We start from the raw sequence: 115,343 nt of genomic DNA, 5'->3' as shown, positions 1-115,343 counted from the left end.
CTCTTGCTTTGTAAATCAAACCTCTCTTTGTCGTAAGGAGCCATGTTACCTCTACCTGGAAATGCATTTGCCGCTGACTTTTTTTCGTTATATTTCTTCATCCATTTTCCTAATACACTATCCCTTATTCCTAGATCTCTTGCTACTTTTGCAACTGGTTGACCTACCTTTCTTTGTTCATTTGCCAGCTTAACAGCTTCCAATTTGAATTCTGCCGTATATTCTCTTGCCATTTCTAATCCTCCAAAATTTTATTTTACCCGAAAAAACTCCTTTCTTTCTCTCCACTTTTTCTGGGTAAGGTCAGTATGGGAAAAGGTGAAAGATGTACTAAAAAACCCAGAGATGATAAAAAAGGAATACCAACGTAGAGTATTAGAAAATAAAAATGATGAATCATCAGAGAAAAAGTTTGCAAGAAGAGAAAATCAAATAAAAGAAGGTATCGAAAAATTAATGGAAGATTGTTATAGTCAAGAAAATGCAGGAGAGAAAGGATATATAAGCGAGGAAGAATTTAAACAGACAATGAGAAAAATGAAAGAACGCTTACAAGGGATAGAAGAAGAGAAAAAAAAGGTAGTTGATCAGAAGGCAGTAGAAAAAGGAATAAGTCTTATTATAAATAGCATAAAGAATTTTTATTCTAGTGTAAAATCGAACCTGGAACAGCTAGATTGGCAAACTAAGCGCGGCATTATTAAAGCATTAATAGGACAAATTAACATTGGTTGTGATCAGGTAGAAGTAGGATTTCAGATCGAAGAACCAGCACAGGATGGGGGAATTCTTAATTTGTATCATTGTACTACACATCGTAATAAGGGGGTTGGCAAAATGTGTCAAGCAAGTTTTTTCGTTTCTATAAATCTGGATTTCAGCGTTATGCGCTGGAATGACAACGTGAGGTAAATTTTTCAACATCCCAAAATTACAGAATTCAGTCTGTTTAATTAAGCATACGCGTCAAGTTAAGAGATTGTGAGCAAATTTAGAGAGGTTAAAGTGGATACTCTAGCCCTTCTACGTTTGTCTTTTAATGAAAATCGCGACCAAGTTATAGTGAGTTTTTTAAGAAATGCTTTTAAACTATTAATTTTGGTTAATACTAAAAATAACTCTCTAACCCGCCTTTTTAGCTCAATAAATGCCTTTGTTAAGCTAAGTTCTGTATTCTTTTTCACTTCTGTGCAACCAACTATGCCGTGAAATATAAGAATTGCGCACAATTTAGCATATAGTTCACATAATACTCTGCATGGCTTTCCTTTTAGCTTATCAAGCCTGATATGGCTTTTATACAATTTAAATAATAACTCAATTTGCCACCTTACTCTGTAAATCGTTAATACTTGCTCAGCACTAATTTTATTTTCTGGAACATTAGTTATAAATATTGACCAGTTCAACAATTTTTGATTTCTTTTAGAGGATCTGCGATCTTGCTAATCTATTAGCTTTCCTTCTTCTGCCCATAGACTGTTCTTCAGTTAGTTTCTGACATATAATTCTTACTCTAATTTTTGCTTCTTTTCCTAACAATACCTCGTTTTCTAAAAATAACTTATCCTCTCAACATTCTAATAACTCCATTTTTTGATTTGTTTCTACATCATATATGTTGGTATCGACGACTTATGAAATAAGCTCCTATTTCATTGATTTGTTTAAAAGAACTTGGCACAAAATAACCGAGATCAGATATTAGCAAATCATTGCTTAATATATTACTTAAATGTTTCCTATATCCCTGGTCTGATCTTACCCCCTCCGTTAAATTAAGTTGGTCTATTATCTGATTCATGTAGTCGAAAACTAATTGTAACTTTATTCCAGACTTAGTATTGCTTTCATAGCCACTGTAGCTAGTACCATAACCTTTATACATCTCTTCCATACTGTTAGGTAGAGTAATATAGCTACTGTCCAATAATTTAACACTATTAAATTGCTGTAAGATTTTGCAATCAACTTGCAAGATATTTTTAAAGAGAATCACAGATTCATTATACATCCTTTTCATAAATTCCACTGCTTCTTCAGTAAATCTAAAATCCAAACCTTGTTTTGTTATATCTATCGAGTCCTCGTTTAGTAATTGACACATTGTTTCTACGCTACAATTATCAACTCCTATATTACCCAAGACCATGGCTTTTACGAATGATGAACCTTTTAGCTTTCTCTTTCTTTTTATAAACCTTGTTGTAATTGAGATTTTCTCTGCTTTTTCATTAAAAAATTCTTTGAGCTTTTTTGATAAGCAAGTTATTTTATTCATTGGTTCTCTCACTAAAAGTATATCTGGGAGAACTTATACCTTATTATTCTATCTCTTTCATACCTTTATTTCCTTAACTTGACGCGTATGGTTTAATTAAGTGTGAACTGTTACACGAAAATTTTGTAAACAGATTAATATACCCTGTTTTTGCTATTCATCTAAAAATGGAACCATAGAGTACGTTGAGGAGCGTAAGCAAATTTTAATGCAAAAATTACTATCAAAAAATAGATTATGCAAGAGGTCTAATTATTCTGCCGCAATTTTGCTCTATCACACTTGCCACATTTAATATTCCAGCTTCATCATAATAATTTCCAATCACTTGCAAGGCAAGTGGTAAACCCTCATTGGAGAGCCCAACAGGAACAGAAATAGCAGGCAATCCTGCCAGACTTGCCGGCACAGTAAACACATCATTGATGCACATAATTAGCGGATCTGGCTTTTCATTTAAGCCAAAAGCTTCTGTTGGAGCAGATGGCACAAGTATGTAATCTATTTTTTCAAACGCTTTTATAAAATCATTTCTGATTAATGCCCTGATACACTGTCCTTTTTCGTAATATTCATTGTAATGACCTGAGGAAAGCGCATAAGCGCCAATTAAAATTCTTCTTTTCACCTCTTTACCGAAACCTTCTGCTCTTGTTAGTGAATACATTTCTTCAAGGGTATCAGCATCAACCCTGAACCCATAACGCACACCGTCATAACGAGCAAGATTGGATGAAGTTTCAGCAGAACAAATTAAATAATAGACTGGTATTGCATATTTAGTATGTGGCAGAGTAACGTCAACAACTTCAGCGCCATTTTCTTTTAAATAGGAAGCAACTTTCTCCCAATTATGGACTATTTCCTCTGAAATTCCATCCATCCTATATTCTTTTGGTATACCAATACGCTTACCCTTGACATCACCATTTATAAAGCTAGAAAATTTAGGCACTGGCTTTTCGCTTGATATTGAATCTTTTGTATCATAGCCACAGATTGCTTCCAGCATTAATGCTGAATCAGAGACAGAACGAGTAATGACTCCTGCTTGATCTAGAGAACTCGCAAATGCAATCATACCAAAACGCGAGCATCTTCCATAAGTTGGCTTTATTCCAACCACTCCACAATAAGCTGCTGGTTGGCGCACAGATCCACCGGTGTCACTCCCTAGTGCTCCAGCGCATAAAAATCCAGCCACCGATGCTGCAGATCCACCAGATGATCCACCAGGAACAACTTTTTCCCCATCGCTTTTTCTAATCCACACATTTTCAACAGGGCCAAAATAGCTATTTGTGTTCGCAGAACCCATAGCAAATTCATCCATATTAAGCTTACCGAGCATGGCTGCTCCACTTTTTAAAAGCAAGTCAGACACCGTAGATTCGTAAGTCGGAACGAAATTTTCCAGCATTTTTGAGCATGCTGTTGTTTTTATTCCTTTTGTACAGAATAGATCTTTGATGCCAACTGGTACACCCATGAGCGGCGAGATTAAATCATCCTTTTGCCTAGAGAAATGTTCATCTGCAGCTTTAGCAGCTTTCATTGCTATCTCTGGGGTTTTTGTTATAAATGCATTTAATTTCTCATTTTCAACCGCACTGATGTGCGCCTCTACGAGTTCAACGGCAGAAAAACCCTTTTTTTTGAGCCCGTCATGCATTTGTGTAATACTTAACTTTCTTAGTTCATTCATCAATATTTAATTTTTAGCAAGACGTTAATTATAACATGGCACGATAAAAAATCCATACATTTATAGTTACAGCTAGAAATGTAGCTAAGGTAACTTAGATTCACCGACAATCGTCATCCCGCTACTTGTTAGCGGCTAAGAGATACCGCAGCGGTATGACGTAGAAGCTATACTTTTATACTCACCAACTCAGCATCCAATCCGGATTGTATCTTAAAAAGGTCAAAAGACTATAATAAGCAAAGGAGTGATACTGTGTCTGAGTGAAAATCGTTGAGATCCCAGTGTCTGCTGCTTGCATAGCATTTATTTACAAAAAAATAGTCATGCAAGAGACTTTGCTTGGATATTTGATATAATTTAGGTCTATTAAAGCAAAAAATACTAACATGAATGAAGTGATAACATTTGGTTGTCGTCTAAATTTTTACGAGAGCGAGTTAATCAAAGAAGCATTAAAAAAAGCAAAGAGAGAAAATGTTGTTGTGGTGCATAGCTGTGCAGTGACAAACGAAGCAGAACGTCAGGTAAAGCAAAAGATACGTAAGATTTACAAAAATGATCCAAATAAAGAAATTATCGTAGTTGGTTGTGCTGTTCAGTTGGATCCAGAAGTTTACAGTAGCATTCCTGGTGTAAGTAAAGTGCTCGGTAATCAAGATAAGCTAAAAGCTGAAAATTACTTACTAAATGACGATAAAATCTTGGTCAGTGATAACCAAGTAGAACCTGTTCTAATTAATGGATTTGAAGATAAGTCAAGGGCATTTATTGAAATTCAAAATGGTTGTAATCATAGCTGCACATTTTGTTCAATTACTGAGGCAAGAGGGAATAATCGATCTGTGCCAATAAACAGTATTATAGAGCAAATCAGGATCTTTGTAGAAAATGGATATCAAGAAGTAGTGTTTACAGGGGTTGATATTACTGACTTTGGTACAGATTTGTTGGGTAAGCCATCACTTGGTTCAATGATTAGGAGAGTTTTAAAGGATATACCAGAGTTGAAGAGGCTAAGACTTTCCTCTATCGATGTTGCTGAAGTTGACGACGAATTAATGGATTTAATAGCTAATGAGTCAAGACTTATGCCTCATTTACATTTGAGTCTACAATCTGGTAATAATTTAATACTAAAGAGAATGAAGCGTCGTCACAACAGAGAACAAGTGATAGAATTTTGTCATAAAATGAAGAGCTTGAGGCCTAATATAGCATTTGGCGCTGATATTATTGCTGGATTTCCAACAGAAACTGATGAAATGTTTCAGGATACAGTTGATTTACTGAAAAAAACAAATATAGTTTACCTACATGCTTTTCCATATTCAGAGCGGAAAAATACACCTGCTGCACGAATGCCACAAGTACCAGAGAATGTGCGTAAAGAACGAGTAAAAAATTTAAGAGAAGTAAATAAAGAAATTATGAGCAGTTTTTGTCAATCCTTGATCAACACTAAGCAAAGTGTTCTGGTTGAGCAAAATAATGTCGGTAGAGCAGAAAATTTTGCATTAATAAAGCTTGAATCAAAAGCTCAAGCCAAGAGTATTGTGAAAGTTAATGTTAAAGGAGTGGAAAATAATTATCTAATTGGAAATATTTTTTCTTAATTTTTGTACATTGAAGAAATATACGATATAGTAATTATACTGTAAATGATAATTGTGAATTCATTTATGATAACTAGAATATCTATTACTTTATTTTTGATTTTCATTTCATGTGTCTATTTTTTTATTACTTATATTAGTAATGATACACACATTGAGCAAGTACAACCCTTAAAATTAGAAACAGACAATAATAAAAGTGTGATACGTTCTGAGGAGGTTACTGCAAAAGAAATACCAATAAAATATCAAGAACTTGAAAGTAGTCCACCTTCTGTTTTCCAAGTAGCTGATCAGAAAAATATGTGGTCACGTATTGCAGATCAAGCTGAGCCTACAAAAGAAAAATCAAAAAAACTTGATTTTTATGTTAGCGCTAACGGTGGTAAGGTATACCATGATAATTCAGAAATATTTGTAAAGGGTATACAAGAAATAGGAAAAAGAGTCCTAACTTTAGTTGAAAGTCATTATGGTTTTATAATAAAAAATATAGTGGCAGATGAAATTAAAAGTATACAGCAATTTGATGGTAAAATTGATTTCCAGTGGTTTAGCAGCATGTCTTTAGGTTACTATGCTGGAGAAAATGGTAAAATTGATTTTGAAGCCGCGTATTCTATAGCCAATATTGAAGATAGTAATTCTCCTCCGGTATTTGATAAATCAGCAAGTATATTTGCGTTTTTGTTAAACTTCTATTATAATCCCAGCGTTCAGGATACACAATTTGCTCCGTACATCGGTCTTGGTATAGGACCAACAGTTTTTAGATTAAAAAGGATTAATGGGTCACCCCAAAATTCAATGCCACTGAATGTTCCTTGGTTTGCTTATCAAATAAAACTTGGTGTTGATTATTCAATAATCCCAGAAATCAAAACCTTTCTCGGCTATCGTTACTTTAGCGTTCCGATACCTGTTGCAGATGACATATCTACTCACAATATTGAAGTTGGTTTGATATTTAATTTTTAGTGATAATTTAATATATATATAAATTCTTATCTTTTCTATCTAACAAACCAAATGTTGGTACGATTGTTGCTTTTAAAAAAATGACAGTTTCTACTGTTCTAATATTATTCGCTAGCCTTTTTGATTTCTGATGCAATAAGCTTTGCTTATCTTCTCTATGTTCTATAAGCCCGCCGATTACCATAATTTCACCGCTCTTAATTTTTAACATAGAGTTCATTTCTCTGATTTCAACAATTGGAATGTCGCTATTTAATTTCATTTTACTCTGCTGTGCGACGTACTCTATATCTGGATCTTTAGTGTAGCCGTTAATTCTTGATAAAGTTGGATGTATATCCATGAATATTTCACTAGTATCAATGTTAATGCTTGGGTGGATTATTAGCACAACACCTATTGGGACGCTATTCATCTTGGTAATTAAGGTCTGATTAGAGTTTCTAGTATCTTTTTGTATATCGGAGGTAAAATAAATATGGTTTTTAGTAAATGAAATCATCGCTTGCTGATTATTTATAGCATGTACTCTGGGGCTTGAAATTACAGTTGAAGTGCCAAATTTGTCTAAATTTTTTACTAAATCTCCTAGATCATTTGCACCAAAGTTCATTGCTAGGTTAATAATGGAGTTATCTTGATTTATTATAGACTTAGTTCCATCTTGTAAGTCATTTAAGTTCATACCAGAAAGGTATTTGTCATCTAGCACAACTTCAACTATTTTTGCCTCTATCATTACTTGAGAAGACGCTAACTTCTTAACCTTATTAATATATTCTTCAACAGCTTTGTGGATATCTTTTCTAGCATTCAAAATAATAACACCAGCTTCTCTGTTGGATGAAAGGAATTCGCCATCATCCACCCCGTTAACATCCATTATTGCATTCAAGCCTTTTTCTAATGAATTCCATAAGTCACTACTGTATTGAGACTTCATAACATTGTTATAGTCCCTATCAACGTTACTTCCATCATTGTTAGTAATATTGTTATTAATGACGAAACTGCTTTGAGCAGAATGTTGAATATTGATGAAGTCTACGTAATAATTTTGTGCGTATGGCAAGTCCTGCTCAATTCTAATTACACCATTACTTGTTGAATAACGCAGTTTGGCGCTATTTGCTATACTCTGAATTACTTCGTTTATATCCTTATCTTTTAGCTTTAAAATAATATTACCTGATATTTTTGGGTCCATATCCAAGTTAACGTCAGAAAGTTTTCCTATCTCAATCAGCAAATCCTTTACTGATACTTCTTCACTAACATTAATAGAAATAAGCTGATTACTGATTGTGAGATCGGGAAACTCTATTGGTAAAGGCATAATTTCTGGTATTGCCGGTTCATTAATCTCCAAAGAGGTGTTATATTGTTGCAACGGATAATCGTGCTTATAATTGTCTATGTTAATAGGATATTGCTTGGTAGGTAGATGTGTGCAAGAAATAATGAAGAGGAGTATTAAGCATTTAAAAATAGCCATTAGAACAGCATACAAAATCTATACTAATAGATTTCTATAAAAATATTAAAAATGTATTTAATCTCATTTTCATCGAGCAGATAATTGTCGTGTATTAGCTTTGGCTATGTATTTTTTGTATACTCTTCTTGTACTTAAATGTAGACCAGCATAGCCCTAATTTTTTTATATATTTTACTTCTTTCTCTGTATTTAATAATAGGCTTGAAAATAAATGGTAAGCCTATAATTGTTAAGCTTAGAGCTAGGGTTGAAAGTATACAACAGGCTTTGTGTTTACTATGTAGCTCTTTCAGGTAAAGCATCAAAAATCTACAAAATTTTTTGTAATTTTCTTCGATGTTTTTTTTGCTATGAGCCTTGCTAATGAACATATCTATTGCGGTATGACCGTTATTGCACTTAATGTTAAGGTCTGCACCTTTTTCTGTTAACAACTGAGCTATATCAAAATAATCCTTTTGAACAGCAAGATGTAGAGGTGCAAAACCTTGTTGCTCACAAATGTTCATATTGGCTCTAACTTCCAATAACATTTTCACAATTTGTGTATGGCCTTTTTTAACTGCGAGTAGCAAGGGAGTTCTGTTACATTTAGTAACAGCATTAACGTTTACCTTAAGCTTCAATAAGAGCTTAACTGTTTTAGTGTTACCATTATGGCTAGCTTTATGCAGCCTAGCGTTACCATTAAAATCTTGATCGTTTGCTTCTATTCCCTTTGAAACAAGAAATGTTACCATTTTTCTATTATTATGCTCAATAGCGCAATCTAACGCATCAAAACCATGGTTGTTTTTTGTGCAAAAAAACTCTTTAAGTTTAATTTTATCGTTACTTGCTTGCTGTTTTTTTGCAATAAGTTTTACTATTTGCATTTTGTTGTTATACGCTGCTAGGAAAAGCGTAGTGTTATTTTCTGCATCTTTGGCTTCTATATTTGCACCTTTCTTTATCAGATATTCTATAATTTCTGCTCTGCTGTCATAATGTGCGGTGCATTGATAAATGGTTAAAAACAAAGGAGTACGAAAATTGTTATCTTCACATTCGAGATTTGCTCCGCTATCAATTAAAATTTGGACGCTTTTTTTAGAACCGTATAGTGAAGCTATATGAAGAGGAGTATAGCCCTCTTTGGCATCTTTTTCATTAATTTTTGCGCCTTTTGTTATCAAAAAATCTATTAATTCCGTGTCATCTTGTAGTGCAGCAAGGTGCAGTGGAGTGAATCCATTTTTATCCTTGGAATTAATTGTCAGTTGGTTAACAAAAAGTTTAGCAACTTTCTTGTGTCCATGCATAATGGCGTAATGCAGAGGGTTTCTATTTTCGTTGTCTACGACATTGAAATCAGCTTCGTGCTCTAGTAATGACTTTACTCCAACTAAATCGCCTTCTTTTGTGAACTTATGCAAGAGAGTGATTCCACTTGCATCTTTTGAGTTAATATCAAATCCATTTTCTACTAATTGGTTTATATCTTCCTCACGCGCCATATCACTTAAATCTCTAATTAAACTCTTTTCGCGTTAATAATACTCCTACTTGATTAAGTTTAAATGAATCTGTGAGAAATGGCTAGTGCATTCTTGCATAACAAACTTTTGGCAGCGCATTGGATGAAACGAAAAACTTACTTGACAAACTCCGCCAGCCCTCTTATCATGAAACTGAAGCTATTTATTTATCTTCGCAATCTCTGCAGTGGATTAATGACAAAAAACTTAATGTATTTGGCGTAAATCATGCTTAATTTTTTGCACTATGTGCACCTCATGTCTTTATAAAACTTTTAGGTTTCTACCTATACAAGCCGAAACGCGCTTATAAAGTGTTTAAGACAGTAAAAGACGTCAAATAGACAAGGGAGAATTTGAATACTAGCTACCCTAGGGTTTCTTTGCCTTTTTTTTTATTTGGTAAATTTCTTAACATTTATAGCTAAACGACAACTGTCATTCCTGTAAAGGTCAAGTATCCCGCTACTTGTTAGCGGGATCTAGAGATACCGTGACGGTATGACGTAGGATTGCTGTCATTCTGCTACTTGTTAGCGGCTGAGATACCGCGAATGAATCGCGGCATGACGGTTCGCCGTCATCCCGCTACTTGTTAGCGGCTGAGATACCGCGAATAAATCGCGGTATGACGGTTAGCGGTGGCGTGACGATAAGCTCGTCATTCCGCTACGTGTTAGCGGCTAAGAGATATCGCGGTGGTATAGCTATAAATTGTTGATATCTTTTTTATATCACATTTTTAACTTACAATAGTTAGCCAGCGTTCCTTACATTAACCAAATCTTTCAAATTCTGCACTCACCACTACCTATAACTCACTTTCACGCAATATTGATCGTTCTTAAAAAGCAATCTAACATTTTTTATTCCTTGATTGCGAAGCTTTGATGCAGCTGATTTAGCAGCCTGAGCACTTTTAAAAAATGCAACATATCCCTTACTTTCTGCACTGTCTTGTTTCGGATGACGTTTCTGCATTTCTTTTTCATATTGCTTTCTGTAATGAGGAGTATTTTGTATCAATTGTTCTGACATCTTTCTTAGGTATTGAACTTTTACTTTTGCAAGCCCAGATTTATGAAATCCTAAGACTTGAGCTGCTTTTTCTGATAAGTCTATTATTCTGCCTTCAATAAAAGGCCCTCTATCGTTAACCCTTGTAACAAGCTTTCTTCCATTTTCTAAATTAGTGACAAGAACAAAGCAGGGTAAGGGCAAAGTCTTATGCGCTGCAGAGATCAAGTGACGGTTAAACGCTTCACCATTTGCTGTAAGTGTGCCATGATCTTCTATTCCATACCACGATGCTATCCCTATCTCTTCATAGTGTTTACAGTTTTTTGGATAATAAGTTATACCATTTATTGTGTAGCTGCTGCCAATTTTATAATGACCTGCAGTGCAGTTAAACCTGTTGCTAAAACTGCAGCTACTTATCAAAACAAATATTAGACATAGAAAGGTTAGGTTTTTTATCATTGTATTCGGTAAGAGGGTTCGATACTATGAGGATTTTAAATTATACTATAATAAATTTAGTAATGAGTAAACATCTACTGCTAAATATTAACAAAACTCAAAAAGGAATAATACATATTATTGGTATAGGTGGAATTGGAATGAGTGCCATTGCTGAAATTCTTCACAATTCCAATTACAAAGTTCAAGGTAGTGATGCACAATCAAACGACAATATAAATAGGTTACAAAAGCTGGGTATAGAGGTTTATATTGGTCACAATGCTGATAATATAAGCCAAGCTCAAATAGTTGTACATTCTTCTGCGATAGAATCTGATAATGTGGAGTTAATTGCGGCAAAAAATAACAATAAAACCATTTTGCATAGATCAGACATACTTGCTGAACTTTTAAGAGATAAATATGTGATAGCGGTTTCAGGTTCGAGCGGAAAGACAACAACAACCGCTATGATTGCTTCCATTTTTGATCATTCTGGCATTGATGCGACTGTAACTGTAGGAGGGATATTAAATTCCTATAAGAGCAACTTCAAACTTGGAGGGAGTGACACTTTTCTGATCGAGGCTGATGAGTCTGATGGAACTATGCTAAAAATCCCTGCAAAGATTGCTGTCATAACAAGTATTAACAATGACCACATAGATTATTACGGCACATTTGATAATATCAAAAATGCATTTTCCCAATTCGTGAATAATGCAGGTTCTGCAGTTTTACCTGATTCTGTAGACATCGATTATGATGCGGGTAATTCTATAACGTTTGGGTTTGAGAATGGTAGCATAAGAGCCAGCAACATTAAACAGCATGCTAACAGCATAGAATTTGATGTGTTGAACAACTGGATTCCAGCATTACGTGCTGGAATGACAAAAGGAAAGTGTACAGAGATGTCATCCCAGTGCGTGACACTGGGATCCAGCCCTTTAAAAAACATAGTACTATCAAATGCAATTGGAATTCACAAAGTAAGCAACGCCCTAGCTGCAATATCAGTTGCGATAAAGCTCGGAATTAGCGATGCAGATATTAAAAAAGGCCTTTTGGAATTTCAAGGAGTAGCAAGAAGATTCTCTTTGATTGCCGATATTAAAGGTGTTAAGTTAATTGAGGATTATGCCCATCATCCAAATGAAATATATGCAACTTTAACGGCTGCACGTTCGATTACTAAAGGAAAAGTAATAGGAATTATCGAACCACTTCGTTTTGCCCGCATTCGTAATTTTTTTGATGAATTCATACGAATTTTCATGATGTTTGATTATGTCATCCTCACTCCTGTTCATCCCCCAGAAGACAAGCCTATTCCTGGTTGTGGGATTGATGATATACAAAAAGCTTTAATCAGTAATGGATTTAATAACACAAAAATTATGAATGATGCTTTGCTCATTTCACATTTTATTAGTGATTCGACAAGTCCAAGTGATATAGTATTATTTATTGGTGCTGGTAGTAATATAGCTAAATTGGCAAAGGAAACTGCAGCACTTATTGCGGAAGTTAAGGTTTAATGTAATGAATAAGATAATCAATAACGTATTTGCAAGAGAAATTTTAGATAGCAGGGGTTACCCCACTATTGAGGTAGAAATTGAGCTCTGTGATGGTGCAATAGGCAGGGCATCTGTACCTTCTGGAGCTTCAACCGGTAAATTAGAAGCCTTGGAACTCAGGGACCAAGATGAGAAAAGGTATTGTGGTAAGGGAGTGCTGAAAGCTGTTCAAGCTGTAAATGGGATAATAGCAGATGAAATCATTGGAATGAATGCAGCGGACCAAAATGCAATTGATAAAGCATTAATTGAACTGGATGGAACAAAAAATAAATCTAAACTTGGAGCAAATGCAACTTTGGGTGTGTCTCTTGCGGTTGCAAAAGCAGCAGCAAACAGCTTCAATATGCCGCTCTACAGATATTTGGGAGGAGAGCAGATGAGTGTTATGCCGGTTCCACTCATTAACATAATTAATGGTGGAGTACATGCAGACAATAAGCTCGATTTCCAAGAATTCATGATTCTTCCGGTCGGTGCTGAGACTTTCAGTGAAGCTATCAGAATATCTGCGGAGGTGTTCCACAACTTACGTAGCATTCTTAAGAAAAAAGGTTATAGCACAAACGTAGGAGATGAAGGTGGTTTTGCACCAAATATTGAAAGCACTGAAGAAGCACTTGACTTGATCATATACGCTATAGAATCAGCAGGTTATTCAGCGCAAAGTGATTTTGCACTGGGCCTTGATGTTGCTTCATCTACTTTTTATGAAGATGGAATTTACGAATTTGAAAGTAATGGGCTTACTTCAGAAGAGTTGACTGAATATTATTGTAATCTTGTGAAAAGATATCCAATAATTTCTATAGAAGATGCAATGAGTGAAGACGACTATGAAGGTTGGAAATTACTTACTGCAAAATTGGGGAGTAAAATTCAATTGGTTGGGGATGATTTGTTTGTTACAAATTGTGAACTGATATGCAAAGGAATAGAGGAAAAAATGGCAAATGCTGTACTGATCAAGCCAAATCAAATAGGGACGTTAACAGAAACTTTTGCTGCTATTGAAATGGCAAAATCAAATGGCTATAAAGCTGTTGTTTCTCATCGCTCAGGTGAAACAGAAGACACAACAATATCTCATATAGCAGTTGCGTCAAATTGCGGGCAAATAAAAACCGGGTCGCTATCGCGTTCTGATAGACTCGCGAAGTATAATGAGCTAATGAGAATAGAAAGCACGTTAGGAAAGGATGCTAAATATTATCGTGGGTTAGCATGGGTTTTATAGACGAAGTAAAATTGTGTTTAAAAGCCGGTGACGGTGGTGATGGCTGTGCAAGTTTTCGTCGAGAAAAGTTCGTTGAATTTGGTGGTCCAAATGGTGGTAATGGAGGAAAGGGTGGAAACATAGTTTTCATCAGCGACGCTAATCTCAACACTTTGCTTCATTTTCGTTATAGAAGACACATTAAAGCAGATAGTGGAAAAAATGGTGCAGGCAGGGATAGATCTGGCACAGCAGGGAAAGACGTTATACTTAAAGTTCCAGTCGGTGCACAAATAATTGATGAAGAAAGTGAAGAGATAATAGTAGACCTTGACAAGCCTGGTATGGAATTTCAAGTAGCACAGGGTGGAAAAGGTGGACTTGGAAATACTAATTTTAAATCTTCTACTAATAAGGCACCAAGACATTTTACTTACGGTCAGCCTGGCGAAGAAAAACATGTATTATTAAAACTAAAAGTTTTATCAGATGTTGGAATTATTGGCATGCCAAACGCAGGTAAATCAAAATTTTTGACTCGCTGCTCAAATTCCGATACAAAAGTAGGCGATTATCCATTTACCACCGTAAGACCTCATTTAGGCATGGTAAAAGTGGATGATAGCGAAGTTGTAATAGCAGATATTCCTGGAATAATTACTGATGCTCACCTTGGAGTTGGGCTCGGGCATAAATTTTTAAAGCACATAGAAAGGTGTCAAATTTTACTTCATTTAATCGATGTAACTCACGATGACGTTGTTTCGGCTTATAGTTGTATCCATAATGAATTGGAACTTTACAATAGTGATCTTGTTGAAAAAGAAGAGATTGTAGTATTAAACAAATGCGACTTATTGAGGGAAGCAGAAATTCTGGAAAAGAAGAATCACCTAGCTAATTATCTCAATAAAGAAGTGCTGTGCTTATCAATTAATGGTGATTTACAGCCTATTTTAAGATTATTAAGTGAAAAATTGAAAAAGAGTAATTCTAAGGAAATCGATGTATATGATCCTTTTAAGATGTGAATTTCATTTATTTTATCATATAACTAGAATATATTTGTACGAACATTTGTTTTTGTTAAACACAACAAATCCCAGTGTCAGCTACTTGCATCTACCACACAACTGTACGAACATTGCAATTTGCAGGCAATTTGCGTGGCAGATGGTGTCATCCCAGTGCCCAGACACTGGGATCCAGCCTTTTCATAATCATCAAAACGTTGTATTTTAACATAAAACGGCTACTTTTATGCTTACCAACTTAATAAAATTTCTGGATCCAAGTGTCAAGCACTGTGATGACATCATAGGGGCGCTGGGATGACACCCTCCTGCTAGACAATGTTCGTACAGTTGTACATCTACCATGCAAGTTACCTGAAAATTGCAATGTTCGTACACTTGACTACTTGGATCTAGTATGATTTAATTAACCAAGAAGTAGGCATGAAAAAATTATGTAGTGAACCAGTTTGCATAACACCAGGAGGAAAATATGGATAGAAAGACGAGAATAGAATCAGACAGCTTAGGGGAAGTAAAAGTACCAAGTGAACATTACTGGGGAGCGCAGACTCAGCGTTCTTTAGAAAATTTTAAGATTGGCACAGAAAAAATGCCAGAGCCTCTGATTAAAGCATTAGCAATAGTAAAACTTGCAGCAGCACATGTTAACATGAAGCAGGGTAGCATAGATAATAAGGTAGGGGACGCAATCTGCGCAGCCGCAAAGGAAGTAATAGATGGCAAATTTAATAATGAATTTCCGCTTGTTGTTTGGCAAACCGGATCCGGAACGCAGACTAATATGAATATGAATGAAGTGATCAGCAATCGCGCAATAGAGATTTTAGGTGGTAATTTGGGTAGTAAATCTCCGATACATCCAAATGATCATGTGAATTATGGTCAGTCGTCAAATGACACCTTTCCAACAGCAATGCATATAGCAGCAGCAGAGCAAATAAACTGCTTGCTTATTCCAAATCTTGAAAAATTGCATAAGGTGCTGGATAATAAGGTTCAGGAATTTAAAGATATAATAAAAGTAGGACGTACTCATCTGCAAGATGCAACGCCCCTAACACTAGGACAGGAGTTCTCTGGCTATGCAGTCCAGATTAAAAAGGGGATAGAGAGAGTAAAATCAACTTTAAGTGATATATATGAGCTTGCACAAGGTGGCACTGCAGTTGGCACGGGACTCAATACTAAAAAGGGTTTTGCTGAAGATTTTTCAAGCCAAGTTGCAGAAATTACTAACCTTCCATTTACTTCAGCAGGCAATAAATTTGAAGCGCTAGCAGCAAATGATGCTTTAGTTGAGCTCAGTGGAACACTCAATACAGTAGCAGTCAGTTTAATGAAAATTGCAAATGATATAAGGTTGCTTGGTTCTGGTCCAAGATGCGGAATTGGGGAAATAATGTTACCGGAAAATGAGCCTGGTTCTTCAATTATGCCAGGTAAAGTGAATCCAACTCAGTGTGAAGCGGTGACTATGGTATGCACTCAAGTTATGGGAAATCATGTTGCTGTAACCATTAGTGGTTCAAACGGTCATTTTGAATTGAATGTGTTTAAGCCAGTGATAATTTACAATGTTTTGCAGTCTATAAGACTTTTAGCTGACGCAAGTTTAAATTTTACAGAAAAATGTGTAGTTGGTATTAAAGCAAATGAAGAGAGGATAAAAGATTTACTGAATCAGTCGTTGATGTTGGTCACTATATTAAATACGCATATAGGGTACGACAATGCAGCAAAAATAGCGAAGCTTGCTTATAAAGAAAATATCACTCTAAAAGAAGCAGCAGCAAAACTTCAACTGCTCACTGAGGAAGAGTTTGAAAGGATAGTGAAACCAGAAGAAATGGTAAATTATTTGTAACCGCTCACACTTAATTCTTCAATCTCACTAATAGAAAGGCCAGTAAACTTGACAATAGTGTTAACATCAACATTATTATCTTGCTTTGTCTACCTTATTTTGCCGCTCCCCTGAACGGATACGGTTTAAGACATAAGATCCTTTTTCATAGCAATACTACGTTATCCAGCGTCTGGGCACTGGTTTCTTGGTACTTATTCCGCAATAATTTTTTTTTCCTTCAATAAACTTTGCAGTTCGCCTTTTTCGTACATCTCGCGAGTGATGTCGCAACCACCAATAAACTCTTCCTTTATATATAATTGTGGAATTGTTGGCCAATCAGAAAACTTTTTTATAGATTCACGTATTTCATCATTCTCCAACACGTTAATATACTTAAACTTCACGTTCAATTTTTTTAGGATTGACACGACGAGTCCAGAGAATCCGCATTGAGGAAAATCAGAAGTGCCTTTCATATACAATACCACATCATTTTCTGTTATATCTTTTTTTATTTGTTCAAAATTGCTCATAAATTCACCTTATTTTTAAGTATTAGTTTCCAGTTGCAAGGCGTGTATAGACTGACCTTCCAGAGCTTTATATACCATTTTATGCTGTTCTATTTTTGTCTTTCCAAGAAAACACTTGGAGTTTATTTTTAAATGATAATGGTCATCATCTCCAGCAAGATCATGAATCTTTATATCAGCGTCGGGGAACGATTGTTTGATGATCCTCTCTAATTCGTGAATTGCAATAGTCATTGATTTGCTTTAAATTACAATACTTTCATTATAAATCTAAAACGATTGAGCGCAATAAAAAGTTGCTATCATAAAAAATAGAAGCATACTATAATAATGGAATGACAAGTTATGCAGGGAGGCCTTGTGGTGGGCGAAAGATTTAAATTCACATATCTTTGGTTTTGCTAACTTTTTCATTTAGGTGCTTATCTTACGATGATAAAATAAATAACTTAGAGAATGTTTACATCAAAGCTAACTATTTTGGAGCATTCTTCAATGCAATAGGTTCTCTAGAAGGAAAAGAAGATGCAGGTGACAATATAACAGAGGGGGTTTTTAGTTTTAATAAGAAGGAGCGAATTGAAGCTGGATACAGTCCTAAATATGTTCCAGGGTTTGCCGGTAGTGCTGCAATAGGGTATTTATTCAAAAATATGAGAGTTGAGTTTGAAGGCTTATATTCTCAGACTAACTTGTATGATGAAGATTATTCAGATAAGAAAAAAGCAAGATATATTGAACTTCGTCGTCACAATGATGCGTCTACTGGAGCGGAATGCAATTCACCTTGGAGAAGTGGAAAGGTTGATATTCACATTCAAGAAAATTGTAGTGTTGAAGCAGAGTTCAGAGCTGCATTTAAGATGAAAAATGAAGGTTTTAATAACTTAGCTGGAATGGTCAATGTATATCGTGATTTTAATATAGCAAAAATGCCATTCACCCCATATGTTGGTATTGGTGCAGGTGTAACTAGGGTTAAATTTCTAGGAAAAACCAGATATGCCTTGGCTTACCAAGCAAAACTTGGTATCAATCACCAACTTACAGCACAAACTCAAGCATTTGCTGGTTTACGCTATTTTGGTATCCTTGATAACCAATTTAAAGATATTGTACCAGGAATAAAGATACTAGCTGGTGAAGGATATATTCCTGCCGGTGGAGGAAGTAAGGTTGATGAAACTGCACGTGTTGAATCAACAACTGCAACCATTACCAATAGGTTTGGCATATATGGCTTAGAGTTTGGGTTGGTTTATCACTTTTAACTTTATCCAATAAATTACATATGTGAAGATAGTAAATTCAGCGTGCTGAGAACATTAGAAAGACGAGATTTTAATTGATTTTCATATTTACTCCAATCTTGTATTGCCTTTCTTGCAACACCTGAATCAACTGCGGCTTTTGCAACAGCAGGAGCTACTATAGAAATTAATCTTGGGTCAAATGGAGTAGGTATTATATATTCACGTCCATAGCCCATTTTACGACCGCCATAGACTGCAGATATCTCACCTGGTACTGGCTCACGGGCAAGCTTTGCTATTGCATCTGCAGCTGCAATTTTCATTTCATCATTTATTGTTGTTGCATGTACATCAAGTGCCCCTCTAAATATATAAGGAAAACCCATTACGTTGTTGACTTGGTTGTTGTAATCTGACCTACCAGTTGCAATTATTGCATCTGGCCTCACAGATTTTGCAAACTCAGGCCTTACTTCTGGATCGGGATTGGCAAGAGCAAAAATAATCGGGTCTTTGCCCATACTCTTTAACATCTCTTCATTTAACACATCTTTTGCAGATAGTCCGATGAATACATCAGCGCCTTTTATTGTATCAAGTAGAGAACGTTCGGAAGTATCAATTGCATATTTTTCCTTCCACTCATTCATGTCCTCGTTTCTACCTTTGTATATTACTCCTTGCTTATCACACAGCACTATATTTTTAGCGCCCATGGACTTTAGTATTTCTAAACATGCAATACCGGCTGCTCCAGCACCATTCATAATGATCTTAACGTCCTCTAATTTCTTTCCGACAATATCAAGAGCATTTTCTATACCAGCTGCAACAACCACTGCAGTTCCATGCTGGTCATCATGGAACACTGGAATATCCATCAGTTCATTCAGACGTTTCTCTATTATAAAACAATCGGGAGATCTTATATCCTCTAAATTTATCCCCCCCCAACTTGGCCCAAGGTACCTTACTGCATTGATAAAATCTTCTATATTTTCTGTACCAACTTCTATATCAACTGCATCAATATCAGCAAAACGCTTAAATAAAACAGCTTTGCCTTCCATGACAGGTTTTGCAGCAAGAGGACCGATATTACCAAGTCCAAGCACTGCAGTGCCATTTGAAATGACAGCAACACAGTTGCTTTTTGCCGTATAATCATAAACAACCTCAGGATTTTTAGCTATTTCAAGGCACGGAGCTGCAACGCCAGGGGAATAAGCAAGTGACAAATCATACTGGGTAGATAAAGGTTTTGTTGGCATGATTGAAATTTTACCAGGTTTACCACCTCTACTGTGATAATTAAGTGCCTCTTGTTTTGTGGTACTATCTAAATCATCGTTCATCATTACATCCTTATATTTTAAGCTTGTATTTTTTAAGTATATGGAGTTTTTATAAATGTTCAATTGTAAACTATTAGCTTGTGAACTCTGGTGTACTTCTGTATAAGTTTACCTACTACGTAGAATGGTATTACATGCTTAAGAAAAACGTGCCTAATTTGCTTACAATTTCTCGTGCGCTTGCAGTACCAGCAATAATATTAAGTTTTTATATAGAAAATAAATATGCAGGCCTGATAACAATATCAATCTTTGTGTTTGCGTGCATTACGGATTTTTTTGATGGTTACTTGGCGCGTGCGTGGAAAGTCCAATCAAAATTTGGCAAGCTATTTGATCCAATTGCTGATAAATTAATAGTGGTTTCAACGATAATTATGCTAGTTTATAAGCAGAAGATAAATGATTTTACAATAGTACCATCGATTATCATCATCTGTAGGGAGATATTAGTCTCGGGTTTACGGGAGTTTTTGATAGCTACAAATGTTAGTCTACCTGTAAGCAAAGCTGGAAAAATTAAAACATTTCTACAGATGGTTGCTGTAGTAGCGCTAATAATGAACGATTATTATATGATTCAATATACAGGTGCGATTTGTTTATGGGTTGCAGCTATTATAACTATGTGGTCAGGCTATAATTATATCCTAGCCGGCATCAAACAGATTGATTAAATCTCCTAGGAAATAGTTAATAGACAAGAGTAGTTAATATCTTAGTGATATTGACTCAGAAAGCAAAAAGGTGTATAATTGTATTAACTTACAACTAATTAGGTTAATATTATGAAAATACCTAGTGGCAAATTTTCTTCTACTAAAAAGGTTCCAGGAAAGAATAAGAAAAAAAGAGATTTTGAACCATTAGAAGAGTTTTTTTGGGATTTTTGGCCAACAGTTGATAAAGAAGTCAAAAGAGAAAGGCTAGAACAAGAACTATTAGCACTAAAAAAAAGAGAGCTATATAGAAAATGTGCATCATTGGCAACAATGGTCCCATTTACATTGCTGATGGCGATTGAACTGGAAAAAACATATAGCGATCAGGTATTACTTGGCGTGATAAGTGGCGCGCTAAGCCACACTATATTACCTTTTACAGTCTTATCTCTTATTTGTACGCTATATTTAATTTACAATAATAGGAAGATAGCACAAAAAGAACGAGAGTTGGAGATTATTGAAAATGGAGAGGAAGTAAAGGAAAAAGAGCACAATATTTCTGATATAGGTCAGTGTTTGATCTATATTGAGGCTATAACAACTGCACTGGTTATTATAGGTATGATAATGGGTGAAACATCTTCACTTGAAGCAGCAGAGGATGCAATTTTATTTCTTGCCAATGCAATTGCTTTTCTTGCAACTCTTGTTTCTTATATTGATAAGCATGAAAAAAATAAGAAAAAGGAAACAGAAAAGTCTGATCTTGATGAGAAATCTAGCAAGAAAACTAGCAATATATCTGTAGCCGGATTGGCGCTTGCTGGTTCTTCTGTATTTTTAATAAGAAGGATAATGTTAATAGCATTAGCATCGTCCTTAAATCCTGCTGTTGGACCTACTTTAGGCTTGATAGGTATTGCAATTTTTATGGCTGTACAGGTCTTAACTATACATTCCTACAGTAAGACGCTGAAAGATCCAAAAGTGGAAGGACGAGGTGAATCAAGAAATGCAGGTAGTTCTGACCGTAGTTATAAAGAAGAAGGACCGGCTATTGCCTAAGAAATTTATTTATTTAAGTAATATTTAGGTCTATACTTTATTTTGATCGAAAAAAATCTTATGTATAAGACTTTAATCACGTGCTTTATTTTCCTAATTTGCTCCTTTACACAATCGTATGCGGATGATCTTGAAAAAACTGAAACTGAACTATATGAAGAAGCAGTTGAACTTTTTGACCAGAAAAAATATAAACAAGCTATTAGGGCATTTCATAAGATAGAGGATTTGTATCCTTTTTCTTATTGGGCAATGAAAGCAAAATTATTATCTGGGGTCTCTCACTATAATATGGGTAACTATAGCAGTGCTGCAAGTGATATGGCTGATTATATATATGTTTATTCAAATGGTGAAGATTTACCATATGTATACTACTTAAGGGTATTATCTTATTACATGCAAATTAATAAAGTGCAACTTGGACAGCAAACTGCATATAAAACTTTAGAGCTAGCCACTGAGTACATTAATCTCTTTCCAGGCAGCGAATATGTAGACGAGATAAAGGAAAGAGCAAAATTAATCACAGAACATATATCAACAAAAGAGTATTCTATCGGTAAATTTTACCTGAGGCGTGGTGAATATTTAGCAGCAATTAAGCGTTTCCAGAATATGGCAAGCTATAAGGATTCTAAATATTTTTCTAAGTCTATTAACTATTTAGTAGCAGCCCATTCAGCCCTTGGCCTTGACTTAGAAGCTGAGCAGTATGAAAGTATGTTATTAGCAGAAAACCTGCAAGATGCCAAGCCAGAGGCTTGAAAATTTGCTTTAGCTTTTTCTATGCTTTGATATATAATTAGGTTTTTAACTATTTGAATATGGCTGGTCATTCACAATTTTCAAATATAAAACACCGGAAAGGTGCTCAGGATGCAAAGCGCTCTCAAAAATTTACGAAGCTGATTAGAGAAATAGCAGTTGCTGCAAAGCAAGGGCTACCCGAACTCAACCCGCGCCTTCGCTCTGCTATATTTGCTGCACGCAAGGAAAATCTACCAAAAGATAAAATAGAAACAGCAATAAAAAATGCAACTGGTAACGTTGCTGGAGAAAATTACGAGGAAATACAATATGAAGGTCATGGGCCTTCTGGCACTGCACTCATTGTCCATGCCTTGACTAATAACCGCAACCGTACTGCTTCTGAGGTACGTTATATCTTTTCTCGTAAAGGTGGAAATTTAGGAGAAACAGGAAGTGTTAGTTACCTTTTCGATCATGTAGGCTTAATCGTCTATAAAGCAGAAGGTATGAATTTTGACGATTTATTCAGTCATGGAATCGAATTAGAAGTATTGAATGTTGAGGAAAATGACAAAGAAGGATTACACGTTATAACTTGTGAAATAAAAGATTTTGGTAAAGTACGCGATGCCTTTTATGCAAAATTCGGAGAACCAGAACTTGCTCGTCTTTCATGGCAGCCAAAAGATCTGATTGAAATTAGCGATAAAGAGTTGATTGATAAATTATCTGCATTGGTTGAAGAGCTGGAAGATAATGATGATGTACAGTATGTGGAAGGTAATTTTACTTTTGTTGATAAGCTATGAGGCTGGTAATATTTGTATTGCTTTGTATTTTACCAGCATATGCTACTGAAACATCAACAGATCTTGCACAGCCATTCCAGCATGGAATCAGAAAAAAAAAAGCTACTTTGACGACAGAAAGTGATAGAAAGTTGTTATTCATATCCAGTACCATAAAATCTTCCTTTTTTGCCACGGAAGGGTTGGCGCCAAATACAGTGGTGAAATTGATCAACATATATAAAGATTTCGGTGTTGATTTTAAAAAAGACATTGTGCCGAAGAGTAAATTGGAGGTTCTTTTTGAGAGATTGCCTAATAATCAGAAGACTGAAGAAAAAATTTTATATGCTTCACTGACAATAAACAAGAAAGCTATTAGTTTATATCATTATAAATCGCAAGACGGCAAAGAAAGGTATTTTAATAAAGAAGGAATAAGCTTAAAAAATGGCGAAATTTTTGCAAATCCTTTAAATGGAGATTATCGCATATCCTCAAAATTTGGCAATAGAAAGCATCCTGTTCGCGGTAAAATTGCTTTTCACAAAGGAGTGGATTATGCAGCTAAACTTGGCACTCCCATATACGCTGCTGCAGAGGGTGTGATAGAATATATAGGAAAGAATGGTGGCTATGGAAATTACATCAAAATAAAACACAAAAATGAATATTCAACCTGTTACGCGCATATAAGTAGATTTAGTGGCGATATAAAGTTAGGCTCTAAAGTAAAGCAGGGGCAGATCATCGCTTATGTTGGTAGCACTGGTGTTGCAACAGGACCCCATTTACATTACGAAGTTATATATAATGGCAAACACATTGATCCGCTTACGATAGCACATAAAACTGAAGTAAAATTGCCTGATCATGAATTAAGAGAGTTTAAACTATTTGTAAATAAGATAAACAAAACGATCAACAGAGAGAGTTCAAGTGAAAAAGAAGTTTAAAGACAATATGGATAAGAATACGATAAACGATAGAAATTTGAGTCAAATTCGGGCTTTTCCTGTACTAATAGCGCTAGGATTAATTTTATCGCTGCTTTTTTTGGCATATGACAGCACAATTGCACTTGGAGTTGCTGCCGTTTCAATTTTGACTTTTCTTCAAGGATTTTTTATTAATGACCCTAATGAAGCAAGAGTGATAGAATTTTTTGGTCATTATATTGGAACTTATTTTAAGTCTGGAATATGTGTAACGCTTCCCTTTTCAAGCAAATATATAGTTTCCCTAAAATTTCAGAATATTAACACAGAAAAAATAAAAGTTAATGATGCCAATGGAAGTCCAATAGAGATTTCAGCAGTAATTGTTTGGAGAGTGAGCAGTCCTGCAAAGGCGTATTATAATGTTAACAACTATCACGAATTTGTTTTTGTACAAAGTGACTCAGTAATAAGAGAATTAGCTAGTAACTATCCGTATGACAGCGAAAGCGATGAGGAATCTTTACGTAAAAATTCTGATAAAATTTCGAGTGAATTGCAGTCAATGTTACAACAAAGATTAGATATTGCAGGAATTGAGATTACAGAAGCGAGAATATCGCATTTGGCGTATTCGTCCGAGATTGCACAAGCAATGTTAAGGCGTCAACAAGCACATGCTATCACTTCTGCAAGAAAGCTTATAGTGCAAAATGCAATAGGAATTGTCGAGGAAGTAATAGCTCATTTTGAAAAAAACAAAAGCTTACAATTAGATGGCAAGCAAAAGGTTCAATTGATAAATAATTTGTTGGTTGCCCTAATCTCTGAGCAAGATGCACAACCAACGATTAGTTTGGATAATAATTAGTATAATTGCTAATATCGGTTATTCAAAAATGTTATTACGATGCAAAAGCTGCGTGAAGCATTTCATAATCATGTACTACATTGTAGCATACAACAACAATATCGTTCTATTGTTGTGCTAAATGGGGAAATACCTGATTCATCGTTTTTTAAACGAGATATACCTATTATTGCTGTAGATGGAGGAGCAAACAAGCTTCTATCAATTGGCGTAAAACCTGATCTTGTAGTAGGAGATTTGGATAGCGTAAATCTGGATTTACGTGCTAATTTGAATACGATATATCTACCTGATCAAGATTATTGTGACTTTTCTAAAGCCATAGCCCATTTAAAGACAATGAAGTTACTGCCATCGATAATAACAGGTATTACTGGAGGAGCAATTGATCATATACTACAAAATATTAACGTTTTTCTAAGTACAGATAGTATCTTTTACACACCTTCACCTCCCATGGTAGGTTACACTTTACAAAAAGGTATTACCCATTTTTTTTCTTTGCCAAAAAATACTAAAATATCTTTACTTGGTATACCGAGAGCTCAAATATCAACCAAAGGATTAAAATGGGAACTGCACCTTAGTAATCTTGCTTTTCCGGGAAAAAATTCTTGCTTTAATCGAAGTTTAGGCAATAAGGTATCCGTAGAAGTACACAGTGGTATATGTCTAGCAATGATTTATTTAGAGACAGTAGATGATGCTGCAAGACATCATGTGCGTCAAGTTAAGAAGTAAATAGACTTCTTGCATAACCCAAACTAAGTAGAAAAAAGGTATCATCCAAGTAGCTGACACTGGTTCCTTTATGACGTGTCATTCCAGTTTCAGCTACTTGAATGACAGCAGTCCTACGTCATACCGCCGCGGTATCTCTTAGCCGCTAACAAGCAGCGGGATGACGAATTGCTTAACCGTCATACCGCCACGAACCGTCATACCGCCGCGGTATCTCATCCGCTAACACGTAGTGGGATACTTGATCTTTACAGGAATGACGGTTGTCAGGCTAGCCTGTCATCCCAGTGCCCAGACACTGGGATCCAGGAATTTTATTAAGTTGGTAAGCATAAAAGTGTTATGTAAAATATAACGTTCTTGATGGGATTGCGTGAAAGGCTGGATTCCAGTGGGCTTTGTTGCATAGCAACTGAAAAAATCTGGTGGCTACTGACAAAATTCATTATAAAATAGCCATTTAACCTTGAAAGAAAAAATATGCCACAAAAAATGAGGGTCAGTAACCATAGCGAATATAACAAATTTCTAGAAAAAAGAGGAAATATTTTTCATTATATCAACGAAGCCATAGAAAAGTGGTACGAGAATGGTCCAAAAATACCAGGTGGCAACAATATTTATAGCGATAAAGTTGTAATTTTGGTGCACATAATAACTTGTTTATTTAGAATAGGCCTGAGGCAAACAGTTGGGTTTATAGCAGGATACCTTGAGCAAATTGGGAAAAATTTGCAAGTTATCAGCTATTCACAATCATCAAGAAGGTTTAAGAAACTCAATATTAAGATCAATGATTGCAGAAAATAATATGGAAGATATCGAAATTGCTATAGACAGTACAGGAATTAGTATATACAACAACACTCCTGGTCATAGCAAAGAAAATAGCGAAGATAGAAAGTATCGCAGCTATGAACAGACAAGAAAATTGCATGTAATGTTGAATACAAACAGCAAAAAAGCCATAGCTGTAAAATACAGTAACGGCTGATCACTATGGAGCTTGTGATTTGCTAAAAGAAGTCGATTTTCAGTATGTCATAAAAGTACTATATGCAGATAGGGCATATGACAGAGAAAAGCTCTATAAGCTGTGTAATCAATATGGTATAAAAACGAAAATTCCTCCGAAAAACAACGCAGCAGAGCATCCAAAGTTAGACTATATGGCTGAGAGAAATTCTGCAGTCAAGCTCATAAAGTCATATGATGAAGATGGTATAAAGAAGTGGAAAAAAGAGATGAGTTATGGAAAAAGATCTTATATAGAAAGTTTTTTCTCGCGACTGAAACAAACATTCGGGTTTAGTTTTAGGAATAAATCTGAGACAAATAGAGAGAAGGAACTACTTGTTAAATGCTATTTGCTCAATAAGTTCACTGATATTGGTATGGCTAAATTTGAGATAGCTTCATAAATTTATTGTGCGTTACCTACTATCCGAAGAGCGATGCAACAAAGCCATCCCAGTGTCAAGCACTGGGATGACAGCAGTCCTACGTCATACCGCCGCGGTATCTCAGCCGCTAACAAGTAGCGGGATGACGGTTGTCGTTTAGCCATAAACATTAAGAAATTTACCAAATGAAAAAAAGGCAAAAGAAGCCCCGTGGTGGTTGGCTATTTACTATGTACTAAAATATCGGCGTTTTTTTATTCTAAAACGCTTGATTAAGAGCGATTTAGCTGCTTTTAACTTGCAACTAACCTACACCGCAAGTGTTTAAGAAATTTACTAAGCAGGAAAAAAGGCAAAGAAACCCCGTAGTAGCTAGCATTCAAATTCTCCCTTGTCAATTTGACGTTTTTTGCTGTCTTAAACGCTTTGTAAGCGCGTTTCGGCTTATATAGGTAAAAACCTAAAAATTTTTAAAGACATGCGATGCACGTAGTGCGAAAAATTAAACATGAGACGCCAAATACCCTAAGTTTTTTGTCATTAACCTGCACAGATTGCGAAGATAAATAAATAGCTTCAGTTTCATGATAAGGGAGCTGGCGGAGTTTGTCAAGTAAGTTTTTTCGTTTCTAACGGTTGTTGCCAAAAACTATACAAGAAGTCTTTTAAGATCAATCACTTATCTTCAAGGCTTGAATAAAAGCATTCTGTGGAATATTTACGTTCCCTATAGAATGTAACCTTTTTTTACCCTTCTTTTGCTTTTCAAGTAGTTTCATTCTTCGCGTTACATCTCCACCATAGAGTTTAGCTGTTACATCTTTTCTGTATGGGTTAATCGTTTCTCTGGCAATAATTTTTCCGCCCACTGCCGCTTGAATCGCGATTTTATATTGCTGACGTGGTATTAGATCCTTCAAGCGTGCGCATATTTCACGCCCTCTTTTTTCTGCCCTACTTTTGTGAACGATACAAGCCAGTGCATCTACGGGCTCTCCATTAATTAAAAAGCTTAATTTATCTATTTGGCTTACCAGATAGCTGGAAATTTCCCAATCCAAACTTGCATATCCTTTGGAAATTGATTTTAATCGATCATAAAAGTCAAAAACAACTTCAGACAGTGGTAATTTATATCTTAACAATGCTGTTGTTGTGTTACCAATGTAAGATAAATCCTCCTGTTCTCCCCTCCTTTCTTCACATAGAGATAGAATCTCTCCCAAGTATTGGTCAGGGACCATTATGGTTGCGGTAATCCATGGTTCTTCCACAATTTCAATTTTCGTTGGATCTGGCATATCACTTGGGTTATGAATATTCAAAATTTCACCACTTCGTGTTGTAACCCTATATATAACACTCGGTGCAGTTGCTGTTAGGTCTAAATCAAATTCTCTCTCGAGCCTTTCTTGAATAACTTCAAGATGCAACATTCCCAAAAAACCACAACGAAATCCATAGCCTAGTGCATTTGAAGTTTCAGCTTCGAAGGTAAAACTTGCATCATTTAAATGTAACTTCTCTAGAGCTTCCCTTAGATATTTAAAATCATCCGTTTTGTGAGGGAAAATGCTACAAAATACCACAGGATGCACTTCTTTAAATCCAGGAAGTGCTTTACTACAAGGTCTCTTTTCCTCAGTGATAGTGTCTCCTACCTTGCAGTCTGCTACTTCCTTCATTGAAGCAGTTATAAAACCAACTTCACCCGCTGAAAGCTCACTCGTCATAACTTTTTTAGGGGTGAAAATACCAATATTGTCCACTTGATATGTAGCATTATTAGACATCATAACAATTCTCATGCCTTTTTTTAGCACTCCATTTTTAACTCGCACTAAAATTACTACTCCTAAGTAAGTGTCATACCAACTATCAACCAAAATTGCTTGCAATGGAGCATTTACATCACCTTGAGGAGCTGGAAGTTTTGCTACTATTGCTTCCAGTACATCTTTTATTCCAAGTCCAGTTTTTGCTGATATTAAAACTGACTCACTTGCATCAATACCGATTATTTCCTCAACCTGGAGTTTTACCCCTTCTGGATCTGCAGCAGGAAGATCAACTTTATTGAGCACAACTATTATTTCATGGTTGTTGTCAATAGCTTTATATACATTTGCAAGGGTTTGTGCTTCAACGCCCTGGCTACTATCTACCACTAAAAGTGAACCTTCACATGCGGCTAAGCTTCGGCTTACCTCGTAAGAAAAGTCAACGTGACCTGGGGTGTCCATGAGATTTAGGCAATATTGATTACCGTCGTTTGCCGTATAATTGAGTTTTACCGTCTGTGCCTTAATTGTAATCCCACGTTCGCGTTCTATATCCATTGAATCGAGTATTTGATTGGTCATTTCTCTTGCTTCAAGGCCGTTACATTCCTCTATTAAACGGTCAGCAAGCGTTGACTTACCGTGGTCTATATGCGCTATTATTGCAAAATTTCTTATGTTGTTCATTTATGGCTATTTTACTTAAGTAGAACCATTTTACATTTTAAGTGTTGTGAGGGCAATCCTTTATTAAGAGACTATTTACTCCTTCAACATAGACGACACTTTTTTCGAGCAGGAAATCACTTTATTAACCATATAGTTTTCATGATTATTATCTATTTTAGGCAACTCATATAGATAATTTACCATCATCCCGGCTGACTGACTAATACCCTTTTCAGAAGTATCCGCCATCCAGTTTAATTGTTTTATTGATGCGCCATTGCTTAAATGAAAATGCGCCACCGGGTCATAAGTATTTCCATTACTATTATTCACTTTTAGTAAATAATATGCACATAGTTTAAGCATGTATTGTTTAGTTTCATTTGTACATTCAACATTAGTTTTTAATTGCTCTGCACTTTCTAAAATTTCTGCACTAGATTGTTTTATATTTAGTTTGCCCAATAAAGTGACATCTTGGTTTAGATTGTTTTTTAGCCATTTCGTAAAGCCAGGTATTGGAGAAAGAGTTGCATATGTTTTTATACTTTTAAACTCCTGTGATAGCTTTTCTACAACCCTTTTGATCAAAAAATTACCAAGGCTGATTCCAGATAACCCTGCTTGAGTATTTGATATTGAATAGAATATAGCAGTGCTCGCATTACTCGGATCATTTGAAGGTACTGACTCATCTAAAAGGTGTTGAATGCTATCTGCAATCTTATCTACCAATGCAACCTCTACAAAAATTAGAGGTTCGTTTGGTATCTTGTAATGAAAAAAAGCAAAACAGAGACGATCAGAATCTAGTCTGTTTTTTAGGTCGCCCCAAGAGGAAATTTTATGCACAGCTTCATATTTTATAAGTTTTTCTAGCAATGATGCAGGTGAATCCCAAGTGATTTGACGAAGATCGAGTAGATCGACATCAACCCAAGTATAGAGTATATTTTTTAATTCGTTCTCTAGTGGATTCAAGCTTCTATGTTGGTTTTTTAGCTTAAGCACATCAGAACGCATATCAACAATAAACTTAAGGCCTTCTGGTAAAGAAATAAATTGCTTTAATATTTTAGAACGCGGTGATTCAAGAATTTTTATTAAATCCTGTTCAAATTTATAGTTTAACTCGGGATCTTGGTTTTTCTTATACTCTCTAATTTTCTCATCTATTTCCGCTTTATTCGGATTAAATTTTTCTGCCAGGGTTTGTAGAAATTTTATTTTACCTTTCTCTGATAAGCTTAAGTACAAGTTACCAAGAGATACAGCGTTTTTACGTGCTGAAACCTCCCCTCCCTTTGGATTTAAGCACTCGTTCATCTTCAAGACTAAACTATCGATATCGCGACTGTTGCTTAAATCAGGACTGATGTTACCAATCCACGATCTTACAGCATCTGCCACTCCACCTAGTATTTTAAAAAAGCTTCTTACCGCCTTTTTGTCTTCAACTTTCACTATATCAGTTTTTACCAATGATTCTTTTGTCATAGATTCCCTTTATTATACATAGCTAATGCAAGTCAGGGTCATACCGCCGCGATATCTCTAGATCCCGCTAACAAGCAGCGGGATGACGGTTGTCGGTAAACCCAAGTTATTTTAGCTACATATAGCTTAAGTTAAAGGAAAATTTTAGCTACATAGCAGGCACTATTACTAGATTATTAATAATTCAGTAATACAATAGACTTCTTGCACTACCTCCCAAGCCACAACTGTCATTCAGTAGAAACGAAAAAACTTGCTTGACAAACTCCGCCAGCCCCCCTATCATGAAACTGAAGCTATTGTATTTGCTTTCGCCAATCTGCAGATTAAAAGGTAAGGATTACTTAATGTATCGGCGTCTTATGTTCAATTTTTTGCAGTATATAGATACTGTATGTCTTTACAAAACTTCATCTACATCTAGATTTTTATCTAAATAAGCTGAACGCGCTTATAAAGCGTTACAAGACATCAAAAAATGCCAATACTCGACAGAGATAGTAAAAGACTAGCTAACTCGGGGATTCTTTGTCTTTTTTTCTGCTTAGTAAATTTCTTAAACATTTGCAGCGTAGGTTAGTTGCAATTAAAAGTGGCTGAATCTCGCTTGTCAAGCGTTTAAAACATAAAAAACGCCAATATTTTAAAGCGGATAATAACCTCAGGGCTTCTTTTGCCTTTTTTTCATTTGGTAAATTTCTTAATGTTTATGGCTAAACGACAACCGTCATCCCGCTACTTGTTAGCGGCTGAGATACCGCGGCGGTATGACGTAGGACTGCTGTCATCCCAGTGCTTGACACTGGGATGGCTTTGTTGCATCGCTCTTCGGATAGTAGGTAACGCACAATAAATTTATGAAGCTATCTCAAATTTAGCCATACCAATATCAGTGAACTTATTGAGCAAATAGCATTTAGTTCCTTCTCTCTATTTGTCTCAGATTTATTCCTAAAACTAAACCCGAATGTTTGTTTCAGTCGCGAGAAAAAACTTTCTATATAAGATCTTTTTCCATAACTCATCTCTTTTTTCCACTTCTTTATACCATCTTCATCATATGACTTTATGAGCTTGACTGCAGAATTTCTCTCAGCCATATAGTCTAACTTTGGATGCTCTGCTGCGTTGTTTTTCGGAGGAATTTTCGTTTTTATACCATATTGATTACACAGCTTATAGAGCTTTTCTCTGTCATATGCCCTATCTGCATATAGTACTTTTATGACATACTGAAAATCGACTTCTTTTAGCAAATCACAAGCTCCATAGTGATCAGCCGTTACTGTATTTTACAGCTATGGCTTTTTTGCTGTTTGTATTCAACATTACATGCAATTTTCTTGTCTGTTCATAGCTGCGATACTTTCTATCTTCGCTATTTTCTTTGCTATGACCAGGAGTGTTGTTGTATATACTAATTCCTGTACTGTCTATAGCAATTTCGATATCTTCCATATTATTTTCTGCAATCATTGATCTTAATATTGAGTTTCTTAAACCTTCTTGATGATTGTGAATAGCTGATAACTTGCAAATTTTTCCCAATTTGCTCAAGGTATCCTGCTATAAACCCAACTGTTTGCCTCAGGCCTATTCTAAATAAACAAGTTATTATGTGCACCAAAATTACAACTTTATCGCTATAAATATTGTTGCCACCTGGTATTTTTGGACCATTCTCGTACCACTTTTCTATGGCTTCGTTGATATAATGAAAAATATTTCCTCTTTTTTCTAGAAATTTGTTATATTCGCTATGGTTACTGACCCTCATTTTTTGTGGCATATTTTTTCTTTCAAGGTTAAATGGCTATTTTATAATGAATTTTGTCAGTAGCCACCAGATTTTTTCAGTTGCTATGCAACAAAGCCCACTGGGATCCAGTTGAGCTATTTCAACAAAAATACTGCATTTGAGATGAACGTTTATTCTTACCAGACTTATTTATAAATATAACAATTAAAGTCTGGATTCCAGCGTCAAGCACTGGAATAATATCGTTTACTATGTCTATATTACAATATTTGTGCAGTTGTGTGTCAACTACTTTTGTGGCACTGTTTGTTATTCAATCTTTATGCTAGTTTTACTAAAAATTATAGTATTTTAGGTATAATTGCAATATCTAAATTTAAGGTATAGAGATGAACCCTAGGAAAGTTTTTAATATTCTTTTTATAGTATTATTTATTTCTTTTTCTCATGTTGGGAGTGCTGCCGCTGACACTAATACTGATACAACTGCTCAAGTATAGCTCTTTTTACAATAATCCGAACAGACCGTAATATGCTACTGGCCTGCTATAGCCATAAACACATATCTTATCGCATTCGGACTATTATAAGAAAGGCTATAATATGTAACATTATTGGCTACGTTTGGGGAATAGGCGGACCGCTTATGACCGTAGTGATAATAGGTGCAGCTTTGCTTGCGATATTTGGTAGAATGCCATGGCCAGCTCTTTTTGCACTCGGTATATTTTGTGCTGTATTTTTCGGTGCTAAAACTATCGTCATAAAAGTAATGGGTGGTATAGGCGGCACTGGAAATACTTCTTTGATGGACCAATGCGGAACAGGAGACACAAAAAAGAACTATTTTTTTCTAAAACAGACCTGATGCACGGCTTCAACTATATCTTCCACTTGCGGTAATGCTTTTTTTTCTAGATTTGCAGCGTAAGGTAAGGGGATGTCCTTGCCAGTTACACGTACAACTGGAGCATCAAGGTAGTCAAATCCTTGTTCCATAACAACGGCTGACAGCTCTGCTCCTATTCCTGCAAATGGCCATCCTTCTTCTACACTAACTAACCTATTAGTCTTCTGAATAGAGTTAATAACAGTTTGAGTGTCAAGTGGTCTTAAGGTTCTGAGGTCAATAACTTCAGCTTCTATACCTTCACTCGAAAGTAAATCTGCTGCATTTAAGGCATCCATTAATTTTAATGAAAAAGCAGTGATAGTTACATCCTTTCCTTCCCGTATAACAGCAGCTTTGCCTATCTCAAGTAGATAATCTTTGTTTGATAGCTCAGAGTCAGAAACTTCATGCTCATGTCCATAAGCTATTTCGTTTTCTAGAAATATTACCGGATTAGGGTCACGAATTGCAGCTTTAAGCAGACCTCTGCAATCGGAGGCAAAATAGGGTGCTATTACTTTTAACCCCGGTATATGCGAATACCAAGCTGCAAAGCATTGAGAATGTTGTGCAGCAACTCTTGCTGCAGCGCCATTTGGTCCACGAAATACTATAGGGCATCCAAGTTGTCCGCCTGACATATAATTTGTTTTTGCTGCGGAATTCACAATTTGGTCAATAGCTTGCATAGAAAAATTAAAAGTCATAAACTCAACGATTGGCTTTAATCCAGCAAATGCCGCTCCAACAGCAAGGCCAGCAAATCCATGTTCGGTAATAGGCGTATCAACTACTCTGTTTTCTCCAAACTCTTTCAGTAATCCTTTCGTTACTTTATAAGCACCATCATACTCTGCAACTTCTTCACCCATGATAAGCACATCAGAGTCGTTTTGCATTTCTTCTCTAATTGCTGTGCATAAAGCTTCTCTTACACTTAAGGTTGCCATTTATAAACTTTTATAGACTTTAACTAAAGTAACTATATCAGAATTACTGGGGGTAAGTAAAGTGTACAAATTAAGTTTTACAAACATCATGACCAACTCATTCCAAAAAAAAATCTTCTCACGCTTGCTGGTTTTGGTTGCTAAAAATGATTGTATTGCTTGTGTTTTTAATAATATATACTGCTAAGTTAATAATAATTCACTTGGGAATAACAGAAAAATACATGATAATTTTATATTTCAAATAGAATAAAATCCTTTTTATTGATACTGTCTTTTTTTGTAAAAAACATTCCTAACTTTTCCACCACTTTTTCTGGCTAAGGTCAGTATAACTTTTGCTTGAAATAACTGTTTATATGGTGCAATTTACAGCTTTTAGTTGCTAAAATTATAACTCTTAATTTAATAATTTTAATCCAATAAGCTTTCAGGTTAATAAAATTAAATTATTTGAGTAAATGCAATACCATGTCTTTATTTGTGGGTAATAATAAGAATAACGAAGGTTGGCTCAGCTACACTTCTATAATTTCAATTTTTATGTTTACCGTATAAAAGAAGTTTCTTCTATCTGTGTCTTCGCGTTTGAAACTAACTTTATTCTATCTCTTTCTTGTTCTGGACTTAACCTGTGAAGCGCGTAACTGAAATCTTCCTCACTCACTATAAGCCGTCTTTGCGCACCAGCGCTAATTTTTGCTTCATTCACTAATTGCTCTAACTCAGCCCCAGAATAGCCTTCAGTCTTGTCTGCAATGTCTTGGAGGCTTAGCTTTTCATCAGTTTTTGTACCTCGCATATAAAGTGCCAATATCTTTTGTCTCACCTCTATGTTTGGATTAGGGACATAAACCTTCTGACCTAAACGTCCAGGTCTAATAAGTGCTGGATCTATACCACCGATAAGGTTAGTTGCACCAATTACTATTATATCTTTTCTGCTCTTAAATCCATCTATTTCAGTTAACAACTGTGTTAAACTCTCTCGACAATGGTAAGCTGAGTTATTAGCGGTACTTCTTTTTTGAGCAACTGCATCTATTTCATCTATAAAGACTATACAAGGAGAATATTTTTTTGCTATTTTAAAAAGCTCGCGTACAGCATGTGCACCATGACCAATATATACTCCAATAAGTTCAGGACCTGAGATGCTTATGAAATTCATATTTGATTCACCTGCAATTGCACGAGCGATAAGTGTTTTACCATTTCCAGGAGGGCCATATAATATGTAACCTCTTAGTGAATTAATACTTTTATTTCCAAACAGCTTGCGCATTTCTTCTGTCATTTGGTCACAGCAAATCATCTGCAACCGTTGTTTTAAGGAATCATCAATTATAGCATCAGCAAATGTTATTCTTTTATCATCTGAATTAGCTAATTCTATCGATATAGGCAGCTCTACTTCCTTTAGTTTGCTGAATACTTGATCATATACAAACCAAACAATAAAAAGGAGAACGACAAGTAACACACAAGGCATAGCTTCACTAACATAATGTGCAGCTAACTCATACCCTTTACTAAGCAACATTGTATGCATATAGGCAAACAAAAAAGCGATAGAGACAATAGTTGCCACGCATAGTAAACAGATTGAAATTCTTTTTAGTAATTCTGAAATTTCAATTTTTTTCATCTTAATACCTTATACCAATTTTAAACTAAGAATAATTTTATCTAGCTTACCTATTTTAGCTTGATTAGAGCGTTCAGAAAAATTATCAAGTACGTACTTTAATTTATTAAATACTAAAAACAATATATCACCATATTGTCACATACATCTTTAAAGTTTACCAAATTCATTTTCAAAAAACAAGATTTTATTATTAACCCGAATTCTGGATTAGATTTTAGGTAAATTATTGAAAGTCTTGAATTTTACTAAATTAGTAACTAGTCTTAAAATGCTTACTGCTTTATCGTAAATGCTAAAACAATAAGCTATTGATATTCTTGTTTTTCTGTATTTGTCTTTTAAGGAAAATTTTAACCAGGTTGAGGTGAGTTTTTTGAACCATACGCGTCAAGTTAAGAGATTGTGAGCAAATTTAGAGAGGTTAAAGTGGATACTCTAGCCCTTCTACGTTTGTCTTTTAATGAAAATCGCGACCAAGTTATAGTGAGTTTTTTAAGAAATGCTTTTAAACTATTAATTTTGGTTAATACTAAAAATAACTCTCTAACCCGCCTTTTTAGCTCAATAAATGCCTTTGTTAAGCTAAGTTCTGTATTCTTTTTCACTTCTGTGCAACCAACTATGCCGTGAAATATAAGAATTGCGCACAATTTAGCATATAGTTCACATAATACTCTGCATGGCTTTCCTTTTAGCTTATCAAGCCTGATATGGCTTTTATACAATTTAAATAATAACTCAATTTGCCACCTTACTCTGTAAATCGTTAATACTTGCTCAGCACTAATTTTATTTTCTGGAACATTAGTTATAAATATTGACCAGTTCAACAATTTTTGATTTCTTTTAGAGGATCTGCGATCTTGCTAATCTATTAGCTTTCCTTCTTCTGCCCATAGACTGTTCTTCAGTTAGTTTCTGACATATAATTCTTACTCTAATTTTTGCTTCTTTTCCTAACAATACCTCGTTTTCTAAAAATAACTTATCCTCTCAACATTCTAATAACTCCATTTTTTGATTTGTTTCTACATCATATATGTTGGTATCGACGACTTATGAAATAAGCTCCTATTTCATTGATTTGTTTAAAAGAACTTGGCACAAAATAACCGAGATCAGATATTAGCAAATCATTGCTTAATATATTACTTAAATGTTTCCTATATCCCTGGTCTGATCTTACCCCCTCCGTTAAATTAAGTTGGTCTATTATCTGATTCATGTAGTCGAAAACTAATTGTAACTTTATTCCAGACTTAGTATTGCTTTCATAGCCACTGTAGCTAGTACCATAACCTTTATACATCTCTTCCATACTGTTAGGTAGAGTAATATAGCTACTGTCCAATAATTTAACACTATTAAATTGCTGTAAGATTTTGCAATCAACTTGCAAGATATTTTTAAAGAGAATCACAGATTCATTATACATCCTTTTCATAAATTCCACTGCTTCTTCAGTAAATCTAAAATCCAAACCTTGTTTTGTTATATCTATCGAGTCCTCGTTTAGTAATTGACACATTGTTTCTACGCTACAATTATCAACTCCTATATTACCCAAGACCATGGCTTTTACGAATGATGAACCTTTTAGCTTTCTCTTTCTTTTTATAAACCTTGTTGTAATTGAGATTTTCTCTGCTTTTTCATTAAAAAATTCTTTGAGCTTTTTTGATAAGCAAGTTATTTTATTCATTGGTTCTCTCACTAAAAGTATATCTGGGAGAACTTATACCTTATTATTCTATCTCTTTCATACCTTTATTTCCTTAACTTGACGCGTATGGTTAATTGATAGGCTGCCTTTTTATGAAATTCCAGATGATCCAAATGCTCCGCTTTCTTGGAATTAGTAATGTAATTTTTGCTAGACCAACCGATTCCAAGAAAAATTATTCTCACGCTTGCTGGTTTTGGGTGCTGGAAATGGTTATATTGTTTAGGTTTTTAACAGTATATATTGCTAAATTAGTAGCAATATATTAAAGACTTTCATCAAAAATTATTCCATAAAAAATTTCTAAATAGGGGTTGATAAGTTTTAAAAATGGAGTATTGTACTGAGTAGGAAAATAGTTTTTTTTATATAGTTTATGAAAGATCAAACGAGCCTTACAACGGATTTTACGCATGCTATAGAAAATGACGACTTTAAACGGTTGGAGGAATATATTGATCAACATATTGATAAATATAATGTTAATCGTGAACTTTTAGATAAGTTGCCTTTGCTGTCCTGGGCTGCCTGTAAAAATAGTGTAAATGTAGCTCAACTTCTTCTTAGTATTGGTGCTGATATTGACATTAGATGTGACCAAAATTGGACACCTCTACACTATGCTGTTAGTGCAGGTCAATACGATATGGTTAGATTTCTTGTTGATCAAGGTGCCAGCATTTTAGCTAAGGATAATAATGTTAAGACACCTTTACGCATAGTAAATGAGCTTGGTAACACAGAAGTAGCAAACTTTTTGAGAGCAAAGCTAGATAAATATTTATTTTCTGCTATAGAAAGAAAAGATATTAGAAAGGTTAGTGATTTTCTTGATGGAGGTGCTAATATTGAGGCTAAAGGTATAAACAATCAAACGCCTTTGTGTGTAGCTTCTTGTAAGGGTAATTTGTATGTCCTTAAACTTCTTCTCAGTAGAAATGCTAAGGTTAACGTTCAAGATGATAGTAGAAAAACACCTTTACATTATGCTGCTAGGGAAGGTCATTCAGATGTAGCTGAACTTCTTCTTGGCCGTGGTACTATGATTGATGCTGAAGACTGTTTTGGTATGGCTCCTCTACACTATGCTGCTTACCACAATAGAAAAAATATGGTTAGCTTTCTTATAAAACAAGATGCCAAAATTGAGGCCGTGGATAAAGAAGCTAAAACACCTTTACATTATGCTGCTGGGAAAGGTCATTTAGATGTAGCTGAACTTCTTCTTGACCGTGGTGCTATAATTGATGCTGAAGACCGTTTTGGTATGACTCCTCTACACTATGCTGCTTGCTACAATAGAGAGGATGTGGTTAGCTTTCTTATAAGCCGAGATGCTAAAGTTGAGGCCATGGATGAAGAAGATAAAACACCTTTACATTATGCTGCTGGGGAAGGTCATTTAGATGCAGCTAAACTTCTTCTTGACCATGATTCTATAATTAATGCTAAAGACCGTTTGGGTATAGCTCCTCTACACTATGCTGCTTACTACAATAGAGAGGGTATGGTTAGCTTTCTTATAAGCCAAGGTGCTAAAGTTGAGGCCATGGATGAAAAAGCTAGAACACCTTTACATTATGCTGCTAGGGAAGGTCATTTAGATGTAGCTAAACTTCTTCTTGAATGTGATGCTATAATTGATGCTAAGGACTGTTATGATCGGGATCCTTTATATTATGCTGATTCGTATAAAAAATTAGATGTAGTTAGACTGCTTGAAGGTAGGAATGGTGTGAACACTTGTAACCCTCTTACTAATTTTTTAAGTGCATGTATCCATTCCCCTATTGCTCGTTACTTCGGAAGTGTTTGCGTAGAAGGAGCGCCAATTTTATACAGAAGGCAACGTGCCTCTGCAATTGATCACAATGCTTTGGAAGGTAGTTTACGACTCTTCAGTATCTGTAAAGGAGGAAGAGAAGGTATAGATAAAACACGTTTCAATAAAGAGATTAGTTATCTACATGAAAATGCTTATTTGTATGATGTTTTACTGTTACAAGATGAGGAAAATCAAAACACACTTTTGCATGTGGTTATTAAAGAAAATCAGGTTGATCTTGTAAAAGAACTTTTGTGTATTCTTAAGGAGCCATATCGTTCGAATAAGGTGTATGAGTGCAAGTATTTTGAAGGTAAGCAAGAAAATGAAAAGCCGCTTTCTAAAGTTATTAATTCTAAGGATAAAGACGGAAAAGATGCGTGCGCCAAGAGAAGCGTTTAGAACACAGTTGGTGAAAATCCGACTTAGGCAAAGTCTAGCCAATAGCCTAAAACGAACCATTATGCTGCGTAAGGTAACGAACGTAGTAAAGCTAATGGAACGGACAATACAGGGTGCAACGAAAGTGAAGGTATTGAGTCCCGAAATTTCCGACATCATAGAGGTCGACATTGTGCATTTTAGTGGAAGACAGCATGAAGGATAACGATAAGGCAAGTTATCACTCACTCTATCGGGATCTAAGGCCGTATCATGTATTGAGATGGGTTCTAAATGAACTTGGGAGATCCTTTGTATTCCTATTTAGGTACGTTAGAACAAGCCAACAAAGGCGAGGACTGACGAAAGATACAAAGGAAGTCGGACTGATTGATAATACTCAGAGTGTGGGAAAGCCACATACAAGGGGAAGCGATCAGCAATATAGCAACTGGGATAGGGATTGCAAGACTAATACAACAGAGATTGGAGGAATATGCAAAAGAAACTAAACCAGATAGCGATAAGAACAAAGCGAGACAAGCGGTTAAAATTTACATCGCTGGTGCATCTAATTAATGCAGAAAATCTAGCGGAGTGTTATAAGGAACTAAAACGCAACAAGGCTTGCGGTATAGACCAGGTGACAGTAGAAGCTTACGGAGAAAGCCTCGATGAGAAGCTTAAAACTCTAATAGATAGTATGAAGAGAAAGCAATATCAACCGCAACCGGTAAAAAGGGTATATATACCAAAAGCCGGAAGCAAAGAGAAACGCGGACTTGGAATACCATCGACAGAGGATAAGCTGGTGCAGATAATGCTAAAGAAGATATTGGAAAATATCTATGAAGCAAATTTCCTAGACCAATCATACGGGTTTCGACCTGATAGAAGCTGCCACCAAGCGGTTAAAGCATTAAATAAAACAGTTATGTACAAACCAACAAACTATATTGTGGAAGTGGACATAAAGAGGTTCTACGATAATATTCAGCATAAATGGCTAATTAGGTGCTTAAAGGAAAGAATATCTGACCCAAATTTATTGTGGTTAGTAAAGAAATTCCTTAAAGCTGGAGTCATGGAAGCTGGATATTATAAAGCAACCACACAAGGAGCACCTCAAGGAGGAATAGTAAGCCCAGTATTAGCCAATATATATTTACACTATGTGCTAGATCTATGGTTTGAAAAGAAAGTAAAACCCAAATCTAAAGGATATATGGAGCTAGTCAGGTACGCAGATGACCTTGTGGTGTGCTGTGAAAATGAGGAAGATGCTAAGGAATTTCTAGGATCACTGAAACAGAGATTAGCCAAGTTTGGTTTGGAAATATCTGAAAACAAAACGAGGATAGTAAAGTTTGGCAAGAAAGGATGGTACCAAGCAAAGAGAGAAAAGAAGAAAATGGAAAGTTTCAACTTTCTAGGATTTACGCACTACTGTGCAAAAAGTCGTAATGGCAGGCTAATTATGGGGCATAAAACCTCAAAAATAAACCTAGCTAGGAAACTTAAAGAAATCAAAGAATGGTTGAAAACGACACGTAACCGGATTTGTCTCAAAGATTGGTGGCAAATACTAAAAGCTAAACTAAGAGGGCACTATAACTACTTCGGGATTAGTGGAAATTACCGATGGCTCAGTAAGTTTGAGTGGGCGGTAAATAAGCTAACGTTTAAGTGGATAAACCGTCGTAGTCAGAAAAAGAGTATGACTTGGGAACAATTCATGAACTACAAACAAGTCAATCCACTACCAAAGCCAAAAATATGTTTTTCTTTATATATAGGAGGTATATCGTGAACGCTATTATTGTGGAGCCGTGTGCGGGAAAACTGCAAGCACGGTTCTTATGGGGGAGTCATAATAATAAAACTCAAACAAGGGGGATAGGACTATGACTTCTACCAACCAATTACTCTGGCTATTGAAGGTAACATACGCGTCAAGTTAAGGAAATAAAGGTATGAAAGAGATAGAATAATAAGGTATAAGTTCTCCCAGATATACTTTTAGTGAGAGAACCAATGAATAAAATAACTTGCTTATCAAAAAAGCTCAAAGAATTTTTTAATGAAAAAGCAGAGAAAATCTCAATTACAACAAGGTTTATAAAAAGAAAGAGAAAGCTAAAAGGTTCATCATTCGTAAAAGCCATGGTCTTGGGTAATATAGGAGTTGATAATTGTAGCGTAGAAACAATGTGTCAATTACTAAACGAGGACTCGATAGATATAACAAAACAAGGTTTGGATTTTAGATTTACTGAAGAAGCAGTGGAATTTATGAAAAGGATGTATAATGAATCTGTGATTCTCTTTAAAAATATCTTGCAAGTTGATTGCAAAATCTTACAGCAATTTAATAGTGTTAAATTATTGGACAGTAGCTATATTACTCTACCTAACAGTATGGAAGAGATGTATAAAGGTTATGGTACTAGCTACAGTGGCTATGAAAGCAATACTAAGTCTGGAATAAAGTTACAATTAGTTTTCGACTACATGAATCAGATAATAGACCAACTTAATTTAACGGAGGGGGTAAGATCAGACCAGGGATATAGGAAACATTTAAGTAATATATTAAGCAATGATTTGCTAATATCTGATCTCGGTTATTTTGTGCCAAGTTCTTTTAAACAAATCAATGAAATAGGAGCTTATTTCATAAGTCGTCGATACCAACATATATGATGTAGAAACAAATCAAAAAATGGAGTTATTAGAATGTTGAGAGGATAAGTTATTTTTAGAAAACGAGGTATTGTTAGGAAAAGAAGCAAAAATTAGAGTAAGAATTATATGTCAGAAACTAACTGAAGAACAGTCTATGGGCAGAAGAAGGAAAGCTAATAGATTAGCAAGATCGCAGATCCTCTAAAAGAAATCAAAAATTGTTGAACTGGTCAATATTTATAACTAATGTTCCAGAAAATAAAATTAGTGCTGAGCAAGTATTAACGATTTACAGAGTAAGGTGGCAAATTGAGTTATTATTTAAATTGTATAAAAGCCATATCAGGCTTGATAAGCTAAAAGGAAAGCCATGCAGAGTATTATGTGAACTATATGCTAAATTGTGCGCAATTCTTATATTTCACGGCATAGTTGGTTGCACAGAAGTGAAAAAGAATACAGAACTTAGCTTAACAAAGGCATTTATTGAGCTAAAAAGGCGGGTTAGAGAGTTATTTTTAGTATTAACCAAAATTAATAGTTTAAAAGCATTTCTTAAAAAACTCACTATAACTTGGTCGCGATTTTCATTAAAAGACAAACGTAGAAGGGCTAGAGTATCCACTTTATAGCCTTTCTTATAATAGTCCGAATGCGATAAGATATGTGTTTATGGCTATAGCAGGCCAGTAGCATATTACGGTCTGTTCGGATTATTGTAAAAAGAGCTATAACCTCTCTAAATTTGCTCACAATCTCTTAACTTGACGCGTATGATTGAAGGTAATGACCCAGAATGTATTTCGGCTCTTTTCAAGTATTTAACTTATGAAAATATTAACAGAAGGAAAGATGTTAAAAGCGATTACACACCTCTACATAAAGCTGTGCGTTCTAGAAGTAGTAACGCAATTAGTGCGCTTCTAAAATCAGAGCATGTAAACGTTGAGCTCATAGATGGAAGATCTTATAGAGCATGGAAATATGTTAATAATGAAGAAACAAAACAATTGTTTATTAGGTACTATAGTGATAAAATTGATGATTTGCGTAAAGAATTAGCACATTGCAATGAAAAATTAGCGCAAGTCGAGTATTTCCTGTGCAGAACAAAACTTGCTTTTGTATGCTCTGCAGCTTTTGGCTCTTGTCTTAATATGTATAAAAATTTTCATGATGCAAGAAGTGGAGATATGCCAGGTGTTACCATTCATCCTCTCTTGTTGTTATTTTCTAGTGTTACAGGTCTAATAGTGTTGTGTAATCATTTTATCGATTTAACACTTTCAAAGTATAAAGAAGAAAGTGTTAGCTTGCAAAAAAAATTGGACAGTTTTAGAGAAGCAAGAGATAAGTTGGAAAATAAATTACTTCATTTTCAAGAAGGTACATCTCAGGGTATTAGGACGAATTCAATTTCTACGCAACTATCTGATTATGATGACGTACCTGGAACATTAGAATCACCTACCTCTATAAAGAGCTTTGAAAGCTCAGCAAAGGTATCCGTTTATAACCTGCCTAAGGAATTTAAGTAGCCTAATTTAGTAAGTACATAGAAGTAATCATATTAAAGAAGATATTGGTTTTTGAAGTAAGAGGAGAAAGCTCACAATCTTTGCTCATGTGTCTAAATTGGAGAACCAAGAGAAAGTTTGTTCCACAATAGAGATGTTCAAAAAAGTGTGTCAAATCAAAAAGAAAGTAATAAATTGATATAAAAAGGTGAAATAGAAAACCACTTATTGGCTGAAAGTGAAGAAAATAATAGAAAAAATGGGAGAAATGCAAAGGCTTTACGTACAAGTGCAGATTCATTTGAACTTTTAACACCAAGAGATAGAGAAGGAACCCCAAATAGTCAAAAAAAGGCAAATAAATTTACATCCAGGGCTTGAAACGAAGATTTTAAGCACATTTGCAAGACCAATCGATTTCCAAAAAAATCTTCTCATGCTAGCTGGTTTTTATTGCTGAAAGTGGTTGTATTATTTAGGTTCTTAGTAATATTTAATATTAAATTAATAGTAATTCATTAAAAATTTTCATCAAAAATTATTTCAAAAAAATTTTAAATTAGGGGTTGACAAGTTTTAAAAGTGGAGTACTATTCCTGAAATACATTAGATTACTAATTTTTTATGGTATGTAAGTGTGTGATGGCTAAGGTAATTTTACTTTTGTGAGCGGGCTATGTTATGTGAGGGCATTCCAGAATTCTTGTTTGAGGGAAGATGGTCCTTTCTGTGTTGCTTGAGGAAAGAAAAAAGCTCAGGGTAAGAGTGGCTTGTTATAGTGTGATTGCTTAGTTAAGTTAGGTAAGTTTTTATAAATGTGGAGGGACAAATGACTTTAAACAATGATGATTTATTAGTTAGTGCTGCAGGAGCAGGACGCCTTAGTGACGTTAGAGAACTTCTTGAGAAAGGGGCTAATATTGAAGCTAGAGATAGTGATGGTTACACATCTTTGCATAGGGCTGCTGAAGGAGGTCATTTAGAGATAATTAGATTTCTTATAGATAAGGGGGCTAACATTGGAGCTAAAAATAAGGATGGTGGAAAACCTTTAGATGTAGCAAATACCTCTCGTCAGTCAGAAGTAGTAAACTTTTTAGGACCAAAGCAAAGTGAGTATGATAGACTTTTATTTGCTGCTGTAGAAAGTGGGAATGTTAGTGAAGTTACAAATCTTCTCAATATTGGAGCTAGTATTGAAGTTAAAGGTGTAGAAAATGCGGAGTTTAGGTTAGCCCGTTATGTAAAAAGAATTATGGAGATGAGTAATTACCATAATGTTCATTCGGAAAAAAATCTGAGCTTGAAAGGATAAAAGGAGAATTACCAGAGTCAGTAAAGAATGCAGTATTTTCATCGGAGGTATGTATTAAAAGTGTTTACTATAGTAATGAGTATTTATATCCTGCTAGTGATTATCTTAGCCATGATAGGGATAGAAGGAGAGTATTTACTTGGAGGCCAGGGGGCAAAGATAGTTCATGTCAATGGAAATTTGAACCTGAAGGTAACAACATATATATAAAAAGCACTTATTTTAATGAGTATTTATATCCTGCTAGTGATTATCTTAGCCATGATAGGGATAGAAGGAGAGTATTTACTTGGAGGCCAGGGGCAAAGATAGTCCATGTCAATGGAAAATTGAGGATTGTGGATCTACTCGCAAGAAGCGTGATGTACAATATAGTATTACAAAAGAAGCTAAGTGTGATCTATCTTATGATAATGCATCAGACAATTCATCGCAAAGTGACGAAATAGGCTATAACAAAATAGGAGCTACAAGCGGAGCAAGTAAGCCGTCTTCATGGATAGATGCTGTTAAAGGTGTTTTTCAGTTTATCTCTTCCCCTTTAAGGGCTGCGTTGCCTTTATTTTCAGAAAATAGCTCTAGCCGTTCTGGTACAGCAGGAAGTAGCTCCAATCATTCTGATACAGTAAGAAACCCAAATATCCAATATACTAGCCAATTTAGTCGTGAAGTTTGTGCGAGTAATAATGCTAGCTTGATGTTTTTCTTGTTACAAGCTTTTCTAGATAAAAAGTGTCCTCTTCCTAAGTTTTCTGATGTTAATCCTGTAAAGGCTCTTTTTTACACATCGGATATTATAAAGTCGTTCAAGGAAGTATTAGAGAAGCAAGCTGAATCGAAAGGTGGTATAAAAATGCACCGCTTAGATATTAATTTTGAGAAATTATTTGAGAAGATTAATGAAAAAATTAGGAGTGGTGAATTTAATGAAATTTCAGGGATTTTAAAATCATACGCAGAGGAAGCATTGCCTGGTAGAGAACCAGGAGATCCCGGTAGATTAAGTCCGAAAAAGTTTGATAAGTTTATGGCTGAATTTAATAGAAGAATAGACCCAGTAATAAATCAATTAATGCAACAAATGTTAAGCAGATTAGAAGTGAGTGACGTAAAAGAACAACAAATAAGCTTGGAGCCTAAAAGTTATCTAAATAATACTTCTGTTCAATGTCATTTAACTCAAGCTAGAGGTCAAGGTAAAGTATTAATTCCTTAATTTTTGAATTTCATCTATCGAAAGGCCGGTAATTTGAGCGATAACATCAATAGAGACACCGGCCTTAAGTGAGTTCTTTGCCACTTCGATTTTCTCTGCTTTTCTGCCTTTTTCATGTTCGATTTGGATGCCTTCTTCTTTACCTTCTTCTCTACCTTTTTCAGTAGCATCATCAAGTTTTTGAGCGAGGACAGCCTGTTCATCAAGAGTACGTTTTATTTCCTGTTCATAGGCAATAAATTCTTTTTCTGACCAGTTGAATCTATTTAGCTCTTCATAGGCCTTTTTAATTATTACATCACTACCTATTATTTTTTCCAGCTCTTCTTCACTAGTCTCATCTGCATATCGAAAAAAATAAACCCATTTTTCAACTATATTTTCCAACTGATCTTCCTTATTCTTTGGAAATTTTGGCAACTCAATAAATATAAAATAGAAATCTTTTAGATCATGCTCATTAGTGTCTTCATCTCGAATAGTATGCTTTGATTTGTACTCAGATTTATTAGGAAACAGTACACAATCTGCTATAGCAATGAAGATAATTTCCTTAAGGTTATGATACTGGTCACCTTTATCAGCTTGCCTTGAGTAAGCTTTAGCAGCATAGTATTGGGCACGTTTTTCAAAGCCTTTAGTTTTAGCGACCTGCATTTCGCAAATGTATTGAGCACCTGTAGAATCTCTACAGAGAACATCAACAATACTTTGCTTTTTAGCGGCGATATCGGGGTCTTGAATAGTACTTAAAAACTCTATATCCTTTATTTCATTTTTACCAGTAAAGCCAAGAATATCATTGAGGAAGTGAATAAGGATATCTCTATTTTTTTCAGTACCGAAGATACGCTTAAACGATACATCATTTTTGGGATCAAGAAACTTAGAAAAAGTCATAAGAAAGAACCTTAAAAAGCATTAATAATTATACACAATTCTGAAGAAATGTTCAAGTTTTTTATTTTTTTAAGTTTTGAATGCGTTGATGAAAAAAATGTCTCCCATAGATGGCTTTAGAATGCTACTACGCACCTTAGACGTCCTTTTGTACATCTTTTATTAACCCTTCTATAAAGCGCCTTAAAAGGCTGGCAAATGGATGCTATGAGTTTGGAGCTGTAGGAGACATCAAAGATACCCTTTTTGGTGTATAAAAATACGAATCTACGACAACATCGTTTAAAGAAATTAGCAGCTATTAATATCTTCTACCTTTTCATAAAAAAATAAACAAAAAAAAATTGAAAATTTGATTTGACTTCACCCAAAAGCTATGGCTTTATGCCAATACTGCTAAGAAAATAACAGTAAACATTTAAAAATAATTTATTATTAGTGAAGGATATATTATATGAACAATAAGAATAAAAGTAAAGATCGTAAAAAAGAAATAGAGTTCCGAATTGACCTTACCCAGAAAAAGTGGAGAGAAAGAAAGGAGTTTTTTTGGGTAAAATAAAATTTTGGAGGATTAGAAATGGCAAGAGAATATACGGCAGAATTCAAATTGGAAGCTGTTAAGCTGGCAAATGAACAAAGAAAGGTAGGTCAACCAGTTGCAAAAGTAGCAAGAGATCTAGGAATAAGGGATAGTGTATTAGGAAAATGGATGAAGAAATATAACGAAAAAAAGTCAGCGGCAAATGCATTTCCAGATGTAGCACCTTATGACAAAGAGAGATTTGATTTACAGAAAGAGTTAGCAAAAGTAACAAGAGAAAGAGACATTTTAAAAAAAGCCCTGGCCAGTCAAAAAGAGTAAAATATTTTTTCATAAAAGAGCATAGTAAACACTATAAAGTGCAGGAATTATGTAGGGTTTTCTGCTAGTGGCTACTATAAGTGGACTACAAGGAAAATAAGCAGTAGAGAATCAGCAAATAAAGAGTTATTAGCAGATATTCAAAAAATATATCAAGCTTCTAAATGTAGATATGGAGCTCCTAAAATTCATGCTGAATTAAAGGCTTTGGGTAAAAGTTGCAACTTAAAAACAGTGCAAAGTATTATGCAGAAAAATGGTATTCAGGCTATATTGAGAAGAAAATTTAAAATTAAGAAACAACAAACGGACAGTAGCTCCCAATATATTAGACCAAAACTTTATTGTCGATCAACCAAATAAAGTATGGGATTACTTATATAAAAACCAAAGAAGGATGGCTATATTTGGCAACAATAATCGATCTATATTCACGCATGGTAGTTAATGAGCAGTTCAATAAATAAACAATTGGTTATGGACTCTTTATTAATGGCCGTTAACAAGCGTAAACCTGCCAAAAATCTACTATTACATAGTGATCAAGGTTCACAATATACTTCGCAAGGTTATCAATATCTCTTATCCATAAAAAACATAGATGAGTTATAAAGGTTGTTGTTACGACAATTCTGTTGTGGAAAGCTTCTTCAGTTCTCTAAAAAGGGAGTTACCAATAGACACCTCTCGGCACTCTAAACAGCATATCAAAACTGCTATATTTGAATATATAGAAATTTTTTATAACAAACAACGTCACTATTAACTATTGCATTCCAGAACAATTTGATGCATCATTCTTTTTGTAAAAAACATTCCAAACTTTCTCTCCACTTTTTCTGGGTAAGGTCATCATAGCATTAGTTAGATGCATTAGAATTGATCATGATGATGTACATATAATGTTTAGGTTTCAAGAACTTGCTCTGGAAATGCAAAAAAAAATGTTCAACATTATGTCGCGAGTCAAACTTAGGGTATTTGGCGTCTCATGTTTAATTTTTCGCACTACGTGCATCGCATGTCTTTAAAAATTTCTGGGTTTTTACCTATATAAGCCGAAACGCGCTTATAAAGCGTTACAAGACATCAAAAAATGCCAATACTCGACAGAGATAGTAAAAGACTAGCTAACTCGGGGATTCTTTGTCTTTTTTTCTGCTTAGTAAATTTCTTAAACATTTGCAGCGTAGGTTAGTTGCAATTAAAAGCAGCTGAATTTCTCTTGTCAAGCGTTTAAAACATAAAAAACGCCAATATTTTAAAGCGGATAATAACCCCAGGGCTTCTTTTGCCTTTTTTTTTATTTGGTAAATTTCTTAATGTTTATGGCTAAACGACAATCGTCATCCCGCTACTTGTTAGCGGGATCTATGCTTTGAGATACTGCGAATGAATCGCGGTATGATGGTTAAGTAAGGGATCTATGCTAAGAGATGCCAAAGACCTTCATGAAACTTTGCCCATTTGGCTTCTCTAAAGATTTCGTTTACAGAATCTAGTAACTCAGCTATGCAGAATAAAAAAAGTTTGTATGGTATACAAATAGTGTGTTTTTTTTATAATTATTTTCTATAATACATAAACCTTTGGTCCAAGCTGTAAATGCCACCATAGGCATTAAAAGTTAATTAACAAACTGCAATGTATAATGAAATAAAGAAACTTGTAAGACTTTGATCTTACAGATTATAAACTTGTCATAAAGTTTAATAGTGTCTGTTACTGCTTTTAGGTGTGAGGCTAGAGGGTTATTAGCAGTAACAGACACTATTAAACTTATTATAGAATTTACTTAAAGTAAATACTTAATTTAAAATATTATAATATTTTTACTTACAATAGATTTATGTAAATGCTTTTTTCCTCAATTAGTATTGTACTATTATACTTGTTGAATGCTAAAAAATTATTAACCATCACTAATCTCTATTTGCATAGTAAGTTTATATATACTATTATACAGTATATCACTTAGTTTTATAGCAAACAAACAAAAGATATGGTGAAGTTATTTGCACTATTGATAATATTTTACTCAAATATATCTGTTGCCTCTGCTCCTACTTCCTGGCAATTTGGATTTCCTGCTCCTGCAACTGAAGTAATGGAGGCTGTAGTTAGGTCACATTCGTTTGTGATGCTTGTGATGGTTACAATAATGCTTTTTGTGTGGGCGCTGCTTGCTTATATAGCGTTTCGCTTTCGTAAAAGCAAAGTAACAAACATAAGTAAAACTACCCATAGTGTTCCTTTAGAAATTATTTGGTTTGTTATACCAACTATCATTGTTGGAATATTAGCCTTTGAAAACGCTAAATTACTGAAGCTACAGGAAGAAATACCGAAAGCTGATATAACACTGAAAGTTATTGGCCATCAATGGTATTGGAGTTACCAATATCCAGAATATCAAGGTGTGTCATTTGATAGTTATATTAAGGGAAAAGAAGACTTTATCGAAGGAGATTTAAAGCTATTCTCTGTTGATAACAACATCGTTTTACCCATTAATACTAATGTTCGTTTACAAGTTACAGCAGGAGATGTGATACACAGCTGGGGAGTACCGGCTTTTGGTGTAAAAATTGATGCGATACCAGGTAGGCTGAATGAGGCGTGGTTTAATATCAAAAAGTCTGGTGTTTATTACGGGCAGTGCTATGAATTGTGTGGTCAAGGCCATGGATTTATGCCAATTGTTGTTGAAGCAGTAAGCAAAGAAGATTTTAATAAGTGGATTGAAAATAGAAAATTAGTGAGTTAAATTTGGAGTATAGATATGAGTGACGTACCAAGGGGCATAAAGCGTTGGTTGTTTTCCACTAATCATAAAGACATAGGGACACTGTACATTATTTTTTCCATATTAGCTGGAATTATTGGTGGATTATTATCGGTGATTATTCGCACTCAGCTAATGCACATTAATATACTTAACAATAACTATCAATTATATAACGTAATGGTTACAGGGCATGCGTTGATAATGGTGTTTTTTATGATAATGCCAGCCCTCATGGGAGGATTTGGTAACTGGTTTGTACCTCTCATGATTGGCGCACCAGATATGGCATTTCCTCGTATGAATAATTTAAGTTTTTGGTTATTAGTGTCATCTTTTATTTTGCTCATTCTCTCAGTGTTTATTGGTGAAGGTCCAGGTACAGGTTGGACTTTATATCCACCTTTATCACAGGTAATGTCCCATCCAAGTGCAGGAGTTGACATTGCTATACTTGCACTTCATGTTGCTGGTATGTCGTCAATTGTTGGGGCGATCAACTTTATAGTTACTATATTTAACATGCGTGCGAAAGGCATGTCGTTGACTAAGATGCCACTATTTGTTTGGTCTGTCTTGCTAACAGCATTTATGTTGATTGTTGCCTTACCGGTGCTTGCCGGTGCTATAACTATGCTTCTTACTGATCGCAATGTTGGTACTTCCTTTTTTGATCCTGCCGGTGGTGGTGACCCTGTGTTATTTCAACATTTATTTTGGTTTTTTGGTCATCCAGAAGTTTACGTAATTATTTTTCCTGCATTTGGCATCATAAGTCAGGTTGTATCAACTTTTTCTCACAGACCTGTATTTGGTTACATAGGGATGGTTTATGCAATGATAGGTATAGCAGTATTTGGCTTTATGGTTTGGGCTCATCATATGTTCACTGTTGGGCTTAGTGCTGACACTGCTGCATTTTTTAGCACTACCACAATTTTTATCGGTGTTATAACTGGTGTAAAAGTCTTTAGCTGGATTGCAACTATGTGGGGCGGAGCAATTGAGTTTAAAACCCCTATGCTATTTGCACTAGGTTTTATTTTTATGTTTATTGGCGGTGGCATAACGGGAATAATTCTTTCTCATGGTGGAATAGATAAGCTCCTGCACGACACCTATTATGTTGTTGCTCACTTCCATTATGTCATGTCACTTGCTGCATTATTTGGAGCTTTTGCTGGCTTTTATTATTGGATTGGTAAAATGTCGGGTAAACAATATAATGAGCACTTAGGTCAAATCCACTTTTGGCTTACTTTTATTAGCACCAATATCACTTTTTTACCTCAACATTTCTTAGGATTAGCTGGTATGCCAAGGCGTATACCTGATTATCCTGATGCGTTTATCCCTTGGAATTATATATCCTCAATTGGTTCGTATATGTCCTTTGTTTCAGTTATGTTTTTTGTGTTTATAGTTATACATCTTTTTAAATGGGGCAAGAAAGCTGGAGATAATCCTTGGGGAGGTGACACCTTGGAATGGACGGTATCTTCACCACCGCCTTTTCATACTTTCGAAAAACCACCAGTGGTAAAATAGAATGTACACAAGTGTTTTGCTAAATGTTGAATCAACAATACTGGATTTTTGGCGTTTGCTGAAGCCAAGGATAATGTATCTTGTGGTATTTACTGCAGTTGCTGGTATGGTTACTGCACCAGGTAGTATGCACCCTTTTCTAGCACTAATATCTCTTATATGTGTTGCTCTTGGCTCAGGATCTGCAGGTGCTATAAATATGTGGTATGACAGAGACATAGATCTGCTCATGGAAAGGACAAAAAACCGCCCTATACCCTCAGGTAGAGTTTCTGCAGAAAGTGCGCTTGAATTTGGTATAACTCTTGGAATATTGTCAGTATTTATCATGGCAATAGCAGTAAACTATATTTCTGCTGCTTTGCTTGCTGTTAGCATATTATTTTACGTTTTCATATATACAATTTGGCTAAAAAGGCGTACTCCGCAGAATATCGTTATCGGTGGTGCAGCAGGTGCTTTCCCTCCAATGATTGGCTGGGCAGTTGTGACTAATTCTGTAAGTTGGGAAAGTTTCATTTTATTTTTAGTAATTTTTATGTGGACTCCACCACACTTTTGGGCCCTATCTTTAAATAAGTCTGAAGACTATGCAAAGGCATCAATTCCAATGTTCAATATTGTTTATGGTCCGGAAAAAACAAGAAAATATATATTAATTTATAGTGTTTTGCTGGTGCTAACTAGCTTGCTTCCGGCTCTATTTTTGAAAAAGGCTTTACTTTATCTAAGCATGGCAACCTTTGAAGGTTGCGTTTTTATTTGGTACGCTGTATCTGTTATGAAGTTCAAGAATCACAGCTCACAGAAAAAAATGTTTTCTTATTCAATTTCTTATCTATTTTCCCTATTCGCCAGTATTATTTTTTGTTCTATTGATTTATTTTAGTTATGAAAGAACGGCAGAAGCATAAAAACTATTTTTTACTTTTCCTTTTGGTAATGCTCGTTGTCACACTTTTTTTTGTTTCTATAATAAAATTTAAAGGTGCAGCTTAAACTACCTTTAGAAATTGTGCTTTCATAAAAGCAACTATATACTTTGTTAACCGATATAAACAAAGATGAGTAAAAAAGAAGTGACAATATATACGGATGGGGCGTGTTCTGGTAATCCTGGAGCGGGAGGATGGGCAGCTATCATATTATTTCAAGATTACAGAAAAGACATTTATGGTAGAGAAGAAAATACCACAAACAATAAAATGGAGTTAACAGCGGTGATCAATGGGCTGAAAGTATTGAAATTTTCTTGTAATATTAATTTATATACGGATAGTCTTTATGTTAAGCATGGCATAACAGAATGGATAAATAAGTGGAAAATGAATGGCTGGAAAACAAGTAATAAAAAATCAGTAAAAAATATGGAATTGTGGAAAGAGCTAGACAACGTTGCTTCACAACACGAAATTGATTGGAAGTGGGTTAAAGCACACAGTGGCGATAAGTATAATGAGGAGGCTGATAGTTTAGCAAGAAAAGCAATAATCGATGCTTAAAAAAATTACTATATTATTTTCCGTAGCTTTATTATTCATATTGTGCTTCTTTATTTTTTTTAAGCCTTTAGAAATCAATATTAATTATATTGATTTTTATGTTAAACATAAAATATCAAAAATATTTGTTGGCTCAAGCGTTAATATGGAGAATACCTCAGTTGTTTGGCAGAAAGATGGCAAAGATCCGTATTTAGTCATTACGGATTTGGCAATAGCAAACCCTAATTTTACTATAAAAGTTCCTGAGCTTTTTGTACATTTTAAGTTAAGTTCCTTATTTAAAGCTAGCACAAATCTCTCTCAGGTTTCAGCTGATAATGTGCATGTATGTATCAAGAGAGAAGAAACTAATGTTAATCCGCAAAACTCATTAGACCTTTTGGATAATCATTATTTAAGTAGTAACCGCCTTCCTTCGGTGTCATTCCAGCGCGTGACGCTGGAATCTAGAAAAAAAGAAACAAGTAGTCAAGCTACTTGGATGACAAGGACGAGTGCTGGGATGACAGGAAAAAAAGATACTGGGATGACAGGGAAGAATTTCAAGATGACAGAAAGTAGTGCAAAAAATCTATTAAAAACAATAAGGGAATTTTTTTTTGACTTAAATGCGGATTCAAAAATTGAATTTACTAACATCGCTATTGATAAAAGCACAGAAGATGAATTTTTTATTGATAAATTATATATAGGGAAGGGGGAAGATTTTAATGTTTTAGATATTCATGTGAATACAAAAGATGGAAAGGGATTTTTGGATGATTTATCAATTACGATAAAAAATCGCAACAATTTGCTAAATGTGTACGGGACATTTTATGATCTAAAATTGGGACTATTGAGCAAGTTTTCTACATTAGTTAAAAGCTACAATTTGGACAAAAATATAGGATTCAAAGGAAGCTTCTCAGTGAAAATTAATAAAAAGGATGAAATTGTAGATGGAAATATATACGTATTAAATACAGAAAATTATTTGAACAAAAATTTGGCCTTAACTAATGTAAATATAAATTTAACATATAGTAGTGGAATTATTAGTGTAAAAAACTTCCATTTTAAGTTAAATGACACGTATCTCTCTTTAATAGGCAAAATGAACTTTGGTACAAGTCATGCTTTGCTTAGAATTAATATTAGTAAGTTTGCTGCAAAGGATTTATGTACTTATATACCAGATAGTGTAGTAAATAGTAAATTTAAAAGCTGGTATTGTGATAATATTGATGGGGATGTTTTAAATACCATTGTAAGTTTCAATGGCAAAATTAACAATTTGGTTGATGACGATCTGTCAGACATTGTAATTGTTGCTGATATAGAAAACGGTAGCGTAAAATTTGATGAAGATTTTGAGCAAGTAAAGGAATTAAAGGGTGATTTGATCATCAAGAATAACGATCTTGAAATTACTGTAAATAGCGCTAAGTTTCAGAATTTCACTGTTAATGGTGGTGATATTGAAATGAAATCTCTAAATAAGGAAGATTCAGTTCTAACCATTAATGGCAAAGCTGTAAGTGATGCGTATGGTTTATATGAGCCTATAAGATTTAAGCTGGATGATGTGGTGAAGGTTGAAAGGGATAAAGTAAGTGGAATGGCAAAATCCGTATTTAATTTTCGCATTTTTAATCTAAATGCTGATGACAAAAAAGTAGACTTCTCAGCAAATTTTCATTCTGAAATTGACAATTTGGCCGTCTATAATGCAAGTCTTGGTAAATATGATATTAAGCTTAGTTTTGGCAGTGACTTTATAGATTTAAATGGTAGTGGTATGGTGAATAACACACAGCTATTATTTGACCTGAAAAGTAGCAATAGGAATGAAAGTTTCGCCTGGAATTTGACCGGAGATTTACCCGCTCAAATATTTAATTTTGATAGTGGCTATGTCAGTGCAAATTTAGAGTCAGTGATAAATCAAGATAAGACGGGGTATGTTAATGGTGATATAGATTTATCAGAATTTGAATCACATTCAAGCTACTTAGGGTGGAAAAATCGCTTTGAAGATCACAATAAAATTTTGTTTTCTACAAGGTTAAAAGGAGCAGGTGAATTGTTAGTAGATAAATTAGACATTGTAGGAAATGACCTAGATATAAAATTCAGCGGAAGAGTAGAAAATGGAAATTTATATTTAAATTCTAGTAGCTTTAAATTGCCTGATAATGATTTTAGTATAGAAATTGAATCAGGTAAGGAGAAAAATGCCATAACTATTTATGGTGAGGAAATTAACTTAAGTGATATTTTAGGCTTGCTTGGCAAAAACAGTAATGGATTAAATAAAGATATAGAGATTAGTATGAATGTTGACAATGTAATTATGAAAGAAGGCATCGTTATCAAAAATGCTAAGCTGAATGTAACCTGTACTAAAGGTAATTGCAATGGAAGTCAATTTACAGGGCAGTTTCTGGAAGATAGCAGCAACATACTAGCAGAATACAGTGGAATAGGGCTCGAAATATATGCGGATAATTCAGGTATGCTTTTGCGTTCCTTAGGCATTAGTAAATCAATTAAAAACGGCAAATTGTCTTTTTATCTCTCTCCTCAGAGAGAAAGTGGAGAACATTATGGTACGTTATCCATTAGCAATTTCTACATCAAAGATGCTCCACTACTTACTACTTTATTGTCGATGTCTTCATTGCCTGGCATTGTAAATGCCATAAAAAATGAAGGTGTATACTTTTACAAATGTAATGCACCTTTTTCATACAAAGATGGCACTATTGAAATTGAAGAATCTTGGCTTGAAGGGGCGGAGTTAGGTATTAGCACTGGTGGTAAGCTCGATATTAGAAATTATAAATTCCAGGTTGCAGGACAAGTAATACCAGCATATTCAATTAATAAATCTTTGTTAAAAATTCCTATAATTGGAAAACTTCTTACTGGTGGGAAAAGTAGGGGAATCGTTTCAATAGACTATAAAGCAAGTGGTGATGACAAAAACAATAACGTATCTGTTGATCTTATCTCTTCGCTAACTCCAAACCTATTAAAGAGGTTATTGGGAGTGTTTGATCGCATTATGACAAAAACTAACGAAAGTGGCTTAAAAGGTGGTGTGAAAAAGAAATTTGGTTCGATATGACCAAAAGGGAAGTTATTTAACAAAATTATGGACAAAAATGCAAGAATTTCAGAATGATCTACCTGGTTTTTTATTTAGTTGTTTAAGTAATACCACTCCCTTTAACCTCTCTATATTTGCTGAACAACTAAAAAGGGTAGGGGGGTGGTTGTAAATTGTATCTGTTCAGCAGAGTGGCAAAATAAGGTAGACGAGAAAAGACAACTATAGGAACAAATGGGTGTCATGCCAGTGCGTGACACTGGTTTCCATCCAAAAGGGTGTCATTCCAGTGTCAGCTACTTTCATGACATCGTTTACTATGTGCCATATTGTAATGTTCGTACAGTTGTGGAATGAATCGCGGTATGACGTGTTGCTTGGGTCAGCTATAGTATAAATATACTAGGGGTTATAGTTTTCTTATGCTGCCTTTTTGTTATTAGACAACCACAATATAAAGGAGTGAAACGGATGCAAACAGTAGTGCATTTCTGCACCAAACGTATTACCTTTAACGAATAGTAAAATGTGAGATTTTTTGGAACTACCGTGGAGCAATTGCTCCACGGTTTCATTCTACTTAGAATCCACCCATGCCACTCATTTCTCCTGCACCCATAGGAGATGAAGCATTTTCTTTGCTTGGTACATCAACTATCATAGATTCAGTAGTTATCAGCACACTCGCAACAGATACCGCTGTTTCAAAAGCAATACGCACCACTTTTGCTGGATCAATCACACCAGCTGTAAATGCATTAGCGTAATTCATAGCCTCAACGTTGTATATAAGCTCTTTATCATTCTGCTTAATCAAATAGTCAATTATAACAGCAGATTCAAGACCAGCATTTTTAACTAACCTTCTAATTGGAGCACTGAGAACTTTCTTGATAATGTTTATGCCTATTTGCTCTTCGTCACTTGCACCTTTTAATTTGTCGAGAACAGATGAAGCATAAAGAAGCGCAACTCCACCACCTGGAACTATGCCTTCTTCAATTGCAGCTCTTGTTGCATGCAGCGCATCTTCGACTCTATCTCTACGTTCTTTAACTTCCACTTCAGTTGCTCCACCAACTTTGAGCACAGCAACGCCACCTGATAATTTCGCTAAACGTTCTCTTAGCTTTTCTTTATCATAATCAGAAGTTGAAGTTTCAATTTGAGATTTAATCTGCTCGATTCTAGCTTTCACACTGTCAGAATCGCTGTTTTCGCTGACAACTGTGGTATTATCTTTAGTAATTTTAACATTTTTAGCCGTACCAAGATCATCAAGCGTGAGATCTTCCATCTTGATTCCAAGTTCATCTTTTATGACGTACTTAGCACCAGTTAAAGTTGCTATGTCTTCGAGCATCTCCTTTCTTCTGTCACCAAAACCTGGAGCTTTTACTGCAGCAACTTTTAAACCACCACGCAATTTATTGATAACTAAAGTGCTTAATGCTTCACCTTCGATATCCTCTGCAATAATAACCAAAGGTTTACCAGATTTAACAATAGCTTCAAGAATAGGAAGTAAAGGTTGAATAATATTTAATTTTTTCTCTGTAATTAATAGATAAGGATTATCAAGCTCCACGATCATTTTTTCATTATTTGTAATAAAATACGGAGAAAGATAACCGCGATCAAATTGCATGCCAGTAGTCAGCTCAACTTCTAACTCTTTTGAACCTTTACTCTCTTCAACAGTTATTACACCCTCTTTTCCAACTTTTTTCACGGAATCAGCGATACTGTTACCTATATCCTTATCACCATTTGCAGAGATTATTGCAACTTGTGCCACTTCGTCTATTTTCTCTAGAGAAATTGTACGAGACATTGACGCAATTTCCTTTAATATTACATCTTTTGCCTTCTGTATTCCGTTTTTAATACCAACACGATCGTTTCCAGCAGCAATTGATTTTGAAGCTTCCATTATCATGTTGCTAGTTAGTATTGAGCACGTTGTTGTACCATCACCAACTTTATCGTTACATTGAGAACAACTTTGTGCAAAGATGCTTGCTATCGCAGCGTTTAATGGTTTTTCAGGCTTGATACCCTTCATCACCTTATAACCATCTTTTGTAATTTCTGGTGCTCCATAGGGCTTATTAATCCCTACTGTTTTTCCTCTAGGTCCTGCAGTTATTGCTACCGTTGAATCCACTATTGCTGCAACTTCACGAAAGGCTTCTTGCAACTGCTCACCTGATACTACTACATTAGTCATTTTTATCACCTCTTGTTAATAAAAAATTTAGAAAACTATAATAAAATCATTTACAATGCGCTATGTTGCGCTTTGTTTCAGTTTAGTAAAATAAAGACTGCTACTTAATGACAGCAAGTATATCGGACTCTTTCATCACGATAAGCTTCTCATTATTATGTTCTATTTCTGTACCAGCCCATTGGCGATAGAACACTTTATCACCAGCTTTCACAGTTAAAGTTACGCGTTCGCCACTTGAATTGCGTGAACCTTCACCAATTGCTATAACTTCACCTTTAGTAGGTTTCTTTTCAGCACTTGATGGAAGCACAATTCCACCTTGCTTTTCTTCGCTAATAGGCTTGATCAGCACGCTATCATCTAATACATTTAAACTTATACTTGACATTTGTTTTTCCTCATCAACAAATTAACTTATAAGTTTATATATATATACTCGTAAGTTAGATTTCAAGGGCTGGAGCTTGTAAAATATGCACGCCATTATAAAATATGCACGCCAAAAGCAGTTTCTAAAAGAGCCTAATGTTATATAATAAAATTTAGATTTATTTATAGAGATTTCATGAGTTATATACCATTTTTAAGTCGTGGTGTGATAGTGCTATATGGGCCTGACACTAGAGATTTTCTGCAGGGTATTATAACCAATGATATTAATAAGTTGGATAGCCAAAAAGCCATTTACTCTTTATTGCTTAGCCCTCAGGGAAAATATCTATATGATTTTTTTCTTATTGAATATGGTGAATACACCCTCTTGGAGTGCGAAAACATGCACTTGCAGCAAATAATCGAGAAACTGGATTTGCTTAAAACTTATTTGAAAGTGAAAATTAAAGACGTTAGCGCACTATATAAGGTTGGAGTTTTGTTTAATACTAAGTTGGCGGAGTGTAGTGGTAAGTCACAAGTTATTTTTCAAGATCCAAGGCACAAGCTGCTAGGAATGAGGATCATACATAAAGATGAAATAAAAGAGCCGGTTGGGGATTTTACTCAGTATGAAAAAGTTAGAATTCAAAATCTCGTTCCAGATGGAGCGAAAGATATGGTGCAGAATTCATCATTTCCACTGCAATTTTTAATCGATAAAGTAAACGGTATAAGCTTTAATAAGGGGTGTTATATAGGTCAGGAAGTCGTAAATCGAATGAGCAGACAAGAAATATTCAGAAGAAAACTTTACCTTGTTGAGGGAGATAACGCACTTCCAGATATTGGCACTAAAGTGACAAATGAAAATAATGAGGAAATAGGGGAACTGCGCTCTAGTGTAGACAACATTGGATTTGCATTGCTTAATACTGGAAAGAGCCATGCAAATTTATATGCAGATGGAGTTAGGTGCGTTAAGACGTTGAAGTCTTAAGGTAGCGCATATAGAAACGAAAAACTTGCTTGACACCCTTCGCCAGCGCCCTTATCATAACAGTGAAGCTATTTCATTTAACTTCGCAATCTGTGCAGATTAAAACGACAAGGACTCCTGATATAATGTTGAACATTTTTTTTCTGCATTTCCGGGAATGTTCAAAAAAGCATACGCGTCAAGTTAAGGAAATAAAGGTATGAAAGAGATAGAATAATAAGGTATAAGTTCTCCCAGATATACTTTTAGTGAGAGAACCAATGAATAAAATAACTTGCTTATCAAAAAAGCTCAAAGAATTTTTTAATGAAAAAGCAGAGAAAATCTCAATTACAACAAGGTTTATAAAAAGAAAGAGAAAGCTAAAAGGTTCATCATTCGTAAAAGCCATGGTCTTGGGTAATATAGGAGTTGATAATTGTAGCGTAGAAACAATGTGTCAATTACTAAACGAGGACTCGATAGATATAACAAAACAAGGTTTGGATTTTAGATTTACTGAAGAAGCAGTGGAATTTATGAAAAGGATGTATAATGAATCTGTGATTCTCTTTAAAAATATCTTGCAAGTTGATTGCAAAATCTTACAGCAATTTAATAGTGTTAAATTATTGGACAGTAGCTATATTACTCTACCTAACAGTATGGAAGAGATGTATAAAGGTTATGGTACTAGCTACAGTGGCTATGAAAGCAATACTAAGTCTGGAATAAAGTTACAATTAGTTTTCGACTACATGAATCAGATAATAGACCAACTTAATTTAACGGAGGGGGTAAGATCAGACCAGGGATATAGGAAACATTTAAGTAATATATTAAGCAATGATTTGCTAATATCTGATCTCGGTTATTTTGTGCCAAGTTCTTTTAAACAAATCAATGAAATAGGAGCTTATTTCATAAGTCGTCGATACCAACATATATGATGTAGAAACAAATCAAAAAATGGAGTTATTAGAATGTTGAGAGGATAAGTTATTTTTAGAAAACGAGGTATTGTTAGGAAAAGAAGCAAAAATTAGAGTAAGAATTATATGTCAGAAACTAACTGAAGAACAGTCTATGGGCAGAAGAAGGAAAGCTAATAGATTAGCAAGATCGCAGATCCTCTAAAAGAAATCAAAAATTGTTGAACTGGTCAATATTTATAACTAATGTTCCAGAAAATAAAATTAGTGCTGAGCAAGTATTAACGATTTACAGAGTAAGGTGGCAAATTGAGTTATTATTTAAATTGTATAAAAGCCATATCAGGCTTGATAAGCTAAAAGGAAAGCCATGCAGAGTATTATGTGAACTATATGCTAAATTGTGCGCAATTCTTATATTTCACGGCATAGTTGGTTGCACAGAAGTGAAAAAGAATACAGAACTTAGCTTAACAAAGGCATTTATTGAGCTAAAAAGGCGGGTTAGAGAGTTATTTTTAGTATTAACCAAAATTAATAGTTTAAAAGCATTTCTTAAAAAACTCACTATAACTTGGTCGCGATTTTCATTAAAAGACAAACGTAGAAGGGCTAGAGTATCCACTTTAACCTCTCTAAATTTGCTCACAATCTCTTAACTTGACGCGTATGGTTCAAAAAAGTGTGTCAAACCGAAAAAAAAGTAATAAATTGATATAAAAAAATGGAGGTTTGACAATGAGTCAGAAAGTAGTAAACAGAACTACCGGTTTGGTAGATTACAAAGAACTGGAAGCAAATATACTGTCATCAATAAGGGAAGGCAGACCATTAACAGGAAGGGATGGAGCATTTACACCACTTATAAAAAAGCTGCTGGAGGCAAGTTTGGAAGGTGAAATAGAAAATCACTTATTAGCTGAAAGTGAAGAGAATAATCGAAGAAATGGGAGAAATGGAAAGACTTTACGGACAAGTGCACACTCACTTCTTCTTGATTTTTTGGTTTATCTTGTCTACCTATTTTGCCACTCTGCTGAACCATACGCGTCAAGTTAAGGAAATATCGTGAAATATAGCAACATTTGAGATGGGCATTTTATTTGTTACATTTATTTTTTTAGGGAGTTCTTATCTAGAAGAAGATAATTTTTTCAGAAGAATCTATAAATTAATAACTTTATTACTTAATATATAAAATAGTTTTTTCGTTTCCTTTCTTCCTTATACCACTTTTCCTTAACTTGACGCGTATGGCTTGAGATACATTCCCGAGCTGTTTTGCTAGCTCTAATAAACCTAGTTTTGGTTTTAATATTTTTGTTTGTATTGTATTCATTTCTAACACTCCTTTCTTTTATTATTTTATAACTTACTTTTTTAAAGTGTCAGATTAAATCTTGTTTAATACATCTTAGCAGCGTGTGGTAGTTTATGCTTGTTTTGTCTACTAAGTCTTTCAGAGTATATTTTCTCTTTAACCTCCAGCTCCTTACTTTTTGTGCTATTTTGTACCTTATCGAGATATTTGCCATAAATATTATACAGGTTAATATAGCACTTCTCGCAATAGTCCGAATAGGATAAGATATGTGCTTATGGCTATGGTAGAGCAGTAGCATATTATGATCTGTTCGGATTATTGTAAAAAGAGCTATACTACCAAATAAAGATATACAAGAGGGATGCTTCTTTCTATGTTTGAATTTTAGTTGAATATTTCTTCATAATTGTGTATAATTATTAATGCTTTTTAGTTTTTTTTCTCATGGCTCTTTCGAAATTTCTTGATGCACGCAATGATTATGCTTTTAAAAGAATATTTGGCACTGAAAAGAATAAAGATATCCTCATTCATTTCTTGAACGATATTTTAGGCTTTACTGGTTTAGCTGCTATTCACGATGTTGAATTCTTAGCTACCATTTTGGACCCTGAAATTGCCGCTAAAAAGCAGAGTATTGTTGATGTTCTTTGTAAAGACTCTCAAGGTTCCAGATATATTATAGAAATGCAGTTCACTAAGACCAAAGGCTTCGAAAAACGTGCTCAATATTATGCTGCTAAAGCCTACTCAAGTCAAGCTGATCAAGGTGATAATTATCATAATCTCAAGGAAATTATCTTCATAGCTGTTGCTGATTGTATTATTTTTCCAGATAAGACTGAGTACAAATCTAATCATGTCATTTTAGATCAAAATAGCTTTGAACATGACTTAAAGGATTTTTACTTCGTATTCATAGAACTACCTAAATTTATAAAGACAAAAGAAGACCAACTAGAAAATATAGTAGAAAAATGGTGTTATTTTTTCCGATATGCAGCAGAAACAAGGGAAGAGGATCTAGATAAGATAGTTGGTAGTGACGTAATAATAAAACGAGCTTATGAAGAAATGAATAAGTTTAATTGGTCAGAAGAAGAGTTACTAGCATATGAACAAATGAAAAAACGTATAATGGATGAGGTAGCTGCTTTAGCTCAAAAATTTGATGAGGGTCTTAGGTTAGGTCAAGAAAAAGGTAGACAAGAAGAAAAAATCGAAGTTGCAAAAAACTCACTCAAGGCCGGTGTCTCTATTGATGTTATCGCTGAAATCACTGGCCTCTCTTTAGATGAGATCCGAAAATTAAAGGATTAATACGAAAATGTTCAAAAAAGCATATACATCAAGTTAAGGGAAAGTGGCATAAAGAAAAAAAGGGGATGGAAAAAACCACTTTAGATAGTAATTAATAAGGTTAGTGGTTTATACGATTACTCTAGATAAAAATGCTCTAAAAAATAAATGTAACAAATAAAACACCTACTTTAAATTTTGCTATACTAGACAATCTTTCCTTAACTTAACGCCATTGCTTGAACGGATACCTTTTGATTGAATAAGATAATACGATAGTAAATAAAAGGTTGTATTAGAGCTGAATTTTACATCAAAAAATATTTTTCATGATATAAAAAATTATTATTGACTTTTATGCAATTAGAGAACTTATATACAATTACACTTTCATAGAAGATATAAACCTAAATAAAATTTTTATCCTTATTTTAGTCAAATAATTTTTGACAATAAAAGCATAGTTGATATCGTAGTCTTATAAGTAAGTGGCTTGCAGTATTGTAGGCAATTAATTAATCGTGGTGTTGATTGTATGATAGTGATTTCGTTGTTGTATTGGTTGAAGTAAGTTTTTGTATGTTTATTTGTGAGGGTGTTTATGCAAGAAAATGAGCCAGTTTTGCCTACCATACGCGTCAAGTTAAGAGATTGTGAGCAAATTTAGAGAGGTTAAAGTGGATACTCTAGCCCTTCTACGTTTGTCTTTTAATGAAAATCGCGACCAAGTTATAGTGAGTTTTTTAAGAAATGCTTTTAAACTATTAATTTTGGTTAATACTAAAAATAACTCTCTAACCCGCCTTTTTAGCTCAATAAATGCCTTTGTTAAGCTAAGTTCTGTATTCTTTTTCACTTCTGTGCAACCAACTATGCCGTGAAATATAAGAATTGCGCACAATTTAGCATATAGTTCACATAATACTCTGCATGGCTTTCCTTTTAGCTTATCAAGCCTGATATGGCTTTTATACAATTTAAATAATAACTCAATTTGCCACCTTACTCTGTAAATCGTTAATACTTGCTCAGCACTAATTTTATTTTCTGGAACATTAGTTATAAATATTGACCAGTTCAACAATTTTTGATTTCTTTTAGAGGATCTGCGATCTTGCTAATCTATTAGCTTTCCTTCTTCTGCCCATAGACTGTTCTTCAGTTAGTTTCTGACATATAATTCTTACTCTAATTTTTGCTTCTTTTCCTAACAATACCTCGTTTTCTAAAAATAACTTATCCTCTCAACATTCTAATAACTCCATTTTTTGATTTGTTTCTACATCATATATGTTGGTATCGACGACTTATGAAATAAGCTCCTATTTCATTGATTTGTTTAAAAGAACTTGGCACAAAATAACCGAGATCAGATATTAGCAAATCATTGCTTAATATATTACTTAAATGTTTCCTATATCCCTGGTCTGATCTTACCCCCTCCGTTAAATTAAGTTGGTCTATTATCTGATTCATGTAGTCGAAAACTAATTGTAACTTTATTCCAGACTTAGTATTGCTTTCATAGCCACTGTAGCTAGTACCATAACCTTTATACATCTCTTCCATACTGTTAGGTAGAGTAATATAGCTACTGTCCAATAATTTAACACTATTAAATTGCTGTAAGATTTTGCAATCAACTTGCAAGATATTTTTAAAGAGAATCACAGATTCATTATACATCCTTTTCATAAATTCCACTGCTTCTTCAGTAAATCTAAAATCCAAACCTTGTTTTGTTATATCTATCGAGTCCTCGTTTAGTAATTGACACATTGTTTCTACGCTACAATTATCAACTCCTATATTACCCAAGACCATGGCTTTTACGAATGATGAACCTTTTAGCTTTCTCTTTCTTTTTATAAACCTTGTTGTAATTGAGATTTTCTCTGCTTTTTCATTAAAAAATTCTTTGAGCTTTTTTGATAAGCAAGTTATTTTATTCATTGGTTCTCTCACTAAAAGTATATCTGGGAGAACTTATACCTTATTATTCTATCTCTTTCATACCTTTATTTCCTTAACTTGACGCGTATGCTCTGCTGAACAGATACACTCAACTAATGGTCAATACATCTTCTATTAAAAATTGTACAAATTCATTGCCATTCCAGTAATTCATAGAGATTTTACCCAAAATAGCTTTAACATTACCCTGCATGATAGCAGAGCCAAGATGAGTATTTGCAGAACGAAATGCAATAGCTCTTACCATAACATTATCATCAGCAATAAAACATTTTATATGGTCAACTCCTATAACTTCAGGCTTTCTTATCTTTGCTCCTTGGATAATAAACCTTGGTTCAGGATTTCCAACTCCAAATGGTCCCAAGCGTTGCAATTGATTCCATAAAGACAAATTTATTGCTTTAGCAGTTACTATACTATCAGCTTTTAAAGTTTTCTCATTTATAGAGTTTGAAAATCTTTCAGTAAAAAAATCATGCAAATCATTTATTTTGTCTTCTTTAATTGAAAATCCTGCCGCCATACTATGTCCACCACCTTCAATAATCAAATTTATAAACTTTGCGGAAAGGACTGCAGCACCGATATCAACTCCCAAAATTGATCTACAGCTTGCTTTTCCTATTCCATTATTTAAAGATATCACTACTGTTGGCAAGTGAAACTGCTCCTTTAACCTTGATGCAATTATACCAATTATTCCCTGGTGCCAATTGCCACTTATCATTATAAAATTCGCACCTGATTGGGCAGACTTTTCCGCTTGTGCTGTAGCTTCCAAGAGAGCCTCATTTTCTAACACTTTTCTTGCATTATTCAAATCTATTAATTTTAGCGCGATTGAATGTGCCTCTTCATCATCATCGGTGGAAAGCAACCTTGCACCAAGCGATGCTTCTCCAATTCTTCCTCCAGCATTTATGCATGGCCCAATACTAAACCCTAATCGAGAAACACTTGGTTTTTCAAGGATTCCCAAAGCATCAAATAAAACACGCAAGCCAACGTTTTTTCTTGTTGACATAACTTTTAATCCTTGTGAGACAAGTGCTCTATTGAGGCCTGTGATCTGCATAACATCACAGACAGTTCCCAGGGCAACCAAATCCAACAGATCAAATAAATCTGGTTCTTTTTTGTTGGTAAAAAATCCTTGCTCACGTAGGCTTTTATTAAGAGCAACAATTAGCAGAAATGACACTCCAACTGCTGCTAGGTTATTATAAGGAGAGCTCTCATCAAGGCGGTTTGGATTCACAACTGCTACGGCGCTTGGTAATTTTTCCGTACCAAGGTGATGGTCAACAACTATAATATCAAGACCAAAAGCCTTTGCATCTTCTATTGGTTGATATGCAAGCGTACCACAATCAACGGAAATACATAAATCAATTCCATTCTTTTTAAGTTGTAATAAAGCATCTGTGTTTAATCCATAACCCTCATCAACACGATCTGGAATGTAGATTATAGAGTGTATATCGATTGCTCTCAGGTACCTGTTAATCAATGCTGACGACGTTGCACCATCAACATCATAGTCACCAAATATTGCAAGGTTTTCATCATTTTTTATTGCCCGTATTATACGAGAAACAGCTTTATCCATATCAAGAAGGTGAAAGGGATCTGGTAATAGCGATCTGATTAGTGGATATAAGAAGTCGCTTGCATTTTCTATGTTAACACCACGAGTAACCAATATTCTTGCTAATATTTCTGGTAACTCAAATCTCTGTGTAAGAGTTAAGATTTGCCTTTGATCTGCTTCTTGCAACTTCCACAATGCATTTGTTATGCTGCGCTTTTCAATTTCAAGTAGCATATTCTTTCTTTATAAATAAAACTACTTTACCAGAATTTTTAAGCTTGTTCTATAATTGTATTAGACTTCTGCATAACCTAAACTAAGTAGAAAAAAGGTATCATCTAAGTAGCTGACACTGGTCTCCATCCAAGAGGGCAGTAGCCCCTTCGGTGTCATTCCAGCGCGTGACCAGGTCTTTTTAGCTATCATAGGATGACAGAAGCAGACACTCCACTTTGTCGTTCCAGTGCCTCCTTTTTTTGTCATTCCAGTGCCTTGACTATTTGGATCCAGGAAAAAGAATGGTGTCATCCCAGTGCCCCTATGATGTCATCCAAGTAGCCTCCCTCTCCTGTCATCCCAGTGCTCCTTTTTTTGTCATCCGAGTAGCTGACACTGGGATGGCTTTGTTGCATCACACTTTATGAGATGGTGATTTATGGTAAATTCATGTAACTATCTCAAATTTAGCCATACCAATATCAGTGAATTTATTAAGCAAATAGCATTTGATTAGCAGTTCTTTTTCTCGATTTATCTCAGATTTATTCCTAAAACTAAATCCGAATATTTGCTTTAATCTTGAGAAAAACCCTTCAATATAAGATCTTTTCCCATAATTTACTTCTTTTTTCCATTCTTTCATGCCATCTTCACCGTATAATTTTATTAACCTAATAGCAGCATTCCTGTCAGACATATAATCTATTTCTGGATGTTCTGCCGCATTGTTTATTGGTGGAATTTTTGTCTTTATATCATATTCGTTACACAACTTATAAAACTTGTGCCTATCACATGCTCTATCTGCATATAGTGCTTTTATGGCATGCTGAAAATCAACTTCTTTTAGCAAATCACAAGCTCCATAGTGATCAGAGTAGACACCGTTACTGTATTTTACAGCTATGGCTTTTTTGTTGTTTATATTCAACATTACGTGCAATTTTCTCGTTTGCTCATAGCCACGATATTTTCTGTCAGTGCTATTTTCCTTGCTGTATGTTGTTGTATATACTAATTCCTGTACTGTCTATAGCAATTTCGATATCTTCCATATTATTTTCTGCAATCATTTATCTTAATATTAAGTTTCTTAAACCTTCTTGATGCTTGTGAATAGCTGATAACTGCCAAATCTCTTCCTATTTGTTACAAATACCCTTTTATAAACCCGACTGTTTGTCTTAAACCAATTCTAAAGAAACTGACGATTATATGCACCAAAATCACAACTTTATCACTATAAATATAGTTGCCGCCCTGCATTTTTGGACAATTCTCGTACCAATTTTCTATGGCGTCATTGATATAACAAAAAATGCTTCCTCTTTCTTGGAGAAATTTGTTATATTCATGGCAGTTACTGACTCTCATTTTTTGTGGCATATTTTTTCTTCAACAGTTAAATGGCTATTTATAATGAATTTTGTCAGTAACTGCCAGTTCTTTTCACTTGAGCGATGCAACAAAGCCCACTGGGATCCAGGAATTTTATTAAGTTGGTAAGCATAAAAGTGTTATGTAAAATACAACGTTCTTGATGGGATTGCGTGAAATGCTGGATCCCAGTGTCTGGGCACTGGGATGACAAAGGAGGACAGTGTCAGCTACTCGGATGACAAAAAAAGGAGCACTGGAATGACAGCAGTCCTACGTCATACCGCCGCGGTATCTCATCAGCTAACAAGCAGCGGGATGACGGTTGTCGTTTAGCTATAAACATTAAGAAATTTACTAAACAAAAAAAAAGGCAAAAGAAACCCTAGTCATTGTCTATTTTCAGTATTTGGCGTTTTTTAAGTCTTAAACGCTGCAATTTAGCTGCTTTTAAGTGCAACTAACTTTAGCTAAAATGTTTAAGAAATTTACTAAGCAGAAAAAAAGGCAAAAGAAACCCCGTGGTAATTAGTGTTCACTCTCTAATCCTGCAAATTGGCGTACTATACTGTCTTAAACGACTTATAAGCGCGTTTCAGCTTTTATAGGTAAAAACCTAAAAATGTTGTGAAGACATAAGGTGCACATAGTGCAAAAAATTAAAAATAAGACGCCAACTACGTTGTTTTCTTGCTGTTTAATCTGCACAGATGAAGATAACTGAATACCTTCAGTATCATGATAAGGGCGCTGGCGGAGTTTGTCAAGGAAGTTTTTTCGTTTCTATGGGTCAGTTGGTACGCGCTTTGCCTTTTAACAGATGTAAAAGCACAATTATTACGAACAACATTCCACCAACAACTGATATAGCGCCACCTATAATGAAGCACGTGCGTGCTAACATTGACGAAATGCTTGGCAGATCTGCAACCTTCCTTAAAGCACCATATCCACCAAGCCACACAAGGCCAGTAATATGGAGAAAATGCCCTACACTGTAGGCATAAATCTGTAATCTTACCATGGAGTTTTTTACCTCTTTAAAGTTTAATTTGGGTAACAGCCAATAAATGAAATTCATAAAAGCTATAGTGATCCCAACTACAGAACCGTGATAATGAGCAGGAATCGTGACATTACCTTCAATAGTCAACACTCCGAGCACATCTCCATAAGTGAACAACAAAAATGAATGTAATAAATAGTTGCTTTTATCATTAATAAAAGTTCTGATGTTGTAGCACACTAATATTATCAAAAAGCACGGCAAAACTGCTCCAGCAATCCTCATATGCCAAGTAAAAAACTGTATTAACTTGGCACTATCAACTGGATAAACAAAATATACAAACGGTGCGCCTACAGCTAAAATCGTGTTTATAAATAGTGGTAAAATAGTAATTTTATTGCTTGAAGCTAGACTAATATCATTGGAACTTAGCATTATTAAATAGACTAAAAACATTCCTTGAGTAAAAGCAAACTGCAATAAATGTCCGCCTCCCCAAAAGAGATATTCGTAAAATAAATTATTATCTGAGTGATATAGACCTGGAGGCATATTATTATATGCTAAAACAAAGCAAAGAAATGACGATACAAGTATAATAACTAGCCCAATTTGCCCAACAGAGAGAAATGAAACCTCTTTTTTTGATGTGTATGCTAGCATTGTATTTACTAATATACTGGCAATAAACAAACTGAGTCCAAACAAAAATAATTTGTTTTGTAACACGGGAATATAATTACTTTTGATAACTTCAGTGTTTGGAACGAATGCGGATATAAACATGAGCAGCATCGAAAGGGTTGATAGAACCCATGAAAAGTTAAACCAACTATTGGTATTTTGTAGGTTTATGATAAAGAGCAGAGATATTATAGAGCACATCCACACTAAAATTGACAAGTTCACGTGTATTACCAGCGCATTATCAAAAATATATTGTGCAGAAGGAACAAGAGAGGAGATAAAAGGCAATCGTAGAAAAATAACAATTATTGACAGTAACCCAGAGCAAGCAAGAGCACATACTGCCAAGAACATCCATTTTCTACAGAGCGGAGCGTTGTCTTGTATATTAAGCACAATCTTTTTTCTCAATTTTGTTCAATACAATATATAACACTGCAATAATACCTAAAACATAGCAATAGTATACGTGTGGCATGACTGCCAAAGGTGAAACTCTAGCAATAGTGCTAGCCAAAAGCAATTGAGCGCCATACGGTATTAATCCTTGAAATACACAAGAAAATATGCCTAGCCATGCTGCACTATAGTGAGGCGGTATTTCATATTTCTTAGCAATATCTCTAGCAATTTCACCGCTAAAAATTATAGCGATGGTATTATTTGCAAGTAAAATATCAAATATGCTGACTATTTTTGCAATAAATAACTGTGCAGTTTTTTGTCCACCACGTTGTATCATAACCCAAGATGAAAGTTTATCTGCAAACTCCTTAGAATTTTTACCTACTAGTCCTGAAAGCCCGCCAACCATCAATGACAGTAGCATAATTTCATGCATACTCATAAACCCTTTGGTGATGTTTTGGCTTAAAAACAATAAACCATGATTGTTGTTATTTATAAATCCAATAATTCCAGCAAAAGTTATGCTTAAAACCAATGCCGTAAATACATTGATTCCAAAGTTTGCAAGCAATATAAGTATGATGTAAGGAGCCACAAGCAATAAAGAATACTCCTTAACTGAAATAGCAGCACTATTGCTTGAGCTATAAAATAATATAATTATTGTGAATATAGAAGCAATTAGTGCCACTTTTGCATTCAGTTTTAATTTTTTCTTTATATCAGCCTTTTGAGACATCACAGATGCAATTGTAGTATCAGAGATAATAGATAAATTGTCGCCAAACATTGCTCCTCCTACAACGGTTGCCACTCCTAAGGAAGGAGAAATCCCAGCTTGTGTCAGTTCAACTGCAATAGGAGCAATTGTTGCAATGGTGCCCATTGATGTACCAATAGCAGTGGAGATGAAAGCTGCTACAAAAAATAATCCTATGAGTAAAAATTGTGTTGGTATAAATGAAAGAGCCAAATTAACTGTGGCATCAGCACTACCGATTGCTTTAGTTACTTCACTGAATGCACCTGCAAGTAAAAAAATGATGCACATAGTGATAATATTACGATCTCTTACCCCATCTAGAAAGGCATACATTTTTTCTTCAGTATTGCCCTTGTATAAAACCCAACCCAGAGCTATGGCAGGAACAATGGCTACTAGTGGAGATAACTGATAAAAAGCATTTGACACGCCAAGAACAGTAAAATATATGCCGCTTCCTACAAAAAGAAATAGGAACAGTAAAATAGGCAAAAAATTTGTAAAATAAAACATACCTCAGCTCTGATAAACGCAAATCAACTATGATATAATTTATATTATTATAAACCACAGTTGGCACCTTGACCAATGTTTTTCTAGAAAGCAATCTACCAGAAAAGGTTTCCATGAAAAGGACTATTATAATATATCATCTACTTGAATTAAACTGGGAGATAGAATAAGTAAAAAATATGAATGACATAACAACAAAGCAAGTCATATCCTTATGGGACACACAAGTTGGTGGGTTTTTGCCGGATAAAAAAGAAGTGGAGATTGTATAATACCTTCTTAATCTAATGCTTCAATGTTTCCGACATAGGAAAAGTATCATCTTTATTTTCTATAGAGGAAGGCACACTATTTTGATTATCATCACCATTAATTGGAGTAGTAGGGTGCATTAAAGCAACTTTCATAACTTCATCAATATTCTTAGCAAAAACTACGTTGATCCCTTCTTTGATGCTTGCCGGAATTTCTTGTATATCTTTCTCATTTTCACTTGGTATAATCACAGTTTTGATTGATCCTCTGAGCGCTGCAAGCAATTTTTCTCTCAAGCCCCCGATAGCTAAAACTCTACCACGCAATGTCACTTCGCCTGTCATAGCAACATTTTTGTTAACTGGTATATTTGTCATAAGAGAAACAATAGACGTACATACCGCGCCGCCAGCAGAAGGGCCATCTTTTGGTACAGCACCCTCAGGTACATGCAAATGTATATCATTATTTTGGAATTTTTCGGGCTTTATACCAAAAAACAAACAATTTGATCGAATATAACTATACGCAGCTTTTATAGATTCTTGCATAACCTCTCCAAGCTTTCCTGTGTATTTTATTTCTCCCTTGCCCGGAATTAGGACTGATTCTATCATCAAAATATCACCACCTGTTTCAGTATAGGCGAGCCCAGTTACTATTCCTACTAAACTCTCATTTTCCGCAATGCCAAAGGTATATTTACGTACCCCTAAATAATCTTGTAAATTGTCAACCCCTACGGATATTTTCTTATTTTTATCAGTCAATATTTCTTTAACTGCCTTTCTCATGAGCTTTGCAAGCTCCCTTTCCATACTCCGCACACCACTTTCACGTGTATATAAACGTATCAACTCGTATAACGCCTCATTAGTTATGTCCCATTCCTTCTGATACAAACCATGCTCCTTCTTTAACTTCGGAATAAGGTGGTGTGTAGCAATACTGATTTTTTCATCTTCAGTATACCCGGACAATTGTATAATTTCCATCCTATCACGCAAAGGATGTGGTAAATTTAAGCTGTTTGCCGTAGCTACAAACATTACACTTGAAAGATCAAACTCAACTTCCAAGTAATGATCCGTAAAGTGTTTATTGTGCTCAGTATCTAAAACCTCAAGTAATGCAGACGCAGGATCGCCACGCGAATCAGAACCCATCTTATCTATTTCATCAAGCAGAAAAAGCGGGTTGCATGAATTAGCTTTTTTCATGTGTTGAATGATTTTACCAGGCATTGAGCCAATATAAGTTTTCCTATGCCCTCGTATCTCGGACTCATCACGCACACCACCAAGAGCTATACGAACAAAATCTCTTCCTACTGCTCTTGCCATAGATTTAGCCAAAGAAGTTTTACCAACACCTGGCGGTCCAACTAAGCAAAGTATAGGACCTTTTATCTCTTTTACTCTTTTTAATACCGCTAAAAATTCTATTATTCTATCTTTTACTTTCTCTATGCCATAATGATTTTCATCTAAGATTTTCTTAGCTGCATTTAAGTTAATTTTTGCATCTTTGTACTTTCCCCATGGCAACTCAAGCAACCAATGCAAGTAACTAGATATAACTGTAGCTTCAGGAGAAATGGGATTCATTTTCTTGTATCTCTTCAAATCAGTTATAGCTTTCTCTCTTGCTTCCTGAGAAAGCTTTGTTTCATTTATCTTTTTTTCAAATTCATTGAGTATATTCCCTTCATCACCATTCTCAAATTCGCCTAATTCTTTCTGTATAGCTTTCAATTGCTCGTTAAGGTAGTAAACTTTCTGAGTGCTTTCAACTTGCGATTTAATTGTCTTATATAAACGGTTTTGTGCGTTCAAAATACTCATTTCTCTCTCAATAAAAGCAAAAGCTTTTTTTAAACGCTCTTCTGGGTCATAAGCCTCAAGTATGCTTTGTTTATCTGATACTTTTATATTTAAATGTGAAGCTACCGTGTCTACAAGTTGATCAACTTCTTTGATTTGATCAATGGAGTTAATGGCAACCTCGGGCTGATTTTTCTTGTTTAGCTTACACCAGCTATCGAACGCGTCTACAACAGATCGCCTTAAAGCTTCTAAGTCAATATTGTCTTCATCTTCTTTATAATGACTGTCTAACTCTACCCTGGCTTGTAATAAAGTATGAGAGCTAATATATTCTACAACTCTTCCCCTTCTTATCCCCCGGATTATAACTTTTACTGCATTGTCAGGTAATTTTATTAACGGTTGTACAATGCTTGCTAACACACCTACTTCATAAAGATCTTCAGGCTCTGGATTATCAACAGAGCCATCTTTCTGTGCTACAAGAAAAATCTCATTTTGGTGATTACTACTACTTATTGCATACTCTAGTGCATTAACAGATTTTTCTCTGCCTATGAATAAAGGCACCATTATATTTGGAAAAATTACTACATCTCTTAAAGGTAATACTGGCAATGCAGTAAAACTAGAGCTTACAGCACGTTCAATGTTCATAATATATGCCTCAAATTAATCATTAACCGTTATAACATTGCCATTGTTATTATGATTAACCGTTGCTTTTCCTAATTCTACCATTTTCTTAGTGATTACTATAGTGCTACCTTCAAAGCCTCCGTTTCCAGATGTATACATAATGTCAAGCAAAAGTGACTCCAAGATAGCACGTAACATTCTTGCACCTGTTTTGTAGCTTATAGCCTTTTTAGCAATAGCTGATATTGCTTCATCTGAAAACTCAAGGTTTACTTTGCTAAACGCAAGCAATGCTTTGTACTGTTTTATTAGTGCATTCCTTGGCTCTGTCAACACATGTATTAAATCTTCATGATCCAGCTCATCTAAAACAGCAGTTATTGGAACCCGCCCTACAAATTCGGGTATTAAACCGAATTTGATTAAATCTTCAGGTTGAACATCATGTAAAGCATTCTTTTTCTTTTGCTCTTTAGACTGACTTATATCTGCTCCAAAGCCAACTGACGTTCCCTTTTTTCTCGCTTCAATAATTTTATCGAGGCCTTCAAAAGCTCCTCCACAAATAAACAGTATGTTACTAGTATCTACTTGTATAAACTCTTGTTGTGGGTGTTTTCGCCCTCCTTGTGGCGGAACATAAGCAACTGTACCCTCCATAATCTTAAGCAGAGCTTGCTGGACCCCTTCACCTGAAACGTCACGGGTTATTGAAGTGCTTTCAGATTTTCTTGTAATCTTGTCTATTTCATCTATAAACACTATACCACGCTGTGCTTTTACAACGTCATAATTTGCAGCTTGTAATAAACGCGACAACACGCTTTCTACATCATCACCCACATAACCTGCCTCAGTTAAAGTTGTCGCATCAGCCATAGCAAATGGCACATCTGAAACTTTAGCAAGTGTTTTGGCTAGCAAAGTCTTACCAGAACCAGTGGGACCAATAAGCATTATATTTGACTTCTCGATTTCAATATCACTTATAGCATAAAATTGTACCATGGATTGACAATGGTTATACATAGCTACAGATAAAACGTGTTGCGCGTGTTCTTGACCTACAACATGCTTGCTGAGAAAGTTTTTTATATCCTCAGGTTTCTTTAGTAATAGCTTCATATCAGATATACGATCTGAATTAAAAGATCTATCTTTCTTTTGACTTATTGCTTTATGGGATAATTCTATGCACTCATTACAAATAAACACCTTTAAACCATCCGAAGAGTTAGTAATCAATTTATCTACTTCATCTTGCGCCTTGTTGCAAAAAGAACAGTAGTGTAAATCATTATTGTTATCCATTAACCCACCTTTTGTTTAACTTTAATATTTTCAATTTCAATATCTGTACGCTCAGCTATCACCCTGTCAATTAAGCCAATTTTCCTTGCTTCTTCAGGATCCATGAATTTATCTCTTTCCATCATTCCTTCAATTTTCTTCAGTGAATTTCCAGTATGTTTTTCATAAATTTGATTTAGTTTTTTCTTAACCCGCAAAATTTCATTAGCATGTATTTCTATATCAGTTGCTTGACCATGATAACCACCAGATGGCTGATGTATCATAATTCTTGAATGAGGTAGAGAGTAGCGCTTACCTTTTGTACCAGCTGCAAGCAATAAAGAACCCATAGACGCAGCTTGACCTATACATAAAGTTGAAACGTCTGGGTTTATATACTGCATTGTATCGTAGATCGACAAACCAGCAGTTACAACACCACCTGGTGAGTTGATGTACATACAAATGTCTTTATCGGGATTTTCCGATTCTAAAAATAAAAGCTGTGCTACTATTACACTGGCCATATTGTCTTCAATAGGACCTGTTACAAAAATTATTCTTTCTTTCACTAGTCTTGAATATATGTCATAAGCGCGCTCACCGCGACTAGTTTGTTCAACTACAATTGGTATAAGAGTCATACCTTTTCCTATTAAATATTATCAAATAATTCCTTTAATTCTTTCACAGAAACAATCTGCTCTTCTTTACTAACTTTTTCTATTATATAATCTGTCACTTTATACTCAAGCGCTTGCCCTCTAACTAATTCTTGAAATTGTTTATTTGATTCAAAATGCTTAAGTACTCTGTCAAATTGCACATCTTTACTGACATATTGATTTACAAGAACACTCAAAACATCATTTTGAGTTAATGATATTTTATGTTCTGCACTAAATTTCATAAATAACATAGCAAGCTTTACACGTTTTTCAGCTTCTTTACGAGAATCATTTTGAGCACCCAATTCTCCTTCCATTCTTTGTTGCTCCTGTTTTACTATGTCTGTGGGTAAATCAAAACTATAATTAGCATCCAAATAATCAAACAGCTCCTTTTTAATTAAGAGATTTCTCATTTCGGTGCACTGATCACCAATCATTTTTTTTGCATGATTTATTAGCAAAGAATAATCTTTAAACCCAATACTCTTAGCTATTTCATCATCATTTTCAAAATCTTTGGCAATTTGAATCTCATTAACTCGCACAGAAAAATCAGCTTCCTGTCCTGCAAGGGAAATGGCTTGGTAATTTTCAGGAAATTTCAACTTAAAGTTCTTTGTTTCTCCCTTTTTCATACCAGTTAATTGATCTTCAAAACCATTAATAAATGTGCCAGACCCTAAATTAACGGCAAAATCTTTGCTACTTCCACCTTGAAAGAGCTTATTCCTAATCCGCCCTTCAAAATCAATTATCAATTTATCCCCATCTTTCGCTTGATAAGAAGCATCATCAACAGAGGCAAAATTGGGGAACTTTGTTTTGATAGAATCAATAAATTCTTTTATATCTTCCTCTTCAATCTTTGCTTCAATTTTCTTTAAGTTTATTTTGTCAAGATCTATCATCGGTACTTCAGGCATCGACTCAAAAGATAGCTTGTATACAAAATTGCCCTCCTCATTTTCTTTGCCCAGATCTGGTAATGATATAACATCAACCTTAGGATAAATGTGAGACTTGACTTCAATTTTTTTCATCAAATCACTTGAGCAATAATCAATTGTATTATTTATCACATATTCCAAAGCCTCGTTTTTATAATTTGCAACAACAAGGTCATAGGGCATCTTTCCAGCCCTAAATCCAGGTGATTTTGCATTTTCTGCTATCTCTTGCAACCTGGAATTTACCTTTTGTTTTATATAATCACTACCAACTGTGATTTCATACTCATACTTTAGTTTATCTATACTAAGCTCTTTGTAGGTATATACGCTACTTACTTCGACTGTATTTTGAGGTATATTATTAGACATCATAATTCATTTATTAACATTTTAATTCATATCTTAATAGAGTCATTTTACCAGAATTTAAGTTAAACACAATCCTTAAGAACAGGTTTTTACACAAACAAAAGTGTATTTAGTGATTATAAATTTTCCCTTAAAACCTAAGTTACATGACTTTAAAGTGCGGATAGAGGGACTTGAACCCCCACGAGCAAGCTCACCAGGACCTAAACCTGGCACGTCTACCAATTCCGCCATATCCGCAAGAAATTTTCAGTACCCTATTATAGGTATTCCATTAAAAATATTCAAGGTTTAAAGTCTTACTTAATTTATGGTATTTACACAATCAAAAAAGCTTATTAACATTTCTTAATGAAAGCTCTAAACCCTGAAAATCAATAATGAGATTAATAACAAGCTTCTTACTCGCAATTTTTTTGATTACACAAAGTGGTTGCACAACCCTTATAATAGGTGGTGTGGTGGCTACAGCGACAGCAACAGCAATAACAATGCAGGACAAATCCTTGGGAAATATCATTGATGATACGACTATGGTCATCAGAATTAATAAGGGGCTCTTAAAACATGGGCTATTTTCATCCATAAAGGTTAAAGTAAGTGAAGGAAGAGTATTGCTCATTGGAAGTGTTGACACTCCTGAAAAACAACTTACAGCAGAAAAAATAGCTTGGCAGCAAAAAGAAATTAAAGAAGTGATAAATGAAATAAGAGTAATACCAATTCAAATGGCTTCCATGCTAGACACCACTGTAGATGGCATGATAACAGCGGAAATAAGAACAAGACTCCTGGGAAAAAGAAATATTAAGTCAATTAATTATAGCGTTAATACGGTTGATAGAGTTGTTTATTTGATGGGTATAGCCCAAAATAAAGCGGAATTAAAAGCTGTAATAGCAATTGCAAGAAAAGTAAAGGGAGTAAAACAAGTTGTAAGTTATGTACGATATAGGTACAGTAAGTTACGCCATTAGGCAAAAATCGCTTTCAAATTATAACATTTGTACAATTGTGACAATAGGTAGAGAACATAAATGAAAGTTGCCTTTCAGATGGATGAAAATATAAATTTTGAAACTGACACTACATTCGTGCTAATAAAGGAAGCACAAAGGAGGAAGCACGAAGTTTTTGTCTATGCTCCTAACAATTTAGCACTAAAGCTAAACCATCCAATTGCTCTGGCTCAGAAAGTCAGCGTTGATGATTTTAGTTTTATCTCTAAAGAGGATGTAGCAATCAACTTGAATGAAATGGACATCATATTTATCAGACAGGATCCACCCTTTGATATGCGTTATATTACAACAACATATATCTTAGAAAAAACCAGCGCATTGGTAATTAACAATCCAACAGAAATAAGAAATTGTCCTGAAAAATTGATAACTTCATTATTTCCAGAGCTAATTCCGCCAACTTTGATTACTGAAAATATATCAATGATTAGAGATTTCTACTACAACTATCAAGATATTATTCTGAAGCCATTGTATAGTTATGGAGGAAACGATGTGATAAGAATACAAGATGAGAATAGTATTCAAGTAGTAGTGGATCTCATGATAGCAAAATACGAATGCCCTGTGATTGCACAATCATTTTGTAAAAACATAGATAAAGATAAAAGAATATTGCTACTTTATGGCCAACCAATTGGTGTAATGAAACGAATTCCAAAAATCAGTGGAGAGATCAGAACAAACATGCGACTTGGAGCAAGTTTTGAGCCCGCTCAAATGAACGATAGAAACAATGAAATATGTAACAAAATTGGTCCTGAATTAAAGAAAAGAGGGCTAATATTTGTTGGTATTGATATTATAGATGACTTCCTGCTCGAAATTAACACAACTTCACCCACGGGAGTAGTTTATATCAATAAATTGTATAATATATCGCTAGAAAAGGATCTTTGGGACGTGTTTGAAGAAAAAGCAAGCAGCCATCAACTAAACCTGTGAACAATCACCTTAACAAACTCAGTAGTCCCATTCTTTATCCCTGTTTTTTCTGTACTATTGGTCATATCACGCAATTTTTGAGAATTATTTAATAGATCAAATAGTACCTCTGTTAGATTTTTTTTTGCTTCACTATTCTGCTTAACTATTATAGCTGCTCTCGAGTCTTCAATATATTTTGCGTTATAAAATTGGTGATTATCTTTTGAGTAAGGGTAAGGAATATATATAGCAGAACGCCTAGCAAGAGTGATCTCTGCTATTGAAGTTGCTCCTGCTCTGCTAATTACCAAGTGAGCATTGGCCAGTCTATTCTCCATATCATCAAAAAATTCACTCAATTCACAATCGATCTTTTCACTTTTGTATAGACTTTTGACCTTGTTTACATTTTTCTTCGTACATTGCTGCGTCACTCTAATTTTCTTTTTCATTTTAATAGGTAAATCACAAATTACGCTGCTTACTACATCATCAAAAAAATTTGCACCTTGGCTGCCTGCTATGACCAATATATTTAGGATTTTCTCAGTGCTAGAATGGCTCTGTGCTTTTATATCAACAAAATTTCCTGTAAAAATACATTTATTGCCCTCTGCATATTTAGTCTCCGGAAAGCTGGTTGCAATTAATTTTGCACTCTTGAAAAAGAATCTATTTACTCTCCCTAAAACTGTGTTTTGTTCATGTAAAATTATAGGTATAGAAAGAACTCTTGCTGCAAGAAGAGTTGGAAAAGAAGCATAGCTACCAAAACCAATGACCGATTTTGGTTTTAATTTTCTTACTTGATACAGTGCTAACATAGAGCTGTATATCAAGAAAAGGAAAAACTTAAATTTGTTGCTGCTTGGTTTACATAATGGCAAGGTGTAGTTTCCCACGTCAGTATTTTTATTTGTTTTTTTATCAGTAAATACTATGCAACTATATCCTTGTGCCTTTAGTGCTCTTGCTAAAGTTATAGCTGGAAAAATGTGTCCGCCTGTGCCACCTGTTGCTAAAATAATATCCATCTGTAAATAATAAATCCTAGATTGTTAACTGTTATTTAACAATTTGCACGTAGAATTTTATTAAGCGTTATGATAGTTGAGTTAAAAATGCCTAAAAGTAATAGTAAAAAAGAACCTAATGAGAAAAATAAACCTCAAGAACAAAGAGAAGGCAGAAGCGGAGGTTTTTTAGAACTGCTAAAAAATATAATAAAAATTCTTTTCAATTCGGTCGTTGACCTACCTGAGCACGAGCAGCATAATAAAATGAAAAGCACTAATCTACAACAAGGTTTGGATACTAAAGGAAAAGGCCCAGAAGATCTTCATCCAAAGGCAAAGCTTGAAGTTAAAGAAGCAGCTAAGGGATTGAAAGAAGAGTTACAGAATTCTGATGCTGGTGGTAATCAATCTATTGAAACTAAAGTGCCTAATCAAACTACTACTCAAGACATTGACAACTCTAAAACGATGGAACGTTAGTTCAACTATTTAACATCTGCAGCAAGCACTGATTCATGTATCATCTCTGAAATGGTTGGATGAGGAAAAATCGTAGATTTTATGTCGAAGTCTGTTCCTTCTAGTTGCTTTGCAAGAGCAAAATTGCTAATTAACTCCGTTACTTCTGCACCTATCATGTGGCTACCCAGAATTTCTCCGGTTTTTTTATCTATAATCGTTTTCACTAACCCTTCAGTTTCACTGAGTGCAACAGACTTACCATTAAAGTTAGAGTGAAATTTTCCTATTTTTATATCATACCCACCTTTTATTGCCTGTTCCTCAGTAAGGCCGATGCTCGCTATTTGTGGATGAGAATAAGTGCAATTTGGTATGCATTCTTTTTTTAACGCATGAGCATTTTTACCAGCAATCTTTTCAATGCAGATCACGGCTTCATGGCTCGCTTTATGTGCTAAACATGGTGGGCCAGCTACATCACCTATTGCATACACATTTGATTCACTAGTTTCATACCATTCATTCGTTTCAATAAAGCCAGAAGGGCTTAATTTAATTTTTGTATTTTCTAAACCTATATTTTCAATATTTGCTTGAATTCCAACCGCAACAATCACCCTCTCAAATTCTTTGCTCTCACCACTACTTAGTAGCACTTGAGCAGAGTCTTTACTTTTAGTAAGAGCTTTTACGCTACTGCTTGTATATATTTCTATCCCCTGTTTTGTGAATATTTCTTGTGCTAAATCTGAAATGTCCTTATCCTCCAGCGGCAAAATAGTGCTCTTTATCTCTATGATTGTTACATCAACACCCAAAGTACTATAAAAACTTGCAAATTCTATTCCAATTGCACCAGACCCTATAATTAGTAGCGATTTTGGTAATCTCTCTGGAGTCATAGCGTGCTGCGCATTCCATATTAAATCTCCATTTGCCTCTATTCCAGGCAGATTCCGTGCCCTCACGCCTGTTGCTAAAATGATATGCTTGGAAACAATTTCTTGTTCTTCCTTATCGCTAACGACTTTTATAGTACCATTGCCTGCAAGTTTACCAAAACCTTGATGAACTTTGATATTATTTTTTTTCATCAAATATGCAACACCGCTTGACAATTTATCAACAACGTTTCTTGAGTATTTCACTATTGATTGTATATCAAAATTCGCTCCCTTTACTTCTATACCAAACTCTTTTGATCTTTTTATTAGCCTATAAACCTCAGATGCTCTAAGCAGTGATTTTGTTGGTATACATCCCCAATTTAAGCATATACCGCCTAAATTTTTTTCTTTTTCCACAATTGCAGTTTTAAACCCAAGCTGTGCCGCCCTAATTGCCGCTATATAACCACCAGGACCGCTACCTATAACCGTAATATCATACTCATTCATCAGTTTTCTTCGTATTCAAAAAGATTATATATAACAGATGGAACCCATACAATCAATGGTCTGTCATCTACCGTCTTAAGAGTCAAGATAAAAGTTGTTATTTTTTATCATGGCATTTAAACAAACGATAATTTTTCTCATGACAGCAACTAATGCAACCTTAGCAGCTTTGCCAGAATCAACCAAACGCTGATAAAACGCTTTCATTTTTCTGTTGTGGCGCATAGCAACAAGAGCTGACATGTATAGTGCTTTCTTTGCATAAAACCTGCCTCCTTTGATTTGAGCTTTGCCAACTTTTCTTCCACTTTCACTAGTTTTAGGTGCAACTCCAACTAAGCATGCAATTTCTCTATTCTCTAATCTACCAAGCTCAGGCACCTCTGTCAGTAGAACGCTCGCCGTCTTTGATCCAATACCTTTATAGCTGATTAAAAGCTCATTTTTTCCTTTCAATTCAGCTATTGCGTCTTCTATGTCTTGCCTAATTTCTTTCAATTGTTTTTCAGCAAACCCTATCTGTCTTTCTATGTATTCTCTAGCTTTTCCCGTCGCACTTTGCAGGCGACACTTGTTTGCATGAATTGCATCATTTAAATTACGCTCAACTGCCCCCAGCTCCTTTAATTCCTCTTGCTTTTGTGAAATTATACATCCTTTTACTTCACCGTCTTTACTGACAAATTCAGCGTATTTTTCCAGTAATTTAGCATCTAACTTGTCAGTTTTTGCAAAATGATTGCAAGCTTTGGCAAATGCATATACCCGATTCGGGTGAGCTTTATGGACAGTTATCTTGCAACAATTTTATAATGAGCTTTTCATAGCCACCAGCTTACACATAACTTGATGGGTAAATCGACTATATTTGTTTCTATAAACTTAGATATAGCATCACTCACGTTTGCTATGCGCTTATGCTTGCCATTAATTGAGATGTCCAATGCTTCCTTGGAAACATCTACTCCCATGAAAATTATTCTAGCCATTTTTGTACCTATAAATATAATCAAACAATAATGCAAAATGCTGTATACAGGATTGTAATTCGATCTTTTAGATCCACCTACCGTTCGTACTACATTTTGCTTTAAGCCTTACTATTACCCACAAATAAAAACATAGTATTGTATTTACTCAAATAATTTAATTTTATTAACCTGAAAGCTTATTAGATTAAAATTATTAAACTAAGAGTTATAATTTTAGCAACTAAAAGCTGTAAATTGCACCATATAAACAGTTATTTCAAGCAAAAGTTATGCCATTAAGAGCTATGCAACAAACATTTATATTTGTGGGTAATAGTAAGATCTAAATCCGATAGAGCATTGTTGGCACACCATCAAAAGTCGCCTCAGACCTCTAATGCATCAATGTACAAACTTACACCTTTTAGTTGGTAATACCATTTTAGACGTTTATCATTCGTTTTAGAAAATACTATAGTAGCGGAATGACGAATTTTTGTTTTTCAAATTGTCAGTAAATCTAAGTCAGTTTAGCTATATAAAACATAGTATAAAAAGAGCTATTTTAGCAAAATTTTAAACAAATAAAGTTAATTACTTCACAATTGATACCTTACGAGAAAAGCACATTTGATACAGATTTAAAATACAAGTTAACGAATTATTATGATTTTTACCAAGATAATAATATAGTAAGGTTTGGTAGTGAGGTATCAAAATGGAAAAATACACCAACGCATGGTTTAATAAGAAAGATAATCATGATTGTGCAAATGATGGCACTTGCGGGCAATCTATAAAGGATTTTAGGATTGGTAATTCTGATATTTCTTTTTTTGATAGTAACAAAAACTTAATTGCCAAAGTACCTAAACTACCAAAGTATTCTAGGGATAAATATGGGCATCAATTGTATAAGGAAGCTGAGTCAAAGCAGTTCAATTATTTTTCCACAAATATACATGATGTTTTGTCTAACAGCTTTACCGTTAAATACGGGTATATAAATTGTACTATAAAATACGACAACTTATCTGAGCAGGAACAAAACCAAATAGAAACAGACATTAAAACTGCCTATGAAGCATTTAAAGAAAAGTTTTGCTTGAAAAATAGTAATGCAAGTTACAATATAACGGTTCACATTTTTAATAATAGAAGCGATTATACAAAGTATAACAATCTTCTCGGCATAGATGAAGATGGTGGTCCAGGATATATTACACGAGGAGTAACAGATTGTCAGAATATTCTGACATATAAGCAAAGTGCCATGGATTTTGTTCTAGGTCATGAGCTAGGCCACATATTTCAATTGCGTTTTTCACCATCGGCAACAGTCCAAACTTTGAATATTCTGGATACTGAACTCATAGCGAATGTCATTGGACGAGAGGTAGAAGAAAAAAATTATAAAGCTATTTGCAAGCAGATGGGTGTAGATGAATATGAAGGCCATGGATGGATGTTTAAATTTAAATATAAAGGTACACTTTATAAATATCACAAGAACCTTTCAGAAGAAGAAAAATTTAAAGCTATACAAAATGTCAAGAATATTCGTGAACTAGTAGATGAATATGAAGATCATGGATGGATGTTTAAATTTAAATATAAAGATACAACTGGTAGTATATACCTCAAGGACCTTTCAGAAGATGAAAAATTTCAAATTATACAACGTGTCAAGAATTCTGGACTAGATGAATATGAAGACCATGGATGGATATTTAGTTTTAAATACAAAGGCACCACTTATAACGTAAGATACAAGGACTTTTCAGAAGATGAAAAATTTAAAGCTATACAAAATGTCAAGAATATTCATGAACTAGTAGATGAATATAAAGACCATGGATGGATATTTAGTTTTAAATACAAAGGCACCACTTATAACGTAAGATGCAAGTACTTTTCAGAAGAAGAAAAATTTCAATTTATCAAAGACATTAAGAACTCTCATGAATCGCTCGTTAGTGAATGTGATGGATTGGGGAATGAGAATACAGTTTTATCGATTCACGTTGATGAAAATAAGGAGATAAGTCGAATGTATTTTCGAAACTCCGACAAAAATATATTCAAACAGCTAGATAAGACACTTATAAGCAGAAGTAAGTCTGAAGAAGAGGTAAATGAAAACCGCACGAATCCAGAGCCAGAAGAAGAACAAAAAGGTGATGACTACACAGAGGTTACAGGAATGTTGCAATTTAAGTACAAAGGGACCAATTATGCTATACAACACAGAGGTTACCTTTTAGTAGAAGAAGAAAAACTTCGATTGATTCAAGATATAAAGAACTCTCATGAATCGCTCGTTAGTGAACGTTATAGATTAAATGAAGGGTCATTAAGTCAGAATGCAACTGTAGTAATTTTTGTTGATGAAAACAAGGACATAGAGAAAATGTATTTTCATAATCCAGACAAGAATATGTCCAAATGGTTAGATAAGACACTCATAAGCAGAAGTAAGCCTGAACAAGATGTGGATGACACAGCAGGAAAAGAGCCTGAACCAGAATCAGCCGAAGAGGATACTCAGCAACCCAGTAATTTCTTATCCAATATTTTTTCAGCAATTAAATCCATTATTGATTCTATCTCATCACTCTTTTCATGGTTATTTGGGTCGAAAGAGAAAGAGTCTAATCAACAATCTGATGATAATCCTTCTTTGTTTAAGCTCGATGCTAATGAGTTAGATCACGAAGTTAAGCCTGATGCCAATGAGTTAGGTCACGATGTTAGAGATCACTTATCAGACAATTATAACCATTACAACTCATCTGATGGGCTAATGTAATATAGCTAATTTACAGTATCTGTTCAGATGCATGGCTAATGTACAAATATTGAAACAAAAATTCCAGTGCCCCTGTGATGTCATTCCAGTGCTTGACACTGGAATCCAGCATTTCCATAATCATCAAAACATTGTATTTTAACAAAAAACAGCTATTTTTATGCTTGCCAACTTAATAAAATTCCTGGATCCCAGTGGGCTTTGTTGCATCGCTCAAGTGAAAAGAACTGGCAGTTACTGACAAAATTCATTATAAATAGCCATTTAACTGTTGAAGAAAAAATATGCCACAAAAAATGAGAGTCAGTAACTGCCATGAATATAACAAATTTCTCCAAGAAAGAGGAAGCATTTTTTGTTATATCAATGACGCCATAGAAAATTGGTACGAGAATTGTCCAAAAATGCAGGGCGGCAACTATATTTATAGTGATAAAGTTGTGATTTTGGTGCATATAATCGTCAGTTTCTTTAGAATTGGTTTAAGACAAACAGTCGGGTTTATAAAAGGGTATTTGCAACAAATAGGAAGAGATTTGGCAGTTATCAGCTATTCACAAGCATCAAGAAGGTTTAAGAAACTTAATATTAAGATAAATGATTGCAGAATTGATAAAAATAATATGGAAGATATCGAAATTGCTATAGACAGTACAGGAATTAGTATATACAACAACACACAGCAAGGAAAATAGCACTGACAGAAAATATCGTGGCTATGAGCAAACGAGAAAATTGCACGTAATGTTGAATATAAACAACAAAAAAGCCATAGCTGTAAAATACAGTAACGGTGTCTACTCTGATCACTATGGAGCTTGTGATTTGCTAAAAGAAGTTGATTTTCAGCATGCCATAAAAGCACTATATGCAGATAGAGCATGTGATCATACGCGTCAAGTTAAGGAAATAAAGGTATGAAAGAGATAGAATAATAAGGTATAAGTTCTCCCAGATATACTTTTAGTGAGAGAACCAATGAATAAAATAACTTGCTTATCAAAAAAGCTCAAAGAATTTTTTAATGAAAAAGCAGAGAAAATCTCAATTACAACAAGGTTTATAAAAAGAAAGAGAAAGCTAAAAGGTTCATCATTCGTAAAAGCCATGGTCTTGGGTAATATAGGAGTTGATAATTGTAGCGTAGAAACAATGTGTCAATTACTAAACGAGGACTCGATAGATATAACAAAACAAGGTTTGGATTTTAGATTTACTGAAGAAGCAGTGGAATTTATGAAAAGGATGTATAATGAATCTGTGATTCTCTTTAAAAATATCTTGCAAGTTGATTGCAAAATCTTACAGCAATTTAATAGTGTTAAATTATTGGACAGTAGCTATATTACTCTACCTAACAGTATGGAAGAGATGTATAAAGGTTATGGTACTAGCTACAGTGGCTATGAAAGCAATACTAAGTCTGGAATAAAGTTACAATTAGTTTTCGACTACATGAATCAGATAATAGACCAACTTAATTTAACGGAGGGGGTAAGATCAGACCAGGGATATAGGAAACATTTAAGTAATATATTAAGCAATGATTTGCTAATATCTGATCTCGGTTATTTTGTGCCAAGTTCTTTTAAACAAATCAATGAAATAGGAGCTTATTTCATAAGTCGTCGATACCAACATATATGATGTAGAAACAAATCAAAAAATGGAGTTATTAGAATGTTGAGAGGATAAGTTATTTTTAGAAAACGAGGTATTGTTAGGAAAAGAAGCAAAAATTAGAGTAAGAATTATATGTCAGAAACTAACTGAAGAACAGTCTATGGGCAGAAGAAGGAAAGCTAATAGATTAGCAAGATCGCAGATCCTCTAAAAGAAATCAAAAATTGTTGAACTGGTCAATATTTATAACTAATGTTCCAGAAAATAAAATTAGTGCTGAGCAAGTATTAACGATTTACAGAGTAAGGTGGCAAATTGAGTTATTATTTAAATTGTATAAAAGCCATATCAGGCTTGATAAGCTAAAAGGAAAGCCATGCAGAGTATTATGTGAACTATATGCTAAATTGTGCGCAATTCTTATATTTCACGGCATAGTTGGTTGCACAGAAGTGAAAAAGAATACAGAACTTAGCTTAACAAAGGCATTTATTGAGCTAAAAAGGCGGGTTAGAGAGTTATTTTTAGTATTAACCAAAATTAATAGTTTAAAAGCATTTCTTAAAAAACTCACTATAACTTGGTCGCGATTTTCATTAAAAGACAAACGTAGAAGGGCTAGAGTATCCACTTTAACCTCTCTAAATTTGCTCACAATCTCTTAACTTGACGCGTATGGAGCATGTGATAGGCACAAGTTTTATAAGTTGTGTAACGAATATGATATAAAGACAAAAATTCCACCAATAAACAATGCGGCAGAACATCCAGAAATAGATTATATGTCTGACAGGAATGCTGCTATTAGGTTAATAAAATTATACGGTGAAGATGGCATGAAAGAATGGAAAAAAGAAGTAAATTATGGGAAAAGATCTTATATTGAAGGGTTTTTCTCAAGATTAAAACAAATATTCGGATTTAGTTTTAGGAATAAATCTGAGATAAATCGAGAAAAAGAACTGCTAATCAAATGCTATTTGCTTAATAAATTCACTGATATTGGTATGGCTAAATTTGAGATAGTTACATGAATTTACCATAAATCACCATCTCATAAAGTGTGATGCAACAAAGCCATCCCAGTGTCAAGCACTGGGATGACACCCTCCTTATGGGCCAAAATCACAATGTTCGTATCAACTATGTTTTTTAAAATTTTTTGAATTTAGTTTCATTACAACTTTTGTTTGTAATTTTGTTTTTTATTCGAGTAAAAAGTGCATTTTTGACAATAAAAACCCTAACTTAATCATAGAAAAATTTTGTATCAAACAACAGTTACTGCTTAGATCTTATGGTTAACGAATATGTGTATAAATACTTTAAATGTGTGTAGACGTATTTATCCACATATTCGTTAACCTATTTTCTATGCAGATTTTTTTAATTCACATTGACTGCTTCTTTAAGCCTCGCATTGGCAATTACTATGATTTTACGCATTAGAGCTGTCATAGCCACCATCTTCTTTTTACCTTTACCAACAAGCCTTGAATAGAAGGCACCAAGCGCAGACTTAGACCTTGAAGCAGACATCGCAGCTGTAAAAAGCTTTTCACGAACGTTGCTTCTGCCACCACTTATTCTGCGATAACCAATAGTTTTACCACTTTCTTTCGGATGAGGTGCAACTCCAGCAAGACTTGCAATTTCTCCCCTACTTACATAACCAAGTTCTGGCATTAGACACAGAAAATCTTGAGATAATTTTGCACCTATTCCTGGAACTGTTTTAAGGATTTTTTGGCGCTTTTGTAACTCTGGATTCTCATCAATAATTTTTTGTATGGTATTGTTGAGCTCATCTATCTGGCTATTAAAGAATTCAATAGTTTTCTGACAGCTTTCTTTTATATGGTCGTTTTCAGGTGCTGCAAGCCTAGATTTCTCTTGAGCTCTCATTTTTGTAATGTCATCACGACGTTGACAAAGTGCAACTAAGGTTGTTTGTTCTTTTGACATAGGTGCAAATAGAGATAGAGTACTATAGCGTTCAAACCCATACTGAGCAAGGGCTCTTGCATCTGATTGATCAGACTTTGCTAAAGTTCCATGAGATAGAACAAAGCTTTTTACTTTGCGAGTATTAGCTCGATGTACAGCAATATCTTTATCAACAAGAAAATGTGCTAAGCCAAGCTCATATTTTCCAGTGTTTTCCAGAGTTACTAAAGAATTAGGTAAGATATTTGAAAAATCTTGAAACAATTGTTGCCAGCCAGCAGTATCATTGTCGAATTCGACAGCGTTCTTCTGTTTGTGAACTGCAACAACATTTTTAAATTTTCCAATATCAATGCCAATAAAATTTTGATAAGATGTAATCATAATAACCTCGATTAGTTTTAATTAATTTAAGATTGTAAACGGGTGCATACATATGTCCCATGCAACTATTCAAACGTATCGAGAGATGGGCTAGTGTACCTTGATCCGAACGGTTATAATACCAACAGTTGGTCGGTCGCACACGCCCGTGATAACTCTATTCCTATAGTGAGTAGGGTTATCTTCCCTCTTATCTCCTTTATATCATATTTTTAACTTACAACAGTTGTGGATTCATTCGCGGTATCTCGGCATAGATTCCGCTAACAAGTAGCGGAATGACGAATTTGTCGTTTTTCAGATTGTCGTAAGTCAGTTTAGCTATAGCATAATGCTATATTAATAAATAATCTATATAATACTATTAAATATAATAATTAAAATCTAAATTACTTTCTCTATAAAAGGAGAAATTTACCTTAATGAAAATACATATATATTTAATATTGTTTTTATTTTTTTCTTGCACTCAACTATATGCTGACGAGGAAATTGCAAAATTTGATTTACTTATTGGCGAGATAAATGAAGCAAGCTTCACTCTTAAAGGTGCAATAAAGGTTACAGTAGAACCAGGCTGGCACATATATTATAAAGATCCTGGAGATTTTGGCCTTCCCACGTCTATTAGTTACAAAGGTAATGCATCAGATATAAATATTCACTGGCCTATTCCAAAGGAACATAAAGATAAAGTAGGGAGAGAGACGTTTGTAAGTAACGTATATGAGGGTATGGTATTATTTCCCTTTAAGATGAATATATTTTTAAATCAAGGGTATATTGACCTTAACTTCCATATAAATTATGCGATATGTAAAGATAGGTGCATCCCTAAAAATGTTGAGATAAAAATCAGGCAACCATTAAAGGATTTTATAGATTCTGATATCAATAAACTTATAAATGAGTGGTATGAAAAATAGAGTTCTCATGGGGTAGGTGTCATTCCAGCGCGTGACACTGGAATGGCTTTGTTGCATCGCTACTTATGAAAGGCTAACTATAATTAGGATTATAAGCAACTTATTGAAAATCTTGTTTTTTTGCAATCAATCTGATCAAATTTAAGAATAGTAATTTGTTATTTATATTAATAAATTTAATTCTATTGAAAATAGCTAAAGCATTGAAATTCTTGAATTTTAGCCGGATTAGTGAGTGGTAGTGAAATTTCTTTTACTCAAATTTAGGTATTCACTGACCGTTCTTGTTATAAATACCAGAATAATAAGCTACTGATATTCTCCACCTTTTTTATCTTTAATCCATCATAGCTAGCGATGCAACAAAGCCCACTGGAATCTCATTTACTTTTTTGTTCACTATGTGAGGAACTTGGGCCTACAAGTATATAAACATAATGGTTTCGCATAAAAAATTTAGATCCCAGTGTCACGCACTAACTGTACGAACATTGAGATATAAGAGTAATTTGTACCAAGAAAAAAGATGTCATCCCAGTGTCCAGACACTGGGATGGCTTTGTTGCATCGCTAGCTATGATGGATTAAAGATAAAAAAGATAGCGAATATCAGTAGCTTATTATTCTGGTATTTATAACAAGAACGGTCAATGAATACCTAAATTTGAGTAAAAGAAATTTCACTACCATTTACCAATCCGGCTAAAATTCAAGAATTTCAATGCTTTAGCTATTTTCAATAGAATTAAATTTATTAATATAAATAACAAATTACTATTCTTAAATTTGATCAGATTGATTGCAAAAAAACAAGATTTTCAATAGGTTGCTTATAATCCTAACTATAGTTAGCCTTTCATAAGTAGCGATGCAACAAAGCCCACTGGGATCCAGATTGGACACTAAGTTGGTGAGTATAAAAGTAGCTAACCTTATGTTAAAACACAATATTTTTGGTGAGGGGTTGCATTAAAAGCTGGATTCCAGTGTCAAGCACTGGAATGACATCGTCTTAACATTGTACCATATTACAATGTTCGTACAGTTATGTGTCACGCTACTTGGATGACAAGAAAAGGTTTCTAGAATGACGGAAACGAAGTCATACATAGAAAATAGGTTAGGTATTTTCAATTTTTGTTGTATACTCAAATAAAAATCTCACTTTTACAGATGGATACAGTAAAGTTTGTTTTATTACTGCCAACAATATTACTCATGCTAGTTGCTGGTGTTTACCTATCGATTAAACTAAAATGGCTACAGGTATTTAGATTACCATACGCCCTTTCACTCCTTGGGGCTAGAAAAGGAGAAAATAAATTTTCTTCTATAGCCGCTCTGTTTACAATTTTAGGGGGAAATTTAGGAGTAGGAAATATTTCAGGAACTGCTGTTGCTCTAAAAACCGGAGGACCGGGCTCTATTTTGTGGATGGCGATAATTATTGTTATCACTTCTGTGATAAAATATGTCACTTGTTATCTAAGTATAAAAACCAGAAAGGAAAAGAACGGACGGTTTATAGGTGGCCCTGTAGCCTACATGGCTGATGCATTTAACTCTAGAAAAGCTACAATTGTGTTTCTAGTTGTTATGATAATGGTTTCAATAACAGTTGGTAACCTTGTTCAGGTAAATTCTCTATCAATACCACTTAACATGATAGATGTGCCTGTAGTCATTGGTGGCATTGTAATGGCCATAATATTTTTTGTTGTTGCAGCTCTCAGCTTAAAAAAAATTAAAATTTTTATATCGGCTATGATACCGATAATGACGGTAAGTTACCTCACACTTTGCGGTATCATATTATTTAAATTTAGTGAAAATATTCTTCCTTCTCTAAAACTAATAACAAGCAGTTTTTTTACAACTAGTAGCTTTAACTCTGGTTTATCTCTAGGTTTGATTTTAGAAATGTTGACTATTATTCAAGTTGGAACTTTGCGAGGTATTTTTGCAACAGATATAGGGCTTGGCCTCGAAGGAATCGTACATTCTTCAATTGTTCCTAAGAAAAATAATAATAAATTTATTATTGAACAGAGCCTAATCACAATAATATCGCCTTTTATAGTTGCATTCATAGTGTTTATTACAACAATGGTACTGCTTGTCACAGATTCTTGGGTCACTGATTTAGAGAGTACTAACATGTGCATATTTGCTTTTAGAAAAGCTATGAATTGGCCCTATATTGACTATTTAATTATGGCCATAATGTTTTGTTTTGCCTTTACTACTATTTTTACTTGGTTTTTTTGCTCAAAACAGACAATACGCTATGTGTCTATGGATAATAAATACACTAAAATCTGGATTGTAATTTTTACCATGATCATTCCGCTTGGTGCGATAGGTAAAGTCCGGTTGCTATGGGATGTTGCTGATATCTCGATTGCTGCTTTGTTGTTTATCAACATACTCGCTATACTCAAGCTAACCTCTCAAGATCCAGAAGTGTTTACTATGAGTAGCAGATATTTGAAGTTGCAAAAACAGAGCTATAGCTAAAGCAATTTAGGCTATGCAGCTGTTGTGATATAAGAGTGATTTCCGCCAAGAAGGATGTCATCCCAGTGCCCAGACACTGGGATCCAGGAATCTTGATTGGCACTAAGTTAGTGAGCATAAAAGTAGCTAATCTTATGTTAAAACACAACATTTTTGATGGGGTTCGTGAAAGGCTGGATTCCAGACTGGAATGACAACTTAAATCGTTTGATGTTACCATAAAATAGCTTGTGTCATCACATTAGTAACACAACCTTCCTTAATAAAAATTCAACCAATGCTTGTGATAATTATATTAGCTAGTATTAGCTAGAACTAAAGGCAGAGGGTTATTAGTGAGGGATATATGGGCACTAACGATACACAACAAGAACACATTTATAATGAGCGCATTCAAGAAATTTTTCCTTTATTTGATAAAATAAAAAAGGAAGACGACCCAATTTATAATGCTAGAGTTGATTTTAACACAGTAAAGTTTTTAACAAAACACGCCAACTGGAATTGGGACGAAGAAGAAAACAAAGATAAAGCATATGGAGTTATTCTTCAGAAATGCGACAAGACAAAGAAAGCTGGACAAGAGCTTGAAAGTGAAGTTAAAGAAAGGTTGAAAGAGTATGTTGATGATGTTGCAGGAGTTTCAATATACGGTAATCACGCAAGTATTACGCTGGGAGATGACAAAAAAGAGTTTAAAATCAGCGAATTTTTAAATAGTGATTTTTGTGAGAAGAATGAAATCTCGGGATTTTCAACATTGCATAGTGATGGAAAGAGCGGAATGCATGGTTTTGTTGCCGAGGAAGAAGGGAAAAAAATAAGACATTATGTCGTAACTGATGGTTCATATGAAATGACTTTAAAGTGGTATGCGGAGGGGAAGGAATGTAAGATCAAAATTAAGATTGATGCTAACGGTGTAGACCTTGTTAAAGGTGATGATTTTTCTCTAGAACGGTTAGAAGTAAACAGAGATGTAAAAATAGGTGGTTTATTCTTGCATGAAATACAATTCAGGGAGAAAGGACAAGGAAAAGTGAATGAGATGCAACATAGTAAAGACAGTAACGAGCTATCATCTGAAACTACGACAAGAATTGATGTTAATAGAGATGTTAGTGTTCAAGCTACTGATATAACTCGAAAAAAAGAAGATCACCATTCACATTTTGGACCACAATCTAACAGCAGAAGGCAGTCTTACGATAGCGGAATTGGAAAAGATTTTGACGATAAAATTCATTCTCAGGAGGCTAAAGAAAAGCGTGAGCTTAGACAAGCAGCACGAGAAGCAAATTCGGGAGGTCAAGTTTATAACCTACAATCGCTTTTTGAGGAGAATCCTCAGAACAAAAAAACTCCTCCGCCACTTCCACCTAGAACTAGTTCACTACCACCTAAAAAAGGTGTTTTCGATGAGCAAGGGGGAGCCAAATCTGGAAGCCAAAAACCAGATGACTTGCGCGAAAATGAGCAAACACCTAATAATCAGCAAAAAGGTGCAACTTCTGATTCTTCAGATAGTTCTACTTTCACCAAGTCTGTAAGCCACAATCAAGATAATAGGCAAGAAGATGAACGGTATGACAATCCTACATTTGGACATGCTGTACCTGGAAGCCAAAAACCAGATAGAAGTGAGCAAACACCTAATGATCAGCAACAACCTAAAACCCAGCAACAAGAAGGAAATAGCAAAGGCGATCTGTTACAAGACATCAGAAATTTCAAGAAAAACAACTTACGGCACATTGATGTTGATGATAGAAAAGCATCAATTGCAGGAAGTAGAAAAAATAACCCATCACCGTTAGAGACATTAAAGGACATAATTCCTTATTCATCTTCTCCAGATAACAGTGATAACCAAGATGCTAGTGATGCTAAGTGGAAAGAAAGTGAACAGCCGCTCTCTGCTACAGCACTCAATAATAAAAGTGACTCGGGCTATTCATCTCCAACTCATGACAATAATGAACAATCTCAAGTAAATCCTGAACAGTTAAAGAAGAGCTTAGAGAACATTGAACAAAGTGATCAAACTCCACCTGAAAATCTTCTTAAAGAAATCAGAGATAGATCACAGCAGGATAATAGAGGATTAAGGCAAGTTGATCCTACTGATAAACTGTCACAAGATAAAGAAGATGGATTGCAAAAAGACGATTTAGCAGATGTAAAAATAGTGGAAGGTCCAACTATTAGTGTCTCTGCTTCAACACCAAATAGTATAAGTGATTCAGGCTATATATCTCCAACTAATAGTGATAGTAAATCTCAAACAGATTTAAAACAGGTAGGAAGGAAATTAGAAGAACATATTAGACAAAGTAATCTAACTCTATTTGAAGAACTTAAAAATACATTAGGTCAAGAAAATCTCGGGTTAAAACCAGCTGATCAGAGTCAGATTAGCGAAGAAACTAAAAAACGCTTGAGAGAAGTTGGGTTGCTAAAAGACAGCTCAACAGACATAAAAGCAAACGATTCGGGCTATTCATCTCCAACTCATGACAATAATGAACAATCTCAAGTAAATCCTGAACAGTTAAAGAAGAGCTTAGAAAACATTGAACCAAAAGAAATCGGAGATACGAGTGAGTTAAAAGGAGCATTGGGAAACCCGGATAAAGGGTTAAGAGAACCGGCACAACAGGCTACTAAAGAAAATATTCCTAAAGATTCATTCTCAGAAAACATTTTAGAAAAGATAGGAGAAGGTAAACAATATGACCCTATACGTAAGTGGTTAGAAAAAACAGTGGCAGAACGAGAAAATAATGACACTAATCCAACTGTAGATAAAAATAGCGAACTATATAAATTACTAGAGAAAGATGAAGCACAACTGAAAGCTGGAGTAATAGAAGAAGAAAGAGGAGATACTTTAACAGAACACACTGATGGTTATGATCGCAATAGAATTGCATTAGCTAACAGAAATAAAAGACCACTAGATTGGGCTAAACAGGTTGCTGAGTCACAACAAAAAAAAGATACTAATAAAGGTATTTCAATATAAATTGAAGTTAAAATAATTGCTTAGCAAACAATAGGTTTCATGTAATGGTAACCCTATAACGGAAGAGTAGGAGCCGCGTAAGAACAATACGAACACTCCAGCTAGGCCTTGTATATTGCATCCCCCCGCCCTATTTTTCCACTCTTCTGATGCTAAATAATACTTAATTTCTTGTTCACTGAGACGTTTAAATTTCACTATTGTAACCACAGTCCTGATATGTTGTTTAGATTGATCGGGAGTTAATAGACATACACTGGTGTATACTCTATGCCTTCTTCCTGATAACAAGCGGATACATTTTTCTGCTTGCTCAACGTTTTCAGCTTTGAGCAATATCCTTCTACCACAAGCAACAACTGTATCAACACCAAGCACAAAATAATTTGGATTTAAACTTTGTATTTTCTCAGCTTTACTTTTTGCCATACGGATTGAGTAATCCTTCGGAAGTTCCTTTTTTAAAGGGGCTTCATCTATATCTGCTGGCAAAATTAAACCTGGCTCAATGTTTATTTGTTTTAGTAAAGCTATACGCCTTTTCGATGATGAAGCAAGAATAAGATTATTTAGAGATCGTTCTGTCACTTGTACCTTTAAGCCTTCTAATGATCCTACCCTTTCTCGCATTCCTATCGTAAATGCTCATCTCAACTAACACCCTATCCCCTATAATGATGCGTATTTTACTTCTTCTCACTTTCCCTGATACATGACAGATAATCTCATGTTCATTGTCCAGTTTCACTCTAAATTCTGCTGCAGGTAGTAAAGCAGTTACTGCCCCTTCCACTTCAAAAATTGTTTTCGATTTCTCGTCTTTTATCATATGTTATATTATAATTTAATAATCTTTTTTAGTCTACTATAGATTTTAAATTATTATCAACACAAAAGACCTTTTGCGCCCCACTTAAGTTGCAACTTAACCCCAACCATCTTCACAATGATACCCTACCTACGTTTCTACTCTCTGCCACCTTCTCAATAGAACTTATAGGACTTATGTTGAAAGATAAATCATTATCACAATTTTCTTCATCGCTATCAAGTCCACTATCAACGCTTAAAGATCTGAGTAATGTTGTCTTCTCTCTCAGTGGAACATAAGACTCATTATCAACGCTTGAAGATTTGGATAACCTTTTCTTCTGTCGTGGAGCATTACCAGACTCATTAGAAATTTCTCCCGTTAGTTGATTGTTGAAGCTCCTTTGTTCATCAGCACGAATTTTTTCTTCCAGTCCATCAAGCATTCCTACCAATTCATCACCCCATTCATTTTCTTCTTCTAATAATTGTTTACACTTTTCTTTCTCACGCTCTAGCTCGTTTCTTAACTCTTCGACTTTATCTTCATCTTTAGTGAGTTCAAGTGTAAGCACCTTATCTCCTGGAAATTCCTCGTACTCGTTTTCTAGTTCTTCAATGTTGAGTTTTAGTCTCTCTTCTCCAAGTGTATCCTGTAAATCGCTATCCTGCCTATCTGATTCTTTAATCTTTTGCTCAATTTCTACTTGTACCTTATATTCCTGATCTAATTCTCTTAGCTGATCTTTCAAGCGCTCTTTCTGCTGGCGTCGTTCAACCATTATCTGTTCCGCATCTTCTCGTGCTTGATTTAGCTCTTTTTCCAAATTCTTCTTTCCTGCATTAACAATTTTCAGCTCTTCCTTTAGCTTTCTTTTTTCTTCATATACACCTTTAAGTTCTTGTGCTTTCCCTTGTAGCTCTTTTAACACACCTGCTAATTCTTCATTTTTTTGTGCCAGTTCAGTTTGCAATTCCGTGTTTTTTTGCTCCTCTTTTTCAAACCTGTCTTGTAAATTGCTATTCTGCTTCTCTAACTTTACAATTGTTTGATTAGCTTCTGCTTGGGTTGTTTCTAGTTTCTCCTGTAGTCGCTGATTTTCTTGTATTAATTCATGGTGCTTTTTATTTATCACTTGCAACCCTGCTTCTATTTCTTGCTTCAATTCAACAGCTTCTTTTTTCAAATTTGACATTTCTTGCTTCAATTCAACGTTTTTTTCGGACAGCATCTGATTATTTAAAATCAATTCATCCATTTGTTGTGAAGCAAATTCTGTCTGAGTTCCAGTGTGCTGTAAATTGACTTCCGTTTTAGTTTCGATTTGTTGTGAAGCAACTTCTGTTTGAGTTTCAGTGTGTTGTAAATTGACTTCCGTTTGAGTTGATGCATTGCTATTAATAGAAGGAGGAAGGCTATTGTCAGCATCAACTTTAGGGTCTAATTCTCCCTCTGGTTCCTCGCGATAGGCCGCTATAGACTCATTTTGAAAATTATTATTAGCAGTAGGTACAACATCAGCAGCCTTACCTTTTTCTAGTACAGCATCATATAAGGAGAGACCTTGAATATATAATTCATCGTTTTGCTTTATTAATTCTAAGATCTCATCCGATAGCACAAAATCTTCATCATTAAATTTTAGTACTTCAGTTATGCCATCGCTACTCACATTCATAATCATGGTACACATTTCGGATCCATCCTTTACAGGCCAAGTGCTTTTCATTTCATAATATGCGCCCTCTTTAAATTCATAATATCTTTCCTTACCTTTCCGATGAGCGTGTATTTCATGTTTTTTATTGCAATAGATATTCAGCTCTTTAATATCTTTCTCTTGCTGTAAAATGTCACTAATCCTGGTTTGCTCACTTCTATTGTAATTAATAAGATTGATATTCAAAACTCTATGAGTGTTATCAGTTTCTGTGTAATAAGCTCGAAACTCTACGCCTTTCTCTCCAAGATATTTACTTGCAGCTTCTTTTCCCTGCTCTGCCAACTTTATGCATTTATCTATATCTTCCTTAAAGCTCTTATTAGCAGACTCTGTTACTGCTTTATCTATGTACGTTTTTTTAAAATCTCCATCATTTATTAGGTCATAAAAACTCCACTTATCCCCAAAAGCCCTCTGCACGTAAGTGAAATTCTTTTTTTCCTTTAGTTTTCCTAAGAACCACACCTTTTCTTTCAGATTTTTCAGTTGAAAGCTTACCCTTGCCTTTACACTAGAGTTTTTGGCAGGAATACTAACTTCTTCTAATTCTTTAAGTAATTTGTTATTTTTTATAATTGAGGAGCAAAACTTTACAATAGCAGAATTTGCAAACGAAGGATCTTTTTTTATATCTTCATCAATAATTTCTTTAAAACGTGCAAATTGAGGTAGAACATAAAAATTGATTATTTCTTTTTCTGATCTTGTTTTATTAGCATAAGAGATATCACCTAATTGTGAATATAACTCTTTTAATGTATAGTAGATAAGCGTAGAGTAATAAACCTCCCTATTCAGTGAAGTTGGTCCAATACACTTTTCAAGTTGATCACCTGTTTTTCCTGCCTCTGCTGTTTTTTCTTCTTTAGCCAAACTTCCAATCATAATACACCTCCTTAACTATATTTATATTATACCAATTAACATATATTAAAAGAAATCAAACTGTATAACCTTGCCCTACACTAACTTTTATGATTACTTAATTGTGTGAAAATAACTGCAAGTGTTAAACTTGAGCTTTTATTTTTCATTATACATTTCTTACTACATGTTTATACTGCTGTCTTGCATAATAGACTATTCGAAGTTACACAAGTATTTTTTTTATTAGATAAGAGTTAGTAAGAGCCTGTTCATAATTTTTTCAGAAGTAAGGCAGTGAAAGCCAGAACTACCATTTGTAGGCTAGTATTGAGTTTTCGCTCACAATTTTTCCACAATCTTCTACATTTTTCTAACCAAGCAAAAGATCGCTCCACAACCCATCTTTTGGGCAATACAACAAAGGAACGTAATTCATTTCTTTTGATCACTTCAACGGTTGCACCAATAATCGTTTTTATTTGAGTTACAAAATTCTCTCCAGTATAGCCTGCATCAACCAGTACATTTTTAACTTCCGAGAGGTTTTCTTTTGCATTTTCGACCATTCTCACAGCACTGCTACGGTCAGTTATCTCTGCTGTTGTTGTATAAATTGCATGCTTGCGTATCTACTGCAATACGGCCCTGAAATCTTCTTGCCTGCATCATAGCTTCAGCAGTATCTGCATTTTTTATACTCTGTGCATCAATTATGCAGAAGCTTTTCCGACCATTGTTTTGTCGCAATTATTTTTTTTTAATACCAGCTCCAGAACACTTTCTTTATTTACATCTGGTTTTTCACTCCACTTCTTAAAATAGTCGTAACAATTGCGCCATTTTGAGAACTCTTTTGATACCATTCTCCACTAGCAACCACTTTTTAACACGTATAACACTCCACAAAATATATCATGTAAATCAAGTGTTCTTGGTTTTGTCTTCTTTCTGCAAGATTCCAGATCTGCTACAATAATCTCAAACTTTTCTCGACTTATGTCACTTGGTTATAAACTTCGCATATCCTACTTTATATACTTTATCCTCTCACTTTATCTCTTTTTTGAGATTACGTACAGGCTCTAAGATACAAAGACGTTTTCAGAAATCTTTAAGCTTAATAACATCCTCTCTCTTTGGACTAGTTGAGATTAGATGAATTGGTACACCTATTAATTTTTCTAACCCTTCTATATATTTTATTAAATTGATAGGCAATGTTTCAATCGACCTTTTACCTTGAGTGTTTTCTTTCCAGCCAGGAAACTCTTCATATATTGGCTCTAATTCCCCTTGTATTGAATGCGATGCGGGTAAATAATCATACATTTTTCCGCTATACTTGTAACCAGTGCATATTTTAATTGTATCAAAAGAATTAAGCACATCTAATTTGGTTAATACAATGCTTGAAACTCCAGAGAGTTGTACGGCCTGGCGCACTAAAACTGCATCGAACCATCCGCAACGCCTTCTTCTATTGCTCACTGTTCCAAGTTCCTTACCTATAGTAAACAAGCTATCTCCTACTTCATTTTTCTGCTCAGTAGGAAATGGGCCATTGCCCACTCTTGTTGTATAAGCTTTTACCACACCAATAATGTAAGCATTGGAGGATAACCCTGAGCCTGTTATTGCTTGCGATGCTACAGTATTACTTGAAGTAACAAAAGGGTAAGTTCCGTGGTCGATATCTAAAAATGCGCCTTGGGCACCTTCAAATATTATTTTCTTACCTTCTTTCATCAAGTCATTTAATATCTTCCACACAGGTTTTTTATATGAAAGAATTTTTTCTGAAATCTCTTGAATTTCCTTTAATATTTCTTCTTTTTTAACCACCTGGTAGTTAAGGCCTTTCCTGATAGCATTGTGGTAATTCAAAAGAGTATCCACTCTTTTATTGAGCTCATCTGCGTTTTCTAAGTCACAAAGGCGTATAGCTCTCCTTCCAACTTTATCTTCATAACATGGCCCTATCCCTTTGTTTGTTGTACCAATTTTGTGATTTCCATTTAAATCTTCAAATAGCTTTTCCTTGTCCTTATGTATGCTAAGTATTAATGGACAGCTCTCGGATACCATCAAGTTGTTATAGTTTACGTCTACTCCTTTAACTTTCAATGACTCTATTTCTGAGATTAGAGCGTGTGGATCAAGAGCAACGCCATTTCCTATGATAGATATTTTGCCTGGCCTCAAAACAGCAGAGGGCAGTAAATTTAATTTATAAACCTCATCATCTACTACTATAGTGTGCCCTGCATTATTTCCTCCCTGAAATCTCACAACTACATCTGCATTCTCAGAAAGATAATCTACTATTTTACCCTTGCCTTCGTCACCCCATTGCAGACCAACAATTACAATGTTATTCATCATTATTTTCTAGATTAATACATAAATATTAATGCAGTACGCTACAAATGGAAAGAGAAATCTACGCCTTTCCTACACCCCTTAAATAAAGAAATATACTGTCGATTTTCTTAATATATTACCAAATTATTCATCATTATATGATATAACTTACAGCATATTTACAGTAAGGTGTTATTTATGAAAGAGACAAAAGGAAAAAATAATAAGAGTCCAGTAGTTAGATTAAAGGCCACAGCTAAAGAGTTCAATTTTAGTAAATTAAGAGCAGATCAAGATAATAAATTAGCGAATTCCGGTGAAACAATGTTCTTAGATTTTCAAAGGATGAATTTTATTATTAACGGAAAAGAAATAGATAAAAATCTTATTATTGCATTTAAGGAAGGAGCTAAGCACCGCAAAAGCGAACTTTTTAATAGTGATGATATATATAATGACGAAATATTTAACAAAAAAGGAACAAGAGAAATAGATACGGATCATGGCAAAGCTTTTGTTGCTTCAGTACTCGAAGATATTGAGAAAGAGCTTGTAAGTAATGCATTGGGTGAGCTATGGAAAAATCACTGTGAAAATTCCAAAACTGCCAATCATCAAAAAACCGATTCATATAAGAAAGAATTTGAAGAATTTTACAATGCTGGCCAAAGGTATATCCATCTATTACCAACAGAGAAAGATGAAAACAAGGATTACCGTTCCTTTGCAAAAGAAGTTTTCAAAAAAATGTTCAGATACGCTGGGGCAGAAGTTCCAAGTGATGCTATTTTAGAAGAGCTAGTTACCAATTGTAATCAAGCAGGGTATGAGGCTGCTCCATTTATACAAACCCAACTTGCACTTGGACAGTCGTTCATAGTAGAAAATCCTAAAAAAGTAATAAACATTGATTGTGCTAACCAAAATAATGTGAGAATTAGATCTGATATGAGGCTACCAATACTCTCTGTTAAAAATCAAGTTATGCATGGCGATAAGATATGTAATCTGTCTAGTTCATTGGAATTTACAATTGAATCTCACAATGGTGAAGACTTTGTAACATACAGAGATGGTAAATTGTCACTTACTATTCCTAAAGAGTTAAAAAATTATAAAGATAATGGCAAGAGCTTGTTTGACATTATTAAAGAATATTTTCAGAAATTCTGTGCAAAATTAGGATTTAAACCTGAGACAAAAATACAAATAGAGCATGGCTTCGGTGCTCAAAGTAACTATTTAGATGGTACAATATCAACCACAGGATCAGATGCAAATGAAGAATTTATCAATCTTTTAAGCGAAAATCTCAGAGAGAGGTTATTGGGGTCAGGAGTTGCTCTAGAAGATGAAGATGTTGATAATGTTGTTGAAGTCAGAGTATCTACCGTTATAGATCTATTGAGTGATTATGCTAAATTGGAAGATAATAAAGAACACAGAGAGTTATTAATAAGTAAAGTAGCAGATAATTTAGGACTTTCCACTCAAGATAAAACAGCACCAGAAGTATTGATGGAATTAGGCTCTTTACCTTCTTTGACAAAAGGTCAGGTTAATCATAATCAAGTGCAGTCTGTTGTAAATACTTTTATTAAGTTAATTATTGAAGGGAAAAGCGAAGTATACAAAAAAGGAGGTGCGATTAATGCAATTGATGCAATTCATAAGGAGATAGATAAGGCAATTGTTGAGCAAGAAAAAAAAGCAACCAACAAACAAGATATAGAAAATGATAAATGGACAGATAGAATCAAAAAACAGAATTATTCTGCGGAATCACATGAACATTTACCTTAAAGATATTAGTAGGCTCTTTAAATATTTTAGAGTTCATGGTTACAACGGTTGCTATTTTACAGTGCATCTCACAACACTTTCTTCAAAAATATACATGTTAACATACCTTGGACGTACAAGATCACACTTATACCCAAGCTTTTCATAAAATACTTTCGCTTTTTGAAAATTCATGGTTGCAACGGTTGCTATTTTACAGTGCATCTCACGACCATAATCATGAACTTCTTCCATTAGCTGCTTTCCCATACCTTTTCTTCTATAATCAGAGTGCACCCAAAGCAAGTCAGTGTAAATTGAACCATAGATAACAAAACCGCTACAACCTACAATAATTTGTTCAGTATCATCGCGAATAAAAAAAGCAAATGGGTTACACGTACCTTTATCAACGGTTTCTTCATTAATCTTTTTGAGTAGGAATTCAATGTCTTTGCTACTTGGTGATGTGGTGTGTTCTATTTTCATCTCTCGGCCTAATACCGCATACTGATTTCTCTCTTTATCTTATATAAATTAATTAAGTAAAGTGAATACAGTATCCACACTACTAAAAAAAATGTGGCACAAAACATAAACATTGCAACCAGTGGCAACAGCAGGGAACTTTCTATTGCTATTCCACCTTTTCTCAAAATGCTTGCTGGCTGATGGAGAGTGGACCATAAATTCACGGAAAATTTTACTATAGGAATATTTATAGCACTAAAGATGGCAAATACTGCTGCTGATTTTTCTGCCCTCGCTTCATTATCAAAAGCGCTCCACAATGAAAGGTAGCCAACATATAGGAAAAATAAAATCAGCATTGAAGTAAGCCTTGCATCCCATACCCACCAAGTGCCCCAGGTTCCTTTTCCCCAGATGCTGCCTGTGATTAAGCATATTGCCGAAAAGACTGTCCCTGCAGGAGCAGCAGCATGTGCCAAGACACTAGCAATGCTATTGTTCCATACCAATGAAATGAAACCAAGTGATGCAATTAATCCATATATTCCAAGAGCAAGCCATGCAGAAGGCACATGAATGTACATGATTCGTACAATTTCTCCTTGTTTATAATCTTCTGGAGAGAAGAATAACGCCAAAGACATTCCAATTAAAAAACATGCGAAACAAATAACCCCAAGCCAAGGTAGAGCTTTCTTAGAAAAATAAGAGAAATTTGTAGGCTTTAATAAAAACATTCGTTTTGAGAATAATTGTGTTAAGAATTTACCAATTAGTTTGAGTTTTATCAACAGGATAGTTTTTCTATATTTACGTAGGTCAACAAATTAGCATAATTTCAGTAGCAGATTGCTAGCTATTATTTTTAGTATATGACCCTTAAAAAGCTTAATCTACACTTAGTATCAGATTCAAGTGGTGAAACTGTTATATCAGTTGCAAAATCAGCTCTGAAACACTTTCGTTCTGTAGAAACGATCGAATATGTTTGGTCTTTTGTAAAAGGAGAAGAGCAGATTGACAAAATTCTGGAGGAAATTAATAGGAAAAGTGATGAGCATAATTTTGTTATATGCACTATTACTGATGATGAGCTAAGAAAATATCTAAAAGATAACTGTATAAAGTTGAAAATTCCCTATAGAGCAATATTATCACATATTATTAGAGAAATTTCGTCTTATCTTGAAATTGAAAAAGACGAAAAGCTTGACTTGCATACTGAGATAAATAACGAATATTTTCAGCGCATTGAGGCAATAAACTACACTATTAATCATGATGATGGACAAAATATTCAAGATATTGATAAAGCAGATATAATTTTGGTTGGAGTTTCACGTACATCAAAATCTCCCACCAGTACGTATTTAGCTTACCGAGGCTATAAGGTTGCAAATATTCCTTTTGTTAGTGGGGTACCCTTTTATGTCGACTTGGCAAAATTAAAAAATAAACTAACGATAGGGGTAACAATAGACGTAAGTAGGCTAATAGAAATACGCAAAAATAGACTTACTTCAATTAACAACGAAGATAATAATATATATGCTAACCCTGAGAAAGTAGAAAAGGAAATTAAAGAAGCAGAGGAGCTCTTTAAACAGAATAACTGGCCAATTATCGATGTCACGCAAAAGTCGATCGAAGAAGTATCAGCAACAATTATACAATATTTTAATAAAATGTTATCAATTGACTAACTCTTGATAAGTGATTATAATGTAAAGTAATTTAATTCTTACTATAGATATGAAAGTCAAAGGGTCGCTAAAATCTCATCGTAACAGAGATAAAAATTGTAAAGTTGTGAAAAGGGGTGGTAAGATTTACATTATAAATAAGGTAAAGCCAAGGTGTAAAGCGCGTCAAGGTTCTTAGCTTTTTGTTCACCTTTTCATGTTATATATTTTTTATATGTGAAAGTACGGTGCTTATATCTAAAAAGAAGCAAAAGTTACTGTGTTTAAGCGCAGCCTTACTCATTTCTTCCCTTACATTATATTTCAGCATTAGCACAATTACAGGTAAACGTGGCTTATTGACGTTAATCGATTTAAAAAAAGAAATCGAGTACAATAAACTTTTGCTAAAGGATGTCTCTTCTGAAAAGGAAAAGTTGGACAACAAAGTATTTGGCTTATATGAAAAAAGCTTAGATTTAGATCTGCTTGATGAGCAAGCAAAAAATGCTTTAGGTTATGTGAACCCTAATGAACTTATGGTTGTTCTTGACGTGGAATAGCAGTAGTGACCTTACCCAGAAAAAGTGGAGAGAAAGAAAAGAGTTTTTTTGGGTAAAATAAAATTTTGGAGGATTAGAAATGGTAAGAGAATATACGGCAGAATTCAAATTGGAAGCTGTTAAGCTGGCAAATGAACAAAGAAAGGTAGGTCAACCAGTTGCAAAAGTAGCAAGAGATCTAGGAATAAGGGATAGTGTATTAGGAAAATGGATGAAGAAATATAACGAAAAAAAGTCAGCGGCAAATGCATTTCCAGATGTAGCACCTTATGACAAAGAGAGGTTTGATTTACAAAGCAAGAGTAACAAGGGAAAGAGACATTTAAAAAAAAGCCCTGGCCAGTCAAAAAGAGTAAAATATTTTTTTATATAGTAACTGCTATAAAGTACAGGAATTATGTAGGATTTTCTGCTAGTGGCTACTATAAGTGGACCACAAGAAAAATAAGCAGTAGAGAATCAGCAAATAAAGAGCTACTCGAAGCTATTCAAAAAATATATCAAGTTTCTAAATGTAGATATGGAGCTCCTAAAATTCATGCTGAATTGAAGGCTTTGGGTAAAAGTTGCAATTTGAAAACGGTGCAAAGTATTATGCAGAAAAATGACATCAGGGCTATACTGAAAAGAAAGTTTAAAATTAAAAAACAACAAACAGATAATAGAGCTGTAGCTCCCAATATACTAGATCAAAACTTTATTGTTGATCAACCAAATAAAGTATGGGATTACTTACATCAAAACCAAGGAGGGATGGCTATATTTGGCAGCAATAATTCTCACGTATGGTAGTTAATGAGTAGTGCAATAAATAAACAATTGGTTATGAACTCTTTATTAATGGCCATTAATAGGCGTAAACCTGTTAAAAATCTACTGCTGCACAGTGACCAAGGTTCACAATATACTGCGCAAGGGTATCAATATCTCTTAGCTGTAAAGAATATAGATGAGTAATAAAGGCTGTTGTTACGACAATTCTGTTGTGGAAAGCTTCTTCAGTTCTCTAAAAAGGGAGTTACCAATAGACACCTCTCGGCACTCTAAACAGCATATCAAAACTGCTATATTTGAATATATAGAAATTTTTTATAACAAACAACGTCACTATTAACTATTGCATTCCTGAGCATTTTGATTCATCATTCTCTTTGTGAAAAACATTCCAAACTTTCTCTCCACTTTTTCTGGGTAAGGTCAAAGGATCTTATGTCTTAAACCTTATCACCAGGCTTAACAAATAGGTGGCCCAATACTATTAACTTTATGGGTTTACCTTCGTTATTTGCTACTATCCAAACCCCATCGCTCTCATGATCAACAATTTCTATTGGTGCAAATACTACATAATTATTATCATCAACAATCTTTATTCCAAGAGCACCTTCGTCACTTAAGCTCAGGGCTGAAGAAGGAACTTTATATGCAAATCTTTCGCCTGAAGGTAGCCTTACGTTGGCAGTTAGTCCCTGCAAGGATATCATTTTATTATTAGTTACCTTTACTTCTACCCTATAAGACCCAGTTTTAGGCTCAGCAATTTTACTAATAAAACTTACTTCACCTGCCAATTCTTTTCCGTCCAGCAAATTAATTTGAGCTGTGCTGCCTAGCTCTATTTTATTTACTTCATTTTCCGAAACGTATAACACTACAAGAATTTGATCGAAATTAACCACGTCAGCTATTTTTTGCCCAGCATTAACAAAATCCCCTTCGTTTGCATTGATTTTATCAATATAACCATCTATAGGAGATGTGACTGCAGTATTTTCTAAATCCAATTCTAGCCTTTTTAGGTCAGCTTTTGCACTTTGTAACGCAGTAAAAGCTGCTTCTACTTGTATTTGTGCCCCATAGCCTTTTTTATTCAGTTTGTGAGAGGAATCATACTCAATTTCACGCTGCTTTAATAAAGCTTTGGCTTTCTGAGCTTGCTCAATCCTGTCATAATCTTCTATCTTTAACACTACATCATCTCTTTTTACCTTTTCACCATCAGGTAAATAAATAGCAATAATCTTACCACTTATTTTTGAGACAAGGCTAGCTCTATGTAAGGGATTTACTGTACCAGAAAAATTTAAATATATAGTGCGGTTTTGCGGCGCACGTTCTTGAGTTTTTACTGAAAAGCTACTAGTTGCATTATCGCTATGAACCGCCTGATCTTTTTTTAAAAATGCACTGCTGATAAAAAACAGTAGAATAAAAGCAATACTGGAAATGATGATTACTTTATTTCTCATCTTTAAACAATAGAATTTGTTGACCAATCTTGTTAGAAACAACTGCATAAATTTTCGAATCAGAAATGTAAGTATAATACATGTACCATTGTCACTCCATAAATAGTTTTATATGAGAACAAACACAAGATTTTCCTATAATAAGTAAGTTTTTTATTGCTAAAATGCAATTTTTAATCGAATAAAATTGCAAACAAAGTTGTGCATAAGACTGGATTTAAAAAAATCTCGAAAAACATACTAAAACTTTTAAATAATAACTTTATATCTAGTGGCTTTGCCTTCTCCAAGACGCTGTAAGTATTTCATCCCTAGCAGTTTCTTTGTAATTGCCTCTACTGTTCTTGGAGGAAATCCTAGAGCTTCTATAGCATCTTTTCTACTAAATTCTTTATCTGCAAGGCTAAGTGCCCACTCCCAGAAGAATAATTGTTTTCTTGATAATAAATATTCAGTATTCTCCCTCTCAAGAATATAATGCGCCTCATTTGCTTGCGTTTTGAGCACATTAAGAAAAAATATTAACCATGGGGAAATATCTTCTTTGCCACTTTTCCAGCTACTTTGTGTTTTATTAAGCGCTAAATAGTAATCAAGTTTATTAGTTTCAATTATCTTTTCATGTGATACAATAGATACAAAATCATAACCCTGCTGCAACAGCATTAAATTAGTTATCAATCTACTAGTTCTGCCATTTCCATCTTGAAAAGGGTGTATTGCCAAATACTCAAAAACAAAGTTAGCAACAATAATAAGAGGATGCTTAAATTTATTATTTAAGGACCAGTGATACCAATCAATAAGCTCTTGTACTTCCTTTCTAACAAGGTAAGGTGGTGTGGGATCAAAAATTATACCAACAACTTTTCCATTCTGATCTTTTGCCTCAACTCTATTAGAACTTGCTTTGTATTTTCCTCTATGATACAAATCTTTTTCACTATAAAGTAGCATCTGGTTGTTAATGTGCAATATTGATGACTCACTAATTGGAATATCCGTATAATCATGAAATATTAGTTTAAGCATTTCTAAGTAGCCAGCAATTTCTTGCTCATCTCTATTTTTAAATTTTTTGACACGTAGGTTTTTATATAGATCCTCAACTTCTTTATCGGTTAGACGATTTCCTTCAATACGGTTAGAAGCGCCAGAAGATGTAACAATAACTGAATGAGTTAATCTTTCAATTGTTTGTGGTAGTAGTTTTTTCGTTATCTGCCAGCTATTTTTAACACTATCAACTGCAGTAATTAACTCGTACACTTGCTCAATTACAGGCCCTTCTAGGTTGAGACGCGTACTAAGACGAAAATTCTTCCAGTTCATATTCTTCTCACATGCATATTATGTGAGATAATGTGAGATAATGTGATAAAAGTCAATAGTAAACTTTATATGCACAGCAGAGCTAACTACAAAAATTATACATTTTCAAGTGATCCTAACCATATCAAAAACTACAGGGCAAAGCTGTTAGAGGAAGGCTTAATTAGTTAAAAATTTCAATCTTATGTAAAATATTGTCTTATTTTGTAATTTTCTTGTTGACTAACGAGACGATATCTACTTTTCAATAAACTCCATTTGCATTTCTTGTATACTGCTTTCTATTTGCTTTATTTGTTCTATCAACCTTTCCTCTAAGTCAAGATTACCGCTCAGCCTCGCTTCGGTTCTTTCTTTTCGTAATGCATTTAACTCTTTTAGTAACACTATATTATTCCACACAATTTCTGCAGATTTTCTCTCGTTCAGTTGGCTATTTAGTACACTAGTTTTTTCAAATACATACTTTATAACGTTAAACTGTTTCAATTCTTGTAACAAAGCCTCTTTATCGAGTTTGCTTTTGTTACTTATTACATCAATTATACGCTGTTGTAATCTTTTCATCTCATTAGTAAATTCAAAATGAGAAAATTGCTCAAAAAATATAGGACGGTTCAAGATTTCAGGAAATTCTACGGCTATACGCAAAATTACGGCCTGATTTTGCTCTGCTTCAATTAGCTCTGGAGATTTGTTATGAAGATACTCACCTTTTGTTGCTCTAGTTTTACTATTAAAAATCTGTTTTTTGAAGCTACTTCTTAGTTCACTAGCCTTATTGTAAAAATAATCTCTGTAATACCTTCTAATACTGCTGTTGCTAATAGTATTTACATATTCCATGAACTTGTGCTCAAGAATTGAATATTTTTCCGGAGCAAGTTTTTCATAATTTTGCAAATTGCTATCGATTATGTGATGCCATAAATATTCAGAATGAAGTTTTGTTGAGTGATCAAGCGCAATCAATACGTCTTCTTTCTTGTATTCCAGTTCGTTACATATATCGTATGGATCTTTATTACTCGGCAAAGTCACAAATTTTAACGTGTATCCAGGCTCTAATATTGGCAGAGCAAGTTCTGCAACTCGAGTAGCAGCATGACGTCCAGCACTATCGCCATCCATACAGATGGAGATTTCTTTAGCAAATCTCCATAGATTTTTTATCTGCTCTGCAGAAATTGCGGTACCAAGCGGAGCAACTGCATTACTAATTCCTGCTTGATGTAGCGCTATAGCGTCCATATATCCTTCAACAACGAGTATGTGCTGTTTTTTACGTATTTCGCTTAAAGCAAAGTTTAATCCGTATAAATTCTCCCTCTTCTTGAAGAGCTGACTCTCTGGACTGTTTAAATATTTCGGCTGTTGCTCAGAACTTAGCGCACGTCCGCCAAAACCAATAACTCTCCCTGCAATGCTCTGTATAGGAAATATCAGCCGGTCATAAAAATAATCATGAAAATTTTTGTTTACTAATCCAATATCAATTAAAATTTTGTCTTCAATACCTGAAGAGTTTAAATACTCTTTCAAACCAGAGCTTGGTGCATAACCTATCTTAAATTTATCTATGATTTTAGGTGAAATCTTACGCTGCTTTAAATAATCTACAACACTTTGATTTTTTTGTGCAAACCAATTTGCAGCTAAATTAAGCGCTAAAAATAGTTTATTGTCCTCTTTTGTAATACTAAGACTTTTGGGCAGTTCAACACCTGTAACCGATGCTAATCTTTCCAATGCTTCTTTAAAGCTTAATCCTTCAGTTTGTGAAATAAATTCAAATACGTCACCACTAGCTAAGCAACCAAAACAGTAATACAATCCTTTAGTATTACTTACCGAAAAAGATGGGGTTTTTTCGTTATGAAATGGACAGAGCCCAACAAAACTATCTCCTCTTTTTATTAATCTGACTTTTTTACCTACTAGGTCGGATAATAATAATTTTGATTTTATAATATCTATATGATCCATCTTGTTAAATTAGTAGTAGGATAAAAATTATATAGAATTTATACACATCTGACTCGAAATTTATTTCTATAACTAAAGCAATTTAGATTTACCGACAATGTAGCTATACAAATTCAAGAGCAATCCTGTCATCCAGGTAGCCCACAGAAACAAAAAACTTCCTTGACAAACCTCGCCAGCGCCCTTATCATGAAACTGAAGCTATTTATTTATCTTCTCTGTACAGATTAAATGACAAAAAAACTCAACGTATCTGGCGTCTCATGTTTAATTTTTTGCACTATGTGCACCTTATGTCTTTATCAAATTTCCGGGTTTTGACCTACACAAGCTGAAATACGCTTATAAAGCATTTAAAACATTAAAAAACGCCAACTTAAAAAATGGATAGTGAATAACTAGCTACCCTAGGGTTTCTTTTGCCTTTTTTTCTGTTTAGTAAATTTCTTAACGTTTATAATTTAGATTAGTTGCGGCTTAAAAGCAGCTAAATCGCGGTTATTAAGTGTTTAGAATAAAAAAACGCCATACTTGAAAGTATAATGTAAGTAATTAGCCAACCACGGGGCTTCTTTTGCCTTTTTTTTCGTTTGGTAAATTTCTTAATATTTATACAGAAGGTGTCATTCCAGTGCTTGACACTGGAATGGCTTTGTTGCATCGCTCTTCGGATAGTAGGTAACGCACAATAAATTTATGAAGCTATCTCAAATTTAGCCATACCAATATCAGTGAACTTATTGAGCAAATAGCATTTAACAAGTAGTTCCTTCTCTCTATTTGTCTCAGATTTATTCCTAAAACTAAACCCGAATGTTTGTTTCAGTCGCGAGAAAAAACTTTCTATATAAGATCTTTTTCCGTAGTTTGTTTGCCTTTTCCACCTCTTCATTCCATCTTCGCTGCATGATTTTATTAGTCTAATTGCAGCATTTCTCTCAGCCATATAGTCTAACTTTGGATGCTCTGCTGCGTTGTTTTTCGGAGGAATTTTCGTTTTTATACCATATTGATTACACAGCTTATAGAGCTTTTCTCTGTCATATGCCCTATCTGCATATAGTACTTTTATGGCATGCTGAAAATCAACTTCTTTTAGCAAATCACAAGCTCCATAGTGATCAGCCGTTACTGTAT

Annotated in this window: 100 protein-coding genes, 1 tRNA gene and 10 pseudogenes (2 of these 111 cut by a window edge); 59 read left to right on the top strand and 52 right to left on the bottom strand. The window is 34.5% G+C overall.

Features of this window, described 5'->3' with window-relative positions; translation table 11 throughout:
* Positions 1 to 233 carry the 5' portion of a transposase gene (locus AAGD87_RS05085; RefSeq protein WP_155968484.1) on the bottom strand. It extends 70 nt beyond the left edge of the window, so only the first 233 of its 303 coding nucleotides appear in the window; the start codon lies at positions 231 to 233; the stop codon falls past the left edge of the window.
* 85 nt (positions 234 to 318) lie between these two features.
* Here AAGD87_RS05085 and AAGD87_RS05080 point away from each other — a divergent pair, with 85 nt between their 5' ends.
* A complete protein-coding gene (locus AAGD87_RS05080; protein WP_341817455.1) occupies positions 319 to 912 on the top strand; it encodes a hypothetical protein in 594 nt (197 codons plus the stop codon).
* Positions 913 to 971: 59 nt separating this feature from the next.
* On the opposite strand, the pseudogene AAGD87_RS05075 reads toward AAGD87_RS05080, so the two are convergent.
* Positions 972 to 2,281: pseudogene (locus tag AAGD87_RS05075) on the bottom strand (IS4 family transposase).
* 235 nt (positions 2,282 to 2,516) lie between these two features.
* On the bottom strand, positions 2,517 to 3,986 hold the full coding sequence (gene gatA / locus AAGD87_RS05070) for an Asp-tRNA(Asn)/Glu-tRNA(Gln) amidotransferase subunit GatA (RefSeq protein ID WP_341817454.1): 1,470 nt from the start codon (positions 3,984 to 3,986) through the stop codon (positions 2,517 to 2,519).
* A gap of 389 nt (positions 3,987 to 4,375) precedes the next feature.
* Between gatA and mtaB the strand changes: the two genes are divergently transcribed.
* Together mtaB and AAGD87_RS05060 are read left to right on the top strand one after the other, a co-directional pair.
* Positions 4,376 to 5,602, top strand: a complete 1,227-nt coding sequence (gene mtaB, locus AAGD87_RS05065) for a tRNA (N(6)-L-threonylcarbamoyladenosine(37)-C(2))-methylthiotransferase MtaB (RefSeq protein ID WP_010082135.1) — start codon at positions 4,376 to 4,378, stop codon at positions 5,600 to 5,602.
* A gap of 66 nt (positions 5,603 to 5,668) precedes the next feature.
* A complete protein-coding gene (locus AAGD87_RS05060) occupies positions 5,669 to 6,580 on the top strand; it encodes an outer membrane protein (protein ID WP_070357048.1) in 912 nt (303 codons plus the stop codon).
* 7 nt (positions 6,581 to 6,587) lie between these two features.
* Here AAGD87_RS05060 and AAGD87_RS05055 read toward each other — a convergent pair whose 3' ends face one another.
* From AAGD87_RS05055 to AAGD87_RS05045, 3 genes are all read right to left on the bottom strand, one after another.
* Positions 6,588 to 8,075: a type II secretion system protein GspD gene (locus tag AAGD87_RS05055; protein WP_265023882.1), complete on the bottom strand. Its 1,488-nt coding sequence runs from the start codon at positions 8,073 to 8,075 to the stop codon at positions 6,588 to 6,590.
* 134 nt (positions 8,076 to 8,209) lie between these two features.
* Positions 8,210 to 9,574: an ankyrin repeat domain-containing protein gene (locus tag AAGD87_RS05050; protein WP_065095203.1), complete on the bottom strand. Its 1,365-nt coding sequence runs from the start codon at positions 9,572 to 9,574 to the stop codon at positions 8,210 to 8,212.
* A gap of 828 nt (positions 9,575 to 10,402) precedes the next feature.
* Positions 10,403 to 11,077, bottom strand: a complete 675-nt coding sequence (locus AAGD87_RS05045; protein WP_010082236.1) for a septal ring lytic transglycosylase RlpA family protein — start codon at positions 11,075 to 11,077, stop codon at positions 10,403 to 10,405.
* 26 nt (positions 11,078 to 11,103) lie between these two features.
* Between AAGD87_RS05045 and murC the strand changes: the two genes are divergently transcribed.
* The 4 genes from murC to fumC all read left to right on the top strand — a co-directional run bounded on the left by murC (position 11,104) and on the right by fumC (position 16,759).
* The gene (gene murC, locus AAGD87_RS05040; RefSeq protein WP_265023884.1) at positions 11,104 to 12,600 is read left to right on the top strand and encodes a UDP-N-acetylmuramate--L-alanine ligase; all 1,497 of its coding nucleotides are present in this window, start codon (positions 11,104 to 11,106) and stop codon (positions 12,598 to 12,600) included.
* A 4-nt stretch (positions 12,601 to 12,604) separates the two neighbouring features.
* The gene (eno, locus tag AAGD87_RS05035) at positions 12,605 to 13,879 is read left to right on the top strand and encodes a phosphopyruvate hydratase (protein ID WP_341817453.1); all 1,275 of its coding nucleotides are present in this window, start codon (positions 12,605 to 12,607) and stop codon (positions 13,877 to 13,879) included.
* Positions 13,867 to 14,889: an Obg family GTPase CgtA gene (cgtA, locus tag AAGD87_RS05030; protein WP_174515741.1), complete on the top strand. Its 1,023-nt coding sequence runs from the start codon at positions 13,867 to 13,869 to the stop codon at positions 14,887 to 14,889. The genes eno and cgtA overlap by 13 nt, the downstream gene beginning before the upstream one ends.
* Before the next feature lie 475 nt (positions 14,890 to 15,364).
* Entirely contained in the window at positions 15,365 to 16,759 is a 1,395-nt protein-coding gene (gene fumC, locus AAGD87_RS05025) for a class II fumarate hydratase (protein WP_264339423.1), read from the top strand.
* A gap of 194 nt (positions 16,760 to 16,953) precedes the next feature.
* On the opposite strand, the gene grxD is transcribed toward fumC, so the two are convergent.
* Complete coding sequence (gene grxD / locus AAGD87_RS05020; protein WP_006280013.1) at positions 16,954 to 17,277, bottom strand: Grx4 family monothiol glutaredoxin; 324 nt, start codon at positions 17,275 to 17,277, stop codon at positions 16,954 to 16,956.
* Between the two features lie 15 nt (positions 17,278 to 17,292).
* Positions 17,293 to 17,511: a BolA/IbaG family iron-sulfur metabolism protein gene (locus AAGD87_RS05015; RefSeq protein WP_006280012.1), complete on the bottom strand. Its 219-nt coding sequence runs from the start codon at positions 17,509 to 17,511 to the stop codon at positions 17,293 to 17,295.
* Between the two features lie 164 nt (positions 17,512 to 17,675).
* Here AAGD87_RS05015 and AAGD87_RS05010 point away from each other — a divergent pair, with 164 nt between their 5' ends.
* Positions 17,676 to 18,548 (top strand): P44/Msp2 family outer membrane protein, encoded by an 873-nt coding sequence (locus AAGD87_RS05010; RefSeq protein WP_080717615.1) that lies wholly within the window; start codon positions 17,676 to 17,678, stop codon positions 18,546 to 18,548.
* A gap of 14 nt (positions 18,549 to 18,562) precedes the next feature.
* Here the strand turns inward: AAGD87_RS05010 and AAGD87_RS05005 are convergent, their stop codons facing one another.
* Positions 18,563 to 19,885: a malic enzyme-like NAD(P)-binding protein gene (locus AAGD87_RS05005; RefSeq protein ID WP_155969552.1), complete on the bottom strand. Its 1,323-nt coding sequence runs from the start codon at positions 19,883 to 19,885 to the stop codon at positions 18,563 to 18,565.
* Between the two features lie 134 nt (positions 19,886 to 20,019).
* Between AAGD87_RS05005 and pgsA the strand changes: the two genes are divergently transcribed.
* The 10 genes from pgsA to AAGD87_RS04955 all read left to right on the top strand — a co-directional run bounded on the left by pgsA (position 20,020) and on the right by AAGD87_RS04955 (position 27,127).
* Positions 20,020 to 20,562: a CDP-diacylglycerol--glycerol-3-phosphate 3-phosphatidyltransferase gene (pgsA, locus tag AAGD87_RS05000; RefSeq protein WP_012673109.1), complete on the top strand. Its 543-nt coding sequence runs from the start codon at positions 20,020 to 20,022 to the stop codon at positions 20,560 to 20,562.
* Between the two features lie 111 nt (positions 20,563 to 20,673).
* On the top strand, positions 20,674 to 21,615 hold the full coding sequence (locus tag AAGD87_RS04995; RefSeq protein ID WP_341817452.1) for a hypothetical protein: 942 nt from the start codon (positions 20,674 to 20,676) through the stop codon (positions 21,613 to 21,615).
* 60 nt (positions 21,616 to 21,675) lie between these two features.
* On the top strand, positions 21,676 to 22,383 hold the full coding sequence (locus AAGD87_RS04990; protein WP_155968525.1) for an outer membrane protein assembly factor BamD: 708 nt from the start codon (positions 21,676 to 21,678) through the stop codon (positions 22,381 to 22,383).
* A gap of 59 nt (positions 22,384 to 22,442) precedes the next feature.
* Positions 22,443 to 23,177 (top strand): YebC/PmpR family DNA-binding transcriptional regulator, encoded by a 735-nt coding sequence (locus tag AAGD87_RS04985; protein WP_155968523.1) that lies wholly within the window; start codon positions 22,443 to 22,445, stop codon positions 23,175 to 23,177.
* Positions 23,174 to 24,112 (top strand): M23 family metallopeptidase, encoded by a 939-nt coding sequence (locus AAGD87_RS04980; RefSeq protein WP_264339421.1) that lies wholly within the window; start codon positions 23,174 to 23,176, stop codon positions 24,110 to 24,112. The genes AAGD87_RS04985 and AAGD87_RS04980 overlap by 4 nt, the downstream gene beginning before the upstream one ends.
* 7 nt (positions 24,113 to 24,119) lie before the next feature.
* Positions 24,120 to 24,965: an SPFH domain-containing protein gene (locus AAGD87_RS04975; protein ID WP_338482109.1), complete on the top strand. Its 846-nt coding sequence runs from the start codon at positions 24,120 to 24,122 to the stop codon at positions 24,963 to 24,965.
* A 39-nt stretch (positions 24,966 to 25,004) separates the two neighbouring features.
* Complete coding sequence (locus tag AAGD87_RS04970; protein WP_264339420.1) at positions 25,005 to 25,706, top strand: thiamine diphosphokinase; 702 nt, start codon at positions 25,005 to 25,007, stop codon at positions 25,704 to 25,706.
* Positions 25,707 to 26,186: 480 nt separating this feature from the next.
* The gene (locus AAGD87_RS04965) at positions 26,187 to 26,516 is read left to right on the top strand and encodes a transposase (RefSeq protein ID WP_007548762.1); all 330 of its coding nucleotides are present in this window, start codon (positions 26,187 to 26,189) and stop codon (positions 26,514 to 26,516) included.
* On the top strand, positions 26,500 to 26,700 hold the full coding sequence (locus AAGD87_RS04960) for a hypothetical protein (RefSeq protein WP_010082383.1): 201 nt from the start codon (positions 26,500 to 26,502) through the stop codon (positions 26,698 to 26,700). Before AAGD87_RS04965 ends, AAGD87_RS04960 begins: the two co-directional genes overlap by 17 nt.
* 19 nt (positions 26,701 to 26,719) lie before the next feature.
* Entirely contained in the window at positions 26,720 to 27,127 is a 408-nt protein-coding gene (locus AAGD87_RS04955) for a transposase (protein WP_007548764.1), read from the top strand.
* 653 nt (positions 27,128 to 27,780) lie between these two features.
* Here the strand turns inward: AAGD87_RS04955 and lepA are convergent.
* The 5 genes from lepA to AAGD87_RS04930 all read right to left on the bottom strand — a co-directional run bounded on the left by lepA (position 27,781) and on the right by AAGD87_RS04930 (position 32,845).
* Positions 27,781 to 29,577 carry a translation elongation factor 4 gene (gene lepA / locus AAGD87_RS04950; protein ID WP_341817451.1) on the bottom strand — a complete coding sequence of 599 codons (1,797 nt, stop codon included), beginning with the start codon at positions 29,575 to 29,577 and terminating at the stop codon, positions 27,781 to 27,783.
* Between the two features lie 75 nt (positions 29,578 to 29,652).
* Positions 29,653 to 31,056, bottom strand: a complete 1,404-nt coding sequence (locus AAGD87_RS04945; RefSeq protein WP_264339419.1) for a malonyl-CoA decarboxylase — start codon at positions 31,054 to 31,056, stop codon at positions 29,653 to 29,655.
* A gap of 863 nt (positions 31,057 to 31,919) precedes the next feature.
* Entirely contained in the window at positions 31,920 to 32,312 is a 393-nt protein-coding gene (locus tag AAGD87_RS04940) for a transposase (protein WP_182309185.1), read from the bottom strand.
* 19 nt (positions 32,313 to 32,331) lie between these two features.
* Positions 32,332 to 32,532, bottom strand: a complete 201-nt coding sequence (locus tag AAGD87_RS04935) for a hypothetical protein (RefSeq protein ID WP_010082383.1) — start codon at positions 32,530 to 32,532, stop codon at positions 32,332 to 32,334.
* Positions 32,516 to 32,845, bottom strand: a complete 330-nt coding sequence (locus tag AAGD87_RS04930; RefSeq protein WP_007548762.1) for a transposase — start codon at positions 32,843 to 32,845, stop codon at positions 32,516 to 32,518. Before AAGD87_RS04930 ends, AAGD87_RS04935 begins: the two co-directional genes overlap by 17 nt.
* Positions 32,846 to 33,347: 502 nt before the next feature.
* Between AAGD87_RS04930 and AAGD87_RS04925 the strand changes: the two genes are divergently transcribed.
* Positions 33,348 to 33,683: a TrbC/VirB2 family protein gene (locus AAGD87_RS04925; RefSeq protein WP_341817450.1), complete on the top strand. Its 336-nt coding sequence runs from the start codon at positions 33,348 to 33,350 to the stop codon at positions 33,681 to 33,683.
* On the opposite strand, the gene AAGD87_RS04920 is transcribed toward AAGD87_RS04925, so the two are convergent.
* The 3 genes and pseudogenes from AAGD87_RS04920 to AAGD87_RS04910 all read right to left on the bottom strand — a co-directional run bounded on the left by AAGD87_RS04920 (position 33,659) and on the right by AAGD87_RS04910 (position 38,010).
* Entirely contained in the window at positions 33,659 to 34,657 is a 999-nt protein-coding gene (locus AAGD87_RS04920; protein ID WP_012673123.1) for a pyruvate dehydrogenase complex E1 component subunit beta, read from the bottom strand. The genes AAGD87_RS04925 and AAGD87_RS04920 overlap by 25 nt on opposite strands.
* A gap of 547 nt (positions 34,658 to 35,204) precedes the next feature.
* Complete coding sequence (locus AAGD87_RS04915) at positions 35,205 to 36,305, bottom strand: ATP-binding protein (RefSeq protein ID WP_138264985.1); 1,101 nt, start codon at positions 36,303 to 36,305, stop codon at positions 35,205 to 35,207.
* Between the two features lie 395 nt (positions 36,306 to 36,700).
* Positions 36,701 to 38,010, bottom strand: a pseudogene (locus AAGD87_RS04910) (IS4 family transposase).
* Between the two features lie 397 nt (positions 38,011 to 38,407).
* Here AAGD87_RS04910 and AAGD87_RS04905 point away from each other — a divergent pair.
* The 4 genes and pseudogenes from AAGD87_RS04905 (at position 38,408) to AAGD87_RS04890 (ending at position 43,554) form a co-directional block, all read left to right on the top strand.
* The gene (locus tag AAGD87_RS04905; protein ID WP_341817449.1) at positions 38,408 to 40,258 is read left to right on the top strand and encodes an ankyrin repeat domain-containing protein; all 1,851 of its coding nucleotides are present in this window, start codon (positions 38,408 to 38,410) and stop codon (positions 40,256 to 40,258) included.
* A 369-nt stretch (positions 40,259 to 40,627) separates the two neighbouring features.
* Entirely contained in the window at positions 40,628 to 40,816 is a 189-nt protein-coding gene (locus AAGD87_RS04900; protein ID WP_226080281.1) for a hypothetical protein, read from the top strand.
* Positions 40,803 to 42,047, top strand: a complete 1,245-nt coding sequence (gene ltrA, locus AAGD87_RS04895; protein WP_341817448.1) for a group II intron reverse transcriptase/maturase — start codon at positions 40,803 to 40,805, stop codon at positions 42,045 to 42,047. Before AAGD87_RS04900 ends, ltrA begins: the two co-directional genes overlap by 14 nt.
* A gap of 224 nt (positions 42,048 to 42,271) precedes the next feature.
* Positions 42,272 to 43,554, top strand: a pseudogene (locus tag AAGD87_RS04890) (IS4 family transposase).
* On the opposite strand, the gene AAGD87_RS04885 reads toward AAGD87_RS04890, so the two are convergent.
* Positions 43,535 to 43,675: a hypothetical protein gene (locus tag AAGD87_RS04885; protein WP_182309233.1), complete on the bottom strand. Its 141-nt coding sequence runs from the start codon at positions 43,673 to 43,675 to the stop codon at positions 43,535 to 43,537. The pseudogene AAGD87_RS04890 and the gene AAGD87_RS04885 sit on opposite strands and share 20 nt — an antisense overlap.
* 20 nt (positions 43,676 to 43,695) lie before the next feature.
* On the opposite strand from AAGD87_RS04885, the gene AAGD87_RS04880 reads away from it, so the two are divergent.
* The 4 genes and pseudogenes from AAGD87_RS04880 to AAGD87_RS04865 all read left to right on the top strand — a co-directional run bounded on the left by AAGD87_RS04880 (position 43,696) and on the right by AAGD87_RS04865 (position 46,970).
* Positions 43,696 to 44,460 carry a hypothetical protein gene (locus AAGD87_RS04880; RefSeq protein ID WP_341817447.1) on the top strand — a complete coding sequence of 255 codons (765 nt, stop codon included), beginning with the start codon at positions 43,696 to 43,698 and terminating at the stop codon, positions 44,458 to 44,460.
* Positions 44,461 to 44,643: 183 nt separating this feature from the next.
* Positions 44,644 to 44,863: pseudogene (locus tag AAGD87_RS04875) on the top strand (transposase); the annotation flags it as partial.
* Positions 44,864 to 45,268: 405 nt separating this feature from the next.
* A complete protein-coding gene (locus AAGD87_RS04870) occupies positions 45,269 to 45,754 on the top strand; it encodes an ankyrin repeat domain-containing protein (protein ID WP_015589130.1) in 486 nt (161 codons plus the stop codon).
* Positions 45,755 to 46,043: 289 nt separating this feature from the next.
* Entirely contained in the window at positions 46,044 to 46,970 is a 927-nt protein-coding gene (locus AAGD87_RS04865) for a hypothetical protein (RefSeq protein ID WP_341817446.1), read from the top strand.
* Here AAGD87_RS04865 and AAGD87_RS04860 read toward each other — a convergent pair.
* The gene (locus tag AAGD87_RS04860) at positions 46,959 to 47,870 is read right to left on the bottom strand and encodes an Rpn family recombination-promoting nuclease/putative transposase (RefSeq protein WP_341817445.1); all 912 of its coding nucleotides are present in this window, start codon (positions 47,868 to 47,870) and stop codon (positions 46,959 to 46,961) included. The two genes, AAGD87_RS04865 and AAGD87_RS04860, sit on opposite strands and share 12 nt — an antisense overlap.
* Before the next feature lie 580 nt (positions 47,871 to 48,450).
* Between AAGD87_RS04860 and AAGD87_RS04855 the strand changes: the two genes are divergently transcribed.
* The 9 genes from AAGD87_RS04855 (at position 48,451) to AAGD87_RS04830 (ending at position 57,685) form a co-directional block, all read left to right on the top strand.
* The gene (locus tag AAGD87_RS04855; protein WP_038198869.1) at positions 48,451 to 48,735 is read left to right on the top strand and encodes a transposase; all 285 of its coding nucleotides are present in this window, start codon (positions 48,451 to 48,453) and stop codon (positions 48,733 to 48,735) included.
* A gap of 21 nt (positions 48,736 to 48,756) precedes the next feature.
* The gene (locus AAGD87_RS07845; RefSeq protein WP_095866567.1) at positions 48,757 to 49,098 is read left to right on the top strand and encodes an IS3 family transposase; all 342 of its coding nucleotides are present in this window, start codon (positions 48,757 to 48,759) and stop codon (positions 49,096 to 49,098) included.
* 84 nt (positions 49,099 to 49,182) lie between these two features.
* Entirely contained in the window at positions 49,183 to 49,347 is a 165-nt protein-coding gene (locus AAGD87_RS07840; protein WP_156768648.1) for a DDE-type integrase/transposase/recombinase, read from the top strand.
* On the top strand, positions 49,337 to 49,501 hold the full coding sequence (locus AAGD87_RS07835) for an IS3 family transposase (RefSeq protein ID WP_080717620.1): 165 nt from the start codon (positions 49,337 to 49,339) through the stop codon (positions 49,499 to 49,501). The genes AAGD87_RS07840 and AAGD87_RS07835 overlap by 11 nt, the downstream gene beginning before the upstream one ends.
* A 1,236-nt stretch (positions 49,502 to 50,737) precedes the next feature.
* Positions 50,738 to 51,502, top strand: a complete 765-nt coding sequence (coxB, locus tag AAGD87_RS04850; protein ID WP_012673173.1) for a cytochrome c oxidase subunit II — start codon at positions 50,738 to 50,740, stop codon at positions 51,500 to 51,502.
* A 15-nt stretch (positions 51,503 to 51,517) separates the two neighbouring features.
* Positions 51,518 to 53,068 (top strand): cytochrome c oxidase subunit I, encoded by a 1,551-nt coding sequence (gene ctaD / locus AAGD87_RS04845; RefSeq protein ID WP_341817444.1) that lies wholly within the window; start codon positions 51,518 to 51,520, stop codon positions 53,066 to 53,068.
* Between the two features lies 1 nt (position 53,069).
* Complete coding sequence (locus AAGD87_RS04840; protein WP_182309217.1) at positions 53,070 to 53,957, top strand: heme o synthase; 888 nt, start codon at positions 53,070 to 53,072, stop codon at positions 53,955 to 53,957.
* Positions 53,958 to 54,132: 175 nt separating this feature from the next.
* Complete coding sequence (gene rnhA / locus AAGD87_RS04835) at positions 54,133 to 54,570, top strand: ribonuclease HI (RefSeq protein WP_151807582.1); 438 nt, start codon at positions 54,133 to 54,135, stop codon at positions 54,568 to 54,570.
* Positions 54,563 to 57,685, top strand: coding sequence for an AsmA-like C-terminal domain-containing protein (locus AAGD87_RS04830; protein WP_338481566.1), 3,123 nt, complete (start codon positions 54,563 to 54,565; stop codon positions 57,683 to 57,685). The genes rnhA and AAGD87_RS04830 overlap by 8 nt, the downstream gene beginning before the upstream one ends.
* 562 nt (positions 57,686 to 58,247) lie before the next feature.
* Here the strand turns inward: AAGD87_RS04830 and groL are convergent.
* Positions 58,248 to 59,897 carry a chaperonin GroEL gene (groL, locus tag AAGD87_RS04825; RefSeq protein WP_010962503.1) on the bottom strand — a complete coding sequence of 550 codons (1,650 nt, stop codon included), beginning with the start codon at positions 59,895 to 59,897 and terminating at the stop codon, positions 58,248 to 58,250.
* Between the two features lie 100 nt (positions 59,898 to 59,997).
* Positions 59,998 to 60,279 carry a co-chaperone GroES gene (locus AAGD87_RS04820; protein WP_173862895.1) on the bottom strand — a complete coding sequence of 94 codons (282 nt, stop codon included), beginning with the start codon at positions 60,277 to 60,279 and terminating at the stop codon, positions 59,998 to 60,000.
* A gap of 186 nt (positions 60,280 to 60,465) precedes the next feature.
* Between AAGD87_RS04820 and AAGD87_RS04815 the strand changes: the two genes are divergently transcribed.
* The 3 genes and pseudogenes from AAGD87_RS04815 to AAGD87_RS04805 form a co-directional block, all read left to right on the top strand.
* On the top strand, positions 60,466 to 61,272 hold the full coding sequence (locus tag AAGD87_RS04815) for a folate-binding protein (RefSeq protein ID WP_341817443.1): 807 nt from the start codon (positions 60,466 to 60,468) through the stop codon (positions 61,270 to 61,272).
* A 260-nt stretch (positions 61,273 to 61,532) separates the two neighbouring features.
* Positions 61,533 to 62,842, top strand: a pseudogene (locus tag AAGD87_RS04810) (IS4 family transposase).
* A 79-nt stretch (positions 62,843 to 62,921) separates the two neighbouring features.
* A pseudogene (locus AAGD87_RS04805) lies at positions 62,922 to 63,179 on the top strand (IS256 family transposase); the annotation flags it as partial.
* Positions 63,180 to 63,366: 187 nt separating this feature from the next.
* Here the strand turns inward: AAGD87_RS04805 and AAGD87_RS04800 are convergent.
* Both AAGD87_RS04800 and AAGD87_RS04795 read right to left on the bottom strand, forming a co-directional pair.
* The gene (locus AAGD87_RS04800) at positions 63,367 to 63,522 is read right to left on the bottom strand and encodes a hypothetical protein (RefSeq protein ID WP_338482159.1); all 156 of its coding nucleotides are present in this window, start codon (positions 63,520 to 63,522) and stop codon (positions 63,367 to 63,369) included.
* Positions 63,523 to 63,595: 73 nt separating this feature from the next.
* Positions 63,596 to 63,718: pseudogene (locus AAGD87_RS04795) on the bottom strand (XRE family transcriptional regulator); the annotation flags it as partial.
* 233 nt (positions 63,719 to 63,951) lie between these two features.
* Here AAGD87_RS04795 and AAGD87_RS04790 point away from each other — a divergent pair.
* Entirely contained in the window at positions 63,952 to 64,827 is an 876-nt protein-coding gene (locus AAGD87_RS04790) for an Rpn family recombination-promoting nuclease/putative transposase (RefSeq protein WP_077188055.1), read from the top strand.
* Positions 64,828 to 65,449: 622 nt separating this feature from the next.
* On the opposite strand, the pseudogene AAGD87_RS04785 reads toward AAGD87_RS04790, so the two are convergent.
* The 12 genes and pseudogenes from AAGD87_RS04785 to AAGD87_RS04730 form a co-directional block, all read right to left on the bottom strand.
* Positions 65,450 to 66,759: pseudogene (locus tag AAGD87_RS04785) on the bottom strand (IS4 family transposase).
* 109 nt (positions 66,760 to 66,868) lie between these two features.
* Positions 66,869 to 68,608: a single-stranded-DNA-specific exonuclease RecJ gene (gene recJ, locus AAGD87_RS04780; protein WP_010962506.1), complete on the bottom strand. Its 1,740-nt coding sequence runs from the start codon at positions 68,606 to 68,608 to the stop codon at positions 66,869 to 66,871.
* Positions 68,609 to 68,668: 60 nt separating this feature from the next.
* A complete protein-coding gene (locus AAGD87_RS04775) occupies positions 68,669 to 68,902 on the bottom strand; it encodes a hypothetical protein (RefSeq protein ID WP_010962507.1) in 234 nt (77 codons plus the stop codon).
* Between the two features lie 136 nt (positions 68,903 to 69,038).
* Positions 69,039 to 69,527: a transposase gene (locus AAGD87_RS04770; protein ID WP_151807721.1), complete on the bottom strand. Its 489-nt coding sequence runs from the start codon at positions 69,525 to 69,527 to the stop codon at positions 69,039 to 69,041.
* A gap of 215 nt (positions 69,528 to 69,742) precedes the next feature.
* Positions 69,743 to 69,979, bottom strand: coding sequence for a transposase (locus AAGD87_RS04765; protein WP_264339149.1), 237 nt, complete (start codon positions 69,977 to 69,979; stop codon positions 69,743 to 69,745).
* 781 nt (positions 69,980 to 70,760) lie between these two features.
* Positions 70,761 to 72,020, bottom strand: coding sequence for a cbb3-type cytochrome c oxidase subunit I (locus AAGD87_RS04760; protein ID WP_264339574.1), 1,260 nt, complete (start codon positions 72,018 to 72,020; stop codon positions 70,761 to 70,763).
* Positions 72,021 to 72,054: 34 nt separating this feature from the next.
* Complete coding sequence (locus AAGD87_RS04755) at positions 72,055 to 73,350, bottom strand: Na+/H+ antiporter NhaC family protein (protein WP_341817442.1); 1,296 nt, start codon at positions 73,348 to 73,350, stop codon at positions 72,055 to 72,057.
* A gap of 284 nt (positions 73,351 to 73,634) precedes the next feature.
* On the bottom strand, positions 73,635 to 76,088 hold the full coding sequence (lon, locus tag AAGD87_RS04750; protein WP_341817441.1) for an endopeptidase La: 2,454 nt from the start codon (positions 76,086 to 76,088) through the stop codon (positions 73,635 to 73,637).
* A gap of 15 nt (positions 76,089 to 76,103) precedes the next feature.
* The gene (gene clpX / locus AAGD87_RS04745; protein ID WP_341817440.1) at positions 76,104 to 77,381 is read right to left on the bottom strand and encodes an ATP-dependent Clp protease ATP-binding subunit ClpX; all 1,278 of its coding nucleotides are present in this window, start codon (positions 77,379 to 77,381) and stop codon (positions 76,104 to 76,106) included.
* A complete protein-coding gene (clpP, locus tag AAGD87_RS04740; RefSeq protein WP_006280254.1) occupies positions 77,381 to 78,007 on the bottom strand; it encodes an ATP-dependent Clp endopeptidase proteolytic subunit ClpP in 627 nt (208 codons plus the stop codon). The genes clpX and clpP overlap by 1 nt, the downstream gene beginning before the upstream one ends.
* Before the next feature lie 11 nt (positions 78,008 to 78,018).
* Positions 78,019 to 79,353, bottom strand: coding sequence for a trigger factor (gene tig / locus AAGD87_RS04735; protein WP_264339575.1), 1,335 nt, complete (start codon positions 79,351 to 79,353; stop codon positions 78,019 to 78,021).
* Between the two features lie 158 nt (positions 79,354 to 79,511).
* A tRNA-Leu gene (locus AAGD87_RS04730) sits at positions 79,512 to 79,593 on the bottom strand.
* A gap of 140 nt (positions 79,594 to 79,733) precedes the next feature.
* On the opposite strand from AAGD87_RS04730, the gene AAGD87_RS04725 reads away from it, so the two are divergent.
* Both AAGD87_RS04725 and gshB read left to right on the top strand, forming a co-directional pair.
* A complete protein-coding gene (locus AAGD87_RS04725; RefSeq protein ID WP_006279461.1) occupies positions 79,734 to 80,330 on the top strand; it encodes a BON domain-containing protein in 597 nt (198 codons plus the stop codon).
* A gap of 60 nt (positions 80,331 to 80,390) precedes the next feature.
* A complete protein-coding gene (gshB, locus tag AAGD87_RS04720) occupies positions 80,391 to 81,320 on the top strand; it encodes a glutathione synthase (RefSeq protein ID WP_007549071.1) in 930 nt (309 codons plus the stop codon).
* On the opposite strand, the gene murG is transcribed toward gshB, so the two are convergent.
* Positions 81,305 to 82,336, bottom strand: a complete 1,032-nt coding sequence (gene murG, locus AAGD87_RS04715) for an undecaprenyldiphospho-muramoylpentapeptide beta-N-acetylglucosaminyltransferase (protein WP_155968867.1) — start codon at positions 82,334 to 82,336, stop codon at positions 81,305 to 81,307. The two genes, gshB and murG, sit on opposite strands and share 16 nt — an antisense overlap.
* Positions 82,337 to 82,405: 69 nt before the next feature.
* Between murG and AAGD87_RS04710 the strand changes: the two genes are divergently transcribed.
* Positions 82,406 to 82,798 (top strand): hypothetical protein, encoded by a 393-nt coding sequence (locus AAGD87_RS04710; protein ID WP_006279962.1) that lies wholly within the window; start codon positions 82,406 to 82,408, stop codon positions 82,796 to 82,798.
* 5 nt (positions 82,799 to 82,803) lie between these two features.
* On the opposite strand, the gene lpdA is transcribed toward AAGD87_RS04710, so the two are convergent.
* The 3 genes from lpdA to AAGD87_RS04695 all read right to left on the bottom strand — a co-directional run bounded on the left by lpdA (position 82,804) and on the right by AAGD87_RS04695 (position 85,166).
* A complete protein-coding gene (gene lpdA, locus AAGD87_RS04705; RefSeq protein ID WP_341817439.1) occupies positions 82,804 to 84,177 on the bottom strand; it encodes a dihydrolipoyl dehydrogenase in 1,374 nt (457 codons plus the stop codon).
* Between the two features lie 75 nt (positions 84,178 to 84,252).
* Positions 84,253 to 84,675 carry a transposase gene (locus AAGD87_RS04700; protein WP_341817438.1) on the bottom strand — a complete coding sequence of 141 codons (423 nt, stop codon included), beginning with the start codon at positions 84,673 to 84,675 and terminating at the stop codon, positions 84,253 to 84,255.
* Between the two features lie 323 nt (positions 84,676 to 84,998).
* Positions 84,999 to 85,166: a hypothetical protein gene (locus tag AAGD87_RS04695; RefSeq protein ID WP_155968863.1), complete on the bottom strand. Its 168-nt coding sequence runs from the start codon at positions 85,164 to 85,166 to the stop codon at positions 84,999 to 85,001.
* A gap of 700 nt (positions 85,167 to 85,866) precedes the next feature.
* Between AAGD87_RS04695 and AAGD87_RS04690 the strand changes: the two genes are divergently transcribed.
* From AAGD87_RS04690 to AAGD87_RS04670, 5 genes and pseudogenes are all read left to right on the top strand, one after another.
* Positions 85,867 to 87,957: a hypothetical protein gene (locus AAGD87_RS04690; protein ID WP_155968374.1), complete on the top strand. Its 2,091-nt coding sequence runs from the start codon at positions 85,867 to 85,869 to the stop codon at positions 87,955 to 87,957.
* Between the two features lie 284 nt (positions 87,958 to 88,241).
* Entirely contained in the window at positions 88,242 to 88,652 is a 411-nt protein-coding gene (locus tag AAGD87_RS04685; protein WP_151807722.1) for a transposase, read from the top strand.
* Positions 88,653 to 88,701: 49 nt separating this feature from the next.
* Positions 88,702 to 88,878: a hypothetical protein gene (locus AAGD87_RS04680; protein ID WP_341817437.1), complete on the top strand. Its 177-nt coding sequence runs from the start codon at positions 88,702 to 88,704 to the stop codon at positions 88,876 to 88,878.
* 57 nt (positions 88,879 to 88,935) lie between these two features.
* Positions 88,936 to 90,245: pseudogene (locus tag AAGD87_RS04675) on the top strand (IS4 family transposase).
* A gap of 42 nt (positions 90,246 to 90,287) precedes the next feature.
* Positions 90,288 to 90,614 carry a transposase gene (locus AAGD87_RS04670; protein ID WP_179951358.1) on the top strand — a complete coding sequence of 109 codons (327 nt, stop codon included), beginning with the start codon at positions 90,288 to 90,290 and terminating at the stop codon, positions 90,612 to 90,614.
* 352 nt (positions 90,615 to 90,966) lie between these two features.
* On the opposite strand, the gene AAGD87_RS04665 is transcribed toward AAGD87_RS04670, so the two are convergent.
* Positions 90,967 to 91,911 carry an IS110 family transposase gene (locus AAGD87_RS04665; protein WP_264336326.1) on the bottom strand — a complete coding sequence of 315 codons (945 nt, stop codon included), beginning with the start codon at positions 91,909 to 91,911 and terminating at the stop codon, positions 90,967 to 90,969.
* Between the two features lie 422 nt (positions 91,912 to 92,333).
* Between AAGD87_RS04665 and AAGD87_RS04660 the strand changes: the two genes are divergently transcribed.
* The 3 genes from AAGD87_RS04660 to AAGD87_RS04650 all read left to right on the top strand — a co-directional run bounded on the left by AAGD87_RS04660 (position 92,334) and on the right by AAGD87_RS04650 (position 98,379).
* Positions 92,334 to 92,837, top strand: coding sequence for a protein-disulfide reductase DsbD domain-containing protein (locus tag AAGD87_RS04660; RefSeq protein ID WP_155968372.1), 504 nt, complete (start codon positions 92,334 to 92,336; stop codon positions 92,835 to 92,837).
* Positions 92,838 to 94,010: 1,173 nt separating this feature from the next.
* The gene (locus AAGD87_RS04655; RefSeq protein ID WP_341817436.1) at positions 94,011 to 95,354 is read left to right on the top strand and encodes an alanine:cation symporter family protein; all 1,344 of its coding nucleotides are present in this window, start codon (positions 94,011 to 94,013) and stop codon (positions 95,352 to 95,354) included.
* Positions 95,355 to 95,700: 346 nt separating this feature from the next.
* The gene (locus tag AAGD87_RS04650) at positions 95,701 to 98,379 is read left to right on the top strand and encodes a hypothetical protein (protein ID WP_341817434.1); all 2,679 of its coding nucleotides are present in this window, start codon (positions 95,701 to 95,703) and stop codon (positions 98,377 to 98,379) included.
* On the opposite strand, the gene AAGD87_RS04645 is transcribed toward AAGD87_RS04650, so the two are convergent.
* From AAGD87_RS04645 to AAGD87_RS04625, 5 genes and pseudogenes are all read right to left on the bottom strand, one after another.
* Entirely contained in the window at positions 98,371 to 98,967 is a 597-nt protein-coding gene (locus AAGD87_RS04645) for a Maf family nucleotide pyrophosphatase (RefSeq protein ID WP_010082554.1), read from the bottom strand. The two genes, AAGD87_RS04650 and AAGD87_RS04645, sit on opposite strands and share 9 nt — an antisense overlap.
* Complete coding sequence (infA, locus tag AAGD87_RS04640; protein ID WP_007550159.1) at positions 98,945 to 99,208, bottom strand: translation initiation factor IF-1; 264 nt, start codon at positions 99,206 to 99,208, stop codon at positions 98,945 to 98,947. Before infA ends, AAGD87_RS04645 begins: the two co-directional genes overlap by 23 nt.
* Before the next feature lie 112 nt (positions 99,209 to 99,320).
* Positions 99,321 to 101,798, bottom strand: a complete 2,478-nt coding sequence (locus AAGD87_RS04635; protein WP_264339159.1) for a hypothetical protein — start codon at positions 101,796 to 101,798, stop codon at positions 99,321 to 99,323.
* Positions 101,799 to 102,049: 251 nt separating this feature from the next.
* A pseudogene (locus AAGD87_RS04630) lies at positions 102,050 to 102,778 on the bottom strand (IS5 family transposase).
* Positions 102,779 to 102,881: 103 nt separating this feature from the next.
* Positions 102,882 to 104,159 carry an adenylosuccinate synthase gene (locus AAGD87_RS04625; protein ID WP_070357042.1) on the bottom strand — a complete coding sequence of 426 codons (1,278 nt, stop codon included), beginning with the start codon at positions 104,157 to 104,159 and terminating at the stop codon, positions 102,882 to 102,884.
* 180 nt (positions 104,160 to 104,339) lie between these two features.
* On the opposite strand from AAGD87_RS04625, the gene AAGD87_RS04620 reads away from it, so the two are divergent.
* Complete coding sequence (locus AAGD87_RS04620; RefSeq protein WP_341817433.1) at positions 104,340 to 105,944, top strand: hypothetical protein; 1,605 nt, start codon at positions 104,340 to 104,342, stop codon at positions 105,942 to 105,944.
* Positions 105,945 to 105,995: 51 nt separating this feature from the next.
* Here the strand turns inward: AAGD87_RS04620 and AAGD87_RS04615 are convergent, their stop codons facing one another.
* Together AAGD87_RS04615 and ccmC are read right to left on the bottom strand one after the other, a co-directional pair.
* Positions 105,996 to 106,412: a GNAT family N-acetyltransferase gene (locus AAGD87_RS04615; protein WP_341817432.1), complete on the bottom strand. Its 417-nt coding sequence runs from the start codon at positions 106,410 to 106,412 to the stop codon at positions 105,996 to 105,998.
* Between the two features lie 8 nt (positions 106,413 to 106,420).
* A complete protein-coding gene (ccmC, locus tag AAGD87_RS04610; RefSeq protein WP_010962525.1) occupies positions 106,421 to 107,131 on the bottom strand; it encodes a heme ABC transporter permease CcmC in 711 nt (236 codons plus the stop codon).
* 135 nt (positions 107,132 to 107,266) lie between these two features.
* Between ccmC and AAGD87_RS04605 the strand changes: the two genes are divergently transcribed.
* The 7 genes from AAGD87_RS04605 to AAGD87_RS07825 all read left to right on the top strand — a co-directional run bounded on the left by AAGD87_RS04605 (position 107,267) and on the right by AAGD87_RS07825 (position 109,753).
* Positions 107,267 to 108,097: a pyruvate, water dikinase regulatory protein gene (locus tag AAGD87_RS04605; RefSeq protein ID WP_006280267.1), complete on the top strand. Its 831-nt coding sequence runs from the start codon at positions 107,267 to 107,269 to the stop codon at positions 108,095 to 108,097.
* Positions 108,098 to 108,146: 49 nt separating this feature from the next.
* Positions 108,147 to 108,275: a type B 50S ribosomal protein L36 gene (ykgO, locus tag AAGD87_RS04600; protein WP_006279631.1), complete on the top strand. Its 129-nt coding sequence runs from the start codon at positions 108,147 to 108,149 to the stop codon at positions 108,273 to 108,275.
* 160 nt (positions 108,276 to 108,435) lie between these two features.
* The gene (locus AAGD87_RS04595; protein WP_233700147.1) at positions 108,436 to 108,639 is read left to right on the top strand and encodes a septum formation initiator family protein; all 204 of its coding nucleotides are present in this window, start codon (positions 108,436 to 108,438) and stop codon (positions 108,637 to 108,639) included.
* A gap of 79 nt (positions 108,640 to 108,718) precedes the next feature.
* Positions 108,719 to 109,012, top strand: coding sequence for a transposase (locus AAGD87_RS04590; protein WP_007548709.1), 294 nt, complete (start codon positions 108,719 to 108,721; stop codon positions 109,010 to 109,012).
* Positions 108,997 to 109,431, top strand: a complete 435-nt coding sequence (locus tag AAGD87_RS04585) for an IS3 family transposase (RefSeq protein ID WP_319606382.1) — start codon at positions 108,997 to 108,999, stop codon at positions 109,429 to 109,431. The genes AAGD87_RS04590 and AAGD87_RS04585 overlap by 16 nt, the downstream gene beginning before the upstream one ends.
* A gap of 3 nt (positions 109,432 to 109,434) precedes the next feature.
* Positions 109,435 to 109,596: a DDE-type integrase/transposase/recombinase gene (locus AAGD87_RS07830; protein ID WP_010082071.1), complete on the top strand. Its 162-nt coding sequence runs from the start codon at positions 109,435 to 109,437 to the stop codon at positions 109,594 to 109,596.
* Positions 109,589 to 109,753 carry an IS3 family transposase gene (locus AAGD87_RS07825; RefSeq protein WP_141456809.1) on the top strand — a complete coding sequence of 55 codons (165 nt, stop codon included), beginning with the start codon at positions 109,589 to 109,591 and terminating at the stop codon, positions 109,751 to 109,753. The genes AAGD87_RS07830 and AAGD87_RS07825 overlap by 8 nt, the downstream gene beginning before the upstream one ends.
* A 100-nt stretch (positions 109,754 to 109,853) precedes the next feature.
* Here AAGD87_RS07825 and AAGD87_RS04580 read toward each other — a convergent pair whose 3' ends face one another.
* The 5 genes from AAGD87_RS04580 to AAGD87_RS04560 form a co-directional block, all read right to left on the bottom strand.
* The gene (locus AAGD87_RS04580; RefSeq protein ID WP_265023831.1) at positions 109,854 to 110,936 is read right to left on the bottom strand and encodes an efflux RND transporter periplasmic adaptor subunit; all 1,083 of its coding nucleotides are present in this window, start codon (positions 110,934 to 110,936) and stop codon (positions 109,854 to 109,856) included.
* A 201-nt stretch (positions 110,937 to 111,137) separates the two neighbouring features.
* Entirely contained in the window at positions 111,138 to 112,220 is a 1,083-nt protein-coding gene (locus AAGD87_RS04575; RefSeq protein WP_213863077.1) for a Fic family protein, read from the bottom strand.
* A 237-nt stretch (positions 112,221 to 112,457) separates the two neighbouring features.
* Positions 112,458 to 114,206, bottom strand: a complete 1,749-nt coding sequence (gene dnaG / locus AAGD87_RS04570) for a DNA primase (protein ID WP_341817431.1) — start codon at positions 114,204 to 114,206, stop codon at positions 112,458 to 112,460.
* 694 nt (positions 114,207 to 114,900) lie between these two features.
* Positions 114,901 to 115,308: a transposase gene (locus AAGD87_RS04565; RefSeq protein ID WP_341817430.1), complete on the bottom strand. Its 408-nt coding sequence runs from the start codon at positions 115,306 to 115,308 to the stop codon at positions 114,901 to 114,903.
* A gap of 19 nt (positions 115,309 to 115,327) precedes the next feature.
* On the bottom strand, positions 115,328 to 115,343 hold the final stretch of the coding sequence (locus tag AAGD87_RS04560) for a hypothetical protein (protein WP_010082383.1). 185 nt of this gene lie beyond the right edge of the window; only the last 16 of its 201 coding nucleotides appear in the window; the start codon falls outside the window, past its right edge; it ends in the stop codon at positions 115,328 to 115,330.

Origin of the sequence: Wolbachia endosymbiont (group A) of Pherbina coryleti (genome assembly GCF_964026875.1) — a bacterium.
GTDB lineage: Bacteria > Pseudomonadota > Alphaproteobacteria > Rickettsiales > Anaplasmataceae > Wolbachia > Wolbachia pipientis.
This window is presented reverse-complemented; position numbering and strand designations above follow the sequence as displayed.

What these genes read in the sequence shown, in the direction of transcription:
- gatA (WP_341817454.1), bottom strand. Translation starts at nt 3,986, where the DNA reads ATGAATGAACTAAGAAAGTTAAGTATTACACAAATGCATGACGGGCTC.
- mtaB (WP_010082135.1), top strand. Translation starts at nt 4,376, where the DNA reads ATGAATGAAGTGATAACATTTGGTTGTCGTCTAAATTTTTACGAGAGC.
- AAGD87_RS05060 (WP_070357048.1), top strand. Translation starts at nt 5,669, where the DNA reads ATGATAACTAGAATATCTATTACTTTATTTTTGATTTTCATTTCATGT.
- AAGD87_RS05055 (WP_265023882.1), bottom strand. Translation starts at nt 8,075, where the DNA reads ATGGCTATTTTTAAATGCTTAATACTCCTCTTCATTATTTCTTGCACA.
- AAGD87_RS05050 (WP_065095203.1), bottom strand. Translation starts at nt 9,574, where the DNA reads ATGGCGCGTGAGGAAGATATAAACCAATTAGTAGAAAATGGATTTGAT.
- AAGD87_RS05045 (WP_010082236.1), bottom strand. Translation starts at nt 11,077, where the DNA reads ATGATAAAAAACCTAACCTTTCTATGTCTAATATTTGTTTTGATAAGT.
- murC (WP_265023884.1), top strand. Translation starts at nt 11,104, where the DNA reads ATGAGGATTTTAAATTATACTATAATAAATTTAGTAATGAGTAAACAT.
- eno (WP_341817453.1), top strand. Translation starts at nt 12,605, where the DNA reads ATGAATAAGATAATCAATAACGTATTTGCAAGAGAAATTTTAGATAGC.
- cgtA (WP_174515741.1), top strand. Translation starts at nt 13,867, where the DNA reads ATGGGTTTTATAGACGAAGTAAAATTGTGTTTAAAAGCCGGTGACGGT.
- fumC (WP_264339423.1), top strand. Translation starts at nt 15,365, where the DNA reads ATGGATAGAAAGACGAGAATAGAATCAGACAGCTTAGGGGAAGTAAAA.
- grxD (WP_006280013.1), bottom strand. Translation starts at nt 17,277, where the DNA reads ATGAGCAATTTTGAACAAATAAAAAAAGATATAACAGAAAATGATGTG.
- AAGD87_RS05015 (WP_006280012.1), bottom strand. Translation starts at nt 17,511, where the DNA reads ATGACTATTGCAATTCACGAATTAGAGAGGATCATCAAACAATCGTTC.
- AAGD87_RS05005 (WP_155969552.1), bottom strand. Translation starts at nt 19,885, where the DNA reads ATGAACGATGATTTAGATAGTACCACAAAACAAGAGGCACTTAATTAT.
- pgsA (WP_012673109.1), top strand. Translation starts at nt 20,020, where the DNA reads ATGCTTAAGAAAAACGTGCCTAATTTGCTTACAATTTCTCGTGCGCTT.
- AAGD87_RS04995 (WP_341817452.1), top strand. Translation starts at nt 20,674, where the DNA reads ATGAAAATACCTAGTGGCAAATTTTCTTCTACTAAAAAGGTTCCAGGA.
- AAGD87_RS04990 (WP_155968525.1), top strand. Translation starts at nt 21,676, where the DNA reads ATGTATAAGACTTTAATCACGTGCTTTATTTTCCTAATTTGCTCCTTT.
- AAGD87_RS04985 (WP_155968523.1), top strand. Translation starts at nt 22,443, where the DNA reads ATGGCTGGTCATTCACAATTTTCAAATATAAAACACCGGAAAGGTGCT.
- AAGD87_RS04980 (WP_264339421.1), top strand. Translation starts at nt 23,174, where the DNA reads ATGAGGCTGGTAATATTTGTATTGCTTTGTATTTTACCAGCATATGCT.
- AAGD87_RS04975 (WP_338482109.1), top strand. Translation starts at nt 24,120, where the DNA reads ATGGATAAGAATACGATAAACGATAGAAATTTGAGTCAAATTCGGGCT.
- AAGD87_RS04970 (WP_264339420.1), top strand. Translation starts at nt 25,005, where the DNA reads ATGCAAAAGCTGCGTGAAGCATTTCATAATCATGTACTACATTGTAGC.
- AAGD87_RS04965 (WP_007548762.1), top strand. Translation starts at nt 26,187, where the DNA reads ATGCCACAAAAAATGAGGGTCAGTAACCATAGCGAATATAACAAATTT.
- AAGD87_RS04960 (WP_010082383.1), top strand. Translation starts at nt 26,500, where the DNA reads ATGATTGCAGAAAATAATATGGAAGATATCGAAATTGCTATAGACAGT.
- lepA (WP_341817451.1), bottom strand. Translation starts at nt 29,577, where the DNA reads ATGAACAACATAAGAAATTTTGCAATAATAGCGCATATAGACCACGGT.
- AAGD87_RS04945 (WP_264339419.1), bottom strand. Translation starts at nt 31,056, where the DNA reads ATGACAAAAGAATCATTGGTAAAAACTGATATAGTGAAAGTTGAAGAC.
- AAGD87_RS04935 (WP_010082383.1), bottom strand. Translation starts at nt 32,532, where the DNA reads ATGATTGCAGAAAATAATATGGAAGATATCGAAATTGCTATAGACAGT.
- AAGD87_RS04930 (WP_007548762.1), bottom strand. Translation starts at nt 32,845, where the DNA reads ATGCCACAAAAAATGAGGGTCAGTAACCATAGCGAATATAACAAATTT.
- AAGD87_RS04925 (WP_341817450.1), top strand. Translation starts at nt 33,348, where the DNA reads ATGCTACTGGCCTGCTATAGCCATAAACACATATCTTATCGCATTCGG.
- AAGD87_RS04920 (WP_012673123.1), bottom strand. Translation starts at nt 34,657, where the DNA reads ATGGCAACCTTAAGTGTAAGAGAAGCTTTATGCACAGCAATTAGAGAA.
- AAGD87_RS04915 (WP_138264985.1), bottom strand. Translation starts at nt 36,305, where the DNA reads ATGAAAAAAATTGAAATTTCAGAATTACTAAAAAGAATTTCAATCTGT.
- AAGD87_RS04905 (WP_341817449.1), top strand. Translation starts at nt 38,408, where the DNA reads ATGAAAGATCAAACGAGCCTTACAACGGATTTTACGCATGCTATAGAA.
- AAGD87_RS04880 (WP_341817447.1), top strand. Translation starts at nt 43,696, where the DNA reads ATGATTGAAGGTAATGACCCAGAATGTATTTCGGCTCTTTTCAAGTAT.
- AAGD87_RS04870 (WP_015589130.1), top strand. Translation starts at nt 45,269, where the DNA reads ATGACTTTAAACAATGATGATTTATTAGTTAGTGCTGCAGGAGCAGGA.
- AAGD87_RS04860 (WP_341817445.1), bottom strand. Translation starts at nt 47,870, where the DNA reads ATGACTTTTTCTAAGTTTCTTGATCCCAAAAATGATGTATCGTTTAAG.
- AAGD87_RS04855 (WP_038198869.1), top strand. Translation starts at nt 48,451, where the DNA reads ATGGCAAGAGAATATACGGCAGAATTCAAATTGGAAGCTGTTAAGCTG.
- AAGD87_RS07840 (WP_156768648.1), top strand. Translation starts at nt 49,183, where the DNA reads ATGAGCAGTTCAATAAATAAACAATTGGTTATGGACTCTTTATTAATG.
- AAGD87_RS07835 (WP_080717620.1), top strand. Translation starts at nt 49,337, where the DNA reads ATGAGTTATAAAGGTTGTTGTTACGACAATTCTGTTGTGGAAAGCTTC.
- coxB (WP_012673173.1), top strand. Translation starts at nt 50,738, where the DNA reads ATGGTGAAGTTATTTGCACTATTGATAATATTTTACTCAAATATATCT.
- ctaD (WP_341817444.1), top strand. Translation starts at nt 51,518, where the DNA reads ATGAGTGACGTACCAAGGGGCATAAAGCGTTGGTTGTTTTCCACTAAT.
- AAGD87_RS04840 (WP_182309217.1), top strand. Translation starts at nt 53,070, where the DNA reads ATGTACACAAGTGTTTTGCTAAATGTTGAATCAACAATACTGGATTTT.
- rnhA (WP_151807582.1), top strand. Translation starts at nt 54,133, where the DNA reads ATGAGTAAAAAAGAAGTGACAATATATACGGATGGGGCGTGTTCTGGT.
- AAGD87_RS04830 (WP_338481566.1), top strand. Translation starts at nt 54,563, where the DNA reads ATGCTTAAAAAAATTACTATATTATTTTCCGTAGCTTTATTATTCATA.
- groL (WP_010962503.1), bottom strand. Translation starts at nt 59,897, where the DNA reads ATGACTAATGTAGTAGTATCAGGTGAGCAGTTGCAAGAAGCCTTTCGT.
- AAGD87_RS04815 (WP_341817443.1), top strand. Translation starts at nt 60,466, where the DNA reads ATGAGTTATATACCATTTTTAAGTCGTGGTGTGATAGTGCTATATGGG.
- AAGD87_RS04800 (WP_338482159.1), bottom strand. Translation starts at nt 63,522, where the DNA reads ATGAATACAATACAAACAAAAATATTAAAACCAAAACTAGGTTTATTA.
- AAGD87_RS04790 (WP_077188055.1), top strand. Translation starts at nt 63,952, where the DNA reads ATGGCTCTTTCGAAATTTCTTGATGCACGCAATGATTATGCTTTTAAA.
- recJ (WP_010962506.1), bottom strand. Translation starts at nt 68,608, where the DNA reads ATGCTACTTGAAATTGAAAAGCGCAGCATAACAAATGCATTGTGGAAG.
- AAGD87_RS04775 (WP_010962507.1), bottom strand. Translation starts at nt 68,902, where the DNA reads ATGACACCATTCTTTTTCCTGGATCCAAATAGTCAAGGCACTGGAATG.
- AAGD87_RS04770 (WP_151807721.1), bottom strand. Translation starts at nt 69,527, where the DNA reads ATGTTGAATATAAACAACAAAAAAGCCATAGCTGTAAAATACAGTAAC.
- AAGD87_RS04765 (WP_264339149.1), bottom strand. Translation starts at nt 69,979, where the DNA reads ATGCCACAAAAAATGAGAGTCAGTAACTGCCATGAATATAACAAATTT.
- AAGD87_RS04760 (WP_264339574.1), bottom strand. Translation starts at nt 72,020, where the DNA reads ATGTTCTTGGCAGTATGTGCTCTTGCTTGCTCTGGGTTACTGTCAATA.
- AAGD87_RS04755 (WP_341817442.1), bottom strand. Translation starts at nt 73,350, where the DNA reads ATGTTTTATTTTACAAATTTTTTGCCTATTTTACTGTTCCTATTTCTT.
- lon (WP_341817441.1), bottom strand. Translation starts at nt 76,088, where the DNA reads ATGAACATTGAACGTGCTGTAAGCTCTAGTTTTACTGCATTGCCAGTA.
- clpX (WP_341817440.1), bottom strand. Translation starts at nt 77,381, where the DNA reads ATGGATAACAATAATGATTTACACTACTGTTCTTTTTGCAACAAGGCG.
- clpP (WP_006280254.1), bottom strand. Translation starts at nt 78,007, where the DNA reads ATGACTCTTATACCAATTGTAGTTGAACAAACTAGTCGCGGTGAGCGC.
- tig (WP_264339575.1), bottom strand. Translation starts at nt 79,353, where the DNA reads ATGTCTAATAATATACCTCAAAATACAGTCGAAGTAAGTAGCGTATAT.
- AAGD87_RS04725 (WP_006279461.1), top strand. Translation starts at nt 79,734, where the DNA reads ATGAGATTAATAACAAGCTTCTTACTCGCAATTTTTTTGATTACACAA.
- gshB (WP_007549071.1), top strand. Translation starts at nt 80,391, where the DNA reads ATGAAAGTTGCCTTTCAGATGGATGAAAATATAAATTTTGAAACTGAC.
- murG (WP_155968867.1), bottom strand. Translation starts at nt 82,336, where the DNA reads ATGGATATTATTTTAGCAACAGGTGGCACAGGCGGACACATTTTTCCA.
- AAGD87_RS04710 (WP_006279962.1), top strand. Translation starts at nt 82,406, where the DNA reads ATGATAGTTGAGTTAAAAATGCCTAAAAGTAATAGTAAAAAAGAACCT.
- lpdA (WP_341817439.1), bottom strand. Translation starts at nt 84,177, where the DNA reads ATGAATGAGTATGATATTACGGTTATAGGTAGCGGTCCTGGTGGTTAT.
- AAGD87_RS04695 (WP_155968863.1), bottom strand. Translation starts at nt 85,166, where the DNA reads ATGGCTAGAATAATTTTCATGGGAGTAGATGTTTCCAAGGAAGCATTG.
- AAGD87_RS04690 (WP_155968374.1), top strand. Translation starts at nt 85,867, where the DNA reads ATGGAAAAATACACCAACGCATGGTTTAATAAGAAAGATAATCATGAT.
- AAGD87_RS04685 (WP_151807722.1), top strand. Translation starts at nt 88,242, where the DNA reads ATGCCACAAAAAATGAGAGTCAGTAACTGCCATGAATATAACAAATTT.
- AAGD87_RS04680 (WP_341817437.1), top strand. Translation starts at nt 88,702, where the DNA reads ATGTTGAATATAAACAACAAAAAAGCCATAGCTGTAAAATACAGTAAC.
- AAGD87_RS04665 (WP_264336326.1), bottom strand. Translation starts at nt 91,911, where the DNA reads ATGATTACATCTTATCAAAATTTTATTGGCATTGATATTGGAAAATTT.
- AAGD87_RS04660 (WP_155968372.1), top strand. Translation starts at nt 92,334, where the DNA reads ATGAAAATACATATATATTTAATATTGTTTTTATTTTTTTCTTGCACT.
- AAGD87_RS04655 (WP_341817436.1), top strand. Translation starts at nt 94,011, where the DNA reads ATGGATACAGTAAAGTTTGTTTTATTACTGCCAACAATATTACTCATG.
- AAGD87_RS04650 (WP_341817434.1), top strand. Translation starts at nt 95,701, where the DNA reads ATGGGCACTAACGATACACAACAAGAACACATTTATAATGAGCGCATT.
- infA (WP_007550159.1), bottom strand. Translation starts at nt 99,208, where the DNA reads ATGATAAAAGACGAGAAATCGAAAACAATTTTTGAAGTGGAAGGGGCA.
- AAGD87_RS04635 (WP_264339159.1), bottom strand. Translation starts at nt 101,798, where the DNA reads ATGATTGGAAGTTTGGCTAAAGAAGAAAAAACAGCAGAGGCAGGAAAA.
- AAGD87_RS04625 (WP_070357042.1), bottom strand. Translation starts at nt 104,159, where the DNA reads ATGAATAACATTGTAATTGTTGGTCTGCAATGGGGTGACGAAGGCAAG.
- AAGD87_RS04620 (WP_341817433.1), top strand. Translation starts at nt 104,340, where the DNA reads ATGAAAGAGACAAAAGGAAAAAATAATAAGAGTCCAGTAGTTAGATTA.
- AAGD87_RS04615 (WP_341817432.1), bottom strand. Translation starts at nt 106,412, where the DNA reads ATGAAAATAGAACACACCACATCACCAAGTAGCAAAGACATTGAATTC.
- ccmC (WP_010962525.1), bottom strand. Translation starts at nt 107,131, where the DNA reads ATGTTTTTATTAAAGCCTACAAATTTCTCTTATTTTTCTAAGAAAGCT.
- AAGD87_RS04605 (WP_006280267.1), top strand. Translation starts at nt 107,267, where the DNA reads ATGACCCTTAAAAAGCTTAATCTACACTTAGTATCAGATTCAAGTGGT.
- ykgO (WP_006279631.1), top strand. Translation starts at nt 108,147, where the DNA reads ATGAAAGTCAAAGGGTCGCTAAAATCTCATCGTAACAGAGATAAAAAT.
- AAGD87_RS04590 (WP_007548709.1), top strand. Translation starts at nt 108,719, where the DNA reads ATGGTAAGAGAATATACGGCAGAATTCAAATTGGAAGCTGTTAAGCTG.
- AAGD87_RS07830 (WP_010082071.1), top strand. Translation starts at nt 109,435, where the DNA reads ATGAGTAGTGCAATAAATAAACAATTGGTTATGAACTCTTTATTAATG.
- AAGD87_RS07825 (WP_141456809.1), top strand. Translation starts at nt 109,589, where the DNA reads ATGAGTAATAAAGGCTGTTGTTACGACAATTCTGTTGTGGAAAGCTTC.
- AAGD87_RS04580 (WP_265023831.1), bottom strand. Translation starts at nt 110,936, where the DNA reads ATGCAGTTGTTTCTAACAAGATTGGTCAACAAATTCTATTGTTTAAAG.
- AAGD87_RS04575 (WP_213863077.1), bottom strand. Translation starts at nt 112,220, where the DNA reads ATGAACTGGAAGAATTTTCGTCTTAGTACGCGTCTCAACCTAGAAGGG.
- dnaG (WP_341817431.1), bottom strand. Translation starts at nt 114,206, where the DNA reads ATGGATCATATAGATATTATAAAATCAAAATTATTATTATCCGACCTA.